The organism is Pseudomonas sp. PP3 (assembly GCF_905336995.1).
Lineage (GTDB): Bacteria > Pseudomonadota > Gammaproteobacteria > Pseudomonadales > Pseudomonadaceae > Aquipseudomonas > Aquipseudomonas reinekei.
Genome location: NZ_HG995459.1, coordinates 1712948 through 1827424, shown reverse-complemented (window position 1 = coordinate 1827424; position 114477 = coordinate 1712948). Strand labels below are relative to the sequence as shown.

The 114477-nt window shown below is 59.2% G+C and carries 107 protein-coding genes, 4 tRNA genes and 1 riboswitch (2 of these 112 only partly in view); of the genes, 51 read left to right on the top strand and 60 right to left on the bottom strand.

What is annotated here, in order from left to right; all coding sequences use genetic code 11:
- A protein-coding gene (locus KHO07_RS08525; protein WP_150735333.1) for a hypothetical protein crosses the window boundary here: on the top strand, positions 1-617 show its 3' portion. 175 nt of this gene lie to the left of the window's left edge; 617 of the gene's 792 nt are visible here — the last part of the coding sequence; its start codon lies off the left edge, out of view; the stop codon is at positions 615-617.
- A gap of 60 nt (positions 618-677) precedes the next feature.
- Here the strand turns inward: KHO07_RS08525 and prmB are convergent, their stop codons facing one another.
- Positions 678-1586: a 50S ribosomal protein L3 N(5)-glutamine methyltransferase gene (gene prmB / locus KHO07_RS08520; protein WP_150735332.1), complete on the bottom strand. Its 909-nt coding sequence runs from the start codon at positions 1584-1586 to the stop codon at positions 678-680.
- Positions 1587-1825: 239 nt separating this feature from the next.
- Here prmB and KHO07_RS08515 point away from each other — a divergent pair, with 239 nt between their 5' ends.
- From KHO07_RS08515 to KHO07_RS08495, 5 genes are all read left to right on the top strand, one after another.
- Positions 1826-2413, top strand: a complete 588-nt coding sequence (locus KHO07_RS08515) for a cysteine hydrolase family protein (protein WP_150735331.1) — start codon at positions 1826-1828, stop codon at positions 2411-2413.
- Between the two features lie 132 nt (positions 2414-2545).
- A complete protein-coding gene (locus KHO07_RS08510; RefSeq protein WP_150735330.1) occupies positions 2546-2866 on the top strand; it encodes a hypothetical protein in 321 nt (106 codons plus the stop codon).
- A 76-nt stretch (positions 2867-2942) separates the two neighbouring features.
- A complete protein-coding gene (locus KHO07_RS08505) occupies positions 2943-3500 on the top strand; it encodes a Smr/MutS family protein (RefSeq protein ID WP_212626912.1) in 558 nt (185 codons plus the stop codon).
- Between the two features lie 78 nt (positions 3501-3578).
- Entirely contained in the window at positions 3579-4124 is a 546-nt protein-coding gene (gene folE, locus KHO07_RS08500; RefSeq protein ID WP_003204506.1) for a GTP cyclohydrolase I FolE, read from the top strand.
- A 105-nt stretch (positions 4125-4229) separates the two neighbouring features.
- Positions 4230-4601, top strand: a complete 372-nt coding sequence (locus KHO07_RS08495; protein WP_150735278.1) for a glutathione S-transferase N-terminal domain-containing protein — start codon at positions 4230-4232, stop codon at positions 4599-4601.
- A 181-nt stretch (positions 4602-4782) separates the two neighbouring features.
- Here the strand turns inward: KHO07_RS08495 and KHO07_RS08490 are convergent, their stop codons facing one another.
- Positions 4783-5949 (bottom strand): PLP-dependent aminotransferase family protein, encoded by a 1167-nt coding sequence (locus tag KHO07_RS08490; RefSeq protein WP_212626911.1) that lies wholly within the window; start codon positions 5947-5949, stop codon positions 4783-4785.
- A gap of 82 nt (positions 5950-6031) precedes the next feature.
- Here KHO07_RS08490 and KHO07_RS08485 point away from each other — a divergent pair, with 82 nt between their 5' ends.
- The 3 genes from KHO07_RS08485 to KHO07_RS08475 all read left to right on the top strand — a co-directional run bounded on the left by KHO07_RS08485 (position 6032) and on the right by KHO07_RS08475 (position 8840).
- A complete protein-coding gene (locus KHO07_RS08485; protein ID WP_212626910.1) occupies positions 6032-6466 on the top strand; it encodes a MarR family transcriptional regulator in 435 nt (144 codons plus the stop codon).
- Between the two features lie 325 nt (positions 6467-6791).
- The gene (locus KHO07_RS08480) at positions 6792-8141 is read left to right on the top strand and encodes an NCS2 family permease (RefSeq protein WP_150735275.1); all 1350 of its coding nucleotides are present in this window, start codon (positions 6792-6794) and stop codon (positions 8139-8141) included.
- A 72-nt stretch (positions 8142-8213) separates the two neighbouring features.
- Positions 8214-8840, top strand: a complete 627-nt coding sequence (locus KHO07_RS08475; RefSeq protein WP_056853838.1) for a LysE family translocator — start codon at positions 8214-8216, stop codon at positions 8838-8840.
- Positions 8841-9051: 211 nt separating this feature from the next.
- On the opposite strand, the gene uraH is transcribed toward KHO07_RS08475, so the two are convergent.
- Positions 9052-9405: a hydroxyisourate hydrolase gene (gene uraH / locus KHO07_RS08470; protein WP_008031462.1), complete on the bottom strand. Its 354-nt coding sequence runs from the start codon at positions 9403-9405 to the stop codon at positions 9052-9054.
- 435 nt (positions 9406-9840) lie between these two features.
- Here uraH and puuE point away from each other — a divergent pair, with 435 nt between their 5' ends.
- From puuE to KHO07_RS08430, 8 genes are all read left to right on the top strand, one after another.
- Positions 9841-10767, top strand: a complete 927-nt coding sequence (gene puuE / locus KHO07_RS08465) for an allantoinase PuuE (protein ID WP_034151282.1) — start codon at positions 9841-9843, stop codon at positions 10765-10767.
- On the top strand, positions 10764-11279 hold the full coding sequence (uraD, locus tag KHO07_RS08460) for a 2-oxo-4-hydroxy-4-carboxy-5-ureidoimidazoline decarboxylase (protein WP_150735272.1): 516 nt from the start codon (positions 10764-10766) through the stop codon (positions 11277-11279). The genes puuE and uraD overlap by 4 nt, the downstream gene beginning before the upstream one ends.
- An 88-nt stretch (positions 11280-11367) precedes the next feature.
- On the top strand, positions 11368-12363 hold the full coding sequence (gene alc, locus KHO07_RS08455) for an allantoicase (protein ID WP_075948759.1): 996 nt from the start codon (positions 11368-11370) through the stop codon (positions 12361-12363).
- Between the two features lie 122 nt (positions 12364-12485).
- Positions 12486-12989 carry an ureidoglycolate lyase gene (locus KHO07_RS08450; RefSeq protein ID WP_150735271.1) on the top strand — a complete coding sequence of 168 codons (504 nt, stop codon included), beginning with the start codon at positions 12486-12488 and terminating at the stop codon, positions 12987-12989.
- Between the two features lie 50 nt (positions 12990-13039).
- Positions 13040-14344, top strand: coding sequence for a urate hydroxylase PuuD (locus KHO07_RS08445; RefSeq protein WP_150735270.1), 1305 nt, complete (start codon positions 13040-13042; stop codon positions 14342-14344).
- 172 nt (positions 14345-14516) lie between these two features.
- Entirely contained in the window at positions 14517-15875 is a 1359-nt protein-coding gene (locus KHO07_RS08440; RefSeq protein ID WP_212626909.1) for a nucleobase:cation symporter-2 family protein, read from the top strand.
- A gap of 158 nt (positions 15876-16033) precedes the next feature.
- On the top strand, positions 16034-16819 hold the full coding sequence (locus KHO07_RS08435) for an outer membrane protein OmpK (protein WP_212626908.1): 786 nt from the start codon (positions 16034-16036) through the stop codon (positions 16817-16819).
- A gap of 376 nt (positions 16820-17195) precedes the next feature.
- The gene (locus KHO07_RS08430) at positions 17196-17981 is read left to right on the top strand and encodes an outer membrane protein OmpK (RefSeq protein ID WP_150702857.1); all 786 of its coding nucleotides are present in this window, start codon (positions 17196-17198) and stop codon (positions 17979-17981) included.
- A 98-nt stretch (positions 17982-18079) separates the two neighbouring features.
- On the opposite strand, the gene KHO07_RS08425 is transcribed toward KHO07_RS08430, so the two are convergent.
- Together KHO07_RS08425 and KHO07_RS08420 are read right to left on the bottom strand one after the other, a co-directional pair.
- Entirely contained in the window at positions 18080-19234 is a 1155-nt protein-coding gene (locus tag KHO07_RS08425; RefSeq protein ID WP_212626907.1) for a patatin-like phospholipase family protein, read from the bottom strand.
- A gap of 35 nt (positions 19235-19269) precedes the next feature.
- Complete coding sequence (locus tag KHO07_RS08420) at positions 19270-20202, bottom strand: lipid A biosynthesis lauroyl acyltransferase (protein WP_150735266.1); 933 nt, start codon at positions 20200-20202, stop codon at positions 19270-19272.
- 118 nt (positions 20203-20320) lie between these two features.
- On the opposite strand from KHO07_RS08420, the gene minC reads away from it, so the two are divergent.
- The 8 genes from minC (at position 20321) to KHO07_RS08380 (ending at position 28105) form a co-directional block, all read left to right on the top strand.
- The gene (gene minC, locus KHO07_RS08415; RefSeq protein WP_075948782.1) at positions 20321-21058 is read left to right on the top strand and encodes a septum site-determining protein MinC; all 738 of its coding nucleotides are present in this window, start codon (positions 20321-20323) and stop codon (positions 21056-21058) included.
- A 200-nt stretch (positions 21059-21258) separates the two neighbouring features.
- The gene (gene minD, locus KHO07_RS08410) at positions 21259-22071 is read left to right on the top strand and encodes a septum site-determining protein MinD (protein WP_090453967.1); all 813 of its coding nucleotides are present in this window, start codon (positions 21259-21261) and stop codon (positions 22069-22071) included.
- A 3-nt stretch (positions 22072-22074) separates the two neighbouring features.
- The gene (minE, locus tag KHO07_RS08405; protein WP_007974947.1) at positions 22075-22329 is read left to right on the top strand and encodes a cell division topological specificity factor MinE; all 255 of its coding nucleotides are present in this window, start codon (positions 22075-22077) and stop codon (positions 22327-22329) included.
- A gap of 191 nt (positions 22330-22520) precedes the next feature.
- Complete coding sequence (locus tag KHO07_RS08400) at positions 22521-23156, top strand: RluA family pseudouridine synthase (RefSeq protein ID WP_212626906.1); 636 nt, start codon at positions 22521-22523, stop codon at positions 23154-23156.
- 154 nt (positions 23157-23310) lie between these two features.
- A complete protein-coding gene (locus KHO07_RS08395) occupies positions 23311-24153 on the top strand; it encodes a hypothetical protein (protein WP_150735265.1) in 843 nt (280 codons plus the stop codon).
- A gap of 85 nt (positions 24154-24238) precedes the next feature.
- Complete coding sequence (locus tag KHO07_RS08390; RefSeq protein ID WP_075948768.1) at positions 24239-25528, top strand: M18 family aminopeptidase; 1290 nt, start codon at positions 24239-24241, stop codon at positions 25526-25528.
- 165 nt (positions 25529-25693) lie between these two features.
- Entirely contained in the window at positions 25694-25870 is a 177-nt protein-coding gene (locus KHO07_RS08385; RefSeq protein WP_167371518.1) for a hypothetical protein, read from the top strand.
- A 78-nt stretch (positions 25871-25948) separates the two neighbouring features.
- The gene (locus tag KHO07_RS08380; RefSeq protein ID WP_212626905.1) at positions 25949-28105 is read left to right on the top strand and encodes a mechanosensitive ion channel domain-containing protein; all 2157 of its coding nucleotides are present in this window, start codon (positions 25949-25951) and stop codon (positions 28103-28105) included.
- Positions 28106-29121: 1016 nt separating this feature from the next.
- On the opposite strand, the gene KHO07_RS08375 is transcribed toward KHO07_RS08380, so the two are convergent.
- Complete coding sequence (locus tag KHO07_RS08375; protein WP_150735263.1) at positions 29122-29835, bottom strand: UTRA domain-containing protein; 714 nt, start codon at positions 29833-29835, stop codon at positions 29122-29124.
- A gap of 362 nt (positions 29836-30197) precedes the next feature.
- Here KHO07_RS08375 and KHO07_RS08370 point away from each other — a divergent pair, with 362 nt between their 5' ends.
- The 6 genes from KHO07_RS08370 (at position 30198) to KHO07_RS08345 (ending at position 35499) form a co-directional block, all read left to right on the top strand.
- Positions 30198-31262, top strand: a complete 1065-nt coding sequence (locus tag KHO07_RS08370; RefSeq protein WP_212626904.1) for an ABC transporter substrate-binding protein — start codon at positions 30198-30200, stop codon at positions 31260-31262.
- Between the two features lie 127 nt (positions 31263-31389).
- Positions 31390-32196 carry an alkaline phosphatase family protein gene (locus KHO07_RS08365; protein WP_150735261.1) on the top strand — a complete coding sequence of 269 codons (807 nt, stop codon included), beginning with the start codon at positions 31390-31392 and terminating at the stop codon, positions 32194-32196.
- Entirely contained in the window at positions 32193-33038 is an 846-nt protein-coding gene (locus KHO07_RS08360) for an ABC transporter permease subunit (RefSeq protein ID WP_212626903.1), read from the top strand. The genes KHO07_RS08365 and KHO07_RS08360 overlap by 4 nt, the downstream gene beginning before the upstream one ends.
- On the top strand, positions 33025-33825 hold the full coding sequence (locus KHO07_RS08355) for an ABC transporter permease (protein ID WP_075948774.1): 801 nt from the start codon (positions 33025-33027) through the stop codon (positions 33823-33825). Before KHO07_RS08360 ends, KHO07_RS08355 begins: the two co-directional genes overlap by 14 nt.
- On the top strand, positions 33822-34811 hold the full coding sequence (locus tag KHO07_RS08350; protein WP_212626902.1) for an ABC transporter ATP-binding protein: 990 nt from the start codon (positions 33822-33824) through the stop codon (positions 34809-34811). The genes KHO07_RS08355 and KHO07_RS08350 overlap by 4 nt, the downstream gene beginning before the upstream one ends.
- A gap of 34 nt (positions 34812-34845) precedes the next feature.
- A complete protein-coding gene (locus KHO07_RS08345; protein ID WP_212626901.1) occupies positions 34846-35499 on the top strand; it encodes an HAD family hydrolase in 654 nt (217 codons plus the stop codon).
- Between the two features lie 66 nt (positions 35500-35565).
- Here KHO07_RS08345 and KHO07_RS08340 read toward each other — a convergent pair whose 3' ends face one another.
- Positions 35566-36528 carry a zinc-binding dehydrogenase gene (locus KHO07_RS08340; protein ID WP_150735257.1) on the bottom strand — a complete coding sequence of 321 codons (963 nt, stop codon included), beginning with the start codon at positions 36526-36528 and terminating at the stop codon, positions 35566-35568.
- A gap of 138 nt (positions 36529-36666) precedes the next feature.
- On the opposite strand from KHO07_RS08340, the gene KHO07_RS08335 reads away from it, so the two are divergent.
- Both KHO07_RS08335 and KHO07_RS08330 read left to right on the top strand, forming a co-directional pair.
- On the top strand, positions 36667-38748 hold the full coding sequence (locus tag KHO07_RS08335) for a carboxy terminal-processing peptidase (RefSeq protein ID WP_191635277.1): 2082 nt from the start codon (positions 36667-36669) through the stop codon (positions 38746-38748).
- Between the two features lie 147 nt (positions 38749-38895).
- A complete protein-coding gene (locus KHO07_RS08330) occupies positions 38896-40686 on the top strand; it encodes a bifunctional diguanylate cyclase/phosphodiesterase (RefSeq protein WP_212626900.1) in 1791 nt (596 codons plus the stop codon).
- Positions 40687-40811: 125 nt separating this feature from the next.
- Here the strand turns inward: KHO07_RS08330 and KHO07_RS08325 are convergent, their stop codons facing one another.
- From KHO07_RS08325 to KHO07_RS08295, 7 genes are all read right to left on the bottom strand, one after another.
- Positions 40812-41168, bottom strand: coding sequence for a hypothetical protein (locus KHO07_RS08325; protein WP_212626899.1), 357 nt, complete (start codon positions 41166-41168; stop codon positions 40812-40814).
- On the bottom strand, positions 41168-45937 hold the full coding sequence (locus KHO07_RS08320) for an RHS repeat-associated core domain-containing protein (protein WP_212626898.1): 4770 nt from the start codon (positions 45935-45937) through the stop codon (positions 41168-41170). Before KHO07_RS08320 ends, KHO07_RS08325 begins: the two co-directional genes overlap by 1 nt.
- Positions 45938-46146: 209 nt before the next feature.
- On the bottom strand, positions 46147-46554 hold the full coding sequence (locus tag KHO07_RS08315) for a sel1 repeat family protein (RefSeq protein WP_150702809.1): 408 nt from the start codon (positions 46552-46554) through the stop codon (positions 46147-46149).
- Complete coding sequence (locus tag KHO07_RS08310; protein ID WP_003223109.1) at positions 46555-46926, bottom strand: hypothetical protein; 372 nt, start codon at positions 46924-46926, stop codon at positions 46555-46557.
- Positions 46923-47264 (bottom strand): helix-turn-helix transcriptional regulator, encoded by a 342-nt coding sequence (locus KHO07_RS08305; protein ID WP_075948521.1) that lies wholly within the window; start codon positions 47262-47264, stop codon positions 46923-46925. The genes KHO07_RS08310 and KHO07_RS08305 overlap by 4 nt, the downstream gene beginning before the upstream one ends.
- A gap of 114 nt (positions 47265-47378) precedes the next feature.
- Positions 47379-47834, bottom strand: a complete 456-nt coding sequence (locus KHO07_RS08300; RefSeq protein ID WP_150734800.1) for a DUF1232 domain-containing protein — start codon at positions 47832-47834, stop codon at positions 47379-47381.
- A 293-nt stretch (positions 47835-48127) separates the two neighbouring features.
- On the bottom strand, positions 48128-48841 hold the full coding sequence (locus tag KHO07_RS08295) for an FKBP-type peptidyl-prolyl cis-trans isomerase (protein WP_008060887.1): 714 nt from the start codon (positions 48839-48841) through the stop codon (positions 48128-48130).
- A gap of 267 nt (positions 48842-49108) precedes the next feature.
- On the opposite strand from KHO07_RS08295, the gene KHO07_RS08290 reads away from it, so the two are divergent.
- Both KHO07_RS08290 and KHO07_RS08285 read left to right on the top strand, forming a co-directional pair.
- Positions 49109-50917: a di-heme-cytochrome C peroxidase gene (locus tag KHO07_RS08290; RefSeq protein WP_212626897.1), complete on the top strand. Its 1809-nt coding sequence runs from the start codon at positions 49109-49111 to the stop codon at positions 50915-50917.
- The gene (locus KHO07_RS08285; RefSeq protein ID WP_212626896.1) at positions 50914-52083 is read left to right on the top strand and encodes a catalase family protein; all 1170 of its coding nucleotides are present in this window, start codon (positions 50914-50916) and stop codon (positions 52081-52083) included. The genes KHO07_RS08290 and KHO07_RS08285 overlap by 4 nt, the downstream gene beginning before the upstream one ends.
- 128 nt (positions 52084-52211) lie before the next feature.
- On the opposite strand, the gene KHO07_RS08280 is transcribed toward KHO07_RS08285, so the two are convergent.
- From KHO07_RS08280 to KHO07_RS08265, 4 genes are all read right to left on the bottom strand, one after another.
- Positions 52212-52288 (bottom strand) — tRNA-Asp (locus tag KHO07_RS08280).
- A 19-nt stretch (positions 52289-52307) separates the two neighbouring features.
- A tRNA-Val gene (locus tag KHO07_RS08275) sits at positions 52308-52383 on the bottom strand.
- A 198-nt stretch (positions 52384-52581) separates the two neighbouring features.
- Positions 52582-52658 (bottom strand) — tRNA-Asp (locus tag KHO07_RS08270).
- 19 nt (positions 52659-52677) lie between these two features.
- Positions 52678-52753 (bottom strand) — tRNA-Val (locus tag KHO07_RS08265).
- Between the two features lie 159 nt (positions 52754-52912).
- Between KHO07_RS08265 and rdgC the strand changes: the two genes are divergently transcribed.
- From rdgC to sugE, 3 genes are all read left to right on the top strand, one after another.
- A complete protein-coding gene (rdgC, locus tag KHO07_RS08260; RefSeq protein ID WP_008060875.1) occupies positions 52913-53833 on the top strand; it encodes a recombination-associated protein RdgC in 921 nt (306 codons plus the stop codon).
- 162 nt (positions 53834-53995) lie between these two features.
- Positions 53996-54961, top strand: coding sequence for a bile acid:sodium symporter family protein (locus KHO07_RS08255; RefSeq protein ID WP_150734803.1), 966 nt, complete (start codon positions 53996-53998; stop codon positions 54959-54961).
- A gap of 119 nt (positions 54962-55080) precedes the next feature.
- Positions 55081-55395, top strand: a complete 315-nt coding sequence (gene sugE, locus KHO07_RS08250; protein ID WP_027922462.1) for a quaternary ammonium compound efflux SMR transporter SugE — start codon at positions 55081-55083, stop codon at positions 55393-55395.
- Between the two features lie 52 nt (positions 55396-55447).
- Here the strand turns inward: sugE and KHO07_RS08245 are convergent, their stop codons facing one another.
- From KHO07_RS08245 to KHO07_RS08235, 3 genes are all read right to left on the bottom strand, one after another.
- The gene (locus KHO07_RS08245; RefSeq protein WP_212626895.1) at positions 55448-57316 is read right to left on the bottom strand and encodes an MFS transporter; all 1869 of its coding nucleotides are present in this window, start codon (positions 57314-57316) and stop codon (positions 55448-55450) included.
- Positions 57317-57412: 96 nt separating this feature from the next.
- A complete protein-coding gene (locus KHO07_RS08240; RefSeq protein ID WP_212626894.1) occupies positions 57413-58564 on the bottom strand; it encodes a TDT family transporter in 1152 nt (383 codons plus the stop codon).
- 133 nt (positions 58565-58697) lie between these two features.
- On the bottom strand, positions 58698-59885 hold the full coding sequence (locus KHO07_RS08235; RefSeq protein WP_212626893.1) for an MFS transporter: 1188 nt from the start codon (positions 59883-59885) through the stop codon (positions 58698-58700).
- Between the two features lie 152 nt (positions 59886-60037).
- On the opposite strand from KHO07_RS08235, the gene KHO07_RS08230 reads away from it, so the two are divergent.
- Together KHO07_RS08230 and KHO07_RS08225 are read left to right on the top strand one after the other, a co-directional pair.
- Positions 60038-60574, top strand: coding sequence for a TetR/AcrR family transcriptional regulator (locus KHO07_RS08230; protein ID WP_212626892.1), 537 nt, complete (start codon positions 60038-60040; stop codon positions 60572-60574).
- Between the two features lie 166 nt (positions 60575-60740).
- Positions 60741-64211, top strand: a complete 3471-nt coding sequence (locus tag KHO07_RS08225; protein WP_212626891.1) for a hybrid sensor histidine kinase/response regulator — start codon at positions 60741-60743, stop codon at positions 64209-64211.
- Between the two features lie 49 nt (positions 64212-64260).
- On the opposite strand, the gene rmuC is transcribed toward KHO07_RS08225, so the two are convergent.
- Together rmuC and KHO07_RS08215 are read right to left on the bottom strand one after the other, a co-directional pair.
- Positions 64261-65604: a DNA recombination protein RmuC gene (rmuC, locus tag KHO07_RS08220; RefSeq protein ID WP_212627597.1), complete on the bottom strand. Its 1344-nt coding sequence runs from the start codon at positions 65602-65604 to the stop codon at positions 64261-64263.
- Positions 65605-65800: 196 nt separating this feature from the next.
- On the bottom strand, positions 65801-66124 hold the full coding sequence (locus KHO07_RS08215) for a sel1 repeat family protein (protein WP_150734810.1): 324 nt from the start codon (positions 66122-66124) through the stop codon (positions 65801-65803).
- A 996-nt stretch (positions 66125-67120) separates the two neighbouring features.
- Here KHO07_RS08215 and KHO07_RS08210 point away from each other — a divergent pair.
- The 3 genes from KHO07_RS08210 to KHO07_RS08200 all read left to right on the top strand — a co-directional run bounded on the left by KHO07_RS08210 (position 67121) and on the right by KHO07_RS08200 (position 69511).
- A complete protein-coding gene (locus KHO07_RS08210) occupies positions 67121-67345 on the top strand; it encodes a hypothetical protein (protein ID WP_003204606.1) in 225 nt (74 codons plus the stop codon).
- A 273-nt stretch (positions 67346-67618) separates the two neighbouring features.
- On the top strand, positions 67619-68101 hold the full coding sequence (locus KHO07_RS08205; RefSeq protein ID WP_150702795.1) for a hypothetical protein: 483 nt from the start codon (positions 67619-67621) through the stop codon (positions 68099-68101).
- 147 nt (positions 68102-68248) lie between these two features.
- On the top strand, positions 68249-69511 hold the full coding sequence (locus KHO07_RS08200; protein WP_150734811.1) for an outer membrane protein transport protein: 1263 nt from the start codon (positions 68249-68251) through the stop codon (positions 69509-69511).
- Positions 69512-69601: 90 nt separating this feature from the next.
- On the opposite strand, the gene KHO07_RS08195 is transcribed toward KHO07_RS08200, so the two are convergent.
- The 14 genes from KHO07_RS08195 to cobO form a co-directional block, all read right to left on the bottom strand.
- Entirely contained in the window at positions 69602-70171 is a 570-nt protein-coding gene (locus KHO07_RS08195; protein WP_150734812.1) for a glutathione peroxidase, read from the bottom strand.
- 67 nt (positions 70172-70238) lie between these two features.
- Positions 70239-70361, bottom strand: a complete 123-nt coding sequence (locus KHO07_RS29370; RefSeq protein ID WP_280519543.1) for a hypothetical protein — start codon at positions 70359-70361, stop codon at positions 70239-70241.
- The gene (locus tag KHO07_RS08190) at positions 70358-71566 is read right to left on the bottom strand and encodes an MFS transporter (protein ID WP_212626890.1); all 1209 of its coding nucleotides are present in this window, start codon (positions 71564-71566) and stop codon (positions 70358-70360) included. The genes KHO07_RS29370 and KHO07_RS08190 overlap by 4 nt, the downstream gene beginning before the upstream one ends.
- Before the next feature lie 52 nt (positions 71567-71618).
- Entirely contained in the window at positions 71619-72023 is a 405-nt protein-coding gene (locus KHO07_RS08185; protein ID WP_034146381.1) for a MarR family transcriptional regulator, read from the bottom strand.
- A 139-nt stretch (positions 72024-72162) separates the two neighbouring features.
- Positions 72163-72894, bottom strand: a complete 732-nt coding sequence (locus KHO07_RS08180) for an adenosylcobinamide-GDP ribazoletransferase (protein WP_150734814.1) — start codon at positions 72892-72894, stop codon at positions 72163-72165.
- A gap of 2 nt (positions 72895-72896) precedes the next feature.
- Positions 72897-73472, bottom strand: a complete 576-nt coding sequence (cobC, locus tag KHO07_RS08175; RefSeq protein ID WP_150734815.1) for an alpha-ribazole phosphatase family protein — start codon at positions 73470-73472, stop codon at positions 72897-72899.
- On the bottom strand, positions 73469-74524 hold the full coding sequence (gene cobT / locus KHO07_RS08170; RefSeq protein WP_212626889.1) for a nicotinate-nucleotide--dimethylbenzimidazole phosphoribosyltransferase: 1056 nt from the start codon (positions 74522-74524) through the stop codon (positions 73469-73471). The genes cobC and cobT overlap by 4 nt, the downstream gene beginning before the upstream one ends.
- Positions 74521-75042: a bifunctional adenosylcobinamide kinase/adenosylcobinamide-phosphate guanylyltransferase gene (cobU, locus tag KHO07_RS08165; RefSeq protein WP_212626888.1), complete on the bottom strand. Its 522-nt coding sequence runs from the start codon at positions 75040-75042 to the stop codon at positions 74521-74523. Before cobU ends, cobT begins: the two co-directional genes overlap by 4 nt.
- A 36-nt stretch (positions 75043-75078) precedes the next feature.
- Positions 75079-76530 (bottom strand): cobyric acid synthase, encoded by a 1452-nt coding sequence (locus KHO07_RS08160; protein ID WP_212626887.1) that lies wholly within the window; start codon positions 76528-76530, stop codon positions 75079-75081.
- Positions 76527-77519 (bottom strand): threonine-phosphate decarboxylase CobD, encoded by a 993-nt coding sequence (gene cobD, locus KHO07_RS08155; RefSeq protein ID WP_150734819.1) that lies wholly within the window; start codon positions 77517-77519, stop codon positions 76527-76529. Before cobD ends, KHO07_RS08160 begins: the two co-directional genes overlap by 4 nt.
- Positions 77512-78420 (bottom strand): adenosylcobinamide-phosphate synthase CbiB, encoded by a 909-nt coding sequence (gene cbiB / locus KHO07_RS08150; protein ID WP_150734820.1) that lies wholly within the window; start codon positions 78418-78420, stop codon positions 77512-77514. The genes cobD and cbiB overlap by 8 nt, the downstream gene beginning before the upstream one ends.
- Complete coding sequence (bluB, locus tag KHO07_RS08145) at positions 78417-79067, bottom strand: 5,6-dimethylbenzimidazole synthase (RefSeq protein ID WP_212626886.1); 651 nt, start codon at positions 79065-79067, stop codon at positions 78417-78419. Before bluB ends, cbiB begins: the two co-directional genes overlap by 4 nt.
- Positions 79064-80464 (bottom strand): cobyrinate a,c-diamide synthase, encoded by a 1401-nt coding sequence (locus KHO07_RS08140; RefSeq protein WP_212626885.1) that lies wholly within the window; start codon positions 80462-80464, stop codon positions 79064-79066. Before KHO07_RS08140 ends, bluB begins: the two co-directional genes overlap by 4 nt.
- A gap of 10 nt (positions 80465-80474) precedes the next feature.
- Complete coding sequence (gene cobO, locus KHO07_RS08135) at positions 80475-81086, bottom strand: cob(I)yrinic acid a,c-diamide adenosyltransferase (RefSeq protein WP_212626884.1); 612 nt, start codon at positions 81084-81086, stop codon at positions 80475-80477.
- Positions 81087-81168: 82 nt separating this feature from the next.
- Positions 81169-81398: riboswitch (cobalamin riboswitch) on the bottom strand.
- Positions 81399-81594: 196 nt separating this feature from the next.
- Here cobO and KHO07_RS08130 point away from each other — a divergent pair.
- Positions 81595-82908 carry a sorbosone dehydrogenase family protein gene (locus tag KHO07_RS08130; protein WP_150734824.1) on the top strand — a complete coding sequence of 438 codons (1314 nt, stop codon included), beginning with the start codon at positions 81595-81597 and terminating at the stop codon, positions 82906-82908.
- Positions 82909-82921: 13 nt separating this feature from the next.
- Here the strand turns inward: KHO07_RS08130 and KHO07_RS08125 are convergent, their stop codons facing one another.
- The 6 genes from KHO07_RS08125 to KHO07_RS08100 all read right to left on the bottom strand — a co-directional run bounded on the left by KHO07_RS08125 (position 82922) and on the right by KHO07_RS08100 (position 88251).
- Positions 82922-83575: a class I SAM-dependent methyltransferase gene (locus KHO07_RS08125; RefSeq protein ID WP_212626883.1), complete on the bottom strand. Its 654-nt coding sequence runs from the start codon at positions 83573-83575 to the stop codon at positions 82922-82924.
- An 18-nt stretch (positions 83576-83593) separates the two neighbouring features.
- Complete coding sequence (locus KHO07_RS08120) at positions 83594-84130, bottom strand: C40 family peptidase (RefSeq protein ID WP_150734826.1); 537 nt, start codon at positions 84128-84130, stop codon at positions 83594-83596.
- 165 nt (positions 84131-84295) lie between these two features.
- Positions 84296-84928 carry an NlpC/P60 family protein gene (locus KHO07_RS08115; protein WP_212626882.1) on the bottom strand — a complete coding sequence of 211 codons (633 nt, stop codon included), beginning with the start codon at positions 84926-84928 and terminating at the stop codon, positions 84296-84298.
- Positions 84929-85155: 227 nt separating this feature from the next.
- The gene (gene hda / locus KHO07_RS08110) at positions 85156-85860 is read right to left on the bottom strand and encodes a DnaA regulatory inactivator Hda (RefSeq protein ID WP_056852945.1); all 705 of its coding nucleotides are present in this window, start codon (positions 85858-85860) and stop codon (positions 85156-85158) included.
- A gap of 219 nt (positions 85861-86079) precedes the next feature.
- Positions 86080-87153 carry an AI-2E family transporter gene (locus KHO07_RS08105; protein WP_212626881.1) on the bottom strand — a complete coding sequence of 358 codons (1074 nt, stop codon included), beginning with the start codon at positions 87151-87153 and terminating at the stop codon, positions 86080-86082.
- Positions 87154-87189: 36 nt separating this feature from the next.
- Entirely contained in the window at positions 87190-88251 is a 1062-nt protein-coding gene (locus tag KHO07_RS08100) for a DUF2066 domain-containing protein (protein ID WP_212626880.1), read from the bottom strand.
- Positions 88252-88639: 388 nt separating this feature from the next.
- On the opposite strand from KHO07_RS08100, the gene purM reads away from it, so the two are divergent.
- The 5 genes from purM (at position 88640) to KHO07_RS08075 (ending at position 92555) form a co-directional block, all read left to right on the top strand.
- Positions 88640-89698 carry a phosphoribosylformylglycinamidine cyclo-ligase gene (gene purM, locus KHO07_RS08095; protein ID WP_008148639.1) on the top strand — a complete coding sequence of 353 codons (1059 nt, stop codon included), beginning with the start codon at positions 88640-88642 and terminating at the stop codon, positions 89696-89698.
- Positions 89698-90348 carry a phosphoribosylglycinamide formyltransferase gene (purN, locus tag KHO07_RS08090; RefSeq protein ID WP_075948459.1) on the top strand — a complete coding sequence of 217 codons (651 nt, stop codon included), beginning with the start codon at positions 89698-89700 and terminating at the stop codon, positions 90346-90348. Before purM ends, purN begins: the two co-directional genes overlap by 1 nt.
- An 8-nt stretch (positions 90349-90356) precedes the next feature.
- Positions 90357-91070: a DUF3108 domain-containing protein gene (locus KHO07_RS08085; RefSeq protein ID WP_150734830.1), complete on the top strand. Its 714-nt coding sequence runs from the start codon at positions 90357-90359 to the stop codon at positions 91068-91070.
- Between the two features lie 145 nt (positions 91071-91215).
- Positions 91216-91632, top strand: coding sequence for an OsmC family protein (locus KHO07_RS08080; RefSeq protein ID WP_212626879.1), 417 nt, complete (start codon positions 91216-91218; stop codon positions 91630-91632).
- A gap of 62 nt (positions 91633-91694) precedes the next feature.
- On the top strand, positions 91695-92555 hold the full coding sequence (locus KHO07_RS08075; RefSeq protein ID WP_150734832.1) for a pirin family protein: 861 nt from the start codon (positions 91695-91697) through the stop codon (positions 92553-92555).
- A gap of 75 nt (positions 92556-92630) precedes the next feature.
- Here the strand turns inward: KHO07_RS08075 and KHO07_RS08070 are convergent, their stop codons facing one another.
- From KHO07_RS08070 to KHO07_RS08055, 4 genes are all read right to left on the bottom strand, one after another.
- Complete coding sequence (locus KHO07_RS08070; RefSeq protein WP_212626878.1) at positions 92631-93359, bottom strand: dienelactone hydrolase family protein; 729 nt, start codon at positions 93357-93359, stop codon at positions 92631-92633.
- A 67-nt stretch (positions 93360-93426) separates the two neighbouring features.
- Complete coding sequence (gene htpG, locus KHO07_RS08065) at positions 93427-95331, bottom strand: molecular chaperone HtpG (protein ID WP_212626877.1); 1905 nt, start codon at positions 95329-95331, stop codon at positions 93427-93429.
- An 82-nt stretch (positions 95332-95413) separates the two neighbouring features.
- Positions 95414-95863: a PaaI family thioesterase gene (locus tag KHO07_RS08060; protein ID WP_150734835.1), complete on the bottom strand. Its 450-nt coding sequence runs from the start codon at positions 95861-95863 to the stop codon at positions 95414-95416.
- A complete protein-coding gene (locus KHO07_RS08055; RefSeq protein ID WP_075948465.1) occupies positions 95860-96336 on the bottom strand; it encodes a PaaI family thioesterase in 477 nt (158 codons plus the stop codon). The genes KHO07_RS08060 and KHO07_RS08055 overlap by 4 nt, the downstream gene beginning before the upstream one ends.
- Positions 96337-96496: 160 nt before the next feature.
- On the opposite strand from KHO07_RS08055, the gene KHO07_RS08050 reads away from it, so the two are divergent.
- Entirely contained in the window at positions 96497-96742 is a 246-nt protein-coding gene (locus KHO07_RS08050; RefSeq protein WP_075948466.1) for a hypothetical protein, read from the top strand.
- Between the two features lie 78 nt (positions 96743-96820).
- On the opposite strand, the gene KHO07_RS08045 is transcribed toward KHO07_RS08050, so the two are convergent.
- From KHO07_RS08045 to sdhC, 12 genes are all read right to left on the bottom strand, one after another.
- Positions 96821-97222: an MAPEG family protein gene (locus KHO07_RS08045; RefSeq protein ID WP_150734836.1), complete on the bottom strand. Its 402-nt coding sequence runs from the start codon at positions 97220-97222 to the stop codon at positions 96821-96823.
- Positions 97222-97959 (bottom strand): DUF599 family protein, encoded by a 738-nt coding sequence (locus KHO07_RS08040; RefSeq protein ID WP_150734837.1) that lies wholly within the window; start codon positions 97957-97959, stop codon positions 97222-97224. The genes KHO07_RS08045 and KHO07_RS08040 overlap by 1 nt, the downstream gene beginning before the upstream one ends.
- A gap of 202 nt (positions 97960-98161) precedes the next feature.
- The gene (gene brnQ / locus KHO07_RS08035; RefSeq protein WP_075948469.1) at positions 98162-99475 is read right to left on the bottom strand and encodes a branched-chain amino acid transport system II carrier protein; all 1314 of its coding nucleotides are present in this window, start codon (positions 99473-99475) and stop codon (positions 98162-98164) included.
- 466 nt (positions 99476-99941) lie between these two features.
- Complete coding sequence (gene sucD, locus KHO07_RS08030; protein WP_003223019.1) at positions 99942-100823, bottom strand: succinate--CoA ligase subunit alpha; 882 nt, start codon at positions 100821-100823, stop codon at positions 99942-99944.
- Positions 100823-101989 (bottom strand): ADP-forming succinate--CoA ligase subunit beta, encoded by a 1167-nt coding sequence (gene sucC / locus KHO07_RS08025; protein ID WP_007919879.1) that lies wholly within the window; start codon positions 101987-101989, stop codon positions 100823-100825. The genes sucD and sucC overlap by 1 nt, the downstream gene beginning before the upstream one ends.
- 196 nt (positions 101990-102185) lie before the next feature.
- Complete coding sequence (lpdA, locus tag KHO07_RS08020; RefSeq protein WP_212626876.1) at positions 102186-103622, bottom strand: dihydrolipoyl dehydrogenase; 1437 nt, start codon at positions 103620-103622, stop codon at positions 102186-102188.
- Positions 103623-103720: 98 nt separating this feature from the next.
- Entirely contained in the window at positions 103721-104941 is a 1221-nt protein-coding gene (odhB, locus tag KHO07_RS08015; protein ID WP_056852960.1) for a 2-oxoglutarate dehydrogenase complex dihydrolipoyllysine-residue succinyltransferase, read from the bottom strand.
- Positions 104942-104983: 42 nt separating this feature from the next.
- The gene (locus KHO07_RS08010; protein WP_150734839.1) at positions 104984-107815 is read right to left on the bottom strand and encodes a 2-oxoglutarate dehydrogenase E1 component; all 2832 of its coding nucleotides are present in this window, start codon (positions 107813-107815) and stop codon (positions 104984-104986) included.
- Positions 107816-108075: 260 nt separating this feature from the next.
- Entirely contained in the window at positions 108076-108780 is a 705-nt protein-coding gene (locus KHO07_RS08005; protein WP_056852962.1) for a succinate dehydrogenase iron-sulfur subunit, read from the bottom strand.
- An 11-nt stretch (positions 108781-108791) separates the two neighbouring features.
- Positions 108792-110564: a succinate dehydrogenase flavoprotein subunit gene (sdhA, locus tag KHO07_RS08000; protein ID WP_150734840.1), complete on the bottom strand. Its 1773-nt coding sequence runs from the start codon at positions 110562-110564 to the stop codon at positions 108792-108794.
- Between the two features lie 3 nt (positions 110565-110567).
- Positions 110568-110936 carry a succinate dehydrogenase, hydrophobic membrane anchor protein gene (sdhD, locus tag KHO07_RS07995; RefSeq protein ID WP_007977503.1) on the bottom strand — a complete coding sequence of 123 codons (369 nt, stop codon included), beginning with the start codon at positions 110934-110936 and terminating at the stop codon, positions 110568-110570.
- The gene (gene sdhC / locus KHO07_RS07990) at positions 110930-111304 is read right to left on the bottom strand and encodes a succinate dehydrogenase, cytochrome b556 subunit (protein ID WP_056852964.1); all 375 of its coding nucleotides are present in this window, start codon (positions 111302-111304) and stop codon (positions 110930-110932) included. Before sdhC ends, sdhD begins: the two co-directional genes overlap by 7 nt.
- A 362-nt stretch (positions 111305-111666) precedes the next feature.
- Between sdhC and gltA the strand changes: the two genes are divergently transcribed.
- Entirely contained in the window at positions 111667-112956 is a 1290-nt protein-coding gene (gltA, locus tag KHO07_RS07985) for a citrate synthase (RefSeq protein WP_075948473.1), read from the top strand.
- A 607-nt stretch (positions 112957-113563) separates the two neighbouring features.
- Here gltA and KHO07_RS07980 read toward each other — a convergent pair.
- A protein-coding gene (locus tag KHO07_RS07980) for a cation acetate symporter (protein WP_212626875.1) crosses the window boundary here: on the bottom strand, positions 113564-114477 show its 3' portion. Its footprint extends 745 nt past the window's final position; 914 of the gene's 1659 nt are visible here — the last part of the coding sequence; the start codon falls outside the window, past its right edge — the gene reads right to left on this strand; the stop codon is at positions 113564-113566.

Genomic DNA, 114477 nt, shown 5'->3' with positions numbered 1-114477 from the left:
CCGAACGCAATGACAAGCAGCGCAGCCTGATGCGCATGAGCATCACCCTGCCCGCCCAGCGTGTGCGCAAGGAACAGAATCATCTGGACGTGTGGGTCGATCACACCGAAAAAAGCGTGCATTTCGGCCCGGACAGCGGCTTGCAGATCGAGCCGATGAACCGCGGCATCGGCCGCTTCATGGCCGCCCAAGGCATCGCTTGGGCGAAAAAGCGCTGGCCCGGCTACACCGTCGACGGCGTTGACCTGAACAACAAGGACGCACTGAACGAAGACACGCGCCTGCGCCGCGATCATTTTTTACGGGTGCACGGGTTTGATGTGGTCTACGCCGACGCCCAACATTTGAAGGGCAGCGTCAAAGACGTGCGGGTCGGCGATCTGTTGAGTGACTGGAACACGGAAAAACTGCAGATCGTGGAAATTCTTGAAGCAGCACAGATGCTCCAGCAGGCCGAACAGAACCTGGCCGAGCAGGAAGTAAAGCTCAAGAAGCACGAAGAGAAAGTCAGCAAGTACAAGCGTGAAGACGCCGGGCTGCGCTTCACGATCACCTGTCTGGTGGCGTTTGCAGTGTTTCAGGCGGGGCTGTTGATCTGGATTGCTACGCACCGCTGATAGGCCGGCAGGGACCCATCTGTGGCGAGGGAGCTTGCTCCCTCACCACAATGTTTAAGGTCAGACGCGGGAAGCGAATAGTGCCTGATGGTCGCGGCACTGCTCGGCCGTCAGCATGAACACGCCATGCCCGCCCCGCTCGAACTCCAGCCAGGCGAAGTCCACTTCCGGGTACAACGCCTCGACGTGAACCTGGCTGTTGCCCACTTCGACAATCAGCAAGCCCTTCTCGGTCAAATGGTCCGCCGCTTCGGCGAGCATGCGCCGCACCAGGTTCAAACCATCGTCACCGCAGGCCAGCCCCAGTTCCGGTTCGTGCTGGTATTCATCCGGCATGTCGGCGAAGTCTTCGGCATCGACATACGGCGGGTTCGACACGATCAGGTCGAAACGCTGGCCCGGCAAACCATCAAATCCATCGCCCTGTACGGTGTAGACCCGCTCATCAACGCCGTGACGTTCGATGTTCTGGTTGGCCACTTCCAGCGCTTCGAACGACAGATCCGCCAGCACCACCTCGGCGTTCTGGAACTCGTAGGCGCAGGCGATACCGATGCAACCGGAACCGGTGCACAGGTCGAGAATCCTTGCAGGCTCAGTGCCCAGCCATGGCGTGAAACGGTTTTCGATCAGCTCGCCAATCGGTGAACGCGGGATTAACACACGCTCGTCGACAATGAACGACATGCCACAGAACCAGGCTTCGCCCAGCAAGTAAGCGGTCGGCACGCGTTCTTCGATACGGCGCTTGAGCAACCGCTGCACGTGGACCAGTTCGTCTTCTTCCAGGTTGCAATCGAGATAGCTGTCGGCGATTTCCCACGGCAAGTGCAACGCACCCAACACCAGTTGACGGGCTTCGTCCCAGGCATTGTCGGTCCCATGGCCGAAAAACAGATCCTCCCCATGGAAGCGGCTGACGGCCCAACGGATATGGTCACGCAGGGTACGAAGGCGGGAAGTGATCACGACGGCAAACTCCAGAAAAATCGACTGGCGATTCTACCAGCCAAACGACGCCACGACGACGCGGGAAAAACGCCGGAGCAAATGTAGGACTAATCTCTTTTATCAGCTGGGTATTGAACAAAACGGGGCACTTGACAACGCTGCACGCCAGTAACGACGGTGCCTACAATAGTAGCGATTCACAGAAGCGCTCAGCCGGAGGACAATGTCGCAAAAGCCCCACTCAAAGGAGCCCCAGAATGTCCGTTCCACAAACGATGTTTCAACTCAGCGGCCGCGGTTATGCAGCAGCCAAACTGAGTCAAGCGACCCTGATCATCATCGATGCCCAGAAAGAATACCTCAGCGGTCCCCTGGCCCTGAGCGGCATGGATGCGGCTGTCGCGAACATCAAGAAACTGGTGACTGCTGCCCGTGCGGCGGGCAGGCCGGTCATACATGTCCGCCACCTCGGCACCGTCGGTGGGTTGTTCGACCCACAAGGCGAGCGCGGAGAATTCATCCCGGGCCTCGAGCCTCAAGGCGATGAAGCTGTGATTGGCAAACTGCTGCCGAGCGCCTTTCACGGTACGGACCTGAAAAACCGCCTGGAAGGGCTGGGCCTGGACCTGGTGGTGTGCGGCTTCATGAGTCACTCCAGTGTCAGCACCACGGTGCGTGCCGCGAAAAACCTGGGGTTCCGTTGCACGCTGGTGGAAGACGCCTGTGCTACCCGCGATCTGCCCTACAAAGGCGGCGTCCTGAGCGCCGAGCATGTTCAGCAGACCGAAATGGCGATCATGGCGGACAACTTTGCCGCCATCGCCCAGACCAGCGATCTGGTCTGATCAATACGTCCATGAGCGGTCTGCACCGCCGCTCATCCGCAAAAGTCTCTCATTAGCCGTAATTGTCTTAGCCTCAGGAACATCCCGGTCAACTCCCGGTCGAAGGGCCGATACCCATTGAGGAAGGTCGGAATGAAGTTATCCGATGGTTTTGACGCTCGCCGCTTGCGGCCCAAAGGCCAAAGCAACTGGCGTTTTCGAATCGGCGCAGCATTCGCTGCGCTGCTGGCAATGAGCGGTGTACTGCTCGCCATGGCCGGCGTCGCCAGCCTGCTCGGCCACGCCCCGGCCCTGGGTGAGATGAATACCAACCGGGTCGGTGCGGCCGTGATTCTGGTGATTGGCCTGTTCGTGCTGTACCTCGGCGTGTGGATGTGGCGCCGCTGCCGGCGCCGTTCGCGACAGTCGCGGGCGCTGAACATGTCCCCGCATCTGATGAAAAAACACGACTGAGCCCAATGCGGCGCACTTTGTCGCGCGCCCATTCGCTTCGAGTTGGGTAAACTGGCCGCCCTTCGCGGAGGCTGACATGCAAGACGACGATTTTTCCCTGTTCAAAAGCGCGATCCAAGGCGTCAAGCCGATCAAGCACGATCGCGCCGAAACCGGCAAACCCAAAGCTGACCGCGCACAGATCGCCAAGCTGCGCCAGGCCGCCACCGTGCGTACCGATGCCACCACCGTCGACGGGCTGTCTGATCAGTTCGTGATCGACGTCGGCCCGGAAGACGAACTGATGTGGGCGCGTGACGGCGTGCAGGAAAGCCAGATGCGCAAGCTCAAGGTTGGCCAGATTCCGTTCGAAGGCAGCCTCGACCTGCACGGCATGAATGTGGAAAAGGCCCGGGAAACCCTCTGGGCCTTCCTCGCTGAAGCGACCAAATTCGAAATCCGCTGCGTGCGCGTCACCCACGGCAAGGCCGTGCGCCTGGACGGCAAGCGGCCGATGATCAAAAGCCACGTCAACACCTGGCTGCGCCAGCATCCGCAGGTGCTTGGCTTCGCTTCGTGCCAGGCGAAACACGGCGGTGCCGGAGCTGTTTATGTGATGCTCAAACGCACCATGATGGAAGGTCGCGACGAATAAAAGCTGATGCATCACGCTTGCAGCGCCGTGTCCGCCACCGTACCCTTGCCCTTTGCGTAAAATCCCACAGGTAGTTTCATGTCCCTGGAACAGAATTACACCGCGATTCTCGGCCAATTGGGCGAGGACGTGTCCCGCGAAGGCCTGCTCGACACGCCAAAACGTGCCGCCAAAGCCATGCAGTATCTCTGCCGCGGTTATGAACAGACGCTCGAAGAAGTCACCAACGGTGCCTTGTTCAGCTCCGACAACAGCGAAATGGTGCTGGTCAAGGACATCGAGCTGTACTCGTTGTGCGAACACCACCTGCTGCCGTTTATCGGCAAGGCGCATGTTGCCTACATCCCGAGCGGCAAGGTGTTGGGCCTGTCGAAGGTCGCGCGAATCGTCGATATGTACGCTCGCCGCCTGCAGATCCAGGAAAACCTCAGCCGCCAGATCGCCGACGCGGTCCAGCAGGTCACCGGCGCCCTGGGCGTTGCGGTGGTGATCGAGGCCAAGCACATGTGCATGATGATGCGCGGTGTGGAAAAGCAGAATTCGTCGATGATCACGTCGGTGATGCTCGGTGAGTTCCGCGAGAACGCCGCGACCCGCAGCGAATTCCTCAGCCTCATCAAGTAATTCGCAACACAAAGAAAACCGGCATTCATCGCCGGTTTTTTTTCGCCTGAAAAAAAATCAGGTAAGCTGCGCGCCTTTCTTTGTTCACACCGTGAGGCTTTCAACGTGTTCGTAAAAGCGCTTCGTGTCGGCCTTGGCCAACTGATCATCTTCATCGACTTCATCACCCGCCCCAGCAAAAAGAAGCGCCCCGCCGCCGCTCAGGCTCAGGTCGAATCCGCCGCCAAGGGCCTGACCCTGTATCAATTCCACGCCTGCCCGTTCTGCGTGAAAACCCGCCGCACCCTGCGCCGCCTGAATGTACCGGTGGCGTTGCGTGACGCGAAGAACAACGAGCAAGACCGCCAGGCTTTGCTGGAGCAAGGCGGGAAGATCAAAGTGCCGTGCCTGCGGATTGAAGAGAATGGCGAGACCACCTGGATGTACGAGTCCAAGGTGATTATTGATTATCTGGATAAGCGGTTCGCGGCAGCCTGATGTTTTTTGTGGTGTTCTGACGGACGCCATCGCCAGCAAGCCGGCTCCTACAGGTTGTGCGGCGTGAACAGATCTTGTTTGCACTGCCTATTGTAGGAGCCGGCTTGCTGGCGACAGGGTCCTTCCAGACACTATAAAACCCAGACAAAAATAAACCGGCCGTTGAGCCGGTTTATTCGTTTCAGGCCGCTTGCGCCGCCTGAGCCTCTCGCACTACCGCCGCCAATCGCCTAAGCCCCTCATCCAATCGCGCCGGGTCGATGTGGCTGAAATTCAATCGCAAATACCCATGATGCTTGTCCGGCTCAGGGAAAAACGGTTCGCCCGGCATGAATGCCACATCATTGGTCAATGCCGCGTTGAGCAAGGTTCGCGTGTCCAGCGGCTGCTTGAGCTTCAACCAGAAAAACAGCCCGCCCTGGGGCTCGTTCCAATCCGCCAGATCAGCAAAATGAGTGTGCAGCGCCACCTGGAACGCATCCCGACGCACCCGGTAAAAATCCCGCAACTCACTGCGATGCTGCTGATACCGCTCGCTGCCGATCCATTGCAAGGCTTGCCACTGGCCGACGCGATTGGTGTGCAAGTCCGCCGACTGCTTGAGCTTGAGCAAATACGGGAACAAATCCGGGCTGGCGATCAAGTAGCCGACACGCAAACCGGGCATCAGGGTTTTCGACACGGTACCGGTGTAGATCCAGCTGGATTTTTTCAAGCGGCTGACGATGGGCGTGGCGCTGCCACCATCGAAAGTCAGTTCGCGGTAGGGCTCGTCTTCAATCAAGGTCACGCCGAATTCATCCAGCAGTGCCGCCACGGCATCGCGCTTGGCCTCGCTGTAGCGCACGGCCGATGGATTCTGGAAAGTCGGGATCAGGTAGATGAACGCCGGACGATGTTCCTCAAGGCGAGTACGCAACTGCACCAGGTCCGGGCCGTCGGCCTCCAGCGGCACGGTAATGCAGTTCGCGCCGAACAACTGGAAGATTTGCAGGGCCGCCAGGTAAGTCGGCGCCTCGAGAAACACCTCGGTGCCTTTGTCGATGTACAGCTTGGCGGCCAGGTCCAACGTCTGCTGGGAACCGCTGACCACCAACACCTGGCTCGCCTCACACGGCACGCCCAACTTCCGGGCCTCCATCGCCAGCGCTTCTCGCAACGCCGGCTCACCTTCGCTCATGCCGTATTGGCCAATGGACACCGGCATGTCAGCCCAATCGACCTTGGGCAGCATGGCTTCAGCCGGCAGGCCTCCGGCGAACGACATCACCTGCGAGCGCTGAGCGGCAGCAAGGATTTCACGGATCAAAGAACTTTTAAGGCGCGAGACACGTTCGGAAAAAGCCATGGAGGTCACCGGTAGCGAGGCTTGAGGAAAATGAGTCAAACTTATTGACCGAAATTACGACAGCCCAAGCGGATACGTCAACATGATTGACCTTAAAAACCCGATTTCCCAGCAACAGGCCATGGAAGCGTTTTTCTTTGGTTACCAGGCGTTCACGGCCAAGGCTGATGAAATGCTTGAGCGGCGAGGCTTGAGTCGGGTCCATCAGCGCATCGTGTTTTTCATCGCCCGATACCCGAACCTCAGCGTCAAGGAGCTGCTGGCGTTGCTCGGCGTGAGCAAACAGGCGCTGAACATGCCGCTGCGGCAATTGGTGGAAATGCATTTGGTGAACAGCGTTGCTTCCGAAACGGACAAGCGTAAACGCTTGCTGGAGCTGACCGATGACGGGGCGCGGTTCGAGCAGTCGCTGCGTCGCGAGCAGGTGAAATTGCTGGAGCGGGTGTTTGCCGAGGCTGGGGAGACGGCGGTGAATGGGTGGTTGGCGGTGAATCTGGCATTGGGAAAAAGTCAGTAAGAATCTGCCTGTCCTCAAGTCAGTCATCGCGGGCAAGCCACGCGCCCACCGGATCTTCGTCGTTCACAGAGTCGGATAACGACACGGAACCTGTGTGCCGGCTTGCCCGCGAAGGCGCCTTTACAGGCGATATATCCCGATCAGCAAACTTTTCGTAAACAAAACAGAAAACAATATTTGCTTTATTTGTACACAAAAGCATAATCCACTTCGTGCGAGTTCCTGACCATACGGTCAACAAATTCGCAAGTGCCTCAAAGGGCCGCTGCCACCCTCATGGGTCCGGCCCTGGAAATAAAAATAAAACTCTTGAGGAGTACTCGCTGTGGAAAGCCGCAAATCCGAAGCATCGACGCTGGATCTCTCGCCGCCAATACGTAATGGCTTGCTGGAACGCCTGTTCAAACTCAGCTTGCATGGCACCACGGTGAAGACTGAGCTGATTGCCGGTCTGACTACCTTCATCACGATGGCCTACATCATCTTCGTCAACCCGAACATCATGGCCGACGCCGGGATTGACCACGGCGCAGCCTTCGTCGCCACCTGCATCGCCGCTGCCCTGGGCTGCCTGCTGATGGGCCTTTACGCCAACTGGCCGGTGGGTCTGGCACCGGGCATGGGATTGAACGCTTTCTTCACTTACACCGTCGTCGGCACCATGGGCTACAACTGGGAAACCGCACTCGGTGCGGTGTTTGTCTCCGGTGTTCTGTTCATGATCCTGACGTTTTCCCGGATTCGTGAATGGCTGCTCAACAGCATTCCGGTGAGCCTGCGCTACGCCATGGGCGCGGGCGTGGGTCTGTTTCTGGGCCTGATTGGCTTGAAAACTGCCGGTATCGTTGTCGACAGCCCGGCTACCCTGATCAAACTCGGCTCCCTGCACGAGCCTGGCCCGCTGTTGGCGGCCGTCTGCTTCCTGATGATCGCCATTCTCAGCTACCACCGAGTGTTTGGCGCGATCCTCATCAGCATCGTCACCGTCACCCTGGCCGGTTGGGGCTTGGGCCTGGTGCATTACGAAGGGATCATGTCGGCGCCGCCGAGCCTGGCCCCGACCTGGATGGCCATGAATGTGGCCGGCGTGTTCAACGTGAGCATGATCAGCGTGGTCCTGGCGTTCCTCTTCGTGCACATGTTCGACACCGCCGGCACCCTGATGGGCGTGGCTCAACGCGCCAATCTGGTCGGTGCTGATGGCAAGATCGAAAACCTCTCCCGCGCCATGAAAGCTGACAGTGCATCCAGCGTGTTCGGTGCCGTGGTCGGCGTGCCACCCGTCACCAGCTACGTGGAAAGTGCTGCCGGTGTTGCAGCGGGTGGTCGGACTGGTCTTACCGCAGTGACCGTAGGTGTGCTATTTATTGCAGCCATGTTCTTCGCTCCGCTGGCCGGCATGATCCCTGCCTATGCCACCGCTGGCGCGCTGATTTATGTAGCGATGTTGATGATGGGCGGCATGGCCCACATCGAATGGGACGAAGCGACTGACAGCATTCCGGCGATTGTTACCGCGATCATGATGCCGCTGACCTTTTCGGTCGCCGACGGCATCGCACTGGGCTTCATCACCTACGTGGCGCTGAAGGCCGGTACCGGCAAGTACAAGGAAATTTCCGTCAGCCTGTGGGTGCTCTGCGCGATCTTCATCGCCAAGTTCATCTTCTTGTAAGCCTTACGCGGGACACGTTTCAAAACAGCCTCACCCCGTCGGGTGAGGCTTTTGTGCAAATGGAGGAAAGTGATGAGTCTGGAAACCTGGCTGCTGTTCAGCGGCGCTGCGCTGGTAGTGATCCTGATCCCGGGGCCACTGTCGCTGTTGATGATCAGCAACAGCCTGAACTACGGCCTGCGCCGTTCCTACCCGGCGTTTCTCGGCGGCGTGATTGCCTCGATCTGCCTATTGAGTGCCTCGGCACTGGGTCTGGGCGCCTTGCTGCTGGCGTCGGAACAGCTGTTCAGCGCCTTGAAAATCGTCGGCGCGCTGTACCTGTTCTACCTCGCCTGGCAGAGCTGGCAGCAATCGCGCCAACCGTCCCATGGCGCTGAAGTGCCGCTGGCAGCGCCTGTGCCCCGCTTTCGTGCACTGTTCGGTCGCGCGTTCATGCTCGGTGCCAGCAACCCGAAAGACATCCTGTTCTTCGCTGCGTTTCTGCCGCAGTTCTTGAGTGCCGAACAACCGTTCCTGCCACAGTTGCTGGTGATGATTGCAACCTGGACCGTGCTCGACCTGCTGTGCAAACTGGCCTACGGCCTCGGTGCCCATGGGGCGGCGCGGTATCTGCGCAGTGGCAAGGGGCAGAGCTGGTTTAACCGGGTGAGTGCGGGGTTGTTCAGTGGCGCAGGGGCTGCATCCCTGCTGAGCCGCTAAAAGCATCGCTGGCAAGCCAGCTCCCACAGGTTCAGGGGTGTTCACATCTTTTGTGTACGACCCGGACACTGTGGGAGCTGGCTTGCCAGCGATGGCGTCAGCACATACACCACTTTTCCCCAGACGAAAAAAAGCCCGCAGTGTGAGCGGGCGAAAGACCAAAGAAGCTATATGCGCAGTCGCTTCCAGGGGGTGGCAGCTGCTTGGGGGATCAGCTGCCGCGGTACGTGGAGTAGCTGTAAGGCGAGATCAGCAGCGGAACATGGTAGTGATCCTGCTCGGCGGAGATGCCAAAACGCAGCACCACCACATCGAGGAACGCAGGCTCCGGCAGCTGAACGCCACGGGCGCGGTAGTAGTCGCCCGCATGGAACTGCACCTGGTAAACCCCGGTACGGTAATCATCGCCCTGCAGCAGCGGTGCATCGACACGGCCATCGCTGTTGGTTATCGCACTGGCGACCAATTCCAGTTGCGAGCCTTCAACGCGGTACAACTCGACCTTGATCGAGCTGCCCGGGCAACCATGTGCAGCGTCCAAAACGTGTGTAGTCAAACGTCCCATTGATTCTGCGCGCCTGCCTGCGTGGAGCAGTCAGACTTCGCGCCTCCCGAAGTCAGGTGAAAAGGAGACCGCACCGATTCGGAGCACGAAAAGCTGCGGCGAGCGATTGATTAAGACACTTTTCATAAATATTGTACACAATAAAAACGACATTTTTGCGACTGACAACGCCATTGCAGTAAATCCCCACGCTTTCCTGCGCAACCTTATGCACTCTGGACCGTGGAATCATTAACTGACCAGTCAGGCAGGTTTCTTGCAGGTGCGTATCAATACCTCGCAAAGATGACCGTTAACGAAAAATGCAAAAAATCAGGCTTACAAATTGAATATAAAGTTGTATACAATCATCCCATCGCTGTGACGCCAGCCAGTGATCCATCTTTTAGTCGCGTCACACCCTCTGTCACCACGCATATAAGAAGGAAGACTGCAGTGAGCGCTGACTACCCTCGCGACCTGATCGGTTACGGCAGTAACCCTCCGCACCCACACTGGCCGGGCAATGCCCGCATCGCCCTGTCGTTCGTACTCAATTACGAAGAAGGCGGCGAGCGCAATATCCTGCATGGCGATAAAGAGTCCGAAGCATTCCTCTCGGAAATGGTTTCCGCCCAGCCGCTGCAAGGCGCTCGCAACATGAGCATGGAATCCCTTTACGAGTATGGCAGCCGCACCGGCGTCTGGCGGATTCTCAAGCTGTTCAAGGAATTCGACATCCCGCTGACCATCTTCGCCGTCGCCATGGCCGCCCAGCGCCACCCGGACGTGATCCGTGCGATGGTCGATGCCGGCCACGAGATCTGCAGCCACGGCTACCGCTGGATCGACTACCAGTACATGGACGAAGCGCAGGAACGCGAGCACATGCTCGAAGCGATCCGCATCCTCACCGAAATCACCGGTGAACGTCCGCTGGGCTGGTACACCGGCCGTACTGGCCCGAACACCCGTCGCCTGGTGATGGAAGAAGGTGGTTTCCTCTACGACAGCGACACTTACGACGACGACCTGCCCTACTGGGAACCGAACAACCCGACCGGCAAGCCGCACCTGGTGATCCCGTACACCCTGGACACCAACGACATGCGCTTCACCCAGGTCCAGGGTTTCAACAAGGGCGACGATTTCTTCGAATACCTCAAGGATGCGTTCGACGTGCTGTATGCCGAAGGCGCCGAAGCCCCGAAAATGCTGTCGATCGGCCTGCACTGCCGCCTGATCGGCCGTCCGGCGCGTCTGGCTTCGCTCAAGCGCTTTATCGAATACGCTAAAAGTCATGAACAGGTGTGGTTCAGCCGTCGCGTCGACATCGCACGCCACTGGCAAGAAACCCACCCGTACCAAGGGGCCGCGAAATGAGCGCCTTCCAAACATTGAAACCCTCGACATTGAGCCGCGACGCCTTCGTCAAAGCCTTCGCCGACATCTATGAACATTCGCCATGGGTCGCCGAAAAGGCCTTCGACCTGGGCCAGGACGCTTCGATCGACGAGATCGAAACCCTGCACCAGCGCATGAGCGACATCCTGTTGAGCGCCGATCATGAAAGCCAACTGGCCCTGATCAACGCTCACCCGGACCTGGCCGGCAAAGCCGCCGTCCAGGGCCAACTGACCGAAGCCAGCACCCATGAACAGGCTGGCGCCGGTATTCACCAATGCACGGCCGAAGAGTTCCAGCGCTTCACCGAGCTGAACGACGCCTACAAAGCCAAGTTCAAGTTTCCCTTCATCATGGCGGTAAAAGGCAGCAACCGGCATCAGATCCTCGCAGCGTTCGAAACGCGCATTCACAACTCGGCAGACACCGAATTCAAATGCGCGCTGGCAGAGATCAACAAGATCGCCCTGTTCCGTTTACTGACCCTATAGCGATCCTGGCCCGAGTGTCCTTAAACGCGAAAAACACCCAGGGCCCTGAGAGCATCCCAAGCCACTTATTTAAAGGCAGACAAGAAGAATGAAAGCTTACGCCGTACCTTTCGAGAAGTTCGTCAACCTGGCCGACGCCCGCCTGGGCACCAAAATCATCTCGGTCACCGATGACTGGTTCGCAGACGCCAACCGTCTGTTCCAACCGACCCCGGCCGTGTGGAAGGAGGGCGTGTTCGATGACAACGGCAAGTGGATGGACGGCTGGGAGTCGCGCCGCAAGCGCTTCGAAGGCTACGACAGCGCTGTGATCCGCCTGGGCGTACCGGGCTCGATCAAGGGCGTCGACATCGACACTTCATTCTTCACCGGCAACTTCCCGCCGTCGGCCTCGCTGGAAGCCTGCTTCCTGGCCGAAGGCGAACCGAATGAAAACACCCAGTGGACTGAAGTACTGTCCGCCGTCGAGTTGCAAGGCAACAGCCACCACTACCACGAAATCAGCAACGACCAGGCGTTCAGCCACCTGCGCTTCAACATCTACCCGGACGGTGGTGTTGCCCGTCTGCGCGTGTACGGCATTCCGTTCCGCGACTGGTCGGCTGTTGGCGACAATGAGCAAGTCGACCTGGCCGCAGCCCTCAACGGTGGCCGCGCCCTCGCCTGCTCCGACGAACACTTCGGTCGCATGAGCAACATCCTCAACCCGGGTCGTGGCATCAACATGGGCGACGGCTGGGAAACCGCACGTCGTCGTACGCCGGGCAATGACTGGGTCATCGTCGCGCTGGGTCACCCGGGCGAGATCGAGAAAATCATCGTCGACACCCTGCACTTCAAGGGCAACTACCCGGACACTTGCTCGATCCAGGGCGCATTCGTCAAGGGCGGCACCGACAGCCAGATCGAAACCCAGTCGCTGTTCTGGCGCGAACTGCTGCCAAGCCAGAAGCTGGAAATGCACGCCGAACACACCTTCGCCGAGCAGATCAAGGCGCTGGGCCCGATCACCCACATCCGCCTGAACGTGTTCCCGGACGGTGGTGTGAGCCGCCTGCGTGTACTGGGCAAGGTCGCTAAATAAGGGTTGATGAAAACCTGTAGGAGCCGGCTTGCCGGCGATGGCGCCCTCACCGACGCCATCGCCGGCAAGCCGGGCTCCTACAAAAGCAACACACCAACACATTTGAGATTAAGAAGAACAGCATGCGCACACTACAGATTGAACCGCTGACCAAAGAAGCCTTTGCCCCTTTCGGTGACGTGATCGAAACCGACGGCAGCGATCACTTCATGATCAACAACGGTTCAACCATGCGCTTCCATAAACTGGCGACGGTGGAAACCGCCAAGCCAGAAGACAACGCGATCATCAGCATTTTCCGCGCCGACGCGCAGGACATGCCGCTGACCGTGAGCATGCTGGAGCGTCATCCGCTGGGCAGCCAGGCGTTCATTCCGCTGCTCGGCAACCCCTTTCTGATCGTGGTCGCGCCACTTGGCGATGAACCTGTATCAGGCTTGGTCCGCGCCTTCGTCACCAACGGCAGGCAGGGCATTAATTACCATCGCGGCGTTTGGCACCATCCGGTGCTGACGATCGAAAAGCGGGATGACTTCCTGGTGGTTGATCGCAGTGGCACAGGCAATAACTGCGATGAGCATTTTTTCAAAGAGGATGAGCGTTTGATCCTCGCCCCCCACCAATAAGAGAAGGTCTGATCACTCGACAACAGAGTGACAGGCGAGAGGTAAAGACTGTGGAAGCACATCTGTTGGAATGGCTGAACCTGAGCGTGCGCTGGGTTCACATGATTACTGGCGTGGCCTGGATCGGCGCTTCGTTCTACTTCGTCTGGCTGGAAAACAACCTCAATCGGGTCAACCCGAAAAGCGGTCTGGCCGGTGATTTGTGGGCGATCCACGGCGGCGGTATCTACCACCTGGAAAAATACAAACTGGCTCCACCGACCATGCCGGACAACCTGCACTGGTTCAAATGGGAAGCCTACTTCACCTGGTTGTCAGGGATCGCGCTGCTGTGCGTGGTGTTCTACTCCAACCCGACGCTCTACCTGCTGGCTCCGGGCAGCAGCCTGACCGGCCCTGAAGGCGTTCTACTGGGCATCGGCTCGCTGTTCATCGGCTGGTTCGTCTACTCCTTCCTCTGTGACTCGGCCCTGGGCAAACGCCCTGCCCTGCTCGGCTTCATCCTGTTCGTCCTGATCATCGGCGCCGCTTATGGGTTCAGCAAGGTGTTCAGCGGTCGTGGTGCGTACCTGCACGTCGGCGCGATCATCGGCACCATCATGGTCGGCAACGTGTTCCGTATCATCATGCCGGCACAACGTGCGCTGGTGGCGGCAATTGCCGAGAACCGCACGCCGGATCCGGCGCTGCCAGCCAAAGGGTTGCTGCGTTCGCGTCACAACAACTACTTCACCTTGCCAGTGCTGTTCATCATGATCAGCAACCACTTCCCGAGCACCTACGGCAGCCAGTACAACTGGTTGATCCTGGCCGGGATCGCGGTGCTGGCGGTGTTGGTGCGTCACTACTTCAACACCCGTCACGACAGCCACAAGTATGCCTGGACCCTGCCGGTGGCAGCGGTGGGCATGATTTGCCTGGCGTATGTGTCCGGTCCGAAGCCGATGTCCAGTGCCCCTGAAGTGGCCAAGGCTCCTGCCGCCATCGAGTACCAGCCACTGCCGGAAACAGCAGTGGGCGGTGGCTTGAAACCGGCCGAAGCCAAACCTGCACAAGCGCCTGCCGCCGCCCCGGCGCAAGCATCGAATGCAGGCCCGGGTTTCGACAAGGTCCACAGCGTGATTCAGGAACGTTGCACGGTTTGCCACTCGTCCAAACCGACCAGCCCGCTGTTCAGCGCAGCCCCGGCCGGTGTGATGCTCGACACCCCCGAGCAAATCCGCCAGAACGCCGCGCGCATCCAGGCGCAAGCTGTCGCCAGCCAGATCATGCCACTGGGCAACATCACGCAGATGACCCAGCAGGAACGTGACCTGATCGGTGCCTGGATTGTTCAGGGAGCCCAGACCAACTAAGCAACACAAAAGCCTGTGAAAGCGGGCTTTTGTGGCGAGGGAGCTTACTCCCGCTGGACCGTGCAGCAGGCCCATTGTGGGGCTGCTACGCGACCCGGCGGGAGCAAGCTCCCTCGCCACAGGCCTACCTGATGCACAAAATCACAAGAATAAAAAAGATCCGAGGTGTTGCATGTCCGAGCTCTCCCAAGCACGCATCCCCGACGCACCCGCCATTCAGCGTTTGCCCCTTTTGCAACTGATCCTGGTCGGTCTGCAACATGTTCTGCTGATGTACGGTGGTGCCATCGCGGTGCCGCTGATCATCGGACAGGCCGCTGGCCTGAGTCGTGAAGAAATCGCTTTCCTGATCAACGCCGACCTGCTGGTCGCCGGCATCGCCACCATCGTTCAGTCGCTCGGCATCGGCCCCATGGGCATCCGCATGCCGGTGATGATGGGCGCCAGTTTTGCTGCGGTCGGCAGCATGGTCGCCATGGCCGGTATGCCTGGCATCGGCCTGCAAGGGATCTTCGGTGCGACCATCGCCGCCGGGTTCTTTGGCATGATCATCGCCCCGTTCATGTCCAAGATCGTGCGTTTCTTCCCGCCTCTGGTGACCGGCACGGTCATCACCTCGATCGGTTTGTCGCTGTTCCCCGTGGCCGTGAACTGGGCCGGCGGCGGCGCGGCTGCCACTCAATTCGGCTCACCGATTTACCTGGCCATTGCCGCGCTGGTGCTGGGTACCATCCTGTTGGTCCATCGTTTCATGCGCGGCTTCTGGGTCAACATTTCCGTGCTGATCGGCATGTGCCTGGGCTACGTGCTCTGCGGCATTATCGGCATGGTTGACCTGAGCGGCATGGCCAACGCGCCGTGGGTTCAGTTCGTCACCCCGCTGCACTTCGGCATGCCGAAGTTCGAACTCGCACCGATCCTTTCGATGTGCCTGGTGGTGGTGATCATTTTTGTCGAGTCCACCGGGATGTTTCTCGCGCTCGGTAAAATCACCGGCCAGGAAGTCTGCCCACGGATGCTGCGTCGCGGTTTGCTGTGCGATGCCGGCGCCTCGTTTTTTGCCGGGTTCTTCAACACCTTCACTCATTCCTCCTTCGCCCAGAACATCGGCCTGGTGCAGATGACGGGCGTGCGCTGCCGCTCGGTGACCATCGTCGCCGGCGGTTTGCTGATCGTCCTGAGCCTGTTGCCGAAAGCTGCATTCCTGGTGGCGTCGATTCCGCCAGCGGTACTGGGCGGCGCGGCGATTGCGATGTTCGGCATGGTTGCCGCCACCGGCATCAAGATTCTTCAGGAAGCCGACATCGGTGACCGTCGCAACCAGTTGCTGGTAGCGGTGAGCATCGGCATGGGCCTGATCCCGGTGGTGCGTCCGGAGTTTTTCGCCCATCTGCCCCTGTGGATGAGCCCGATCACCCACAGCGGGATCGCCATGGCCACCCTCAGTGCGCTGACTTTGAACCTGCTGTTCAACATCCTTGGCGGCGCCGAACGCGCGGCCATCAACGACTGCCACGCCCACACACATTAACCCGGAAACACATACCCCCTGTAGGAGCCGTCTTGCTGGCGAAGCGGAGTGTCAGACGACATCCATGTTGGATGTTCTGGCCTCTTCGCCAGCAAGCCGGCTCCTACAAGGGTTGGGTTTTCCTGCGCCTTTAAAATAACAACAAGAGGGAGCAACAGATGATTCGTACACAAACCAGCATGCTGTTGGGCGGTGGACTTCTGGCGGCGAGCCAGGCCATGGCCGGCGATTTACTGCTGTGGCAGACCAACAGCCTGAGCTATCTGTACGGCAAGGATTTCGCGGTCAACCCGTCGATCCAGCAGACGATAACCTTTGAACACGCCGACCGCTGGAAGTACGGCGACAACTTCCTGTTCGTTGATAGCACCTACTACAACGGCGAGAAAGACCGCAACAAAGGCTCTCACGCCTACTACGGCGAGTTCAGCCCGCGCCTCTCCTTCGGCAAGATCCTCGACCGCCGTTTCGAATTCGGCCCGATCAAGGACGTGCTGCTGGCCATGACGTACGAGAATGGCGAAGACGACACCGAGGCCTACCTGATTGGCCCGGGTTTCGACCTCGCGATCCCCGGCTTCAACTTTTTTACCCTGAACTTCTATCACCGCCAGACCGAAGGCTCGCGCCCCGGCGACGATGTCTGGCAGATCAGCCCGGCCTGGTCTTACACCATCCCGTTGGGCAATTCGAGCCTGCTGATCGACGGCTACATCGACTGGGTTGTGGATAACGACGAGAACTCGCGCGGCACCTACCACGCCAACGTACACGTCAATCCGCAGATCAAATACGACCTGGGCAAAGCCCTCGGCTGGCGGGAGAAGCAGGTATACGTCGGCGCCGAGTACAGCTACTGGAAGGACAAATACGGCATCGAAAACAACGGCAACCTCGACACTAATGAAAACACCACCAGCCTGCTGGTAAAGGTGCATTTCTAAGATGACCCGCAACCGTGCCCCAAACCTGTCGTCGGTGCGCTGTTGCGGGGCACTTGAGACCTGGCCGAGGAGTCAGTATTCTCCGCGACCGCCTGAATCCGCTTTAAAAAAAAGCCCGGATTTAATTCCTGACCAGAAAGCCAACTTATCCCGGCTCTGGACGGTATCAAGGCATCCCCAAACCACTCTCAATCGACTGTTTTTGAGCAGCCGAGCGGGAGTTTTTTTGTTTTTCGAATGCCTTGGCGCAGCTCTTGCTAACAGCATGAAAGCTGACCGAATGGATGATTTTTTTTGCAGCTACAGAAAAAGGCGCCACACCAGAGCGCCGACCTTAAAAAAACACGTGGAACACCTACTTTTTGGGAGCAACCGAATGAAACGTACGTGCACTAGCCTGATGCTGGCGGGTTCGATGCTGGCTGGGGGACAGGCCATGGCGGGCGATCTGCTGCAATGGCAAGACAACAGCCTGACCTACCTCTATGGCAAGGACTTCCAGGTCAATCCGCGCATTCAGCAGACGGTGACCTTCGAACACGCCGATGGCTGGAAATACGGCGACAACTTCTTCTTCATCGACAAGATCTTCTACAACGGCAAGGAAGACTCTTTCGCGGGAGAGAACACCCACTACGGCGAGTTCAGCCCGCGTTTGTCGTTCAACAAGATCTTCGATCAGAAGCTGGAATTCGGCCCGATCAAAGACGTGCTGCTGGCCATGACCTATGAGTTCGGTGAAAACGATACCGAGTCCTACTTGATCGGTCCGGGTTTCGACCTGGCCATTCCTGGCTTCGATTACTTCCAGCTGAACTTCTACAACCGTCACACCGAAGGCAGCCGCGCGGGTGACGATGTCTGGCAGATCACGCCGGCCTGGTCCTACACCATCCCGGTGGGTGACTCGGACGTGCTGATCGACGGTTTCATGGATTGGGTTGTCGACAACGACGTGAACGACAAAGGCGAATACCACGCCAACCTGCACTTCAACCCACAGATCAAATACGACTTGGGCAAGGCGCTGAACCTGGGCGCCAAGCAGTTGTACGTCGGTGTCGAGTATGACTACTGGAAAAACAAGTACGGTATCGAAGACAGCCAGGGTTTCAAGACTGATCAGAGCGTGACCAGCTTCCTGGTCAAGGTTCACTTCTGATTTTGTAGGAGCGAGCTTGCCCGCGATGGACGTTAACGAAAACGCGTGTTTCCTGATTTCACGCGTTGCCCTTGATTCCATCGCGAGCAAGCTCGCGCCTACAGCAACCCGAGAAACCGGCACAACTCCCCGCGCTTGGCCAACGCATCCCGCCGCCCCAACTCAATCAATTCGCTGCAATACCCCGCCTCGAACAGCAGATAACTCAACACCCCCGCCCCACTGGTCTTGGTCGCTCCCGGTCCGCGCAGGAACAGGCGCAGTGCCGCCGGCAGTTCCTGGCGATGGCGTGCAGCGATCTCGTCGATCGGCTGACTCGGCGAGATCACCAACACCTCCACAGGCGCCACGCCCAAGGTGCGTGTCGGGGTACCGTCGGGCATGAGGTGGCTGAACTGATTCAAGCGTCGCAACAATTCGATGTCGCTTTCCAGGCTGTCGATGAACGTACTGTTGAGCATGTGTCCACCGATTTGCGCCAGCGTCGGTTGCTGCCCGGTGTAGGCGCGTTGCAGGGGTTGCTCGGGGTCGACGCCACGCGGGTTGCCACTGACGCCCACCACCAGCACACGACTGGCGCCCAGGTGCAGCGCCGGGCTGATCGGTGCTGACTGCCGCACCGCACCATCGCCGAAATATTCTTCGCCGATCTTTACCGGGGCAAACAACAGCGGAATCGCTGAACTGGCGAGCAGGTGATCAACGGACAATTGCGTCGGCACGCCAATCCGGCGATGGCGCAACCAGGCATCGATGGTGCCGCCGCCCTGATAGAAGGTCACGGCCTGTCCCGACTCGTAACCGAACGCCGTCACCGCCACCGCCTGCAACTGCTTTTGCGCGATGGCTTCGGCGATACCGTTCATGTGCAACTTGTCGTTGAGCAAACCGCGCAGTGGCGAGCTGTTGAGCAGCGCCACCGGCACTTGAGCACCGAGGCCCAGCAAGCTGTGGCTGACAAAGCGGCTGGCCTGACGGATCACGCCAGGCCAGTCACTGCGCAGCACCAGATGACTGCGAAAGCCCTGCCAGAACGCGGTCAAGCGCTCGATGGCAGCGCGAAAGTCCGTGGCCCCGCTGGCGAGGCTGACTGCGTTGATCGCCCCGGCCGAGGTGCCGACAATCACCGGAAACGGATTGTCCGCGCCCAAAGGCAAGAGCTCGGCAATCGCCGCCAGCACGCCCACCTGATAGGCCGCCCGAGCCCCGCCACCGGAAAGAATCAACCCTGTTACCGGTTCAGCAGGACTCATCGCAACGCTCCATGGTGCATGTCGGTATCGGCCGTTCAGCCGCGTTTTGCGTACAGCTTCGGCTCACCGGGCGGACGACTCTTGAAACGGCGATGCGCCCAAAGGTATTGCTCCGGACAATCGCGCAGCACGCCTTCGATCCACTGGTTGATACGCAGGCAGTCGGCCTCTTCGGTTTCGCCGGGGAAGCCTTCGAGCGGCGCATGAATCACCAGGCGATAACCGCTGCCGTCCGCCAGACGCTCCTGGGTGAACGGCACCACCAGCGCCTTGCCCAGCCGTGCAAACTTGCTGGTGGCGGTGACGGTCGCGGCCGGAATGCCGAACAGCGGCACGAAAATGCTTTGCTTGGCGCCGTAGTCCTGATCCGGCGCGTACCAGATCGCGCGGCCCGAACGCAGCAACTTGAGCATGCCGCGTACGTCTTCACGCTCCACCGCCAGCGAGTCGAGGTTGTGGCGCTCGCGCCCCTGGCGCTGGACGTAGTCGAACAACGGATTCTTGTGCTCGCGGTACATGCCGTCGATGGTGTGTTGTTGGCCCAGCAGCGCCGCACCTATTTCCAGGGTGGTGAAATGCACCGCCATCAGGATCACGCCCTTGCCTTCGCGCTGGGCCTGCTGCAAATGCTCAAGCCCTTCAATATGGGCCAGCTTCGCCAATCGCTCACGGGACCACCACCAGCTCATCGCCATTTCGAAAAACGCGATACCGGTGGAGGCGAAGTTTTCCTTGAGCAGGCGCTTGCGCTCAGCCGCGGACTTTTCCGGGAAACACAGCTCCAGATTGCGCTTGGCAATGCGCCGTCGGTCGCCCGCCGCGCGATACATCAAGGCCCCGAGCACGCGACCAAGCCACAGTAATGCCGGATAGGGCAGCTGCACAATCAGCCACAACAGCCCCAAGCCACACCACAGCGGCCAGAAACGTGGAGACAGAAAAGTTTTTTGAAAACGCGGGCGATCCATTAATACATCCGTAAAGACAATGGCCGCGCATTCTACATCGTTCGACCCGGCTTGCGGCCTGCGGGCGTTCTCGTTATAAGTCTCGGCACTTTTAGTGACAAGTCGTTGTATGCCGACCATGAGCCAAACCGAACCGCTAGACCAAGATCCCGTGTTCCAGCTGAAGGGCAGCATGCTCGCCATTACGGTGCTGGAACTGGCCCGTAACGACCTCGAGGGCCTCGACCGGCAATTGGCCGCCAAGGTCGCCCAGGCGCCTGGTTTTTTCAGCAATGCGCCGTTGGTCCTGGCCCTGGACAAACTTCCGGCCAGCGAAGGCGCGGTCGATCTGCCGGGCCTGATGCGTGTCTGCCGCCAGCATGGCCTGCGCACCCTGGCGATCCGTGCCAGCCGTATTGAAGACATCGCCGCTGCCATCGCAGTCGATCTGCCGGTGCTGCCGCCGTCCGGCGCCCGTGAGCGCGCGCTGGACCTGAACGAAGGCGTCGTCGCCAAAAAACCGGAGAAACCACCGGAGCCGACGATCAAACCGACAAAAATCATCACTTCGCCAGTACGTGGTGGCCAGCAGATTTATGCACAAGGCAGCGATCTGGTGGTGATCTCCTCGGTCAGCCCGGGGGCGGAACTTCTCGCCGATGGCAACATCCATGTATACGGCCCCATGCGTGGTCGAGTGTTGGCCGGGGTCAAAGGCGACACGAAAGCCAGGATTTTCTGTCAGCAAATGAGCGCTGAACTGGTCTCCATCGCCGGACATTACAAGGTTTCCGAAGATCTGCGCCGCGACCCTTTGTGGGGTTCGGGCGTCCAGGTCAGCCTGTCGGGCGATGTGTTGAACATCATTCGGCTTTAACGGATACTGCCGCATTTTCCAAGCATCTCTAAAACGTAGCGAAAACGGCTCAAACGAAGTAGGAAACAGGCCGAAAGCAGTGTTTACCGGGGGTAAACGCCGCTCAAAACCGAACTCCAGCCAAGGCTGTCCGACTGCAGTAGTTTTCAAGAGATGTTTTTCAGGGGCTAAAAGTCCTTTTTCCTTAGGGGTGAAACACCTTGGCCAAGATTCTCGTGGTTACATCCGGCAAGGGTGGTGTGGGTAAGACCACCACCAGCGCCGCTATCGGTACCGGCCTCGCTCTGCGCGGCCACAAAACAGTGATCGTCGACTTCGACGTGGGTTTGCGTAACCTCGACCTGATCATGGGTTGCGAGCGCCGCGTGGTGTATGACTTCGTCAACGTGGTCAACGGCGAAGCCAACCTGCAACAGGCCCTGATCAAAGACAAGCGCCTGGAAAACCTCTACGTGCTGGCTGCCAGCCAGACCCGCGACAAAGACGCGCTGACCGTCGAAGGCGTGGAAAAAGTCCTGATGCAACTCAAGGAAGACTTCGAGTTCGTGGTCTGCGACTCCCCGGCCGGCATCGAGAAAGGTGCCCACCTGGCCATGTACTTCGCTGACGAAGCGATCGTCGTGACCAACCCGGAAGTGTCCTCGGTTCGAGATTCTGACCGCATGCTCGGCCTACTGGCCAGCAAGTCCCGTCGCGCCGAACGTGGCGAAGACCCGATCAAGGAACACTTGCTGATTACCCGTTATCACCCGGAACGTGTGAGCAAAGGCGAAATGCTCGGCGTAGAAGACGTCAAGGATATCCTTTCGGTGACCCTGCTCGGCGTGATCCCGGAATCCCAGGCGGTGCTCAAGGCATCCAACCAGGGCGTTCCCGTGATCCTCGACGACCAGAGCGATGCCGGCCAGGCCTACAGCGACACCGTAGATCGCCTGCTGGGCAAGACCGTGGATCATCGATTCCTCGATGTACAGAAGAAGGGATTCTTCGAGCGCCTGTTTGGAGGCAACTAAGCAATGAACCTTTTTGACTTCTTTCGTGCCAACAAAAAGCAAAGCACCGCGTCGGTAGCGAAAGAGCGTCTACAGATCATCGTGGCGCACGAACGCGGCCAACGCAGTACCCCGGACTACCTGCCAGCCTTGCAGAAGGAACTGGTCGAGGTGATCCGCAAGTACGTCAATATCGGGTCCGATGACGTGCATGTCGCACTGGAAAGCCAGGGCAGCTGCTCGATTCTGGAACTCAATATCACCCTGCCAGATCGCTGAGTCGATCCGGCTGGAGCCACGGCGGCTCGATCACTTGAGCGCCCTATTTTTGTAGGAGCCGGCTTGCTGGCGATGCAGGCAGCGCGTTGTATCTGTTACAACGCGCTGATGACATCACCAGCAAGCCAGCTCCTACAGATAGGGAATCAAGTGATCGAGTCGCCGTTGGCGTTTGTTACGAGGCTGTTTTAATGCCGCTGTCCAACGTCCACATCATCCATCAGGACGCCGCCGTACTGGTGGTGAACAAACCCACCTTGCTGCTCTCCGTCCCGGGCCGGGCCGATGACAACAAGGACTGCCTGATTACCCGCCTGCAGGAAAACGGTTACCCGGAAGCCCGCATCGTCCATCGCCTGGACTGGGAAACATCCGGCATCATCCTGCTGGCCCGCGATCCCGATATGCACCGCGAACTGTCCCGCCAGTTTCACGACCGCGAAACCGAAAAAGCCTACACAGCACTGTGCTGGGGCCAACCCGAGCTGGACAGCGGCAGCATCGATTTGCCGTTGCGCTATGACCCGCCGACCAAGCCGCGCCATGTGGTCGACCATGAGTTCGGCAAGAACGCCCTGACCTTCTGGCGTGTACTGGAACGCTGCGGCGACTGGTGCCGCGTCGAGCTCACGCCGATCACCGGACGCTCGCACCAATTGCGTGTGCACATGCTTTCGATCGGCCATCCTCTGCTGGGCGACGGCCTCTACGCTCACGAGCAAGCCCTGGCCGCCTGGCCGCGCCTGTGCCTGCACGCGAGCATGCTCAGCTTCACCCACCCGCAAAGTGGCGAGCGCCTGCGCTTCGAGTGCCCTGCACCCTTTTGATAAGCGTGCGGCTTGCATCAAAAAGCCCTTCGATTGAAGGGCTTCTTTATGTCCCGTTACAAATAATGTGACATATAAATGGCGTGAAAATATTGTCATAAATTTGTAAAAAAACGTAAAATGCTAGCACTATGATAGTAGGCAGGATGCCCTCGTGCTCAGCAGTAAAGCGCTCCAATGCGACTACCCCATCACCTTTGTTGTCGGCAATACCACTCTGTACCTGACGGAGCAGCCTAGCGTCGAAGCGCGTCGGGCCCTGGAACAGCTGATCGAGAAACGCCGCTCGAACAAGCTCACCCGTGCCAGCGCACCACTGGCCTCGGGGTCTACTCCACTGTTTGCCAAAGTCCAGCCACTGGATACATTCAAGGCGAAAGTGCGGGTGACCCTGGGCAAACCACAGCGCAACGGTCGATTCGACTGGCCCCTCGAAGAGCTGAAAAACACCCTTGAAGCGCAACGTCGAGGCGTACAGATGCCGCCGCTGCAAGGCTTCGGCTACACGCGGGATCGGCTCGGGCTGGCCCAGGAATATTTCATCATCACGCAGTTGCTCGACGATCATATTGACGGCGTTCGCTGGCTCCAACGCAATCCGGACAAGGTCGAGGCCTTCATTCTCGATGCATTCGAACTGCTGAGCTCACTGGCCAGCAAGAACATCACGCACATGGATTTCTGGATCGGCAACATCATGATCCCGGAAGCCACGCACGAGCCGCTCAAAGCCATCGACTTCGAAAACTGCTTCGCCGGGAAAACCGCTCACCTGAGCGAGACCCTTGGATTCCAGTTGGGTTTTTTCTACCGCCGGGACATCTACAAACTCATCACCGAAGCCGATTACGATCGACTGGTGTATGAGTATGTCGAACAACTTTGCGGCATCTCCCGTGCAAAATTCGACGCTGTCTATTTTGCGAGCAAGCATGAATATGTGGGCCGCAAACAACGACGCGAAGTGTTTCTCAACGGCACACTGATCACCGGTTGACTCCACACGCGCGCCAAACGGCATTGTGTCTGCAATGCCGTGGGCCAATACGTTAAACTGGCGCCATTGCTGTCTGGAGCTACTTATGCGCGAAGAGTTGAACCAAGGCCTGATCGACTTCCTCAAGGCCTCCCCTACCCCGTTCCATGCCACCGCCAGCCTTGTTCAGCGACTGGAAGCGGCGGGCTATCAGCGCCTCGACGAGCGCGAGCCCTGGACCACCGAAGCCAACGGGCGCTACTACGTCACCCGTAACGACTCTTCGATCGTCGCCATCAAAATGGGTCGCCACTCGCCGCTGCACGGCGGCATTCGTCTGGTCGGCGCCCACACCGACAGCCCGTGCCTGCGGGTCAAGCCGCAACCGGAATTGCAACGCCAGGGTTTCTGGCAGTTGGGTGTCGAAGTCTATGGCGGCGCGCTGCTGGCACCGTGGTTCGACCGTGACCTGTCCCTGGCCGGTCGCGTGACCTTCCGCCGTGACGGCAAGGTCGAGAGCCAGCTGATCGATTTCAAGGCACCGATCGCGATCATTCCGAACCTGGCCATCCACCTCAATCGTGAAGCCAACATGGGTTGGGCGATCAACGCCCAGACCGAGCTGCCGCCCGTGCTGGCACAATTTGCCGGTGACGAGCGCGTCGACTTCCGCGCCGTGATCACCGACCAACTCGCCCGCGAGCACGGTTTGAACGCCGATGTGGTGCTCGACTACGAGCTGAGTTTCTACGACACCCAAAGCGCCGCCGTCATCGGCCTGCACGGTGACTTCATCGCCGGCGCACGCCTGGATAACCTGCTGTCGTGCTACGCCGGCCTGCAAGCGTTGCTGACTGCCGACACCGACGAAACCTGCGTACTGGTTTGCAACGATCACGAAGAAGTAGGTTCGTGCTCGGCCTGCGGCGCCGACGGCCCGATGCTGGAACAAACCCTGCGTCGCCTGCTGCCCGAGGGTGATGAATTCGTACGCACCATTCAGAAATCCCTGCTGGTCTCGGCCGACAATGCCCACGGCGTACACCCGAACTACGCCGACAAGCACGATGCCAACCACGGCCCGAAACTCAACGCCGGCCCGGTGATCAAGGTCAACAGCAACCAGCGTTACGCCACCAACAGCGAGACCGCCGGGTTCTTCCGCCACCTATGCATGGCCGAAGAAGTGCCAGTGCAGAGCTTCGTGGTGCGCAGCGACATGGGCTGCGGCTCGACCATCGGCCCGATCACCGCCAGCCATCTGGGTGTGCGCACCGTGGACATCGGCCTGCCGACGTTCGCCATGCACTCGATCCGCGAACTGTGCGGCAGCCATGACCTGGCGCATCTGGTCAAAGTGCTGAGCGCGTTCTACGCCTGCCGCGAGCTGCCATAAACCTGTAGGAGCCGGCTTGCTGGCGATCGGTACATCGCGGTCTTTACTGAATACTGCGGTGATGCAATCGCCAGCAAGCCGGCTCCTGCAACGGTTTCGCACCTGACCACCGGTCGCCCAAAAGCGCACTAGACTTAAATTATTCCTTTCGACAAGGCAGTCGCCATGATTACGATGTCCTCATTCCACGCCATGCTGATCCCCATTCTTATCGGGATGCTCATGCTGGCAGTCGGCTTTAACTTTCGTGACAAAAACGCCGGCGTACTCGCCATGTGGCTCGGCATGCTGTTGATCCTCGCCACGGTGATTTTCAAGATCCTCGCCAAACTCAACGAATAAATCCCTGACCCCGACTCGCTTTGAATTTGACGGGCTCGTACACTCGGTCGACCCGCTCACTCTGAGGTTGACCGCCTAGTGCCCGCTCGTCTTTTCGCTCTGCCGTACTTGCTCCTTGTCTGCTTGATGACGCTGCTGCCGATGGCGTCCGCCCAGGCCGTCGGCTTGCCGAGCCTGCTCAACAGCCCCTCGAAAACCCAGCCGGAGGCGCAGGAGCCTCTGGGGCAATCGCTGGACGAAGTGATCAAGTCCCTGGAAAACGATCAGCAACGAACCCGTTTGCTCGAGGACCTGAAGAAACTGCGCGACGCCACGAAAAAGGCGCAACCCGTCACCGAAGAGGGTGTACTTGGCCTGATTGGCGGCACGCTCGCCAGCTTCGAAAAACAATTTACCGGAGCCGACAGCCCGATCACGCGCTGGTCCTACGAGTTCGACCAGGCCAAGGACGAACTCAATGCGCTGATATTGCCGGCCAACGAATGGCTGCCGATCATCTTCGCGTTCGCCGTGATTCTGATGCTCTGGAGCCTGCTGGCGGCGGCGCTGATCTGGATCAGCCACCGGGTGCGCATGCGCTTCGGGCTGACCGAAGAACTGCCACAACACCCCAGGGCCGTGGACATGCTGCGCTTCGCTCTGCGCAAGCTCGGGCCATGGCTGATCGCCTTGGTCATCACCGTCTACATGAGCTACGCCCTGCCGTCGTCATTAGGTAAAAGCCTGGCCATGGTGCTGGCCTATGCGCTGGTGGTCGGCACCTGCTTCTCCGCAATCTGCGTGATCGCCTTCTCCCTGCTCGACGGCCCGCACCGCCACCGCGCCTTGTACATCTTGCGGCATCAGGCGTTTCGGCCACTGTGGCTGATCGGCAGCTTCGCCGCTTTCGGTGAAGCCCTCAACGATCCGCGCCTGATCGAAAGCCTCGGTGCACATCTGGCGCACACGGCCGCGACGGTGGCCAACGTCTTGGCGGCGCTGTCCACCGGGTTGTTCATCCTGCGATTCCGTCGCCCGATAGCGCACCTGATTCGCAACCAGCCATTGTCCCGCCGCCTGACCCGCCGCGCGCTCAGCGACACCATCGAAATCCTCGGCACCTTCTGGTACGTCCCGGCACTGGTGCTGGTGGGCATCTCACTGTTCGCCACTTTTGTTTCGGCAGGCGATACCAGCACGGCGTTGCGCCAGTCGCTGATCTGCACAGTGTTGTTGGTGTTGTGCATGGTGATCAACGGATTGGTACGCCGCCATTCACTCAAACCACAACGCGGGGTCAAACGCCACGCGCTGTATTCCGAACGCCTGAAGAGCTTCTTCTACACCCTCGCCCATCTGCTGGTATGGCTGGCCTTCATCGAACTCGGCCTGCGGGTCTGGGGCATGTCGCTGATTGCGTTCACCGAAGGCGAAGGCCATGAAGTCAGCGTCAAACTGTTCAGCCTCGCGGGGACGCTGATCTTTGCCTGGCTGATCTGGATCCTCAGCGACACCGCCGTGCACCACGCCCTCACCCGCTCCCGCAAAGGCCTGGCCAACGCCCGCGCGCAAACGATGATGCCGCTGATCCGCAACGTGCTGTTCGTGGCGATTTTCATCATCGCGCTGATCGTCGCGCTGGCGAACATGGGCATGAACGTCACGCCTCTGCTGGCCGGTGCGGGCGTGATCGGCCTGGCCATCGGCTTCGGCGCGCAATCGCTGGTGGCCGATTTGATCACCGGGTTGTTCATCATCATCGAAGACTCCCTGGCCATCGACGACTACGTCGACGTCGGCGGCCACCTTGGCACCGTCGAAGGCCTGACCATCCGTACCGTGCGCTTGCGGGACATTGACGGCATCGTCCACACCATCCCTTTCAGTGAAATCAAAAGCATCAAGAACTACTCCCGGGAATTCGGCTACGCCATCTTCCGCGTCGCGGTCCCCGCCAACATGGACATTGATAGCGCGATCAAACTGATGCGCGAAGTCGGCCAGAAAATGCGCACCGACCCACTGCAACGACGCAATATCTGGTCGCCGCTGGAATTCCAGGGTGTGGAAAGTTTCGAGTCAGGCAATGCGATCCTGCGCGCCCGTTTCAAGACCGCGCCGATCAAGCAGTGGGAAGTTTCCCGGGCGTTCAATCTTTCGCTGAAACGGCATCTGGATGAGGCCGGGATGGATTTGGCAATGCCGCGAATGAGTGTGCAGGTGATAACCGCCGGGGGTGGAGAGCAGAAGGAATAAGCGGCCGGCCTGGTTACCTGTAGGAGCTTTCGCAGCCTTTGGCAGTTCCTAAAGGGGTGGGTACATTCGATAGAGATTGGTCGGCTGTCAGGCCGCCATCGCCGGCAAGCCGGCTCCTACAGTTGGAATACATGCACTCGGGAAATTGGTCGGCTATCAGGCCGCCATCGCCGGCAAGCCGGCTCCTGCAGTTGGAATACATACACTCGGGAAATTGGTCGGCTGTCAGGCCGCCATCGCCGGCAAGCCGGCTCCTACAGTTGGAATACATACACGCGGGAAATTGGTCGGCTGTCAGGCCGCCATCGCCGGCAAGCCGGCTCCTACAGTTGGAATACAAACACTCGGGAAATTGGTCGGCTATCAGGCCGCCATCGCCGGCAAGCCGGCTCCTGCTGTTGGAATACATGCACTCGGGAAATTGGTCGGCTGTCAGGCCGCCATCGCCGGCAAGCCGGCTCCTACAGTTGGAATACATACACTCGGGAAATTGGTCGGCTGTCAGGCCGCCATCGCCGGCAAGCCGGCTCCTACAGTTGGAATACATACACTCGGGAAATTGGTCGGCTGTCAGGCCGCCATCGCCAACAGGCTGGCTCCCACAGATGATCGGCGCACACCCACTGCTTTCACCCACTCAACAGGCCGAGCGTTAGCTCGCCTGCAGCTTTTGATCTTGATTCACCCGCCCCCTCGGCAGGCTGAGTGGAGGCGTTTATCCGGGGGTGGGCGCGCAGCGCCGTGCGGCGAAGCCGCACACATCGAGAGGAGGTCGTCGCGAAGCAGACCGGAGGCGATGCCCCCGGATGAATGCCGGAGCGAAGGAACCCCGAGCCCCAGCGAGGGGCCGTACGAAAGGGGCGAGCGTTTTTTGCTTACTTTTTTAGGCGCTTGTAAAAAAGTGAGTCGCCGTAAGGGCGAAACCATAAGCCGCCGTTACCGCAGCAACGGATATGTACTCAACCACCCAAGCGCATGGTCGGCCCAGAGGCCGCCAAGGTCAAAAGCTCAAAAGCTCAAACCACATCAACCCCGACATGAATCGCATCATGCCGCCAAAACTCCAAATCACAGTCAATCAACCGCTCATGCTGATCATAATTAACCCGAGCAATCCGTAACCCCGGACTCCCCACCGACACCCGCAAAGCCGCCGCTGCATCCACCGACAACGCCGTCGGCACAATCTCGAACCGCACCCGCCCGTAATGCAAATCGTAATGCCGCGCATACAACTCGGTAATCGACTGATTCAGATCAAACTCCAGAATCCCCGGAAAATACTGCGGGTTCAGATAATGCTCCACGTACAACACCAGGCGTCCGTCGATACGCCGCGACCGGCAGATCTGAATCACGCTCGACAGCGCCGGCAACTGCAACCATGCACAGACCGCCGCCGACGCCGGCTGCAAACGCGCAGAAATCACCTCAGTGGACGGCACCCGCCCCTGCGCGCCGACCATCGCGTGAAAGTGGCTGCGCTGCATCAGGTTGTAGGCCAGTCGCGGCGGCGACACGAACCAGCCCCGGCGCTCCTCGCGATAAATCTGCCCCTGAGCCTCCAACTGCAATAACGCCTCGCGCACAGTGATGCGCGTCGTTCCAAACAACTCACTGAGCTTGCGCTCGGCCGGCAGCTTGCTCCCTGGGGCCAGCAACCCATGGTCAAGCTGCTCCTGAAGAACCTGGCCAATCGCCGTCACCGCTTTTGTTGCCTCGTCGCGCATCAACGTTACCTACCTGGACTAGACCAGCACTGTTTCGGGGCAGAACCGCACTGAAAATCGGCTCAATCTACGTTCTGCAAGCGTAGGCAGTGCAGATGACTGATAGATGACAAGTCTCCAAACGGTCATCACGGCAGTGCATTAAAAACGCTGCAATACATCGGCCAAGTCCTTGCCCTGCGGGCCTTTACCTATGGTCTACGCTTACTTGGCAGCCGTCAGTACCGGGCAAATAAAACGCCAGTCGGGCGACGAACGACATCAAAGTGTCATCCAGCCCCCTTAAATTGGCTCAGGTATTGCTGACCTAGACCAACACAAACCGCAATCGCAGCGTTGAACACGACCCAAGGAGCTTCGGAATGAAACAGTTTTTCCTGGCATCACTGTTAGGCTCGACCATTGCCATGTGCACCGCCGCCATGGCGGCTGATGATTTGAAAACCCTGGAAGCCGCTGCGAAAGCGGAAGGCGCAGTCAACAGCGTCGGCATGCCCGATGACTGGGCCAACTGGAAAGGCACCTGGGAAGACCTGGCCAAGAAATACGGCCTGAAACACATCGACACCGACATGAGCTCGGCTCAGGAAATCGCCAAGTTCGCCGCGGAAAAAGACAACGCCAGTGCCGACATCGGCGACGTCGGTGCCGCCTTCGGCCCGATCGCGGTCAAGCAAGGTGTGGTGCAACCGTACAAACCGTCCACCTGGGACCAAGTACCGGACTGGGCCAAAGACAAGGACGGCAACTGGGCGCTGGCTTACACCGGCACCATCGCCTTCATCGTCAACAAGAAGCTGCTGCACGGCTCCGAAGTGCCAACCAAGTGGGCTGACCTCAAGTCCGGCAAATACAAAGTGTCCATCGGTGACGTGAGCACCGCGGCCCAGGCGGCCAACGGTGTCCTGGCGGCAGCACTGGCCAATGGCGGCGACGAGAAAAACCTGCAACCTGCGTTGCTGTTGTTTGCCGATATCGCCAAGCAGGGTCGTCTGTCGATGGCTAACCCGACCATCGCCACCATGGAAAAAGGCGAGATCGAAGTCGGTGTGGTTTGGGACTTCAACGGCTTGAGCTACAAAGCCAAGATGGCCAACCCGGATGACTACGTAGTGCTGATCCCGTCCGATGGCTCGGTGATTTCCGGTTACACCACCATCATCAATAAATACGCCAAGAACCCGAACGCCGCCAAGCTGACCCGTGAGTACATCTTCAGCGACGCCGGCCAGATCAACCTGGCCAAAGGTAACGCCCGTCCAATCCGTGCCGAACACGTAAAACTGCCGGACGACGTGAAAGCCAAGCTGCTGCCGAACGAGCAGTACAAAAAGGTCACGCCGATCAAGGATGCGGATGCGTGGGAGAAAACTTCCAAGGCCTTGCCGCAGAAGTGGAACGAAGAAGTCCTCGTCGAAATGAAGTAATGCTTCATCTGTAGGAGCCGGCTTGCTGACGATCCCAGACACCTCGGTCCCACTGGGCACCATGGTGATCCAATCGCCAGCACGCCGGCTCCTGCAGGTTTGAGAGAACCCACGGAGTTCCTCCTCTATGAAACACAACGTCATCCTTGTCGTGCTCGATGGCCTCAACTACGAAGTCGCCCGACACGCCATGGGGCACCTGCAGGCGTACGTCGGCGCAGGACGCGCAGCGCTCTACAAACTGGAGTGCGAGTTACCTGCCCTGTCCCGCCCCCTCTACGAATGCATCCTGACCGGCGTCACGCCGATCGACAGCGGCATCGTTCACAACAACGTCTCACGCCTGTCGAACCAGCGCAGCATCTACCACTACGCCAGGGATGCCGGGCTGAAAACCGCCGCCGCGGCCTATCACTGGGTCAGCGAGCTGTATAACCGTTCGCCGTTCGTGGAAGCCCGGGATCGTCACACCGACAACCCCGACCTACCCATCCAGTACGGGCATTTCTACTGGAGCGATCACTACCCGGATTCGCATCTGTTTGCCGACGCCGAAAACCTGCGCCTGCGCCATGCGCCGAATTTCTTGCTGGTCCACCCGATGAACATCGATGACGCCGGGCACAAGCATGGCCTGGATACCCCGCAGTACCGCAACAGCGCACGCTTTGCCGACATTTACCTCGCCGACTGCCTGCAAGGCTGGCTCGACGCCGGTTATCAGGTGCTGGTGACTGCCGATCACGGCATGAATAACGACCGCTCGCACAACGGCCTGCTGCCCGAGGAACGAGAAGTACCGCTGTTCGTGCTCGGCGATGCCTTCAGTTTCGATGCCCATGCCACGCCGAAACAGACGGACATTTGCGGCACCGTCTGCGAGCTGCTAGGCGTCCCCCACGACAAACCAGTGTGCCGGGAGCTGCTCAAGTGAAGTCCATCACGCGCGGCAAATGGCTGGCGGCTTTGTGCCTGGTGCCCTTCGCACTGTTCTTTATCGTGTTCGAAATTGCCCCGCTGATGTGGGTCATGATCAACAGCCTGGAGTCTGAAGAGTTCGGCTGGGGCCTGGCCAACTTCACCAGGATATTCAATTCGAAGTTTTACTTGCAGGCGATACAGTACAGCCTCGAGATCAGTTTCTGGTCCAGCTTCTTCGGCATCATCATTGCGGTACTCGGCGCCTATTCCCTGCGTCGGGTGGACTCGAAACTGCGCAACTTCGTCAACGCATTCGCCAACATGACCAGCAACTTCTCCGGCGTGCCCCTGGCCTTTGCTTTCATCATTTTGCTGGGTTTCAACGGCAGCTTCACCATCATGCTCAAGCAGGCCGGGATCATTGAGGATTTCAACCTGTACTCGAAAACCGGGCTGATCATTCTCTACACCTACTTCCAGATTCCACTGGGCGTGCTGCTGCTCTACCCCGCCTTCGATGCCCTGCGCGAAGACTGGCGCGAGTCCGCCGCGCTGCTGGGCGCCAACGGTTGGCAGTTCTGGCGGCACATCGGATTGCCGGTGCTGACCCCGGCACTGCTCGGTACTTTCGTGATCCTGCTGGCCAACGCCCTCGGCGCCTACGCCACGGTGTACGCCCTGACCACCGGCAACTTCAACGTGCTGCCGATCCGTATCGCGGCGATGGTCTCGGGCGACATTTCCCTCGACCCGAACCTGGCCAGTGCCCTGGCCGTGGTGCTGGTGGCGTTGATGACCCTGGTGACCATCGTCCATCAACTGCTGTTGAAGAGGAGCTACCATGTCTCGCGCTGAATTGGGGCCTGCCGGCATCTACCATCGCGTGGTGGTTTACCTGCTGTTTGCGATTATGTTGATGCCGCTGCTCGGTACGTTTATCTACTCGATTTCCAGCAGTTGGTCGGCAACCATTTTGCCCAGCGGTTTCAGCATCAAGTGGTATGCGCAGCTGTGGAGCGACCCGCGCTTTCTGAGCGCATTCGGTCAATCGTTGCTGGTGTGCGTCGGCGCGCTGGTATTGGCGGTGGTGCTGATTCTGCCGCTGCTGTTCGTGGTGCATTACCACTTCCCGAAACTCGATGCGTTGATGAACATCCTGATCTTGCTGCCCTTCGCGGTACCGCCCGTGGTGTCGTCGGTGGGGCTCTTGCAGCTCTACGGTTCAGGACCGTTCGCGATGGTCGGTACACCGTGGATCCTGATCGGTTGCTACTTCACCGTGGCGCTGCCCTTCATGTACCGGGCGATCACCAACAACCTGCAAGCGATCAACCTGCGAGACCTGATGGACGCCGCCCAACTGCTAGGCGCCAGCACCTTTCAGGCTGCGTTCCTGGTGGTGCTGCCGAACCTGCGCAAGGGCTTGATGGTGGCGTTGCTGCTGTCGTTCTCGTTCCTGTTCGGTGAGTTCGTGTTCGCCAACATCCTCGTCGGCACCCGTTACGAAACCCTGCAGGTCTACCTCAACAACATGCGCAACAGCAGCGGTCACTTCACCAGTGCGCTGGTGATTTCCTACTTCTTCTTTGTGCTGGTCTTGACCTGGATCGCCAATATCTTGAACAGGGACAAAAGCGAATGAGCTATGTCAGCGTCCAACATCTTCAGAAAAACTACGCGGGCACCACGGTGTTCAGCGACATCAACTGCGAAATCCAGAAAGGCGAATTCGTCACCCTGCTCGGACCATCCGGTTGCGGCAAATCCACCCTGTTGCGCTGCATCGCCGGGTTGACCCCGGTGGATGGCGGCGAGATCCTGCTCGACGGGGTCGACATCGTGCCGCTGAGCCCGCAAAAACGCGGGATTGGCATGGTGTTCCAGAGTTACGCACTGTTCCCCAACATGACCGTGGAACAGAACGTCGCCTTCGGGTTGCGCATGCAGAAGGTCAACGCCGACGACAGCCATAAGCGCGTCGCCGAAGTTTTGAAGTTGGTAGAGCTGCATGATTTTGCCGCCCGCTATCCGCATCAACTGTCCGGCGGCCAATGCCAGCGAGTGGCCCTGGCCCGCTCGCTGGTGACCCGGCCTCGCCTGCTGCTGCTGGATGAACCGCTGTCGGCACTCGATGCGCGGATTCGTAAACACCTGCGGGAACAGATTCGTCAGATCCAGCGCGAACTGGGCCTGACCACAATTTTCGTCACACACGATCAGGAAGAAGCCCTGACCATGTCCGACCGGATTTTCCTGATGAATCAGGGAAAAATCGTACAAAGCGGCGATGCCGAAACCCTCTACACCGCGCCGGTCGATGTATTCGCTGCCGGGTTCATCGGTAACTACAATCTGCTGGACGCCGAGAGCGCGACCAAGTTGTTGCAGCGGCCAATCAATCATCGAATTGCGATTCGCCCGGAAGCCATCGAACTGAGCCTCAACGGTGAACTCGACGCGCAAATACGCAGCCACAGCCTGTTGGGCAACGTGATTCGCTACCGCATCGAAGCCCGCGGCGTGGAACTGGTGGTGGATGTACTCAACCGCTCGGCCTCCGACCTGCACCCCGATGGTCAGCGCCTGGCACTTTCCATCGATCCGACGGCCCTGTGTGAGGTAGCCTGATGACCTTGCTGACGTTGAAGAGAGAACTGCACTGATGGCCCTGGCAATTTTTGATCTGGACGAAACCCTGATCCATGGCGACTGCGCCTCGCTGTGGAGCGAACAAATGGTCCGCCTCGGTTGGGTCGACGGCGAGTCCTTCCTGCGTCGCGACAAGGAATTGATGGATGCCTACGGCCGGGGTCACCTGGCAATGGAAGACTACATGGCCTTCAGCCTGGAGCCCTTGATCGGCCGTACCCCCGAGGAAGTCGAGCATCTGGTCGGCCCGTGGGTGGAAGACTTCATCGAACCGATCATTTTCAGCGACGCGACCAGAACCATCGCCGCCCATCGCAAGGCCGGTGACCGGATCCTGGTGATCTCGGCCTCGGGCACGCATCTGGTGAAACCGATTGCCGAGCGACTGGGCATCGACGAACTTCTCGGGATCGAGCTGGAGGTGGCGCACGGGGCCTATACCGGCAAGACCGTCGGCACCCTGACCTATCGCGAAGGCAAGATCACCCGGCTGCTGGAGTGGCTGGATGCGGAAGAGGAAAACCTGGAAGGCGCGAGTTTCTATTCCGACTCACGCAATGATTTGCCGTTGCTGCTGAAGGTGGATTTTCCCCACGTGGTCAATCCGGACCCGGTGTTGCTCGAGCAGGCCGAAAAAGCCGGCTGGCCGATCCACATCTGGAAATAACCGCGATCCCCTGTGGCGAGGGAGCTTGCACCCTCGCCACCAAGGCAACCACAGGTTTCAATGTTGTCAGGTGAGGCTCTCGTCGATCACCAACACCAACTTCCCCGCCACCGTGTTACTCGCCAACTCCGCAAACGCTGCTTCGGCATCCTTGATCGGGAAGGTCTTGGCCAGTTGTGGGCTCAATCGACCTTCAGCAAACAATGGCCACACGTGCTGGCTCAGATCGCTGAACAGATCAGCCTTGAACTGATCATCGCGGCTGCGCAAGGTCGAACCCAACAGCTGCACACGCTTGGCCAGCACCTGCGCCAGGTCCAGCTTGGCCTCTCGACCGCCCATCAATCCGATCAGCACCCAACGACCATCCAGCGCCATCAACTTGAGGTTCAGCGCGGAGTAATGACCGCCTACCGGGTCGAGGATGACATCGAACGGCCCCAGATCCCTCAGGCTTTCCAAATCGTCGGTGCGAACCACACCACCCTGGGCGCCGAGCTTTTCGCAATAGGCCAACCGTTCGGCGGACCCGACACTGACCCAGCACGGATTACCGAACGCCTTGCACAGCTGAATGGCAGCTGAACCAATTCCACTTGCTCCGGCGTGCAGAAGAACTTTCTGACCCGGTTTGAGCGCAGCGAGTTGAAACAAATTCAACCAGACCGTTGCATAGACTTCCGGCAACGCGGCCGCTTCCGCGAGCGACATTTCGTCGGGTACTGGCAGCACGTGCCGTCCGTCGACAACCACTTCCTCGGCCATCCCGCCCCCGGCCAGCAAGGCGCAAACCCGATCGCCGACGTGCCAGGACGAACCCGCGCCGACCTCGCTGATCACCCCTGAACACTCTAGACCGAGCACCTGGCTGGCCCCTGGCGGTGGTGGATACAGCCCTGCCTTCTGTAATAAATCGGCGCGATTGAGACCCGCTGCCGCCACTCGAATGCGCACTTGTCCTACATCACACGTAGGACTCGACTCTTCAACCCACTCCACTTGACCGTCAACGCCTTGCAATGCTTTCACAGTGCCTCCATAGTGAGTCTGGACTGAGCCCGAAGCTGTAGCGCCGGGCTTTTTGCATTATGCGACCGGCCCTTGTGGAACCGGCGACTTCAAAGACGGCCTAATATGCGTTATCAATTGTCCCCGCGTCGAATCAACATGAAGCGTTTGTTCCCCAGCACTGCCCTCGCCCTTTTCATCGGTATCGGCCTGCTGCCGATGTCCGGCAATACTTTCGCAGCCAATAGCTGGGACAAGCTTCAACCTGATCGTGACGAAGTCATCGCCAGTCTGAATGTCGTGGAACTGCTCAAGCGCCACCACTACAGCAAACCGCCGCTCGATGATGCGCGCTCGGTGATCATCTACGACAGCTACCTGAAATTGCTCGACCCGTCGCGCAGCTATTTCATGGCCAGCGACATTACCGAATTCGACAAGTGGAAGACCCAGTTCGACGACTTCCTCAAGAGCGGCGACCTCAACGCCGGGTTCACCATCTACAAGCGCTACCTGGACCGCGTCAAAGCGCGTCTGGACTTTGCCCTTGCCGAGTTGAACAAGGGTGTCGACAAAATGGACTTCACCACCAAGGAAACCTTGCTGATCGACCGCAAGGACGCCCCTTGGCTCAAGTCCACCGCAGAACTCGACGACCTGTGGCGCAAGCGCGTCAAGGACGAGGTCCTGCGCCAGAAGATCGCCGGCAAGGATTCCAAGCAGATCCAGGAAACCCTGACCAAGCGCTACAAGAACCAGTTGGCGCGTCTGGACCAGACCCGCGCGGAAGACATCTTCCAGGCGTACATCAACACCTTCGCCATGTCCTACGACCCGCACACCAATTACCTGTCGCCGGATAACGCGGAAAACTTCGACATCAACATGAGCCTGTCCCTCGAGGGCATCGGCGCCGTGTTGCAGAGCGATAACGACCAGGTGAAAGTCGTGCGTCTGGTGCCGGCAGGCCCTGCCGACAAGACCAAGCTGGTGGCACCGGCCGACAAGATCATCGGCGTAGCCCAAGGCAACAAGGAAATGGTCGACGTGGTCGGCTGGCGCCTGGATGAAGTGGTCAAGCTCATCCGTGGTCCGAAAGGCACCGTGGTGCGCCTGGAAGTGATTCCGGCCAGCAATGCGCCGAACGACCAGACCAGCAAGATCGTGCCGATCACCCGTGAAGCGGTGAAGCTTGAAGATCAGGCCGTGAAAAAGTCGGTCCTCAACCTCAAGCAGGATGGCAAGGACTACAAACTCGGCGTCATCGAAATTCCGGCCTTCTACCTGGACTTCAAGGCGTTCCGCGCCGGTGATCCGGACTACAAGAGCACCACTCGCGACGTCAAGAAACTGCTGACCGAGTTGCAGAAAGACAAAGTCGACGGCGTGGTCATCGACCTGCGCAACAACGGCGGCGGCTCCTTGCAAGAGGCTACCGAGCTGACCAGCCTGTTCATCGACAAAGGCCCGACCGTGCTCGTGCGTAATGCCGACGGTCGCGTTGATGTATTGGAAGATGAAAACCCGGGTGCGTTCTACAAAGGCCCGATGGCGTTGCTGGTCAACCGCTTGTCCGCCTCGGCTTCGGAGATTTTTGCCGGCGCCATGCAGGACTACCACCGCGCGCTGATCATCGGTGGCCAGACCTTCGGTAAAGGCACCGTGCAGACCATTCAACCGTTGAACCATGGCGAGCTGAAGCTGACCCTGGCCAAGTTCTACCGGGTTTCCGGCCAGAGCACCCAGCACCAGGGCGTACTGCCGGACATCGATTACCCGTCGATCATCGACACCAAGGAAATCGGCGAGAGCGCCCTGCCCGAAGCCATGCCGTGGGACACCATCCGCGCGGCGATCAAGCCGGCGGTCGACCCGTTCAAGCCGTACATCACCCAGCTCAAGTCCGAGCACGATGTGCGTACAGCCAAAGACGCCGAGTTCGTGTTCATCCGTGACAAGCTGGCGCTCGCCCAGAAGCTGATGAACGAAAAAACCGTCAGCCTCAACGAAGCCGAGCGTCGCGCCCAACACACCGACATCGAAGCCAAGCAACTGACCATGGAAAACATCCGTCGCAAGGCCAAGGGCGAAGAGCCGCTCAAAGAGCTGAAGAAAGAAGACGAAGATGCTATCGCAGCCGAGCAAGACAAAACCAAGCCGGAAGACGATGCCTACCTGAGCGAAACCGGGCGCATCCTGCTGGACTACCTCAAGCTCAACACGGCGGTAGCCAAGCACTGAGTCTTTATCCGCAAATGATGGCAATTTAATGCTGACGCTCCCCGGAGCGTCATCATACAGTCATCAATCTGTCGTGAAATACAGGGCTGGGCGTGCTCTCTTCTACCGAGAGCACGCCCAGCCCTTTTTTCATCGCCAGAGATCGCCATGACCACGACCGAACAGCTGAGTGCGTTGAGCTCAATTCTGACTCAAGGCGGCCTGCACAGCCTGTTCCAGCCCATCATCAGTCTCTCTGAGCGACGAATTCTCGGCTACGAAGCCCTTAGCCGTGGCCCCTCGAACAGCCCGTTGCACTCCCCGATCACGCTGTTCGCCGTCGCCCGCCAGGCCGGCCGTTTGAGCGAGCTGGAAATCGCCTGCCGGCAGAGTGCCTGTCGACGCTTCAACGAACAGCAATTACTCGGCAAGCTGTTCCTCAACGTGTCACCCGAATCCCTGCTCGAAGCCGCTCATCAACCGGGTCGTACCCTGCAATTGCTGCAGGACTTCGGTATCCCGCCGAGTCAGGTGGTGATCGAACTCACCGAACAAACACCGATCGACGACTTCCAGTTGCTGCAAACCGCCCTGCATCACTATCGGGCGATGGGCTTTTCGATAGCTCTGGATGACTTGGGGGCGGGCTATTCGAGTTTGCGCTTGTGGTCGGAATTGCGACCCGATTACGTGAAGATCGACCGGCACTTCATCGACGGTATTCATCAGGATGCGCTCAAACGCGAGTTCGTCGGTTCGATCCTGCAAATCGCCAAGGCCTCGCGGGCGAAGGTGATCGCCGAAGGTATCGAGTTGCAGGAAGAACTGGCGGTGTTGACCGAGATGGGCGTCGATCTGGTTCAGGGCTATCTGCTGTGCCGTCCACAGGAGCATCCACCCAAGGATGCCCGGACCCTGATGCCAAGACAGGACAGCTCCGCCGTGGCGTTGAACGATGAAGTCAGCGACCTCAGCGCCCTGCTCAACGACCAGCCGGCAGTGGGCCGCAACACCCCCACCGCCACCGTACTGGAAGCCTTCCGGCGCCAGGCCAATCTCAACTCGCTGGCGGTGCTGGACGAACAAGGCCAGCCCTGCGGCATTGTCCATCGGCATTCCCTCTCCGACGCGCTGCTCAAGCCGTTTGCCACCGACCTGTTCGCCCGCAAGCCCATCAGCCGCTTGATGAACGATGACTTTCTGGCTGTAGAGATGAGCCAATCGCTGCAACAGGTCAGCCGCTTGATTACCAGCCGCGCCCGGCAACGCATCGAAGAAGACTTCATCATCACCCTCAATGGCGGCTATCTGGGCCTGGGACGGGTGATCGATGTGCTCAAGCTGATTACCGAGTTGAAGATTCAGCAAGCTCGCTACGCCAACCCGCTGACCCTGTTACCGGGCAACGTGCCGATCCAGCAATGCCTGACGCGGCTGTTGCAGCAGAAGCGCGAATCGGTGATCTGCTACGTCGACATCGACAGCTTCAAACCCTTCAACGACATCTACGGCTACGGCCGCGGCGACGAAGTCCTGCTGTGCCTGGCGCAATGCCTGAACGACCGCGTCGACCCGTCCCGCGACTTCGTTGGCCACATCGGGGGTGATGACTTCCTGCTGGTGCTCGGCCCAGAAGACTGGGGGAAACGCCTGAACCAGCTCCTGGACGACTTCCAAAGCCAGTGCCGTCGCTTCTATCGCCCCGAACACCTCGAAGCCGGCTGCTTCATCGCCCCCAACCGTCAGGGCGTGCGCCAGGAATTCCCGTTGCTTTCGCTGTCCATCGGCGTGGTGCACCTGCATCCAGAAGCCTGTGGGGAAATCGATGCCAGCCAGTTGGCGGAAATGGCCTCACAGGCTAAACACCACGCGAAGAATGTGCCGGGGTATAGCGTGCATGTGATAGACAGTCTGATCGCGCCAGAGCCTGAAGAGGCCTGGTTGACGGGGCAGCGCTGACTGTCAGGTCGCCATCGCGAGCAGGCTCGCTCCCACAAAGTCATGGGTTAATTTGAAAGCCGCAGGAAACCTGTAAGAGCGAGCCTGCTCGTGATGGTGGTTGTTCAATTATTCTCGGCATCAACTTAAGCCTCTTTACCTTCCAATTGATAAACTCTCAATCGATCAAGCAGCACCCGCATAAATTGACGCTGATCTAAAACCTCATCATCAAAGTAGGTATCCATTTTTTTGAATACCTCGTCAAAAGTATCCCCACAATCCAAAAAATATACCAAAGTGTCAATAAGTCGCTGCCGTTCCTTTTCGCCATAATCGAAAAATTCCGGTTTCAATAGAACATCGAACAACTCAGAAAGCTCTCTATCATCATTTACGTCTTTTGAAACTATTATTTCTTCCCTATTGATATCACGCGTGTTTTCTATGTCAAAAATAAACAGCAAGCCACGCACACTCCACAACGAGTAGTCTTTATTCATCAATCAAAATCCGTATATGCAGTTATAGGGCGACCAATTTTGTCCAGTATGACCACCGCCCTTGTTTGCTCACCATACTGCAAATTTGTTCTCTTAAATCCTTCACCTACTTTTTTACCCATCTCAATAGGTTGTCTCGAGGCATCAATACCACTATGTCTAAAGATCAATTGAGCTCGATGTATAGCATTCAGTTGGTCACGATGACTGAGAAAATGCGTTGCCGCAGAAGGTATGACTGGCTCCCCTTTTTTCTTACCTTTTTCATACCTATCTATTTCTCCTGTCGTAGGATTTTTTCCTGCCTGTACCCGCTCTAGCTGTGAGTGCAGGGTAGTTTGCGCGCCATGCTTTTGTAAAAAATGACCTCCGGGGGAAGCGCGCTCTAGCTCATCTAAACGCCGATGTGCATTTGCCTCTGCAAGCTCATCAATCCTCGCCCGCCGTTGCTCTGCCGACACTTTCGGTAGTGCAGGCTCCCCCTCATCAACCCTAACCCCAACACCACCATCCGGCGCCAAGCATCCCGGCTTATTCGCCCCCGGACACTTCCCACTCAACCCCAGCGGATCCACCCAGCCCGTCGGGTTCGGCGTGTAGCGGTAAGCATTCAACCCACCCGCCAGTTTCACCGGATCCGGCGTCAGGTATCGCCCGGTATCCGGGTGGTAATAGCGATGGCGGTTGTAGTGCAGCCCGCTTTCGGCGTCGAAGTACTGGCCCTGAAAACGCAGCGGCTGTTCAAGCTGTTCGCCACCGCCATGGCTCAACTGACTGAGCTTGCCGTAGGCCGTATATTTGGCCGACCAGACGATCTCCCCGCTGTAGTCGGTGAGTTCCTGCGGGGTGCCGAGGTGGTCGAGGTGGTAGTAGAACGGGCAGGCGTGTTTCGGGCCTTTGCCGTCGAGCAGGGCCAGGGGCCGGAAGCTGCCGGGTTCGTAGAGGTAGCTGCGGTACTGCCCGGGGCTGCTTTCGGCGATGAGGTGGTCGCCTTGCCAGAAAAACTGTGTGGTCTGGCCGTCGATGGTTTTGGCGATACGTCGGCCGAAGGCGTCGTAGCGGTAGGACGTTTCGCGACCGTCCGGTGAGGTGAAGCCGGTCAGGCGGTGCTGGCTGTCGTAGCGATATTCGGTGACGTTCTCGCCGCGGCGTTCGCGGATCAGGTTGCCGTAGGCGTCGTAGTCGTAATGCCGGTCGGCGTGGCGCAGCAGGCGGTTGCCCTTGAGGTGCCAGGGGCCGGGGCGGTCGTGGATCAGCAGGTTGCCGGCCGGGTCGTGGCTGAAGTTTTCCGGGTGTTGATCGCGGGCATGGCGGACACCGGTCAGGCGATCGAGGGGGTCGTACTGGTAGTGGCGCTCGCCATGGCGGGTGTCGTTGACCTGTGCGAGGTTGCCGTTGGCGCTGTAGGCATAATCGCGGCGATACAGCGGTCGCTGGGCTTGCCGGACAGCGTGGGCCTGCAAACGACCCTGCTCGTCGTAGGCAAAGTCGCTGTGCAGCAGGCCTTGTTGGCGCTGGCGCTCCCTTCCGAACTCAAATTGATGACTGCTCAGCCGCGAACCGTTGAGGTCAATGGCCGTAAGCACCCCGCCTTGCGCGCGGTGATATTCAAGGCGACTGTTGTCCGGCAAGCGCAGGTGCTGGAGTTGGCCGCAGGCGTCATAGCCGTAACGCAACGTGCCCCAGCCCTGGTGCTCGGTGATCAGCCGGTCATGGGCGTCGTATTCAAACTCCAGCGGATGGTCCTGACCGTCGTCGACGCTGACCAGCCGACCCAGCCCGTCATAGCGATACTCGACCTTGCTGCCGTCCGTCAGGGTTTTGACCAATAACCGCCCGGCGCTGTCGCGCTGATAACCGGTGACGAGCTGCGAGCCGTCATCGCCGAACTCGGTTTTCTCCAGCAACTGGCCGTTGAGGTCGTAGGCATACGCCGTACGGCGACCGTCGAAACCGGTTTCTGCCTGAATCAAACCGCTGGGCGTGTAGTCCAGCCGATAGCGGTCGCCGACTTCGTTTTCAATCTCGGTGAGCAACAGTTGAGCGTGGTCGTAGCGGTACTTCAGCTCGCTGCCGTCGGGGTTGATCCGCCGGCTGACCAGGTGCAGATCGTCAGCGTATTCAAAGCGCGTGACCCGCCCCAGCTCATCGGTTTCGGCGGTGATCTGGCCATAGGCGTTGTAGCTGAAGCGGCGACGGGCCCCCGTCGGAAACGTCGTCTGCAGCAGTCGGCCAAGCGCATCCCACTGATAACGGCTGACAGCGCCGTGTTCGTCCTCGCGGGTCAGCAAACGCCCCAGCGCATCGTAGGAAAACTGCCGCCGCCCGCCGTCGGGCAAGGTTTCGGCGAGCAGTTGGCCGTGGCTATTCCACTCGAACAGGTGGCGGCTGTGATCCGGATAACGAATCGCCAGCAGCCGACCTTGGGCGTCGTACTCGTGATAGGTGCTCTGGCCATCCGGGTCGATCAGCCAGGTGACATCGCCCTGGGCGTTGCGTTGGTAGGTCCACTTGGCCTGACCGCGATAGCGGGCGTGCAGGAAACCGTTGCGGTATTCGTAGGACGTTGGCTCGCCTTCCGGTGGAATCAGCGCAATCAAGCGCCCGAGTTCGTCGTAGCGGTATTCGGTGACGGCGCCGAGGGCGTCCTGCTCGGCGACCAGGCGGCCCTGCGCGTCATAGGTTTTGCGCTGCTCGCCGCCGTCGGCCGCCACTCGGCGTACCAACCGCGCGCGGTCGTCGTGGACGTAGGTTTCCTCGCTGCCGTCGGCGTGTTTGAGCTGCACACCACCGTCGTCGTCCCAGGTGTAGTGGGTGTCCATCTGCGCAAACGAGGCCCAGTGCCGAGCGCAGCGCACCGCTTTACCCGACTGTTGCCACTCCCAGTAAAAACTCGCGCCACCGGCCAGTTGCCGCTGCAGGATGACGTGCTGCTCGTCGTAGTCGTAGCGCTCGCTTTCATCCGCCGCGTTGGTGGCTTCGATCAGCCGCCAGCGGGCGTCGTAGCGGTAGCTGACCAGCGTCTGTTCGGTGCGCCAGCCCTGCTCGTCCAGGTCAACACACTGGTAGTCGACGGCGACTAAATGACCACGGTCATAACGCAACCACAGGCAGCGACCGGCACCGTTATCGAGCCGTTGAATGCGCCCGGACACGTCGCGCTGCACGGTCAGACGATTGCCATAGGCATCGCTGATCGCGCTCAAGCGCCCATCAAGAAAGTGATAAAACCGCGCCGATTCACCCGCCAACGCGACAATCAACTCTTCCGGCGCATCGCCCCGATAAATCGCCGCGCGCGACAAACTGTTGTGGATCGCCGGCCGCGCCAGGCTCGGCAGCGGAAACGGTGTGCGACGGTTTTCCGCGTCGATCCACACCACGCTGTCGCCATCGATTTCCAGGCGCTGCGCCAGCGAATGGCTCCAGCCAAAACCGAGGCCGCTGTCGATTTCGACGGCACTGGTGCGGTACAAGCGGGTGAAGTCGAACGGCAGCACACCATCCAGAACACCATCGCTGAGGGTCAGCAGTTCTTCGCCGGTGACCAGCGACACCGGGCAGCCGTGGGTAGCGGTGCGCTCGGCGGAATCGGCACTGTCGCCGTTGGGGTTTTTCGCTTGGGTCGGGGCATCGTCGAAGGGCTCGTCCTTTTTCAACGAAGTGTTATTGCGGCCCTTCCAGCGCAACTCCATACGGCCTTTTTTCAGGCCCGCCGCGACACCCCGTGCGGCCACTTTTTTGTAGCGATCGACATGCCCCATGAAGGGATTGATGATCGCGACCATCGCCTTCACAAAGCCCATGACGGCCTGACACAGCTGCGCGCCGTACTTCATCAGGCGCACGCTCAGCCATGCGATACCGACACCCACCATGCTCAGCACGATGCCGATCAGCAGGTCGATGACCACGCCGACCACAACCCTGGAAATGGCCTCCGCCGAGGAGCCTGCGATGTAGGTCGGCGGCAACGCCTCGAGCCACAACGTCGCGGTACGCAACAACAGGCACAACGCCGCTTCATCGCTGGCCAGCAACATGGCCTTTTCGATCAGGTCGGGCGCACTGTCGGCCAGTGCGGCCAACTCGCCTGCGCTGGCGCCGAGTTTGTCGGCGTAAGCCCGGGGGTCTTTCAGAATGTCGCTCAGCTCGCCGAGGCCATCCCAGACAGCCTCGATCGCCGCCCAGCTCCCGGCCAACATGCCATTGCCCACGGCTGCCAATGACGCCGAGGCTGACTGTTGCGACCACTGCGGCTTGAACCTTTGCCACTCGCTGCGCAGCCACTGCTCCAGCGTCTGCGTCAGCCCGTCGTAGGATTGAAAAAGCTCATCAACCTGCTGCGGCGTGACCTCGCTCTGCACTCGCACGCGGTAGAACTTGCCGGCCTCGCCCTTGAACTGGCCTCGGCCGTTTTCATCCAGCGTGAGCGTCTTCGTTTCACCGCCATCAACGGCGATCACGTCGACCTGAATGTTCCCCAGCGGGATGTCATGGACCGACTCGAACTTGCTCTCGATGTGCAGAATCCCGCCCTGCGGACACTGCGCAACCGTCGAAAAAAAGTCGTCATCAGCGCTGCTGACTACGGTGCTGGTGTTACCCAGTTTGATTACCCGCTCCATGCCCATCAGCGAGGGCATGTCGGTGGCGTGGCTGACCTTGTCGGCGGTCTCGGCGAACCAGCGTGCCAGCTGCTGACGGTAGAGCGTCAGGGTGTCCGGGAAACTGTCGAGCTCGTGCTCAATGCGGGCGATGTAATCCATCAGCCCACCGAAACGTCAGGAGCCAGGTAAAAAACCGGGTCGAACATAAGCAATCCTTCGCGCAGGAAATTGGGCGCGATGGACTTTGCGTGGGTTCAGCGGGGAAAGAAGTCAGGGAAGGATGAGGTTGCTGTAGGGCGATTCGCTAAAACGAAAACGCGGCGTAGGGATCAGTCCCTACGCCACGTTTTTTAATTGAAAAGTCTCGTTCACTTCAGAGAGTCGCGGGAGACCAGCTCCTTCAACTTGATCTCTGCCAGCGGATGCCCGGCCTTCACGGCAATGCCCCAGAAGCGCGCCGCCTCTGCTGGATCCGGCGCTTTGCTCGGCGTTCCGGCGAGACTGAGCACACCCACTTGATAGGCCGCTTTGCCATCCCCGGCCAATGCCGCCAGACGCAGCAGGCGCACACCTTCTTCGCGAGCCCCCAGACCGACGCCGCGGAAGGTCAGGATGTGCCCGTAGAAGCTCTGGGCGCCGACATCGCCCAGGTTCGCCATGCGGGCGAACTGGCCTTCGAGCCACTTCCAGCCGCGCGGTTGGCGCACGAACCATGACCAGTGAAACAGCCTGCGCGCCAGCCAGTAACCGGCCCGTGCCTTGAGTCGAAGAAACACTCAGGCTTCCGCCGATTCCGGATACTCGTATTCGAAAACGCGCACCACTTCCGAGGCGTGCCACGACGCGGCAGCAACGCCATCGGATGGCCCGGAAAAGCGCCCCAGCCGCTCGACACATTCAAAGAACCCGGTTCGTGGCAGGCGGCTGGCGCCCTGGCTGATCACCAGCGAACTGCGCAGCGGCTGCTCGGCCTTGGCGTCCAGCGCGGCCAGGTGTTCAAGTGCCGCGGTCAGGGTTTGCATGGCAGGCGTCGGCAATTGCAAACGTTCCAACAATGCCCGATAAGTCAGAAGATGGCGCTGCCGGCGCGCCTGATCCAGTTCGCCCAGTAATCCGTCCCAGTGTTGACGACTGATGCGTACGCTCACGATTCATCCCTCCATCCGGGCACCGTCAATTCCCAGGCCAGGCTGCGACGAATCGCGGCGTCAGGCAGACGCTCGCCACTTTCGATCATGGCCAGATAAGACGGGCTGATGCCTACCGTGCGGGCCAACGCCTCAATGGCGATGCCCTTCCCTTCGCGCAAACTGCGTAGTTGATCAAGACCTGGAAGAATCGGGTCCTGGGTCGTCGCCAACGGCGCTGGAGCCGGGCGCGACGGTGTTTCGTTGAGGCCTGCTGCTTTCAGTAAAGCCTGATACTGAGCCCATGGCAGAACCGCATATTCGGGCTCGCCTTCGCGTGTAATTATCTGAATATCCATGACTACCCCGTAGGACAACAACACTTAGCGAGTCGGCACTTTTCCCTAGAAGTGTAATCCTAACAGCGGCTAAGGTCGCGGGGGGTATCTATCTGAGGATCAGACCGGATCGGCTCATCTTTTTTTCGGCCCCTGAAGTTTAAGTTGCTCCGGTGTATCCGGCAGGCGCTCGACCACAGCAAGCTTCTCCGGCACCTGACGTTTACGCCACGCACGAAACGCGTTGAGCTCATCGTCGAGGACTTTCATCAGCCAGGCGAGTACGGCGATGTCATCGATCATGCCGAACAGCGGCAGGAAATCCGGAATTGCATCCACCGGGCTGAGGAAGTACATCAAGCCTGCCACTACGGAAATCAACGCTTTGGGGCTGATGGCCCGATACTCGCCGCGCCAGTACGCCAGGCACAGCGCCTGCAACAGGCGCAGATCGTCTTTGAGTTTGCCCAACCGGTTGCCCTGGCTGGCACCTTTGCTGGCCACTGCGAACAACAAGGTCGGCAAACGCCCACGCGCGATCAGGCGTCCGGCCAGTGGCAAGAATCGAGCGAAATTCCAGGGTGCTTTCATCATTCCTCCCACGCAAATGTTATCCACACAAATTGTGGATAACCTTGTGAACAGACCTGCTTTTCACGGCTGAAAGCCCCGTAACACAAGGGCTGCGCTTAGATCGGGCGTTTTTTACTCATCAAAAAAAACCCAATATTTCATTGACTTGAAGGTCGGGCGCGGTTAGCACCAGTCCTACATTGCCTATGACTCCAGCCTACAGCATCTGTTCGCTTTGTTTGCCCACGCCAGTTGCCAGATGCAACAACGCCCCGCATAAGCGAGGCGTTGTTTTTGCTACAGGCGCCGAATTACTTGGCTGCGTCTTCTTTTGCCGGATCCTTGATGGCCAGCAGTTCCAGGTCGAACACCAGCACCGAGTTGGCCGGGATGGCTGGACTTGGGCTCTGAGCGCCGTAAGCCAGTTCGCTAGGAATGTACAACTTGTACTTCTCGCCAACGTGCATCAGTTGCAGGCCTTCGACCCAGCCCGGGATCACACCGCTGACCGGCAGATCAATCGGGCTGCCGCGCTCGACGGAGCTGTCGAATACGGTGCCATTGGTCAGCTTGCCGGTGTAGTGAACGGTCACTACGTCAGTCGGCTTCGGCTGAGCGCCGTCAGCTTTCTTTTCCACTTCATACTGCAAACCCGAAGCGGTGGTCACTACGCCAGCTTTCTTGGCGTTTTCTTCGAGGAATTTCTTGCCGGCAGCTGCCGACTCTTCGCTCATTTTGGCCATACGTTCTTCGGCACGCTTTTGCAGTGCGGCGAACGCTTCAACCAATTCTTCGTCTTTGAGCTTCTGTTCTTTTTTGCCGACGGCATCTTCGATGCCTTGGGCTACGGCTTTGGAATCCAGGTCATCCATGCCTTCCTGAGCCAGGCTCTTGCCCATGTTCAGGCCAATGCCGTAGGAAGCTTTTTGCGCCGGGGTTTTCAGCTCTACGCTGGTCTGCGAGTCGCAACCCGCAAGTACCAGGCTAACCAGGGCAACCGCCGCCGCCAACCGATGCTGTTTCATGCTATTTCCTTGTTCATGCGCCGAAAGGGCAATCGAGTAAAGCCGCGAGCTTATCAGGCCGCCACGACCAATGGCTACCGGCATGAGAGCCAGAGATTTGCGATAAGTTCAGGTGTTTAAACGCTTTCGCAAATGAGGATGATGAAACTTCTGTCAGATTGATCTTGCAGAGGCAGTTTTGCCCTCACAACATCTGGCGTAATGGCCTCTTGCCGCTAATTGGCCACTGAGGCATAACGGAAGAAAAAATCGACAAGGATGTTCATCTTGCGCCTCTTCTTCCGCTTGCTGGTTGTGGTCATTCTTCTGTTGGCGGCTGGCCTGACCGTGGTCCTGTACTACGTCGCCAACCCGAAACTGCCCTTCTACACGCCGCCGCAGCAGGTGCATTACCTGAACCAGTGGACTGAAGAAGAGCGACAAACCTATTACTTCACCCCCCAAGGCACGCAAGTCAAAGGCCTGCGCTACGAGTGGTTTCAGGCCCTCGAACTGCCGTTCTCGCAACAGCGTTTCGCCTCCCCCGAGTACCTGGCTCGCTTCGGTTTCCTGATTGATCCTGGGCAAAAAGCCACGCCAAACAATCCCGGCAACTTGCCCGTAGGCTTCGCCCGACACCGAAATCCCGGAAGTCCGGAGCAATATCTGGACATAACTTGCGCCGCTTGCCATACCGGCGAATTGCGGCTCAACGGCCAGTCGGTGCGTATCGATGGCGGCGCAGCGCAACATGTATTGCCCTCTAGCGTTCCTACATTGCGTGGCGGCAGTTTCGGACAGGCATTGGTCGCCAGCCTGACGTCCACTTACTACAACCCATGGAAATTCGAGCGGTTTGCCCGCCTGGTGCTGGGGGAAAATTACGACGCAGGTCATGAACAACTGCGCAAAGACTTCAAAGGTTCGCTCAACACGTTCCTCAAAGTCGCCTGGAATGACACGCATCGCGGCCTCTACCCCACCGAGGAAGGTCCTGGCCGCGCCGATGCGTTTGGCCGAATTGCCAATGCAACCTTCGGCGACGCCATTTCCCCCGCCAACTATCGCGTCGCCAACGCTCCCGTGGATTATCCACAGCTGTGGGACATGTGGACGTTCGACTGGGTGCAATGGAACGGTTCGGCGCAACAGCCAATGGCGCGCAATATCGGCGAAGCGCTGGGCGTCGGTGCAACGTTGAATTTCTTCGACGCCAACGGCCAGCCACTGCAAGGCGATGAGCGCTACGCCTCCAGTGTCCGCGTGCGCGATCTGCATGCGATCGAAGAAACCCTGCAACGCCTGAAACCACCCGCCTGGCCAGAAGCGCTGCTTGGCGTTGTCGACAAACCGTTGGCAGCCAAGGGCCGCGCACTGTTTGCCGAAAACTGCGCCGGCTGCCACGTCCCGCGCAAGATTCAGGAAGGTGAGCGCTGGGTGCAACACCTGCCCATGCTGCCCGTGGACGTCATCGGCACGGATCCGGGCGCGGCCAACAACATCGCCAACCACCGATTCGACGTGACCGCCCTGCAATGGAATCTCGCAGAACTCGAGCAGATGGACGTTAAGTTGCACCCCACTCCCAAGGAACCGCTGGACCTGAGTCAGCTTTCGGTGGCCAAGGGCCTAGCCTACATCACCGCGTTCGTCGAGAGGCGCGCGTACCGCGAAGCTGGTGTGACGCCACAGGAGAAGCCTCGGCTCGATGGCTTCGGCCTGCCCATTGGTGTTCGCGAAAAAGTCGCCTACAAGGCTCGTCCACTGGATGGGGTGTGGGCGACGGCACCGTTTCTGCACAACGGCTCGGTGCCCAGCCTTTATCAGTTGCTGTCGCCTCAGGATGAACGCGCGACAACCTTCTATAAAGGCACCCCCGAATACGACCCCCGGCATTTGGGCTATCGCACCGAAGCCTTCACCAATGGGTTCCTGTTCGATACGCGCATCACCGGCAACCACAACAGCGGCCATGAATTCCGCGCAGGTGAGCGCGGCCGAGGTGTCATCGGCAGGCTTCTGCTGCCCGAGGAACGCTGGGCGCTGCTTGAGTACTTGAAAGTATTGGACGGCCCGCTGGAGGCACTACTGCCATGATCATGACCACCTTCAAAAAGGAATTGCCGCTGCTCGCTCGCCTGTGGTTACGGCTGGGCCGTCTGCTCGGCAAAAGCCTGCTCATTGTGCTGGGTGCCGGCCTGCTTGTCTGGGCCCTGGCTGCTGCATGGTTCGCCTGGCAGCACCGCGGCCCCGTCTCCGCACAGGAGCAGATTCCGGACGGCGAAGCGGCGATGACTCAGGACGTAATCCAGACCGCGGTGCGCATTGTCGATCAACACCGTGAAAGCACCCGATATTTGCGTGACGCCCACGCCAAGGCCCATGGATGTGTTAAGGCCCAAGTGCAGGTGTTGCCGCAACTGGCGCAGGACCTGCGTCAGGGTGTGTTCAGTGAACCGGGCAAGGTCTGGCAGGCCACCATGCGCCTGTCCAACGGCAATGCCTATCCACAGTTCGACAGCATTCGCGACGCCCGAGGCATGGCGATCAAATTGCTTGAAGTTCCGGGTGCGCAGTTGCTCGCTGATCGTCAGGGGCAGCATGAGCAGGATTTTGTGATGTTCAGCCATCCAAACTTTTTTGTCAGCGATGTCGCCGAGTATCGCCAGAACGTAGCGGCGCAAGCCGATGGGCAAAAAGTCGGGGCATTTTTTCCAGGCTGGGATCCGCGAACCTGGCAGGTTCGCCATCTATTTATTGCGCTGGCAACGTTGTCGCCGCCGCCTGAAAGCCCGACGCGAACCACCTATTTCTCTGTATCGCCATACAAATTCGGTGAGGCCAATGCGAAGTTTCGGGTGATGCCGGATCCGGATAATTGCCTGGCCTACGCCTTACCCAAGCAGAATCAGGATCTGCCGAATTTCCTGCGCAGCGCGTTGAGTCAGCAATTGTCCACGGACCGGGTGCCGGCGTGTTTTGTCCTGCAGATCCAGCGCCAGGATGCGAACAAATACATGCCGATCGAGGACACCAGTATCGAGTGGCGCGAGCAGGACTCCCCCTTCGAAACGGTGGCGCGGATCACTTTGCCGCCGCAGGATTTCGATACGCCGGCGCTGAATCTGCAATGCGATAACCTGTCGTTCAATCCATGGTTCGGTTTGGAGGCGCATCGCCCGATTGGTGGCATCAATCGCCTGCGCAAAGCGGTTTACGAGGCGATCAGCGATTACCGTCACGCCCGTAACAGCGGGACGTAGAAGGCTTGGGCAAAGGCTGTAAGGCGTGCCCGGACGGACAGCTTGCCAAACGCCAGACAGCAAAAAGCCCGCATAAAGCGGGCTTTTTGTGTGGTGACCTGGCGTTCAGTGTTCCAGGTTACCGAATATGGCGCAGCGGACGGGACTCGAACCCGCGACCCCCGGCGTGACAGGCCGGTATTCTAACCGACTGAACTACCGCTGCGCGAAACGCTTGAAACGAATGGTGGGTGATGACGGGATCGAACCGCCGACATTCTGCTTGTAAGGCAGACGCTCTCCCAGCTGAGCTAATCACCCTTCGCTTCGTTACGGGGCGCATTATGCCACAAGTTTTCGTAAAGTGTTGATTTAATTGAAGTTTTTTTCAAATAAATCCGAAAACCGGTGAAACGACACATCCCGCGGGTAAAACGTACAAACTTGAGACAGAAAAAAACCCGCTTTAGCGGGTTTTTCCGTGGTGACCTGGCGTTCAGTGCTCCAGGTTACCGAATATGGCGCAGCGGACGGGACTCGAACCCGCGACCCCCGGCGTGACAGGCCGGTATTCTAACCGACTGAACTACCGCTGCGCGTAACACTTGAAACGAATGGTGGGTGATGACGGGATCGAACCGCCGACATTCTGCTTGTAAGGCAGACGCTCTCCCAGCTGAGCTAATCACCCTTCGCTTCGGTGTGGCGCGCATTCTACGGAGCGACCCTACCTCTGGCAAGCACTTTTTTAATTAATTTTCTGATGCCTTCCAAAGGCTTAGAGAAGGGTTGGCCTATGGCACACGGAGGACAATAATGCCCGCCTTTGTATAAAGGAGAGACTCACCCCATGTGGTTCAAAAACCTGCTTATCTATCGCCTGACCCAAGATCTGCCTGTTGATGCCGAGGCGTTGGAAACTGCACTGGCCACCAAACTGGCGCGCCCATGTGCAAGCCAGGAGTTGACCACCTACGGTTTCGTCGCACCGTTCGGCAAGGGCGAAGATGCGCCGCTGGTACACGTCAGCGGCGATTTCCTGCTGATCAGCGCGCGCAAGGAAGAACGTATCCTGCCAGGCAGCGTCGTGCGTGACGCGGTGAAGGAAAAGGTCGAAGAAATCGAAGCCGAGCAAATGCGCAAGGTCTATAAGAAGGAACGCGACCAGATCAAGGATGAAATCATCCAGGCCTTCTTGCCTCGCGCCTTTATTCGCCGCTCGTCGACCTTCGCCGCCATCGCGCCGAAACAGGGCTTGATCCTCGTCAACTCGGCCAGCCCGAAACGTGCCGAAGACTTGCTGTCCACCCTGCGTGAAGTGATCGGCACCCTGCCGGTGCGTCCGCTGACGGTGAAGATGTCGCCGACCGCCACCATGACCGAATGGGTTACTACCCAGAAAGCTGCAGACGACTTCTTTGTGCTGGACGAGTGCGAACTGCGCGACACCCACGAAGACGGCGGCATTGTGCGTTGCAAGCGCCAGGACCTGACCAGCGAAGAAATCCAGCTGCACCTGAGCACCGGCAAAGTGGTGACTCAACTGTCGCTGGCCTGGCAGGACAAGCTGTCCTTCGTGCTCGACGACAAGATGGTGGTCAAGCGCCTGAAGTTTGAAGACCTGCTGCAAGACCAGGCAGAACAGGACGGCGGCGACGAAGCCCTTGGCCAACTGGACGCCAGCTTCACCCTGATGATGCTGACCTTCGGCGACTTCCTGCCGGCGCTGGTTGAAGCGTTGGGTGGGGAAGAGACTCCGCAGGGCATCTAAACCCAACCTGTTCAAATTGACTGAACAGGGTCATCTGTGGGAGCTGGTTTGCCAGCGATAGCGGTGTTACAGAGGGCTCAAATGGAGTCTGACACACCGTTATCGCTGGCAAGCCAGCTCCCACAATCTTTTGTGGTGTTACTTATTAATAGGGATCAGGCCATGCGCGCACTGGCTGCATTGAGTCGTTTTGTCGGCAACACCTTCGCTTACTGGGTACTGATTTTCGCCGTCGTGGCGTTCCTGCAACCGGCATGGTTCATCGGCCTTAAAAGTGCCATCGTGCCCTTGCTGGGGCTGGTGATGTTCGGCATGGGCCTGACCCTCAAACTCGAAGACTTCGCTGAAGTCGCACGCCATCCATGGCGCGTGGCCCTCGGTGTAGTCGCGCATTTCGTGATCATGCCCGGCGTGGCGTGGTTGCTCTGCCAGGCGTTCCATTTGCCGCCGGAAATCGCCGTTGGGGTCATTCTGGTCGGCTGCTGCCCAAGCGGCACTTCGTCGAACGTGATGACTTGGCTGGCACGCGGCGATCTAGCGTTGTCGGTGGCCATCGCCGCCGTCACCACCCTCCTCGCCCCGCTGCTGACACCTGCGCTGATCTGGCTGCTGGCGTCGGCCTGGCTGCCGGTATCGTTCATGGAGTTGTTCTGGTCGATCCTGCAAGTCGTGCTGCTGCCGATCGTGTTGGGCGTGGTTGCCCAGCGCCTGCTCGGCGACAAGGTTCGCCACGCAGTGGATGTGTTACCGCTGGTCTCGGTGGTGAGCATCGTGATTATCGTCACGGCGGTCGTCGCCGCCAGCCAGGCAAAAATCGCCGAATCCGGCTTGCTGATCATGGCGGTGGTCATGTTGCACAACAGCTTCGGTTACCTGCTGGGCTACTTCACCGGCCGCGTGTTCAAGTTGCCATTGGCCCAGCGCAAGTCGCTGGCGCTGGAAGTCGGCATGCAGAACTCCGGGTTGGGCGCCGCACTGGCCAGTGCGCACTTCTCGCCGCTGGCGGCGGTGCCGAGTGCATTGTTCAGTGTCTGGCACAACATTTCCGGGGCGCTGCTCTCGACGTATTTCCGCCGCATGAGCGAGAAAGAAGACCGGAAAGTCGCGGGGCAGCAAGCCACCGAATGATGCGGTAACTTGATCCCCGGATTAATGCTGGGCACTATATTGCGCAACGCGAGGACGACCTCGCGGCTCGATCGAGTCATTAATCTGGGGACGACCCCGTCAATCGATGAGGGTCATTCATGTCCTGGATCATTCTGTTTTTCGCCGGCCTGTTCGAAGTCGGTTGGGCCGTCGGCCTGAAGTACACGGACGGTTTCAGCCGTCCGCTCCCCACTGCACTCACCGTTGCGGCGATGGCGATCAGCCTTGGTTTGCTGGGACTTGCCATGAAGGAATTGCCGCTGGGCACGGCCTATGCGATCTGGACAGGTGTTGGCGCTGTAGGCACGGTGATTGCCGGGATTATTTTGTTTGGTGAGTCGATGGCGCTGTTTCGGCTGGCCAGTGTGGCGTTGATTATTGCCGGACTGGTGGGGCTTAAGGTCAGCGCTTAAGCGGCTGACCCAATCGCGGGCTTGCCCGCGATTGGGTCGGCACAGACTCCCACTACCTGACGGCGCCCCGCAATTCTCCCACCACCCGCTGCAATTCCGCAGGCTCAGCCGCCTCAACAGCCGGCCCCGCCACCAACGTCACCCGTGACCACAAACGGCGAAACAACCCCTTGCCCGGATCACGACTGAAGAAACTCCCCCACAACCCCTGCAAGGCCAGCGGAATCACCGGCACGGGCGTCTCCTCGAGAATCCGCGTCAGCCCACCCTTGAACTCGTTGATCTCGCCATCCGCCGTCAGTTTGCCCTCGGGGAAGATGCACACCAACTCGCCCTCCTTCAGATACCGGGCGATGCGCGTGAATGCCTGTTCGTAGATCTGGATATCTTCCTGGCGCCCCGCAATCGGAATCGTTCCCGCCGTGCGGAAGATGAAGTTCAACACCGGCAAGTTGTAGATTTTGTAGTACATGACAAAGCGAATCGGCCGACGCACCGCACCGCCTATCAGCAAGGCATCGACGAACGACACGTGGTTGCACACCAGCAGCGCGGCGCCTTCATCGGGAATCAGTTGCAGGTTGCGATGCTCCACACGGTACATGGAATGGCTGAGCAGCCAGATCATGAAACGCATGGTGAACTCGGGAACGATCTTGAAGATGTAGGCGTTGACGCCGATGTTGAGCAGCGACACTACGAGGAACAATTGCGGAATCGACAGTTTGGCCAGGCTCAGCAAGATGATCGAAACGATCGCCGACACCACCATGAACAACGCGTTGAGAATGTTGTTGGCGGCAATCACTCGCGCCCGCTCGTTTTCGGCGGTGCGTGACTGGATCAGCGCATACAGCGGCACGATGTAGAAACCGCCAAAAACACCGAGGCCGAGGATGTCGAGCAGCACCAGCCAGGTGTGACCAAAGCCGAGAATCTCGATCCAGCCATGGCCCGCAGCGCTGTCCGGAATCCCGCCGGAATGCCACCACAGCAGCAGGCCGAACACGGTCAGGCCGAACGAACCGAACGGCACCAGGCCAATTTCGACTTTGCGCCCGGAGAGCTTTTCGCACAGCATCGACCCGACGGCGATGCCGACCGAGAACACCGTCAGAATCAGCGTTACAACGGTCTCGTCACCGTGCATCCACTCCTTGGCATAGGCAGGGATTTGCGTCAGGTAAATCGCCCCGAAAAACCAGAACCACGAGTTGCCGACAATTGACCGCGACACCGCCGGGGTTTGCCCCAGGCCCAATTTCAATGTAGCCCAGGACTGGCTGAAGATGTTCCAGTTCAGACGCATTTCCGGGGCCGACGCGGCGGCCCGGGGTATGCTGCGACTGGCCAGGTAACCGAGCACGGCAATGCCGATAATCGCCGTGGACACGACCGGAGCGTAATGACTGGACGACATCATGATCCCGGCGCCGATGGTCCCGGCGAGGATCGCCAGGAACGTGCCCATTTCCACCAGACCGTTGCCACCGACCAGTTCATCTTCGTGCAGGGCTTGCGGCAGGATCGAATACTTCACCGGCCCGAACAGCGCCGAGTGCGTACCCATGGCGAACAGCGCCACCAGCATCAGCGACAGGTGATCGAACATGAAGCCGACCGCGCCGACGGCCATGATCGCGATTTCGCCAAGCTTGATCAGACGGATCAGCGCGTCCTTGGCGAATTTTTCGCCGAACTGCCCCGCCAGCGCCGAGAACAGGAAAAACGGCAGGATAAACAACAGCGCACACAGGTTGACCCAGATCGAGCGATCACCGTCGATGGTGAGTTTGTACAAGATGGCGAGGATCAACGACTGCTTGAAGATGTTGTCGTTGAACGCCCCGAGGGACTGGGTGACGAAGAACGGCAGGAAACGCCGTGTGCGCAGCAAGGTGAACTGTGAGGGGTGACTCATCTTCCATGTTTCCCTGATGTTGGGTAAAAGTGGCCGGGTTCTCTGATTGGAATGTCGAACATCGATCCAGGCCACACATTACCTAAACTTTGCCGGTTATTGCTTTAATCCTGCAATGCAGGGCGAGACAAACAACTCCCCTCTCCAGGCGCCCCGGACAGTGCGTTTGCCCACGATCAGCCACATCACCGCCAACAGCGCCACCAGCGCACAACCGAACACACTGAAAAATGTCAGGTGCAGGGTGCTGGCCAGTTTCAACGTTGCCAGAGAATAGACACCCAACGGAAAGGTGAAGCCCCACCAGCCAAGATTGAAAGGAATGCCAGCGCGCAGATAACGCAGCGTGATCAGGACCGCCATCAACATCCACCACAAGCCAAAGCCCCACAAGGTGATGCCTGCGACCAGACCGAGCCCGGCGGCAATCTCGCCGATCCCTGCCATACCGTTGGCAGCGAAGATCGCGGGAGCATCCGCCCCCAACAGCAACATCCCCAACGCGCCGGTGCCGATCGGCCCCAATGCCAGCCAGCTGGAAGCGGCCATGTTCTCGTGGGGCAATTTGTGCAGGGCCATGCGCAGCAGCAGAATCGTCAGAATGCTGAACGCCACCGGCAGGGAAAATGCCCAGAGCACGTAGCTGGTCACCAGAACCACCAGTTGCGAATGGGCATCCGCCAGGTGCGGCGCCAGCAAGCCACCACTGGCAGCCGCTACCTCCGCCGCCACTACTGGCAGCAACCAGACGGCGGTCATTTGGTCGATGCTGTGCTCCTGGCGGGTGAACATCATGTAGGGAATCAGCACCCCACACGCCAGCGACATCGCCACATCCAGCCACCACAACACCTCCGCCAGCGCGATGACACCGTCGCCCCACCGCGGAAGACCGAACAGCAGGAAGCCGTTGATGATGGTCGCCAGCCCCATGGGAATCGTGCCGAAGAACATCGAGACAGTGGAGTGCCCAAAAATCCGTCGCGCCTCGCCGAAGAACAACACCCAACGCGCGGCATACAGGCCGGTGAACAACAGAAACAGCAGAATATTGAATAGCCAAAGGACTTCTGCGATGGCGTGCAAAGCAGGATTGGCGCCGGGCAATTGTGCCAGTGCCAATGCCAGTACCCCGGTGCCCATGGTGGCGGCAAACCAGTTGGGGGTGAACTGGCGAATGACTTCCATGGGGTGCTGCAGGTGGCGAAACGGCTTGATACCGGGTTTGGCGATGTTGGTGCAGGTCATGATGAACTCCTGTCCTCTGGTGAGGTGGAGCTCATCATAGAGCCAGATCGAATATCGATATAACGGGTAATATCTCTAACTGTTATCTATTTAACTGATTAACCAAAAGCGAGACGCCCTGCGTTTTTCAGGGTCAACCGCCGGCGCTGCACACCTGGGGACGCTGCCGCAGCGATGCCACCAGCGCCCCGACAGACAGAACAATCATCAGCACGCCATAACCATCGGTGGTGCTCACCAAACCGAAGATGTGGGTGAGATTTCCGGCCAGCAACGATGGCAGGCAGAACGCCAGATAGCTGAGCACGTAGTAGGCCGACATCAACCCGGCCCGCTCGTGGGCCAAGGCCAGCGGCACCAGACTGCGCACGGCCCCCAGGAACCCGGAACCAAAGCCACACCCGGCGATGAGTGTGCCCACAAAAAACAACGTCAGGCTGGCGCTGTGTACACCGAGCAGAATCAGGACAATACCTGCCGGCAGCAAGCTGGCGCCCAATTGCAGCGACCTGCCCGCCGGGCGATTGCGCAGGGCGTAGATCATCACGGCGCCCGTCAATGTCAGTGCGGCAACCGTCGCGCCACCGATCAGGTTGGATGTCGAGCCGGTGGCCGTGCGTACCAACGACGGTGCCAGCGAAGCGTAAAAGCCGCCGAGCGCCCAAGTCGCGGTGTTGAGCGGCAACACCCGCCACAAGGTGGAACGCGCCTGAACCGGCACATGCAGCGTGGGCCGCAATGAGGCCCATGCGCCGGGCTGACGCGAGACGCTTTCTGGCAAACGCCAGACGTAAACCGCCTGCAGCGCAAACAAGGCCAGCAGCAACCAATAGGTCAAGTGCAACGGCGCCGGCGCAAACTGGGCCAACAAACCGCAACCCAATCCACCCAGCGCCATGCCGATCAGCGGGGCCACGCTGTTGATCAGGGGGCCCTGCTGACGGTCGGTGTCCAGCAGCGTTGCACTCAACACAGCAGTCGCCATGCCGGTTGCGAAGCCTTGCAGTACCCGGGCACTGATCAGCCAAGTGACGCTGTCGGCGTAGATGAACAACAGCATCGCCACGGCATTGAGTATTACTGCCACGAAGATCACCGGTTTACGGCCCAGGTGGTCGGAAAGCGAACCGACCGTCAGCAACGCGGCCAGCAGACTGAAGGCATACACGCCGAAAATCAGGGTCAGTACCGCCGCCGAGAACTGCATTTGCTCCTGATACAAGTAATACAGCGGTGTCGGCGCTGTGGAGGCCGCCAGAAAACTGAGCAAGGTGATTGCCAGGAACCACAGGCTGGACCGGTTTGATTGAGTACTGGACATGCGCACACTCCGCAAAAGCTAATTTTTTGCTTTTGCGGAGTGTGCTACTGGATTGCTCTTAAAGCAAATTCTTTGTGTTAAGGTCCGATGCAGGGCTTTTCAGCACCGGTGCTGCCTCTCTACAGACTGCGCCGCGAGACAGGAAACACATCATGAGTACGCCTGCTTTACGCCCCGGAGGCCGCAGCGCCCGGGTGCAAGAATCGATTCACACCGCCGTGCGCGAACTCCTTGAAGAACAGGACCGCGCCAGCATTACCGTCCCGCAAATCGCGGCGCGCGCTGGGGTCACGCCTTCGACCATTTATCGCCGCTGGGGGGATTTGTCGGCGCTGCTCGCGGATGTCGCCCTCGCCCGCATGCAGCCGGAAACCGAGTCGGTCAACACCGGCAGCCTGCCGGGAGACGTGCGCGCCTGGGCGGAGCAGTATCTGGACGAGATGAGCTCCGCCCCCGGCCGCGACATGCTGCGCGACGTGCAGTCGAGCCTCAAACCGAGCTATTGCGCGACGATCATTGGCGGGCAATTGCAGGTCATTCTGGATCGCTATCCCCATGAGCCACAGCCCGGCGTCGACCGGCTGATCAACATGGTCGCGGCGCCCATTGTGTTTCGCATCCTGTTTTCCGAGGCGCCCCTTGAGGTCGAGGAGTTGCATCGATTGATCGAGATTGCGTTGAGTCAGTGAGGCCTGCTCGCGAAGAGGCCTGCAAATACACAAGGGATCTGACAGCCCTCTCCCCTGCGACACCCGGCCACCCCACGACCTTGGTCGACACTGACTAACCCCGGCCATCGTGCGAGACTGTCTGTCCGGGCGGGAGGCCCGGGAGTCTTTGTTTCCGGGAGTTCCCATGTCGCTGTCCAGCGGGCTGATTGCCGCCGTCGCCCTGGCCTATATGGCCATTATGTTCGCCATCGCCTTTTACGGTGACCGTCGTAGCGCGCCATTACCGCCGCGGGTGCGTGCCTGGGTGTACAGCCTGTCGCTGGCGGTCTACTGCACCAGCTGGACATTCTTCGGTGCCGTGGGCCAGGCGGCCGAACAGCTGTGGTCATTCCTGCCGATCTACCTTGGGCCGATCCTGCTGCTGATCGGGGCGCCGTGGGTCCTGCAGAAAATGGTGATGATCAGCAAGCAGGAGAACATCACTTCAATCGCCGACTTCATTGCCGCTCGCTACGGCAAATCGCAGTCGCTGGCAGTGGTGGTGGCGCTGATTTGCCTGGTCGGCGTGCTGCCCTACATCGCCTTGCAACTGAAAGGCATCGTGCTTGGCGTGAACCTGCTGATCGGTGCCGGCGCGGATGCCATGGGTGTTCGCGCGCAGGACACGGCGCTGATCGTGTCGCTGGTATTGGCGCTGTTCACCATTGTCTTCGGTACGCGCAACCTCGATGCCACGGAACACCACCGTGGCATGGTGCTGGCGATTGCCTTTGAATCGCTGGTGAAGCTGTTTGCCTTTCTGGCGGTCGGCGCGTTCGTGACCTTCGGTTTGTACGACGGCTTCGATGACCTGTTCAATCAGGCCATGCTCGCCCCGCGCCTTGAGCAATACTGGAAAGAAACCATCAACTGGCCGTCGATGGTGGTGCAGACCGGCGTGGCGATGATGGCGATCATCTGCCTGCCGCGACAATTCCATGTGACCGTGGTCGAGAACATCGACCCGCAGGATCTGCGCCTGGCCAAGTGGGTGTTTCCGGCCTATCTCGCTTTGGCCGCATTGTTTGTCGTACCGATCGCCCTGGCAGGTCAGATGCTGCTACCGAGTTCGGTGCTGCCGGACTCCTTCGTCATCAGCCTGCCGCTGGCCCAGGCCCACCCTGCCCTCGCCTTGCTGGCTTTCATCGGCGGCGCGTCGGCGGCCACCGGCATGGTGATCGTGGCCAGCGTCGCGCTGTCGACCATGGTGTCCAACGACATGCTGTTGCCATGGTTGCTGCGGCGCAACAACGCCGAGCGCCCGTTCGAAGTGTTCCGCCAGTGGATGCTTTCGGTGCGCCGCGTGAGCATCGTGGTCATCCTGTTGCTGGCCTATGTCAGCTATCGCCTGCTGGGCTCGACCGCCAGCCTGGCAACCATTGGCCAGATCGCGTTCGCCGCCGTCACACAACTGGCACCGGCGATGCTCGGCGCGTTGTACTGGAAACAAGCCAACCGCCGTGGCGTCTTCGCCGGCCTCGCCGCTGGCACATTCCTGTGGTTTTACACGCTGGTTCTGCCGATCGCCGCCCACAGCCTCGGCATGTCCCTGAACAGTTTCCCGGGCCTGGCCTGGCTGCACGGCAATCCGCTGAACCTGCCGATCACTCCGCTGACCCAAGGCGTGGTGCTGTCCCTCGCGGGTAACTTCACCCTGTTTGCCTGGGTCTCGGTGCTGTCGCGCACCCGGGTCTCGGAGCACTGGCAGGCTGGCCGCTTCATCGGCCAGGAAATCAGCGCCCGCCCCAGCGCGCGCTCGATGCTCGCGGTGCAGATCGACGACTTGCTGCAATTGGCCGCTCGCTTCGTCGGAGAGGAACGCGCCCGCCAGAGCTTCATCCGTTTTGCCTATCGTCAGGGCAAAGGCTTCAACCCGAACCAGAACGCCGACGGTGAATGGATCGCCCACACTGAACGCTTGCTCGCCGGTGTGCTGGGCGCCTCGTCGACACGGGCGGTGGTCAAAGCGGCCATCGAAGGTCGGGAGATGCAACTGGAGGACGTCGTGCGAATCGCCGACGAAGCTTCAGAAGTCCTGCAATTCAACCGGGCGCTGCTGCAAGGGGCAATCGAGAACATCACCCAAGGCATCAGCGTGGTCGATCAATCGCTGAAACTGGTGGCCTGGAACCGGCGCTATCTGGAGCTGTTCAACTACCCCGACGGATTGATCAGCGTTGGCAGACCGATCGCCGACATCATCCGCTACAACGCCGAGCGCGGGTTGTGCGGCCCCGGCGAAGCCGAAGTGCACGTCGCCCGGCGCTTGCACTGGATGCGTCAGGGCCGGGCGCATACGTCCGAGCGGCTGTTCCCTAACGGGCGGGTGATCGAACTGATCGGCAACCCGATGCCCGGCGGCGGTTTTGTCATGAGCTTCACCGACATTACCCCGTTCCGCGAGGCCGAGCAGGCATTGACCGAAGCCAACGAGAGCCTCGAACAGCGAGTGACGGAACGCACCCATGAACTGTCGCAACTCAACGTCGCCCTGACGGAAGCCAAGGGCACCGCCGAAGCAGCCAACCAGTCGAAAACCAGATTCCTCGCAGCGGTCAGCCATGACCTGATGCAACCGCTGAACGCCGCGCGACTGTTCTCCGCGGCCTTGACTCATCAGGACGATGGCTTGTCCGGCGAGGCGCAAAAACTGATCCAGCACCTTGATAGCTCGCTGCGTTCTGCCGAAGACCTGATCAGTGATCTGCTGGACATTTCCCGCCTGGAAAACGGCAAGATCAATCCCGATCCCAAGCCATTCGCCCTCAGTGAGTTGTTCGACACCCTCGGCGCCGAATTCAAGGCACTGGCCCGCGAGCAAGGGCTGCAATTCCGTGTCCGGGGCAGCAAGCTGCGCATCGACAGTGACATCAAACTGCTGCGCCGCATCCTGCAGAACTTCCTCACCAACGCCTTCCGCTACGGCAAAGGACCGGTGTTGCTCGGCGTTCGTCGACGCAAAGGCGAGCTATGCCTGGAAGTCTGGGACCGCGGACCGGGGATTCCGGCGGACAAGCAGCAGGTAATTTTCGAAGAGTTCAAACGTCTCGACAGCCATCAGACCCGTGCGGAAAAAGGCCTTGGGCTGGGATTGGCGATTGCCGATGGTCTATGCCGGGTGCTGGGACATACCTTGATGGTACGTTCGTGGCCCGGGCGTGGCAGCGTGTTCAGCGTCAGAGTACCGCTGGCCCGGGCGCAAACGGCGCAGCCTGCCAAGGTTGCCGAACTTAATGGCAAGTTGCTCAGCGGCGCCCAGGTGCTGTGCGTCGACAACGAAGACAGCATTCTCATCGGCATGAACAGTTTGCTGACGCGTTGGGGCTGCCAGGTGTGGACCGCACGCAATCGCGAAGAGTGCATGACCCTGCTCAGCGAGGGGGTGCGACCACAATTGGCGTTGGTGGATTACCACCTGGACGACGGCGAAACCGGAACCGAATTGATGGCCTGGTTGCGCACTCGCCTGGGTGAGCCCGTGCCGGGGGTGGTGATCAGTGCCGATGGGCGACCGGAAACGATGGCCCAGGTGCATGCAGCGGGATTGGATTACCTGGCCAAACCGGTTAAGCCGGCGGCGTTGCGGGCGTTGTTGAGTCGGCATTTGCCGTTGTAGTCATTCACTCAAGATAGGACTGTTTTTGTGGCGAGGTAGCGTTGGAAGACTACTCCGGCAACTCGACCAAGCCATCGACATCTGTCATCGCTCGCTCAAGCAAATCCGCCGGCAGACTCTTGCTCGCCCGCGCGCCCAGCAGCTTCAACTGCTCACTACGGCTGACCAGGTTACCGCGCCCCTCGGTCAGCTTGTTCCGCGCCGAGCTGTAGGCTTTATCCAGTTGCTGCAGTCGATTGCCGACCTCGTCCAGATCCTGGATAAACAACACAAACTTGTCGTACAGCCACCCTGCCCGCTCGGCGATTTCCCGGGCGTTCTGGCTTTGCCGTTCCTGCTTCCACAGGCTGTCGATGACCCGCAGCGTCGCAAGCAACGTGGTCGGGCTGACGATCACGATGTTGCGATCGAACGCCTCCTGAAACAGCGTCGGCTCAGCCTGCAACGCGGCGGAAAATGCCGCTTCGATCGGAACGAACAGCAACACGAAATCCAGGCTGTGCAAACCGTCGAGCCGTTTGTAGTCCTTGCCGGACAGGCCTTTGACGTGATTACGCAGTGACAGCACATGTTGCTTGATGGCGATCTGCCTGATGCCTTCGTCTTCGGCCGCCACGTATTGTTGGTAAGCCGTGAGACTGACTTTGGAGTCGACCACCACCTGCTTGTCGCCGGGTAAATAAATGATCACGTCGGGTTGGAATCGCTCGCCGTCCGGCCCCTTGAGATTGACCTGGGTCTGATACTCGCGGCCCTTCTCCAGCCCGGCATGCTCAAGCACCCGCTCCAGAATCAACTCACCCCAGTTGCCTTGGGTTTTCTGCCCTTTCAAGGCACGGGTCAGGTTGGTGGCTTCGTCGCTCAGGCGCAGATTCAGCTGTTGCAGGCGCTCCAGTTCCTTGGCCAGGGAGAAACGCTCACGGGCTTCGGCCTGATAACTTTCCTCGACGCGTTTTTCGAACGATTGAATGCGTTCCTTCAGCGGATCGAGCAATTGCCCCAGACGCTGCTGGCTGGTCTCGGCAAAACGCTGCTCACGTTCATCGAAAATTTTTCCCGCCAGCTCGGCGAACTGTGCACGCAGCTCGTCTCGCGAGCCTTGCAGGTCGTTGAGGCGTTGCTGATGGCTATCCTGTTGTTCGCGCAGTTCAGCCTTGAGCGAGGCCGTCTGGGCGTCCAGGCGCCGCAACTCGGCCTCTTTGCCGGCGCGCTCGATGTTCCAGGCATGGGACGCATCCCGAGCGTCGTCGCGTTCGATCTGCAACAACTCGACTTCGCGGCGCGCAGCGGCCAATTCTGCCTGCCTGGCGGCGTTGGCCTGTCCCAGATCAGCCACTTCATCGCGGCAGGTTTCAAGCTGGGCATTCAAGCCGTCCTGCGCCAGTTGGGCCATGGCCAGACGCTCTTCCAGTAACGCGACGTCTGCCTGCGAGTTGCTGGCCCGGCGCTGGAGTTGCCAGGCCAAAACCAACAGCGGCAATGCCGCGCCTGCCAGACCGAGCAACGCGCTGGTCAAGTCCATAGCCATAGCCATTCCTGCCTTCGAATTAAAGTTTGAAGGTTAACCAAGGCGTCAGGTCTTGGACAGCTCAGTCTTCGATCCGGCCCAGTTCCTGTTGCGCGCGCAGATCTCCTGCCCGTGCGGCCTGACGCAACAAATCATGGCCGATCCGGCGATCGCGCGCATTCCCGCATTCACGGCACATCAACTGGCCCAGGCGACTTTGCGCGGCCACGATGCCTTCACGGGCCGGTTGCTTGAGCAAACGTCCGGCGATGTGTTTCACGTTCGGGTTTTCGCCCAGTCGCGGGCTGTCCAGCAACCACTCTGCCACCCGCATCGAAAAACGCTTTGGCGGGGCAACAGGGGATGTTTTGGAGGAAGAGGAATCGGATGGTGTACGAAACTTCATAAAGCACTGTGGGCAGATCGCAAGGCGCGCCACTCTACTCTTTTTTTCTTACAGGTAAAGCCGAAAAAATCCCGGCACGCCCGTCCTAGAGCAAGCGCTCGGGACAATCCACAGAAGCTGTGGATAACTCAGTGGACAACCGCCCCTGAAGCGCCGCAAAGCCCTGTGGAATGGGGCCTGCAGTCAAACTGACGATTTTTTCACCAGTAAAAAAAAGCGATGTTTTTCATTGACTTAAATTTTGGTTGCAGGCACCCACTGCGCTTTAAGGCCACATGACAGCGGCGTGACAGCCTGCGCAACTAATGTGCACAAGTAACTCATCGATGGTTATATCGATGCGCTTTTTCGGCGCATTTGTCCTCCGACCTGGGGATAAACCGCGCCAAACCCGCAGTCCAGGCCGGTTGTTACCCGCTGGATGGTCATAACCACCGGTCGGAATCCGGATCGCTTTGGAGCATTTCCGTGCTCATGACGCACTGAGAATGGCCTTTTGCAGGCGCACAAGACGCCTTGGAGCAATCTTTTTCGATAGCACACTTCCCTTTGGCAATTCAATCCGTTAGTATCCGCGGCGTTAGTACCAAGCTGAAAGTCAATTCTGGTCGAACAAATCCCCCCGGATAGCCTTCCCATACGGAAGCCTCTGCCGATAAAAGCGGGATCGACCACCTCGATGGTTTCCAGGTAAATCTTGCCTCAACACAGCCTTTGAATCGAAAGCAAAGGGTGTTGAAAGCCTCACTTACTCTGACCGAACCAGCCTGCAAATTGATCAGGATCTTCACCCCGGGCCCAGAACCTTTGCCCTTGATGTGCTGCCTGCCCTCCTAAGTACCTACCTGCCAGCCCAAGCGCGCCAATTTATCAGCGCTTCAAACTGGCTGCTTTGTTCCAGTCAGGTTCTTCGCTCGACCAACGGTGGTCGTCGTCACTGGAACGTTTTAATTTTGCACGGCTCTTATCCGTGTCGCTTGTAGGAACACCATGACTATGTCTACTCAAATCCATGCACAGGATGCCATCCGCACCCTAACCAACGCTTTTGCACCAATGAACTGCCTGATCATGGCTGCTCGCAAAGGCTGCTTCAGCTTCACCCTGGTCAACGAACACGGCATCGCCCGACACAGCGAACGCCTGTACCCCGATCAGTACTCCAGCGCTGAACCGCTGCAGGCCGTGATCGAACGTACCCGTCAGGCACTGGTTGCCTGAGACGCCAGAAAGGCTGAAACACCAAAAGCCCCGCTCAAAAGCGGGGCTTTTTGTTGCCTGAGATTTCAAATTGCCTTCACAGCGGTTAAGTACCAACCGATATAACGGTTATAACTGGAAGCCGAAAATATTTTAAAAACAGGCCTTTACGCAGTGAATATGACACTACACTTCAACTCAAGCGGCGTGATCCGCTTTCGGCGAGCCTGAGTCGATCCACCGCTGCCAAGGCCCATCAGGCATCGCCGCCCATTTCATGGATCCGAGGGTTTTATGGGTATCGCTGCCAGCGAACTGTGCCGTTATGTGATCCGTCCGACGCTGATCTACCTTGGACGCCATAGCGCAACTGCCGAATCCCTGCTGCTGGGCATCGCCGCCAGCCAGTCAGCCCTCGGTTCCGCCCTGCACGACCGCCGTGGCCACGGCCTTTACCGTATCGCCGAACCCCGCCACCAGGCACTCTGGGACCACTACCTGGCGCTTGATCCCGAACGCGCCAGCCTGGTCCGCGGCCTGGCCAGCCAACACGCCTTTCTCAGTGGTCCGCACGTTGAATTGACTGTCAATCTGCGTTACGCCACAGCCATCGCCTGGCTGCTGGTCGAAGAACAGAACACCCCGCTCCCCGAAGCAGACGACTTGCTGGGCATGGCCAGAATCTGGCGCCAGACCTTCCAGCCCCAAGGCCGCCTGAGAGACTTCACCTTCGCTTGGCAGACCTGTGTATCACCGTTGAATCAGGTTGCCTGCTGATCGATTCTGGATCCAAAGATCGCACAACACGCTGCGAATCTGGTCGGATTGTCCTACAAAACCGCTCTAAATCAAGCCATACAGCCTATAGCGCTGGGACGAAAATGTTGGTAATTTTCGCCCCGGTGATCACCAGGAGTTCTAATAATGAAAAAAGTAATGCTCAAAACCACCATTAGCCTCGCCGTTGCCATGGCATCCACCCAGATCTTCGCAAGTGGCTTTGCCCTGAACGAACAAAGCATCAGCGGGATGGGTACTGGTTTTGCCGGGCGATCTTCTTCTGCCGATGACGCATCCACCGTTGTTGGCAACCCTGCCGGCATGTCTCGCATTAAACGCGAACAAGTCACCGGCGGTGTTGCATTTATTGACGCTCACACCGACATCAGCGATGCCAGCGCCCGCAATGGCGGCACCAACAAGGGTGATATGGTCCCCTTCATGGGCGTGCCGATGGGCTATTACGTCAAGCCAATCGATGACCAGTGGGCGTTCGGTTTCGGCGTTTACGCACCGTTCGGCCTGGTAACCGATTATGAAAACGGCTTTGCCGGCCGTTACTTCGGCAGCAAGAGCGAAGTCCAGGTCATTACCCTCCAGCCAACCGTCAGCTACGCCTTCAACGACAAGGTGTCGATCGGTTTCGGCCCGACCATCAACCGTATCGACGGCAAGCTGGAATCGAACCTGTCGCTGAGCCCGAACCCGGCTGCACCGGACGGCGAAGTCAAGATCAAGGGTGACGACACCGCGCTGGGCTACAACATCGGTATTCTGGTTCAGGCCACCGACTCCACTCGCGTGGGCCTGACCTACCACTCGAAAGTGAAGTACAAGCTCGACGGTGATACCAAGCTCAGCTACAGCCCGCTGGGCCCACTGGGTCAACAGAAGTTTGATGCTTCGCTGGACATCACCACCCCAGAGTCCGTGGACTTTTCGGTCACTCATCAACTGGACGACCAGTGGACCCTCTACGCAGGCAGCACCTGGACTCGCTGGAGCCGCCTGAAAGAAATCTCCGTCGAGAATAGTGGTGTGCCCGCTCCTTTGAACCCAGCGTTCGGCACCATCGCTGAAGAACAAGACTGGCACGACACCTGGGCTCACGCCATCGGTGCTTCGTACCAGCTGAACAAGCAGTGGGTACTGCGTACCGGTCTTTCCGTTGACCAGGCACCGACTAACAACGAAAACCGCTCCCCACGCATCCCGACTGGCGATCGCACGATTTTCAGCCTGGGCGCCGGTTGGAGCCCGACCGACGACCTGACCATCGACGTGGCGTACTCCTACCTGCGTGAAGAGTCGGTCAAAGTCAACAACAACAATGGCCGCCAGAACTACAGCGCCAAGTATGAAAACTGGGCGAACGGTTTCGGTATCGGTGCGACCTACCGCTTCTGATGATTCGCGGCGAACCTGAACCACTCGCCATCTGAATCAAAAAAAGCCCCGCTCTCTTGCACAGAGGCGGGGCTTTTCAGTGGGTGTCGATCAGGGGGCGGAGGCCAGGGGTGGCGAAGCGAGGGCTTTTTCCACCGCCTCGATGAAGTCGGGATCATCAGGCTTGGTCAGGCTGGAGAAGCTGGCGATTACCTTGCCCTGACGATCGACCACGTATTTGTAGAAATTCCACTTCGGCGGATTTTTGGACTGTTTGGCGAGCACCTTGAACAGGTTAGTTGCATCGTCGCCGCGGACTTTCTGTGGCTCGGTCATGGTGAAGGTCACGCCGTAGTTTACGTAGCAGACCTTGGCGGTTTCGGCACCATCCTTGGACTCCTGCTTGAAGTCATTGGACGGCACACCGATCACCTCCAGCCCTTTGCCCTTGTAATGCTGATTGAGCGCCTCAAGGCCTTTGAACTGGGGTGCGAAGCCACAGAAACTCGCGGTATTGACCACCACCAGCGGTTTGCCGGCGAAGCGCTGGCACAGGTCGATTGATTCATTGGCGCGCAACTTGGGCAAGGAGCCCTGCAGCAGCGCCGGGCACTCTGCCGCTTGAGCCAATCCGGTGAACGCTACCAGTAACGCAGGAACTGCCAGCCAGCGCATCAGCATATCGGTGCTTCCTTGAGTGATCGTGTGACAACGAAGTTACTCGCCCTCCCACCCGGCAGCAAGCGCCCTAACAAGCGCCCATGCCCAACTGCATCAACGCCAGGCCGCCCTGATGCCAACCCCACCAGGCCACTGCGAGCAACACAGCGCAGATGGTAAAAACAGCGACACGCGGCCAGAGACTGTTCATGTCGGGCTCAGTTGTGTTTGCAGGCGCGCAACCGGCCGTTCACGCACCGGCCAGTTCAGAGCAGCAGCCAACAGGCTCAAAAGAATCGCTACCTGCCAAATCAAGTCATAGCTCCCGGTCCGGTCGTAAACCACCCCGCCCAACCAGCCGCCAAGGAACGAACCCAGCTGGTGAAAGAGGAAAACAATCCCACCGAGCATGGACAAGTTTCGTACGCCGAACAAGGTCGCGACCGTGCCGTTGGTCAATGGCACCGTCGACAACCAGAGGAAGCCCATCGCCATGCCGAACAGGTACGCCGTAGTCGTCGTCACCGGCGCCCACAGGAACAGCGCGATCACCACCGCCCGCAACAAATACAACCCGGTGAGCAACCGCGGCTTGGACATGCGCCCGCCGAGCCAGCCGGCGGTGTAGGTGCCGAAAATGTTGAACAAGCCGATCAGCGCCAGCACCGTTGTGCCGACGGTGGCCGGCAGATGCTGATCGACCAGGTACGCCGGCAAATGCACGCCGATGAACACCACTTGAAAACCGCAGACGAAGAAACCGAACGCCAGCAGCCAGAACCCCGAATGGGAGCAGGCCTCGCGCAGTGCCTCCGAGAGGGTTTGATCATGGCCGAGCACCGGCAACGGCTTGTCCTTGAGCATGCTTACCAGCGGCACGATCAGCGCCACCAACAGGCCCAAGGCCAGCAATGCCGCCGACCAGCCGAGCCAGCCAATCAACCCAAGCGTGCCGGGCAGCATGGCGAACTGGCCGAACGAGCCCGCGGCACTGGCGATACCCATGCCCATACTGCGTTTCTCCGGCGGCACGGCCCGCCCGACCACGCCGAGGATCACCGAAAACGACGTGCCCGACAGACCGATACCAATCAACAGGCCCGCGCTCAAGGACAACGTCACCGCCGAATCCGACAGCCCCATGAACACCAGGCCCACGGCATACAGGACGCCCCCGATCAGCACCACTTTCGCCGCGCCAAAGCGGTCGGCGACGGCGCCGGTGAAAGGCTGCGCCAGTCCCCAGATCAGGTTCTGCAGGGCGATGGCAAAGGCAAACACTTCACGACCCCAGCCAAATTCGGCGCTCATCGGCGCCAGGAACAGCCCGAAGCCATGTCGCACACCCAGAGACAACGCAAGGATCAGCGCACTCCCCACCAAAACCCAACCGCATGTACGCCACATCGATGTCATTCTTGTTCTCCGGTCGCGGGTATATACCCGCTTAAGATCGAACAAACCGGCATCAAGCCAGTTCGTCCAGCAACTTCAATAACGTTTCGCGCTTTTCGGCGCCCAGCCGATCGACCAATCGCTGCTGGGCTGCTTCCCACGCGGGCAAAGCCGCTTTCAGACGCTCGGCGCCCGCCTCGGTCAGCCTGACGATGCGATTGCGCATGTCCTCGCCCTCGACCAGCATCACCAGTCCTTCGCCCTCCAGCACGCGCAGATTGCGACCCAGGGTGCTGCGGTCCAGCCCCATCGCTTCAGCGAGGGTGGAGATGCTCGGTTGATCCAGCCGCTGCAGATTGCACAGCAAAGAATACTGCGCGACGTTGATCCCGAAGCCATCGAGAGCGCCGTCGTAATGCCTGCTGACGCCACGGGCGGCGCGACGCAGGTTGATACATAAACATTGGGAATCAAGCATGATGCGTGTATATACCCGCGAGTGTGTTAAATCAAGTTACAGGATCGCAGAAAATTCAAAAGATCGCAGCTTTCGGCAGCGCCAACAAAAGATCTTGCCCTTACAGGAGCAGTCGCAGGCTGCGATCGTTTAAAAATGTTCAGACCAACGCCAACCCCACCAGAACGGCCATCTCCAGCAATTCGAGCAACGCCCCCGCCGTATCGCCCGTCGTCCCGCCAATGCGTCGCAGCATCACTTGCCGCAGCCACACAAACCCGAGCCCGGCCAGGACCAGCGCCAAAACACCGCCGAGGCCTGCGATCAACACACAAGCCAGGGCGCTGGCCGCCAACACTTGCTTGCCCGCCGAACGCGGCAGATGATCAGCCAGCGCCTGCCCCAAACCACCGGCGCGCACATAGGGCGTGGTCAGGAATAACCCCAGCAACGCCCCCCGCCCAATCAACGGCACGATGATCAACGCGACTGCGTACTCTTGCTCGATCAACGCCAGCAATGCAGTGAACTTGAGCAACAGCACCAGTACCAGCGCAACGACCGCAATCGGCCCGCTGCGCGGATCTTTCATGATCGTCAGCGTGCGCTCGCGATCACCAAAGCCTCCGAGCCAGGCATCGGCACTGTCGGCCAAACCATCAAGATGCAGCGCACCACTGAGCAACACCCAAACCGTCAGCAACAGCGCGGCATGCAGTAGCGCAGGCGCGCCCAGCAACAGCCAGTTCAACGCCCACAGAATGACGCCGAACAACAATCCCACCAACGGATAGAACAGCAGGGAGCGCCCCAACTCTTGAGGCGCCGGCATGCCCGGCAAACGAATCGGCAGGCTGCTCAGAAATTGCAGGGCGATCCAGAACGGCAACATGGTCAGATCACTTCCCTTAACACACCGTCGGCGTCAACCGACAGCGAGAACAGCGCACCATGGCCGACTTCGACGTTTAACAATTGCTCGCGGGGCATCCCTCGCGCCTGCGCCAGCAACAAACGCATGACGCCGCCATGGCTGATCAACAACACGCGCTCACCAGCGTAGGTCGACTGCAAACGCGCCACGGCCGTCCGCACCCGCAGCGAAAAATCCGCCACCGGCTCGCCTCCCGGCGGGGTAAACGAATACGGATCAGCCCAAAACAAACCCAGGGCTTCGGCGTCGGTTTTCATCAACTCGGCAGCGCTCTGCCCTTCCCAGGCACCGAAATGTAGTTCCTGCAGATCTTTTTCCAGCGCGACCGGAACGCCCAATTGCCCACCGAGTTCATGCGCAAACCGCGCACATCGCTGCAACGGCGAACTCACCAACCGATCCCAAGGCCCCTGCGCCAGCACCGCCTCGCGCATCTGCTGCCAACCTTTTTCGGTCAGCGCGTCGTCGAGGCTGCCACGCAAACCGCCACCGAGTTCGGTTTCGCCGTGGCGCAACAGGTCCAGGTGCAAGGTCATGCCGGGCGATCCGCCACCGCAGCCTCGGCGAAGGTCGCCATCTGACCGTGGAGATCACAAGCCAGACGCAACAACGGCACCGCCAACGCGGCACCGCTGCCCTCGCCCAGACGCAGCCCGAGGTCGAGCAGCGGTTCGGCGCTCAGGGTTTCCAGCACATGCTGATGACCCGGCTCGGCACCGCGATGCCCAAACAACAGCCACTGACGGCAATCGGGATTCAAACGCACCGCGACCAATGCCGCAACGCTGCAAATAAACCCGTCTACCAGCACCGCGACACCTTCCTGCGCACAGGCCAGATAAGCACCGACCAGCGCCGCCATTTCAAAACCGCCGAGGTTGAACAGGGTCTGCAAGGCATCGCCACGCTGAGCCGCGTGTGACGCCAACGCCCGCTCGATCACCTGCGCCTTATGGCTGACGCCCGCTGCGTTCAACCCGGTGCCCGGCCCGGTCAGGTGCATCACCGGGCAAGCGAGCAAGGCACAGGCCAAAGCGCTGGCAGCGGTGGTGTTGCCGATGCCCATCTCCCCACCGATAAACAATTGCGCGCCCGTCGCGATGGCTCGCAACACGCTGTCGCGACCGGCCTGCATAGCGAGTTCGCCTTGGGCCTGAGTCATCGCCGGGCCTTGGACGAAGTTCGCCGTACCCGGGCCGATGTTCAGATGACGCACGCCCGGCAGGTTCAATGACGGTGTTACGGTACCGAGATCGACCACTTCCAGGGAGGCGCCCAACTGCCGCGCCAACACGCTGATCGCCGCTCCACCATTGACGAAGTTATGCAACATTTGCCCGGTGACTTCCTGGGGGAACGCCGACACCCCTTCGGCGACCACGCCATGGTCCCCGGCAAAAATCGCGATCCAGACCCGATCCAGGTTTGGCTTGACCTGCCCTTGCAGGCCGGCCAGTTGCACCGCTACCGACTCGAGTTGACCGAGGGAACCGGCCGGTTTGGTCAGTTGCTGTTGCCGGGCTTGTGCCTGTTCGAGCACTTGAGTGTCGAGCGGTTTGCACGGGGCCAGCCACCAGGATGGGGTCATAACGCAGTTCCTTTCAGAGTCAGGGGCAGACCGGCAACGGTCAGGACGACTCGCTGACACCGTTCGGCCAGAGCTTGATGCAGCCAACCGGCTTCATCGACATAACGGCGAGTCAATTCGCCCAGCGGCACGACACCCATTCCGGTCTCGTTGCTGACAAAAATGATTTCACCCGGCAGCGATGCCAGACAATCGAGCAAGGCATCCCGTTCGACGCCCAGGCGCTCGGCATCGTCGAGCATCAGCAGGTTGGTCAGCCACAGCGTCAGGCAATCCACCAGCAGGCAATGATCGGCGCGGGTGTGTTCACGCAGGACGCGGGCGAGTTCGAGCGGTTCTTCGATCAGCGCCCATTCGGCTGGCCGACGGGCGCGGTGATGGGCGACCCGTTCGTTCATTTCGCCGTCCAGGGGTTGGCTGGTGGCGATGTACGTCACCGACAATTGACTGTCGGTCGCCAGTTTTTCGGCCAGACGACTTTTGCCGGAGCGGGCGCCGCCGAGGATTAGTTGCAGCATGGTTCAATCCTTAGAATCTTTGGTGAGACAGCCGGCTTAAATCCCACAGAGCTCACGCAACAACCCGGTATCCAGATGCTTCTCCACCAAATCCGCCAACCGCTCGATATCGCGCTCGCGCAACCCGTGGTAATCCACCTCCTGCACCGCCTGCAAACCCGCCCAACGCAACAGCGCACTGCAGGCCGCCGGTGACTCGAACAGGCCATGCAGATACGTGCCGAAAATCTGCCCGTCGTCGCTCTGGGCACCGTCGCACCGACCATCATCGAGCTGCACCGCGGCGTTTTCCAGCGCCGGCCCGGTGGTCACGCCAGCGTGAATTTCATAGCCGACGACTTCAGCATTCTCCAGCGCCAGGCGCCCGCGCACATTGAGCAGTTGCTTGTCCTGCTCCAGTTGCGTTTCAAATGCCAGCAAGCCCAGTCCGGCGCTGGAGCCCGGTGCACCTTCCAGGCCCAAGGGGTCGTGCACCTGTTCGCCGAGCATTTGCAGGCCACCGCAGATACCCAATACTTTTCCGCCATAGCGCAAATGCCGGGCGATTGCAGTTTCCCAGCCGTTGGTGCGCAGATACGCGAGATCACTGCGAACACTTTTCGAGCCGGGCAAGATGATCAGGTCGGCGGGAGGAATCGCCTGGCCGGGGCCGATGAATTGCAGATCGACTTGCGGATGCAGGCGCAGAGGATCGAAATCGGTGTGGTTGCTGATGCGTGGCAGCACCGGCACCACCACTTTCAGGACTTGCTCGGCCTTATCGGTCTGGCGCTGATCGATGCCGTCTTCGGCTTCCAGATGCAGGTCCATCACATAAGGCAGGACCCCGATCACCGGTTTGCCGGTGCGCGATTCAAGCCAGTCGAGCCCGGGTTGCAACAGGGCGATGTCGCCGCGAAAACGGTTGATGATGAAGCCTTTGACCCGCGCCTGCTCGCTCGGTGACAGCAGCTCCAGCGTGCCCACCAGATGCGCGAAAACCCCGCCGCGGTTGATGTCGGCGATCAGCAGCACCGGGCAATCCACCGCTTCGGCGAACCCCATGTTGGCGATGTCGCCGGCACGCAGATTGATTTCCGCCGGCGAACCCGCGCCTTCGACCATCACCACCGGATACGCGGCGCTCAACCGTTGGTGCGAGGCCAGCACCGCTTGCATCGCGATGGCTTTGTAGTCGTGATAAGCCACGGCATTCATCGTCGTGACCGCACGGCCATGGATGATCACCTGAGCGCCCGTATCGCTGTTGGGCTTGAGCAGCACCGGGTTCATGTCGGTATGAGGCTCGAGGAACGCCGCCTGAGCCTGCACGGCTTGCGCGCGACCGATTTCGCCACCGTCGGCCGTCACCGCACTGTTGAGCGCCATGTTCTGCGGCTTGAACGGCACCACGCTCACCCCCTGACGCGTGACCCAACGGCACAGCGCCGTCACCAGGGTACTTTTACCGGCATCGGAGGTGGTGCCCTGTACCATCAACGTGATCATGGGTGTTCCTTGGTTAACGCATTGAATGCGGCGTCGAGACGCGCCCAATCGGCTTCATCGCCCGGCAAGCCGAAACGCAGGCTGCTGTTATGTATGAACAGGCGCAGCAGAATGCCGCGCCGGGCCATGAACTCGTGGAGTTCCTCGGCGCGATCAGTGATCAGCCACTGAAACAGCGCGCAGCCACCCTGTGGTTTGAAGCCGTGGTGTTCGAGCAGCGCCGCCAACCGCTCACTGGCCTCTTCGGCGCGTATGCGTTGTTGCGTTTGGCCTTCGGTGTCGCGCAGGCACGCCTGGCCCAACACCCGGGTCGGGCCACTCACGGCCCACGGCCCCACTTGCTCGGCGAGCAATTTGAGCAACTTGCGCTCGGCCAGCACAAACCCCAGACGCACGCCGGCCAAGCCAAAAAACTTGCCGAACGACCGCAGCACGATCAAACCGACTTGATGGGCGAATGGCGCAAGGCTCAAGTGTGGCGTGTTGTCCATGAACGCTTCGTCCACCACCAGCCAACCACCGCGCTGCGCCAGACGCGCGTGCCAGTCCAGCAATCGGCCGGGTGTCAGGCTCAGACCCGTGGGATTGTTCGGGTTGACCACCACCAGTATGTCGAGGCTGTCGACGAAGAAATCGACTTCCTGCTCCAGCACTTCACGCACGATGTAACCGTTACGCCGCCAGGCCTCGGCATGTTCGGCGTAACACGGCGACAGCACGCCGACTTTGCCGGCCCGACGCAAACGCGGCAGCAACTGGATGGCCATTTGCGAACCGGCCACCGGCAATGCCTGCAAGGTACCGTAATAATCGCAAGCGGCCTGTTCCAGACCGTCGTCGGTTTCCGGCAACCGTGCCCACGCCCGCAACGGTATTTCAGGGACAGGAAAAGGCCAGGGCGCGAGGCCGCTGGACAGATCGAGCCAATCGGCTTCCTCGATGCCGTATTCGAACGCCGCCTTGCGCAACCGGCCACCGTGTTCAAGCATAAAATTCAGCCCCCACGCAGAGAATCAGCAGCCATAACCATACCCCGCGCTGGACCAATTGCCAGCCTCGGTCGATGGCGTCGGCATCCGCCGGCACGCCTTCGCCCAGTTGCGGACGCTCGTGCAGTTCGCCGTGATAAATCGCCGGCCCGCCCAATTCGACGCCCAGCGCACCCGCCCCCGCCGCCATCACCGGACCGGCATTCGGACTGTCCCAGGTCGGGCCCTGGGTACGCCAGCATTTCAAGGCCAAGCGGGTTTTACCCAGCAGCGCGTAGGTCAATGCCACCAGGCGCGCAGGCATGTAATTGAGCACGTCATCGATCTTCGCCGCTGCCCAGCCGAAACGCTCGAAGCGTTCGTTGCGATAGCCCCACATCGCATCCAGCGTATTGCTCAACCGATAGAGCACCACGCCCGGCGCACCGGCCACGGCAAACCAGAACAAGGCGGCGAACACCGCGTCGCTGCCGTTCTCCAGCACCGATTCGGTGGCGGCACGGGCGACTTCGGTTTCATCCAGCTCACTGGTTTTACGGCTGACCAGATAGCTCACGCGTTTGCGTGCTTCTTCAAGATCATTGCTGCGCAGGGCTTTCGCCACAGGCTCGACGTGTTCACCGAGGCTGCGCATGCCGAGGGCGCAATACAGCGCGAGAATCTCGACGATCCAGCCGACATAAGGCGCCCAGGAAAATGCCGTGGCCAACAATGTCAGCGGCAACACGGCGATCACCCATGCAGTGACACCATGACTGCGCCAGCCACGGCCACCGCCGTTGAAACGTTGCTCGATGCGCTCGGCAAAACGGCCGAACGCCACCAGCGGATGCCAGCGTTTGGGTTCGCCCAGCAGCGCATCCAGCGCAACCGCGGCGACACTCAACAACGCCACACTCATTGACTCACTCCCCAATAATTTTCATACAACATTTCACTCAGCGGACGCGCCTGCGCCCAGCCTTCGAGCACCAGCATCGGCGCCGGATAGAATGCCTTGACCGGCCCCAGGCACAGGATCGCCAATGGCTTGGCACCCGCGGGCAAGCCCAACAGGTCCGCGAGCGCTTGCGGTTCGAACAATGAAACCCAGCCCATGCCCAATCCTTCGGCACGGGACGCCAGCCAGAGGTTCTGGATCGCGCAGGACAACGACGCCAAGTCCATTTCCGGCAACGTACGACGCCCGAAGATATGCCGCTCGCGATCCTCCATCAGTGCAGCCACCAGCACCTCGGCACAGTCGTTGATGCCTTCGACCTTGAGCTGCATGAATTCGTCGGTGCGCTCGCCGAGGGCTTCGGCGGTGCGGATGCGCTCGTCTTCCACCAGCGCCTGGATCTTGCCGCGTAAATCGCGATCGCTGATGCGGATGAAACGCCAGGGCTGCATCAGGCCAACGCTGGGCGCCTGATGCGCGGCTTCGAGTAAACGCCGAAGCAACTCGGGCTCGACCGTGCCCCCGCTGAAGTGGCGCATGTCGCGTCGTTCGGCGATAGCGCGATAAACCGCTTCGCGTTCGGCATCGGAAAAGGCGTTGTCAGTCATGGCCTCTTCGCTGGCAAGCCAGCGCCCACAAGGAATTGCATTTCTTCAGGTATCACACTGCTCACTGTAGGAGCTGGCTTACCAGCGATGGCGGCTTCAAGGTCGGGTGCGAAAAGCGCGGCGATCGCCTGTGGATTCGACGGAAAATAAAAATGCACATAAGAGGCCGTCATCCGCCCCTCACGATAAACCGCTTCCGCCCCACGTCCGCCATTAGGACTCAAGCCCCGGGCAATCGGCGTCAGTTCGGTGGTCGTCAGCGAGTGATGATAGGTATGCCCGCGCAGCGAGCCTTCCGGCAGCTCAACCGCCTGCAAGGCCAACGCGGCCAGGCGCTTTTGCATCACCGCGTCACCGCTCAGCAAACCGACCAGCTCGGCGCGGGTGCCTTCGACATCAGTCAACGAATCGAGCAAATAAAGCATGCCGCCACATTCGGCCAGCAACGGCTTACCCGCGGCATGGTGCGCACGGATGGCGTTCAGCATCGAGGTGTTTTGCGCCAGCGCCACATGATGCAACTCCGGATAACCGCCCGGCAGATACAAGCTGTCGGCCTCGGGTAATTGCGCGTCACGGATCGGCGAGAAAAACCGCAACTCAGCGCCCATCGCCCGCAACACATCGAGACTGGCGCCATAAGTGAAGGCAAACGCTTCATCACGGGCCACGGCAATGCGCACACCGGCCAGCAACGGCTCGGCTGCAATCACATCGGGAGCGGCAAATTGCACCGCTGGCGGCAACGCGACTTCGCAACTGCTGGCCAAGGCATCAGCCGCCGCATCAAGGCGCACATCGAGGTCGTTCAACTCGCTGGCCTGTACCAGCCCCAGGTGGCGGCTCGGCAACTCGATTCCGGTTTCCCGGGACAAGGCGCCATACCAACGCAGGCCTTCGGTCAGGCTGCCCTCAAGCAATTGCGCGTGACGCAGGGTGCCGACGCGATTGGCCAGGACACCGGCAAACGGCAAGTCCGGCTGATAACGCGCCAGCCCGAGGGCCAGTGCACCAAAAGTCTGGGCCATGGCGGTGCCGTCGATGACAGCGAGCACCGGCACACCGAAATGGCGTGCCAGATCGGCACTCGACGGCGTGCCGTCAAACAGCCCCATCACGCCTTCGATCAGAATCAGATCGGCCTCAGCGGCGGCTTCCCATAACAGGCGACGACTTTCCTGCTCGCCGACCATCCACATATCCAATTGATAAACCGGCGCACTGCTGGCGCGCTCGAGAATCATCGGGTCGAGAAAGTCCGGGCCGCATTTGAACACGCGCACCTTGCGCCCCTGATTGCGATGCAAACGGGCCAGTGCGGCGGTGACAGTGGTCTTGCCCTGACCGGAGGCCGGCGCGGCAATCAATACTGCCGGGCATTGGCGAGCGCTACTCATACAGTGCGGCTCACAGTTCCACGCCTTTTTGCGCTTTGATTCCGGCCTGGAAGGCGTGCTTGATCATGCCCATCTCGGTGACGGTGTCAGCCAGCTCGATCATTTCCGGCTTGGCGCCGCGACCGGTGACCACCACGTGTTGCATCGGCGGACGCGCCTGCAAATCGCTGAGCACCTGATCCAGATCGAGATAACCGTGCTTGAGGGCGATGTTCAATTCGTCCAGCACCACCAGGCCGATGGACGGATCACGCAGCAGTTCCTGCGACACGGCCCAGGCCGCTTCGGCGGCGGCGATATCACGCTGACGATCCTGGGTTTCCCAGGTGAAACCCTCGCCCATCACATGAAAACGCACCTGCTCGGGGAAACGTCGGAAAAACAATTCTTCGCCGGTGCTGTTACGCCCTTTGATGAATTGCACCACGCCGCACCGCATGCCATGGCCCATGGATCGCGCGAGCATGCCGAGAGCCGAGCTGCTCTTGCCTTTGCCGTTGCCGGTCAGCACCAGCAGCAGGCCGCACTCGTTCGGCGAGTTGGCAATGCGCTCGTCGATCACGGCTTTTTTGCGCAGCATGCGCGCCAGATGACGTTCGTCACGATCAGGGGTATCAGTCATGGGGGAGCTCTCCGTTGAGGCTGGAATAACGGCGGGCAGGCACAAGAATAGACGGCAAGAAGCCTGGCATCGCCCACCGTGATGCCGCTTGGATGGATCAGGCCGGTCTCCGGACTCATGAGCGGCTTGCGCCAGACTGCGCGCCTTCCCATGTCTGTCGACACAGTGGCCAAGGCGCAATCTTTCACTCATTTACCGTTGCGGGGGCAGCGTCGGGATTGCGGCTCTTCACTTCTGAAACGCTCGCTCACCGACTTCCCTGTTTCACTCTGTCGACCCAAGCCACAGAGCACCTGAAACAAGCCGCGAAGGTTAGAGGGTTGGGGGTGGAGCGTCAATTGAAGACAGGGCGCACAGATGAATAACCGCCGCCGATCAATCACCAGGCAGGCCGTTACCATCCCGGCATGGCCGTGCTGCTGAAGCAGGCTCGCGGCTTAAGGGTTGAACCAACCAGCGGCCAGGCTTCTCTATGATTAAATCAAGGCATCCACAGGGAAGATCCGCAATGCGCACATCCGAGCTCGTATTCGTTGTCGCTCTCGCCGGAGGGCTCGTCGCTTGCGGCGAAACCTCCAGCCTGCAAGTCTCCGACGGCACCGGTCCGTCACCCAAGTTGCCCGAACCCAACAAAACGCTATTCCCGACGATGAACATCGCCCCGGCCATCGGCTGGCCGGACGGTGCAAAACCCGTGGCGGCCAGCGGCACTCAAGTCGGCGCATTTGCCGATAATCTCGATCACCCACGCTGGCTGTACGTGTTGCCCAATGGCGACGTCCTGGTCGCCGAAACCAACGCCCCGCCCAAGCCCGATGACAACAAAGGCATCAAGGGCTGGATTACCAAGAAAGTCATGGGCCGCGCCGGAGCAGGCGTACCGAGCCCGAACCGCATCACACTGCTGCGCGACAGCAATCACGACGGCATCGCTGAGACCCGCACGGTGTTCCTGGAAAACCTGAACTCGCCCTTCGGCATGACGCTGGTGGGCAACGACCTGTACGTGGCCGACACGGATCGCCTGCTGCGCTTCCACTACGAAACCGGCGACACAGCCATCAAGTCGCAACCGATCAAAGTCGTCGACTTACCGGGCGGGACACTGAATCACCACTGGACCAAAAATGTGATTGCCAGCCAGGACGGCAGCAAGCTGTACGTCACGGTAGGCTCGAACAGCAATGTCGGCGAGAACGGCATGGATCAGGAGCAAGGACGTGCGGCGATCTGGGAAGTGGATCGCGCCACCGGTAATCACCGGATCTTTGCCTCCGGCCTGCGCAATCCGAACGGCATGGCGTGGGAGCCGCAAAGCGGCGCACTGTGGACGGCGGTCAACGAGCGGGATGAAATCGGCAGCGATCTGGTGCCCGATTACATCACCTCCGTGAAGGACGGTGGGTTTTACGGCTGGCCGTTCAGCTATTACGGCCAGCACGTCGACGTACGCGTCGAACCGCAAAACCCGAATCTGGTGGCCAAGGCGATCGCGCCGGACTACGCGGTCGGCCCGCACACCGCGTCGCTGGGCCTGACGTTCGCCGAAGGCAACACATTGCCGGCGCAATTCAAGGAAGGCGCCTTTATCGGCCAGCACGGCTCATGGAACCGCAAACCGCACAGCGGTTACAAAGTGATTTTTGTGCCATTTAGCGCAGGCAAGCCGACGGGACAACCGATTGATGTGCTCACCGGTTTTCTCAACGACGAAGAAAAAGCCATGGGCCGGCCGGTAGGTGTCGTGATCGATCAGCAGGGTGGCTTGCTGGTGGCCGATGATGTGGGAAACAAGGTATGGCGGGTGTCCGCGACTCGATAAGCGGCTGCGATCGTTAGCGTTTACGACAGAGCGTTAGCCCATCCCCCAGCGGCAACAACGACAGATCTACCCGCGCGTCATCCTTCAACGCTCGATTGAGCGCCTGGATCGCGCGGGTGTCTGCGCTCTGCGGATTGCTTTCCAGCACCCGACCGCTCCACAGGGTGTTATCAAACACCGCCAGCCCACCGACCCGCAGCAACCGCAGCGCGTGCTCCAGATAGGCCGGGTAGTTGGCCTTGTCGGCATCGATGAAAATCAGATCGAATTCGCCAGGCTGATGCAGCGTGCCGAGCGTTTCCAGCGCAGGCGCCAGGCGCAGATCAATGCGCGTGCTCAATCCGGCTTCTTCCCAGTAGCGACGAGCGATGGCGTTGTAGTCACCCGGCATGTCGCAGCAGATTAGCGAGCCTTCATCCGGCAATGCCGCCGCCATGCACAGGGCGCTGTAACCGGTAAAGGTGCCGATCTCCAGCAATCGCCGCGCACCGATGAGCTTCACCAACAACGCGAGAAACTGCCCTTGCTCGGGCGCTACCTGCCAGCGCGCCATCGGCAATGCCTGGGTTTCGTCGCGCAAGCGCTTGAGCAGCGGCGTCTCGCGCAGGGATACGTCCAGAAGGTATTGATACAGCGAATCGTCGAGGTTGAGTGTGCGAGCAGTCATGACGACAACCTCCGAAGATCAGGGATTGCGCGCCAAATGCTCCGGCTGCAGGACGCGCTTGGCACTCAGGTAGGCTTTCTGCCAATACGCTTTGGACAGGCTGTCGAGCTTTACCGTGCCACCGGTGGCTGGCGCATGGACGAATCGCCCTTCGCCGACGTAAATCCCGGCATGGCTGACCTGGGAGCCGCCGTTGGTGGCGAAGAAGATAAGGTCACCGGTCTGCAAGCCTTCCTTGCCGACATTCGCCGCCTGCATGGTGATCATCTCGCGCGTGGTGCGCGGCAAGGAAATCCCGGTGACATCGCGGTACACATAGCCAATCAAGCCACTGCAATCAAAACCCGAATCCGGCGTATTGCCACCCCAGCGATAAGGCGTGCCCACCAGGCCCAACGCGCGAAACAGCACGTCTTCCGCTTCAGGTGAGAACGATTGGGAAGGACCGAAAACGATGGGTGCCCTGACCACCGGCGCGGGTGGCGGTGTGCGGCTGGCGCAAGCGCTGAGCAGCGCTGCGAAGAACATGATTGCGAGGCGGGCCGACGTCGACATAAGCAGAGCATCCTGATCTGGCTGCGGCTTTTTTCTGCTGGGACGCAGAAAAGAAAACCGCCTGCGCAGTACGCAGGCGGTTTGCCATCATTGATAGATCAGAATTCTAGCGCTTATCAGGCAAACTTCAAGTAAGACTTTAAGTTCACCTTACAAATTGTCCGCTTACTTGCGAGCGGTGACGATTGGAGCCGCACCTGGCGCCATGGCGAGTGCGCGCTTGGCTTCGATGAATGTCTTGCTCCAGTAGCTGTCGCCCAGGCTATCGATCCGTACACCACCGCTGCGGCGGCTGCTGGAATGGATGAACTGGTTGTCACCCAGATAGATCCCGGCATGGCTGACGCGACCGCGGCGACCATTGGTGGCGAAGAACAGCAGATCGCCCGGCTCGAGCTTGCTGCGCGACACCAGTGGTGCGTCCACGTTGATCATTTCGCGGGTGGAGCGCGGCAGATTCATGCCGGCTTCTTCACGGAACAGGTAACCGATGAATCCGCTGCAATCGAAGCCGGCTTCAGAGGTACCACCGAAACGGTAACGGGTACCGATCAGCGACATGCCGCGTTCAAGGATGCTGTCTGCCAGAACCGGCAGCTGGTAGGACTTGCCATCGGCGAAGTCGGCCAGTTCTTTTTCGGTCGCGAGTTCTTCCTGATAAAGAGCGGAAGACTGAGCGGTAACGGAGCTTTTCACCTGCTGTTGCTGCGCTTGCTGGACCACTGGAGTGTGGGCAGCGCAACCGAACAACAGGGTAACGAGTGCGAGAGGCACGAGGGGTGCAAAGCGATTTAGCATGGGCACGACCGTGGCTGATAGTTGTAAAGAAGCCGAGACTATGCCCGCTATCATCCTCATTTGCAAATTCAATCGAACTTTATGTGACTTATCGGTTTCTCGTTAACATCTAAGCGCTTAAGCCTATTTTGAATGTTGACGCAGCCTGCAACCGTGCAGGAAAGCGGATTTTCTGGCGCCTGAAATATGCCAGAAACCGCTTCAGACCTTGAATTTACCGGGTTTTGCTACCAACCCAGCGTCTCTTTAAGGAAGGGAATTGTCAGCTTGCGCTGGGCTTGAAGCGAGGCCTGATCGAGTTGTTCGAGCAAGTCGAAAAGCGCGCTCATGCTACGGGTTCCGCGGGTCAAGATAAAATGCCCGACTTCGTCGGTCAGGTGCAGGCCGCGACGGGATGCACGCAGTTGCAGGGCACGCAGTTTGTCTTCATCGGAGAGCGGGCGCATCTGGAAGATCAGTGCCAGGGTCAGGCGGGATTTGAGGTCCGCCAGTTTCACCGGCAGCTCGCGCGGTGAAGTCGATGCAGCAATCAGCAGACGCCGACCGCTGTCACGCAGACGATTGAACAGATGGAACAGCGCTTCTTCCCAATCCGCCTTGCCTGCGACTGCATGCAAGTCATCCAGGCAGACCAGCTCATACTGTTCAAGGTTGTCGAGGATTTCGATGCCACGGTCCATCAATTCGGCCAACGGCAGATACACCGCCGGTTCACCCATCTGCTCGAATCGCAGGCATGCGGCCTGCAACAGATGCGTGCGCCCTACCCCATGCTTGCCCCAAAGATAGATCAGACTCTCGGTCCAGCCGGCGTCGGCTTCGCACAGCCGCTCGACATAGCCGAGTGCAGCGGCATTGGCGCCTGGGTAGTAGTTGATAAAGGTGGCGTCGTCACGCAGACGCACACCTAGGGGCAGCTGAATCGGTTTCATGCTGACTGAACAGTTCCAAAGGAACCGTTAGTGGCCTCTGTGTAAAGTTTGCGAAGTTTATACCCGTGAAGCCGACCGCACAATGCGACAGACCACAAGCAAAATCAAAGGTTTGCGTTGACGCTCCGGTTTTATGACAGTTTCTTTGGCGCTGCGGGCAACAAACCGGCGCCGGTTGCGGGACATCCCGGGAGTGAACCGGGATGCCCGCGCCACCCGCTAGAGCTCGGGCTCGTCAACACCACTGTAAATCTCAGAATCCTTATACAAATCATGTATATGGCGCACCAGCACCATGATCACCGCCGCCACCGGCAGCGCCAGCAGGACACCGGTAAACCCGAACAACTCACCACCGGCCAGAATCGCGAAGATCACCGCCACCGGGTGCAAGCCGATTCGATCCCCCACCAGCAGCGGCGTCAGCACCATCCCTTCCAGCGCCTGGCCCACCATGAACACCGCGACGATACCGACCATCGGATACAGATCACCGCCGAACTGGAACAACCCGGCAATCAGCGCCGCGCCAATACCGATTACAAACCCCATGTACGGCACAATCGCCGCCAGACCGGCAATCAGTCCGATCAACAGCCCCAGCTCCAGTCCTACCAGCATCAGGCCCGCCGCATAGATGGCGCCCAGCGCCACCATCACCAGCAACTGCCCACGCACGAACGCCCCCAGCACTTCATGGCATTCGCCGGCCAGGGACACAACGCGCTCTTCACGATCACGGGGCAGGAGGCTACGGATCTTGGCCATCATCAGATCCCAATCGCGCAACAGGTAAAAACTCACCACCGGAATCAGCACCAGATTCGCCAGCCAGCCAATCAGCGCAAGGCCAGAGGCCGTCGCCTGGCTCAGCACGACACCGACAATGTCAGTGGTTTGCCCCATGTGCTCGCTGATGGCGGCCTTGAGCTTGTCGAATTTCCAGAAACCTTCCGACAAACCAAACTTCGACTGCGCCCACGGCAGCGCGGTGTGCTGCAACCAGTCGAGCATCTGCGGCGCCAATTCGTACAAACGGAAAAGCTGCTTGGCCAGCATTGGCACCAGCACCAACAGCAACGCAGTCAAGATCAAGGTAAACAGCGCAAAGACCGCCACGACGCCCCAGGTCCGGGACAGCCCGGCCTTTTCCAGCCGGTCTACCAGCGGATCGAACAGATAAGCCAACAACAACGCCACCAGGAACGGCGTGAGAATCGGATGTAACAGCCAGATAAACGCGCAGAGCAGGACCACTGCACCCAACCAGAACCAACGCCGCGTATCGGCCATGAACCACTCCATTGCTTCTATATAAAGAAAGAAAATCTACCAGCGAAAACGCAGTTGCGGAGTCGGTGCCGGGGTTGGCGCTACGGCAGGGGCCGAACCGTCCGCTGCAGGCTGAGCCGGAACCACCGGAGCTTCAGCGACCGGTGCCGCCGTTACCTCCTGCAATTTCGCCAGCGACAGCTGGGCACGCAATTGATCGGTGCTGCCATTGACCCGATAGAGAATCCGGTCGCCGTCGACACTTTGCGGGCGCCCGGCAAAAGGCTCCAGCAAACGCCCAAGTGCCGCATAGCGTTCAAGGTTCATGCCTTGTACTTCCAGCAACTGCTGGGACGATGCACCCGGCTTGGCGACAAACCGCGGCGCCAGCCGTTCGTTGACCGCCAGCATCACGGCATCCGCCACAGCGGCCTGATCCGCCCCCTGCACGCTACCCGCCTCTTTCTGATCACCCAACCACAACCGCCACTTGGCTTGCCACTGCCCCCCCTCTTCCCGGGCATGCACCGCGAGCAAGGCGTCGGCATTGTAACGCTCAGACGCTCCACGCAGCGGGGCCGGATCAGCACTTTCCAGATTCGGCGCCGTAGCGACGATCTGCTCGTTCAAATCGGCAAGCGGCAGCCGCAGCGGCAAACCACGATGCTGCGCCGCTCGGCGCAACGGCGCGGCGCTGGCCTGACCATCGCCCACCAGACTTGAGCCTTCCGTGGAATCGTTCAACCACCAACTCAGAATCGATGGCCGATTGGCGCCCCACATGGCCAGCCCGGCGCGGCGCAATGCTTGCTCGGTGGAGGCAGGATCGAAATCGACCTTAAGCACTTCCGGTGGCCCCGCATCAAACCCGTACTGACTGATGATTTGTTGCGGGTCTTTGCGAATCGCCGCCAACCCCGGATTTTGCGCCGCCTTGGGATCTCCGGTCAGGCGCAGCACCAGCGTATCCAGCGCACGCTGGGTCGCCTGATCGCGTTCTTCCGGCGCCTGGCCATTGACCGGCTCGCGCACTTGGTAGAGGCCTTTGACGGTTTCGGCATGACTGACAAGACTGATCAACGACAAACAGCCCACAAACAAGAATTTACAAAAGCGCATGGAAGATTCCTGACGACAAGAGCGGCTGGAACAGACCGCATGAAGACGATCGAGCAAGGCTGTGACCATCGCCCGGCGCAAAACATTCACACGCTCTAGGTTAGTTTTTTTCGCACTGTCATAACGATAGACGGTTAATGGCGATACCTTGCACAGGTCAGCAGGATGCCATCAACCGGAAAGAATTAAGGTTTTTTTAGGCTGATATGCCCCCTGCCGTCGGCCTGAGGATGGCCGCTGCCCTTCAAGCCTGATAAAATCGCGCGCCTTCGCAGACCGGCAACAGCCGGGCACTTTCGAAATTCGCGTGAGGCAATCGCCCTCGTCGATTTCGGCGGCCCCGCTGGACTCGGTCGTTACCCCTGAATCCCCCCTAAAGGCCTGGATCATGAGCAAGCAACCCTCCCTGAGCTACAAGGACGCCGGTGTAGACATCGACGCCGGTGAAGCATTGGTCGAACGCATCAAGAGCGTCGCCAAGCGCACTGCGCGCCCGGAAGTCATGGGCGGCCTGGGCGGTTTCGGCGCCCTCTGCGAAATCCCGGCCGGCTACAAGCAGCCTGTGCTGGTTTCCGGTACTGACGGCGTCGGCACCAAGCTGCGCCTGGCACTGAACCTGAACAAGCACGACAGCATCGGCATCGATCTGGTCGCCATGTGCGTCAATGACCTGGTGGTCTGCGGCGCCGAGCCGCTGTTCTTCCTCGACTACTACGCCACCGGCAAACTGAACGTCGAAACCGCGACCCAGGTCGTCACCGGTATCGGCGCTGGTTGCGAACTGTCGGGTTGCTCCCTGGTTGGCGGCGAAACCGCTGAAATGCCGGGCATGTACGAAGGCGAAGACTACGACCTGGCCGGCTTCTGCGTCGGCGTCGTGGAAAAATCCGAAATCATCGACGGTTCCAAAGTCGCTGCTGGCGATGCCCTGCTCGCCCTGCCGTCTTCCGGCCCGCACTCCAACGGTTACTCGCTGATCCGCAAGATCATCGAAGTGTCCGGTGCCGACATCGAAAATATCCAGCTCGACGGCAAACCGCTGACCGATCTGCTGATGGCCCCGACCCGTATCTACGTGAAGCCGCTGCTCAAGCTGATCAAGGAAACCGGCGCTGTCAAAGCCATGGCCCATATCACCGGTGGCGGCCTGCTGGACAACATCCCGCGCGTTCTGCCAAAAGGCGCTCAGGCCGTGGTTGACGTGGCGAGCTGGACCCGCCCGGCGGTGTTCGACTGGCTGCAAGAGAAGGGCAACGTCGACGAGAACGAAATGCACCGCGTGCTGAACTGCGGCGTAGGCATGGTTATTTGCGTGGCTCAAGAGCACGTCGAAACCGCGCTGAACGTTCTGCGTGAAGCCGGCGAGCAGCCATGGGTCATCGGTCAGATCTCCACCGCTGCCGAAGGCGCGGCTCAGGTTGAACTGAAGAACCTCAAGGCTCATTGATGTCCCAGACCTGTGATGTGGTGGTGCTGTTGTCCGGCACCGGCAGTAACTTGCAGGCCTTGATCGACAGCACGCGGACCGGCGACAGCCCGGTCCGCATCGCTGCGGTGATTTCCAACCGTGCCGACGCCTACGGCCTGCAACGCGCCAGTGATGCGGGTATCGCCACCCGCTCGCTGGATCACAAGGCTTTCGAAGGTCGTGAGGCCTTCGATGCCGCGCTGATCGAACTGATCGACGCTTTCAACCCCAAACTCGTGGTACTGGCCGGCTTCATGCGCATTCTCAGCGCTGACTTCGTGCGTCACTACCAGGGTCGCCTGCTCAATATCCATCCCTCGCTGCTACCCAAATACAAAGGGTTACACACTCATCAGCGCGCGCTGGAGGCCGGCGACACCGAACACGGCTGCTCCGTGCACTTCGTCACCGAGGAACTCGATGGCGGACCACTGGTCGTACAGGCAGTAATACCGGTAGAGTTGCATGACTCGCCGCAAAGTCTGGCGCAGCGAGTCCATGCTCAGGAACACCTGATCTACCCGATGGCCGTACGCTGGTTTGCCGAAGGCCGGTTATCACTCAGTGATCAAGGTGCTTTACTGGATGGACAGTTACTCGCGGCCAGCGGCCACTTGATTCGAACCTAGGAGATTTTATGCGTCGCGCCCTGCTCTTCGCTTGCGCTCTGCTTGCCTTGCCATTCGCGCAAGCCGCAGACCTTCAACCGTTCTCCGCCAGCTACACCGCCGACTGGAAGCAGTTGCCCATGAGCGGCACCGCTGAACGCAGCCTGACCAAGGAAGCCAACGGCGTCTGGAAGCTCAACTTCAAGGCGTCGATGATGATCGCCAGCCTGTCCGAAGAAAGCACCCTGACCGTCGACAAGGACACCCTGCTGCCACAGTCCTATCACTTCGAACGCGGCGGCCTGGGCAAAGCCAAGAAGGCCGATCTGGACTTCGACTGGACGGCCAAAAAGGTCACCGGTACTGATCGTGGTGACGCGGTCAATATTCCGCTGAACCGCGGCATGCTCGACAAATCCACCTATCAACTGGCGCTGCAACACGACGTGGCTGCCGGCAAAAAGAGCATGAGCTATCAGGTTGTCGATGATGGCGAAGTCGATACTTATGACTTCCGCGTGCTCGGTTCGGAAAAAGTCGACACCAAGGCAGGCCAGATCGACGCGATCAAGGTCGAGCGCGTGCGCGATCCGACACAAAGCAAGCGCATCACCGTGCTGTGGTTCGCCAAGGATTGGGACTATCTGCTGGTCCGCCTGCAACAGGTCGAAACCGACGGCAAGGAGTACAACATCATGCTCCTGGATGGCACCGTCAACGGTAAGGCTGTCAAAGGCAGCTGATCCGGATCGACCTGAAGAAGCCCCGCCATTGCGGGGCTTTTCTTTGAAGATGATAAAAAGCAGGAACGCACGCCCGGCACAACGCTCTATACCTTCAAGGTCTTTTTTGATCGAATGACTTTTCCTGTCGCTTGCGAGGTTCTCCATGACTGTCACCGTCAATACCGTTTCCGCCGAAGGTTTTCGCCACAGTGTCCAGATCGATGACCACGAACTTTTCGCCGATGTGCCCGTCACGGCTGGCGGTGACGGTTCGGCCCCGGAACCCCACGACTATTTCGACGCGGCACTCGGCGCCTGCAAGGCCCTGACCCTGAAGCTCTACGCGAAGAAGAAAGACATCCCGCTCACCGGCGTCGGCGTGGAGGTCAAGCGCGACAACAGCCAGGAACAGAAAGGCAAGTACGCGCTGCACGTCAAACTGACGCTCAAGGGCGTGCTCACCGACGCTCAGCGCGAAGAGCTGCTCCGCGTCGCTGATCGCTGCCCGATCCACAAGCTGATGACCACCAGCGAAGTCAGCATCGAAACCCATCTGTCTGAAGGCGCGTTCAGCCAATAGCGGCAACGGCTGCGCAAGCGGGTTATGCTCCCACGCATTACCCGCTCAGCCTGGAATGCACCATGAACACTCCGCTCGTGATCCGCCCCCGCGCCGAAGATGTCGAAGGCCAGCCGATTCTTCGCCCGTTGCCGTCAGCCAAATGCCGTAATGTCGGGCCCTTCGTGTTTTTCGACCACATGCTCGAAACCGAGTATCCGGCAGGCAAAGGCATGAACATCCGACAGCACCCGCATATCGGGCTGTCGACCCTCACCTACTTGTTCGACGGGCAGATCCAGCACAAGGACAGCCTCGGTTCCGATCAGGTGGTCAATGCTGGCGATGTCAGCTGGATGACTGCCGGCAGCGCGATCGCCCACGTTGAACGCACGCCACAGCCGCTATGGGACCAACGTTTCAGGATGCACGGTTTGCAGATCTGGCTGGCGTCCCCGAAAGATCACGAACAAGGCCCGGGGCATTACAGCCATCACCCGGCGGCTACGCTCCCGGTCAGCGACAACCTTGGAGTGAAGATCCGCATGATCGCCGGTTCAGGCTTTTGCCTGGAATCGCCGGTGCCGGTGCTCTCGCCCACGCTGTACGCCGAACTGCACCTGCAAACGGCGACGACGCTGCTGATTCCCACCGAGCATGAAGAGCGTGCGCTGTATGTATTGAGCGGTGAGGTACAACTGGATGGCGAATCGATAGAGCCGCATTCGCTGGTGGTTTTGCCTGCCGGAGAGGAAATGACCCTGTCTGCTGACAGCGACACGCATGCGGTGCTATTGGGTGGCGCGCCACTGGATGGGCCGCGGCGGATCAACTGGAATTTTGTCGCGAGCGATCCGGCAGCCATCGATGAAGCACGCCGACGCTGGGCGGCCGGGGATTGGCCGACGGTGCCGGGGGAAGTTGACAGGATCGAACTGCCTTAGCTTTTCTATAGACTGTCAGGCCCCTTCGCGGGCTTGCCCGCGAAGGGGTCGGCGCTCACACCGACCAAATCATGGTCAGCCCTTGAACACTTCGTCCAGCAAGTTATGCATCGACGTGAACGCCCGTGCGGCAATTTTCGCGTCATACATCATCATTCCCGGCACATTCGCATGCGGATCGGTGAACGAGTGGAACGCGCCGCCGTAACTCAGCAACTGCCAATCCACACCGGCCGCGTTCATTTCATCTTCGAACGCTGGCAATTGCTCTTTCGGCACCAATGGATCAGACGCGCCGTGCAGTACCAGCACCTTGCCCTTGATGTTCTTCGCATCGGCCGGATTCGGTGTGTCCAGCGTACCGTGGAACGATACCGCCGCCTTCACCGGTGCGCCGGTACGGGCAAACTCCAGGGCACAGCAACCACCAAAGCAGAAACCGTAGGTCGCCAGTTTCGAGCTATCGACCACCGCTTCCCCCTGGCTTTGCAACTGTTCGAACGCCACCTGCATGCGCTTGCGCAGCAATGCCCGGTCATTTTTCAACGGCATCATCGCCGCGCCCGCCTCGTCGTTGTTCTGCGGGCGAATCGACTGACCATAGATGTCCGCGATCAGCACCACGTAGCCCTTGGCTGCCACCGATCTGGCGATCTCTTCAGCACCGGCGCTGACGCCCATCCAGTTCGGCGCCATCAACAGCCCCGGAAGCGGGCCTTTGTGATCGGCGTCGAACGCCAGACGGCTTTCATAGGATTGGCCATCAATTTGATAGGCAACCGAACGTACAGTGATTTGGCTCATTTCTGACTCCTGATTGGTGAACACCAGAATGAAAAAACCCGCCGAAGCGGGTTTTTCTACAACCTGATTAAGCCGACAGCTCAACCAATAGCTTGTTCAGACGACGCACGTATGCCGCCGGATCTTTCAAGCTGTCGCCAGCCGCCAGCGCTGCCTGATCGAAGAGGATGTGCGACAGGTCGCCGAAGCGCTCGTCACTCTGCTCGTTGTCGAGCTTCTCGATCAGCGGGTGAGCCGGGTTGAATTCGAAGATCGGCTTCGAATCCGGAACCTTCTGACCGCTGGCTTCGAGGATCTGACGCATTTGCAGACCCAGGTCCTGTTCGCCGATGGCCAGAATCGCCGGGGAGTCGGTCAGACGGTGGGAAACCCGCACTTCAGCGACGGATTCTCCCAGCGCAGTTTTCAGACGCTCAACCAGACCTTCTTTGGACTTGGCGACTTCTTCCGCAGCTTTCTTGTCCTCTTCCGAGTCCAGGTTGCCGAGGTCCAGGTCACCGCGCGCCACGTCGACAAAGCTCTTGCCGTCGAAATCGTTGAGGTAGCTCATCAGCCACTCATCGATGCGGTCGGTCAGCAGCAGCACTTCGATGCCTTTCTTGCGGAAGACTTCCAGGTGCGGGCTGTTTTTGACTTGTGCGTAGGTTTCGCCGGTGAGGTAGTAAATCTTGTCCTGACCTTCCTTGGCGCGTGCCAGGTACTCGGCCAGGCCGACAACCTGCTCGCCGTCGTCGCCGTTGGTCGATGCGAAACGCAGCAGGCCGGCGATTTTCTCTTTGTTGGCGAAGTCTTCAGCCGGGCCTTCTTTCATGACCTGGCCGAAGTTTTTCCAGAAGCCCTGGTATTGCTCAGGCTCGTTCTTCGCCAGTTTTTCCAGCATGTCCAGAACGCGCTTGGTCAGCGCCGACTTCATGGAGTCGATGATCGGGTCCTTCTGCAGGATTTCCCGCGACACGTTCAGCGACAGGTCATTGGAGTCGACCACGCCTTTGATGAAACGCAGGTACAGCGGCAGGAACGATTCGGCCTGGTCCATGACGAACACACGCTGCACATAGAGCTTCAGGCCTTTCGGCGCTTCACGCTGGTACAGGTCGAATGGAGCACGGGCCGGCACGTACAGCAGCGAGCTGTATTCCAGCTTGCCTTCGACCTTGTTGTGGCTCCAGCTCAGCGGGTTTTCGAAGTCGTGAGCGATGTGCTTGTAGAACTCCTGATATTCCTCGTCCTTGATCTCGGTACGCGGACGGGTCCACAGGGCGCTGGCGCGGTTGACGGTTTCCCATTCAACAGCCGGTTGCTCTTCGCCTTCGGCAGCTGCCACTTCTTTCGGCAGTTCGATCGGCAAAGCGATGTGATCGGAGTATTTCTTGATGATGTTGCGCAGACGCCAGCCATCGGCGAACTCGTCTTCACCGGATTTCAGGTGCAGGACGATGCGAGTACCGCGCTCGGCTTTATCAACCGTTGCAACTTCGAAATCGCCCTCGCCTTTGGACGACCAATGCACGCCTTCGCTGGCGGCGTTGCCGGCACGACGGCTGTACACGTCGACTTTGTCAGCGACGATGAATGCGGAGTAGAAACCCACACCAAACTGACCGATCAGGTGCGAGTCTTTTTTCTGGTCGCCGGTCAGGTGCTTCATGAAATCGGCGGTACCGGACTTGGCGATGGTGCCCAGGTGCGTGATCGCATCCTCGCGGCTCATGCCAATGCCGTTGTCTTCGAGGGTGACGGTCTTGGCGTCCTTGTCGAAGCTCACGCGGATTTTCAGTTCGGCGCCACCTTCCAGCAGTTCTGGCTTGGACAGCGCTTCGAAACGTAATTTGTCTACAGCGTCAGAGGCGTTCGAGATCAGTTCGCGAAGGAAAATTTCCTTGTTGGAATACAGCGAATGGATCATGAGGTGCAGCAGTTGCTTCACCTCGGTCTGGAAGCCCAGGGTTTCCTTTTGAGTTTCCACACTCATGGTCATCAAACTCCAATCAGATGGCATTGGCCGCGACCTTGAGCGGTCTGCGGCGGGTTGTCATCAGAGTTGGGGGCTGAGTTCAGGATTTCAAGGGCTCCTCGAGTTTGAAATGCGCCCGGGCCGTGGCGATGGGTTCGCCTTCGGTGGTTTGCCAGGCGGTAATCGCCACGTTGGCCACCCGACGCCCCTGACGGCAAACCTGGCATCGAGCCCAGGTATCGCGGAACTGCCCGGCGCGCAGGTAATCGAGGGAGAAGTCGATGATCTTCGGTACACCCGGCGAGCCGGTAGCAATCAGCAGGTGCAATGCAGCGGACAGCTCCATGAAACCGGCAATCACGCCGCCATGGATGGCAGGCAATAAAGGATTACCAATGTTGTCCTTGTTGGCCGGTAGACGAAACAGCAATTCATCCCCCACCCGTGAACACTCGACACCGATCAGCCCGGCATAGGGAATGAGTTGCAGCAGCGGCGCGTAGTCGCCTTTCTCGTGAGCGTCTTGAAGCTGTCGTTTGAAATCGCTCATTGCCCCGCTCCCTTGATCACGCCACCAAAGTTTTGAGTGCCCTTGATGGCCTTGCCCATGCGCATGAAAGTGCCCACCACATGGGCGATGGGCTGTTCGGGATCGTCCTGATAGGCAAAGCCGCGGGCGAAAATCACATCGGTGGTGACCCGGTAGCACTGGGCGAAGCCGTAGACATCTTTATGCGGCTCGGCGGCGTGCATGTAATCGATGCGCAGATCAAGGGTTGGGCAGACTTCGAACTCGGGCAGCACGCAAAGCGTGGACATGCCGCATGCCGTGTCCATCAGCGATGTCAGGGCACCGCCGTGAATGACGCCTGTCTGTGGGTTGCCGACGATCTGCGGGCCGTAAGGCAGCACCACCGTGAGCCCTTCGGTACTGGCGCTGTGAACCCGCAAGCCGAGTACCTGACAATGCCTCAGCGCCGATAGAAATCGCGTCGCGCGCTCAAAAACGGGGTTTTCGGCCATTTGATAAAAACTCTTATTTATAGTCAGACAGTGCAGTAGCGGTCCGGGTAAAAGTTCCGCGTTAGAACAAACTTATATATCTGAAGAATTTGAGGAACTTAACCCTGACGCCCGGGCTCTTAAGGCCAGATAGAACATTTTCCATAAGGAGAAACACCCCATGCGTAAGACTTTAGCTATTGCCTTGATGTTGACCGCTTCCCTCGGTCTCGCAGCCTGCGATAAAAAATCCGAGGACAAAGCTCAAGATGCTGCCGAACATGCTGAGCAAGCTCAGCAAGACATGAGCAAAGCTCAGGATAAAGTGAACGACGCGGCGAAAGAAAACGCCGAAGCTGCCAAAGATCAGGCTGAATCGAATGCAGAAGCGGCTAAAGAAGCTGCTCCGGAAGCACCTAAGAATTAATTCGGTTTTTAGCGTGATAAAAGAAGCCCGCCAAGTGCGGGTTTTCTTTTGCCTGCGTTTTCTGTTGCAGTGCCAGCGTTAGAGCAAAAGCGTTCGAAAAGTCGGACTAATCATCAACAACAACGAACAAACTAACCCCACCAGCCATACCAGACTGCGCTGCCACGTCAGGTCCTTCCAGTAACATACCAAATAGATAACTCGCGAGATCACGAAGATGATCGCCAGCAGGTCAATCAGCCACCCAGCTGTCTGCGTGGTATGCGCCATCAGCACCCCCACCGCAAACAATATGAATGCCTCAAAGCTATTCTGATGCGCCGCCACCGCCCGGGCACCCAATCCGGTGAGTTGCGCCTGCTGTTGGCGCGGCAAGTGGTTGTTGTACCCGCCCTGCGCTTTCATGGCTGTGGTCACGGGCATGCGCGCCACGTAAATCAGCACGGCACTGATAAACACACACCAGAATGGAATACTCATCAAGCAGCCTCTTTATTCACCTCGGGCAATGGCGCCTCTGTAGGGGTATAGACCATCACGTCGAGAACGTCGGAGTGAAACTCGCGGCGATACAACACGAACACCACACCGGCACTCATCAACATGAACAACCACGGGCTGACGAACCAGGCCAGCATGGTCATGCCGAAGTAGTAGGAGCGCAGGCCGAAGTTGAACTGGTTGGCGGCCATCGAGATGACACGCGCCGCGCGGGCGGCAAAGGCTTTGCGCTCCAGCTCGGAGACATGACGTTCGCCGACCATGGGTGCAGAGCCCACCAGAATCGCCGCGAAGTTGTACTGACGCATGCACCAGCTGAACGTGAAGAACGCATAGACGAACACCAGCGCCAGGCACAGCAGCTTGATTTCCGACATGCCCTGGGAGGCCTGTTGCACCATCGGGATATCCGCCAACAACGATACCGCCCGCTCGGACGCCCCGAGCACCGTGAGAATACCGGCCAGGATAATCAGCGTGCTGGAGGCGAAGAACGACGCGTTGCGTTCCAGATTGCCGATCACGCTGGCATCCGCGATACGGTTGTCACGCAGCAGCATGCGGCGCATCCAGTCTTCGCGATACAGGTGCAGAACACTGGCCAGGCACGCGGTGTCACGGCCTTTCCATGTGGCATAGCGGGTGTAACCGCCCCAGCAGATGACAAACCAGATGGCCGCCATAATATGGATCAGGTTGGCTTGGATGAACGACATGCGGGTCCTTGTGATGAAGTGGCAGAACACACGATCCCTGTAGGAGCAATTGCTCCCACAAAGGGTTTTGCAGTGCTTCGACGTTCGACGTTAGCCCAAGAAAAAAGACACCGCCCCCCTCACAAAAAAATGCCCCGTATCGATTGATACGGGGCATTTCTGTTTCTGCCTGTCAGGCCCGCTTGTGGCGGGCCGGCTACCTTTAAGCCAACGCTTCTTCGCGCTTGCCCAGCAGACGATCGCAAACCACGGCAACCACCATTGTCATCACCGACGGCACCAACCAGGCCAGGCCCTGCTCGCTCAACGGCAGATGCGCCATTTGACTTGGCATCCAGTCCGCCAGGCCCGCCCCCTTGAGGGCGTCGATTAGGCCGAAAATGAACGACACCAGCATGACCGGACCGAGGATACGACCCTGCTCATGCCAGAAGTCCTTACAGAAGCTCAGCGCCACCAGAACGATGCATGGCGGATAGATCGCAGTGAGTACCGGGATCGAGAACGCAATCAGCTTGGTCAGGCCCAGGTTGGACACCAGCAGCGAGAACGCAGCAAGAATGATCACCAGGGTCTTGTAGGACAGCGGCACCACACGGCTGAAGTACTCGGCGCAGGCACAGGTCAGGCCGACCGCGGTCACCAGGCACGCCAGGGAGATCAGCACCGCAAGGAAGCCACTGCCTAACGAACCGAAGGTGTGCTGTACGTAGGCGTGCAATACCGCCGCGCCATTGGTAGCGCCGGCGGCCACTTCGTGGCTGCCCGAACCGAGGCGGAACAGGCTGACATAAACCAGCGCCAGACCTACACCGGCAATCAGCCCGGCGATGATCGCGTAACGGGTAATCAGCGCTGGCGATTCAACACCGCGGGAACGGATCGCGTTGACGATGACGATGCCGAATACCAGGGCGCCCAGGGTATCCATGGTCAGGTAACCATTGATGAAGCCTTGGGAGAACGGTGCTGCAACGTATTCAGGGGTGGCGTGACCAATGTCACCGGCCGGCAAAGCGAATGCAGCGATGCCCAGCACGGCGAGCGCGATGATCTTCAGCGGCGCGAGGAAGCGTCCAACAGTGTCCAGCAAACGCCCGGGATACAGGGAAATGAAGAACACCAGCAGGAAGTACACCGAGCTGTAGAGGAACAGCGCCAACGGGCTCTCGCCGGTCAATGGCGCCAGACCCACTTCGAAAGATACGGTCGCCGTACGCGGTGTCGCAAACAGCGGGCCGACCGCGAGGTAGCACGCGGCTGCCAGCAGGCCACCCGCGACTTTACCGATCGGACTGCTCAGCGCGTCCATGGCGCCGCCCACCTTGGCCAGCGCCACAACAGTGATCACCGGCAGACCGACCGCTGTAACCAGAAAGCCCAGCGCTGCCATCCAGACATTAGGCCCGGACTGCAAACCGACGATAGGCGGGAAGATGATGTTGCCAGCCCCGACGAACAGGGCAAACGTCATAAAACCAAGTGCCAGGATGTCCTGGCCTTTCAACACTTTCATTAAGGAAATACCACACTACTGAATCGGAATTTAGAGAGGGATTTCCCTATGGGTGAGGGAAATGCTGTCAGTCCGTATAAGACCGACCCTTTTAGCGCGTTGCTGCCTTGTGGGCCGCAGACGCAAAAATGGCGCGTAGCCTAACGAATTTGGGTGGTAAACGCACTGTTAAAGGGCGAACTATCCGATACGCGACATCTCTGTGTCGCGTTTACATATCTAAATTTCATGAAACGTCCCTGCGGCGAGGGAGCTTGCTCCTGCTCGCCTGCGAAGCAGGCGTAATGCCAGACAACGCATTTCATCCTTTAGAACGCGGCTGTATGTTTTTGGGGCTGCTTCGCAGCCCGGCGGGAGCAAGCGCCCTCGCCTCAAAAAAAGCCTCATGTGTTTCTCATACACCTGGAACGACAAAGGCCACCCGAAGGTGGCCTTTGTTTGGTGAAGCGTCAGTTAAGCGCGAGGCTTACTTGACAGCCCAACCAGTCAGCTCAGCCAGGGCTTTGCCGATGTCTGCCAGCGAACGCACGGTTTTAACGCCTGCGTCTTGCAGCGCAGCGAATTTCTCGTCTGCAGTGCCTTTGCCGCCGGAGATGATTGCGCCAGCATGGCCCATGCGCTTGCCCGGAGGAGCAGTCACACCCGCGATGTAGGAAACAACCGGCTTGGTCACGTGTGCCTTGATGTAGGCAGCCGCTTCTTCTTCAGCCGAACCGCCGATCTCACCGATCATCACGATCGCTTCGGTCTTCGGGTCTTCCTGGAACAACTTCAGGATGTCGATGAAGTTCGAACCCGGGATCGGGTCACCACCGATGCCGACGCAAGTCGACTGACCGAAACCGGCGTCAGTGGTTTGCTTCACAGCTTCGTAGGTCAGGGTGCCGGAACGGGAAACGATACCGACCTTGCCTGGCAAGTGAATGTGACCTGGCATGATGCCGATCTTGCATTCGCCTGGGGTGATCACGCCTGGGCAGTTAGGGCCGATCAGGGTAACACCCAGCTCGTCGCACTTAACTTTAGCGTCCAGCATGTCCAGGGTAGGAATGCCTTCGGTGATGCACACGATCAGCTTGATGCCGCCGAAAGCCGCTTCCAGGATCGAGTCTTTGCAGAAAGGAGCCGGAACGTAGATCACGCTGGCGGTGGCGCCAGTGGCAGCTACAGCGTCTTTCACGGTGTTGAACACTGGCAGGCCCAGGTGCTCGGTGCCGCCTTTGCCTGGAGTTACACCACCCACCATCTTGGTGCCGTACTCGATGGCTTGCTGGGTGTGGAAACTACCTTGCGAACCGGTAATACCCTGGCAGATAACTTTGGTGTCTTTATTGATCAGGACGCTCATTATTTGCCCTCCGCAGCTTTGACAACTTGTTGAGCAGCGTCGGTCAGGCTGGTAGCAGCGATGATGTTCAAACCGCTTTCTGCCAGTACTTTAGCGCCCAGCTCAGCGTTGTTGCCTTCAAGGCGAACAACAACCGGGATTTTCACGCCGACTTCTTTCACTGCACCGATGATGCCTTCGGCAATCATGTCGCAACGAACGATGCCGCCGAAGATGTTAACCAGTACTGCAGCGACGTTGGTGTCGGACAGAATGATTTTGAATGCTTCGGTAACGCGTTCTTTGGTAGCACCGCCGCCCACGTCGAGGAAGTTGGCTGGCTTGCCGCCATGCAGGTTGACGATGTCCATGGTACCCATGGCCAGGCCAGCACCGTTGACCATGCAACCGATGTTGCCTTCCAGCGCTACGTAGTTCAGTTCGAACTTGGCAGCGTGCGCTTCGCGCGGATCGTCTTGCGACGGATCGTGGAAAGTCTTCAGCTTAGGCTGACGGTACATGGCGTTGGCGTCGATGTTGATCTTGGCGTCCAGGCAGTGCAGATCGCCGTCAGCCTTGATCACCAGCGGGTTCACTTCCAGCAGGGCCAGGTCGTGATCCTTGAACAGCTTGGCCAGACCTACGAAGATCTTGGCGAACTGAGCAACTTGCTTGCCTTCCAGACCCAACTGGAATGCCAGCTCGCGACCCTGGAATGGCTGAGCGCCAACCAGTGGATCGATAGTGGCTTTCAGAATTTTTTCTGGAGTGTCGTGAGCGATTTTCTCGATGTCCACGCCACCTTCGGTGGAAGCCATGAACACGATACGACGGCTCGAACGGTCAACGACAGCGCCCAGGTACAGCTCTTTAGCGATATCAGTGCACGATTCAACCAGGATCTTGGTGACTGGCTGACCATTGGCGTCAGTCTGGTAAGTCACCAGACGCTTGCCCAGCCACTGCTGTGCGAAGGCTTTGGCGTCTTCTTTGCTGCGAACCAGCTTGACGCCGCCCGCTTTACCGCGACCACCGGCGTGGACCTGGGCTTTGACAACCCACTCGCTGCCGCCGATTTTGTCGCAAGCTTCTGCTGCTGCTTCCGGGGTGTCTACCGCATAACCGGTGGAAACTGGCAGGCCGTACTCAGCGAACAGCTGCTTACCCTGATACTCGTGAAGATTCATGCTTATTACCGTCTTCGTTAGGTACTGCGCATTCGGTGCTGCACTCATTCAAGTGCCGCACCACCTGTGACTGCTGCTTGCATAGCCTTTCCGGATACCCGGTGCGGCCATGCAAGACTGCGTCCAGCGGATATTCCGCGGTGAGTCTTGCATGCAAGGCTCACGACGGGCCATTCCGCCGTGGTTTCTTATTGTCTTAACGCTTCTTGCGGTTGGCGATGTGGATGGCGCCGCCATTCACTGCCAGAGCAGCTTCGTGCAAGGCTTCAGACAGGGTCGGATGGGAGAAAACCATCATGCCCAGGTCTTCAGCGCTGGTGCCGAATTCCATACCGATCGCGCCCTGCTGAACCAGTTCGGCAGCGCTTGGGCCAATCACGTGGACGCCCAGTACGCGGTCTGTCTTGGCATCAGCGATGACCTTGACGAAACCACCGGTATCGTTGGCAGCCATGGCACGGCCGGAGGCTGCGAACGGGAAGGTGCCGACGTTAACTTCAACGCCTTCAGCTTTCAAGGCCTGCTCGGTTTTACCCACCCACGCGATTTCCGGGTGAGTATAAATAACCGAAGGGATCAATTCATAGTTCATCTGGGCCTTGTGACCCTTGATGCGCTCGACAACCATGATGCCTTCTTCGGACGCCTTGTGCGCCAGCATCATGCCGCGAACCACGTCACCGATGGCGTAGACGCCCGGTACGGTGGTAGCGCAGTGATCGTCGACGTGCACGAAACCGCGCTCGTCCAGGGTCACGCCGCAGTCGGCAGCCAGCAGATCAGTGGTCACCGGACGGCGACCAACGGCTACGATCAGCTTGTCGAAAGTGATGTTCTGTTCGCCGTTGGCATCGGTGTAGTTCACGACAACTTCGTCGCCGTTCACTTTCGAACCGGTCACGCGAGCGCCCAGCTTGATGTCCAGACCCTGTTTGGTCAGGGTTTTCAGCGCTTCCTTGGAAACGGCTGCGTCGGCGGCCATCAGGAAGGTGTCCAGGGCTTCCAGGACAGTCACTTCCGCACCCAGGCGCGACCAGACCGAACCCAGTTCCAGACCGATTACGCCAGCGCCGATCACGCCCAGACGCTTAGGTACGGATTGGAATTCCAGAGCGCCAGTCGAATCGACGATCACATTCTGGTCAACCGGAGCGGGCGGAATGTCGATCGGACGCGAACCTGGAGCCAGGATGACGTTTTCGGCTTCGATGATTTCTACCGAGCCATCTGGCTTGGTGACTTCAACTTTCTTGCCGGCCAGCAGTTTGCCGTGACCCTGGATCGAGGTCACACCGTTGGCTTTGAACAGGGTCGCAACGCCGGAGGTCAGGCCTTTGACGATGTTGGCTTTACGGCCAACCATTGCCGGTACGTCCATGGTCACGCCAGCGTGATTGATACCGTGGATCGCGAAACCGTCCTGGGCTTCGTGGAATTTCCACGAGCTGTCCAGCAGGGCCTTGGATGGAATGCAGCCGACGTTCAGGCAGGTACCGCCCAGCGCCAGTTTGCCTTCCTTGTCGGTGTACTTCTCGATGCAAGCAGTGCTGAGGCCCAGTTGGGCAGCCTTGATGGCAGCCACATAGCCGCCAGGGCCAGCGCCGATCACTACTACGTCAAATTTCTGCGACATTCAAAAAATCCTCTTTTGCGAAAAGCTTCAAGCCGCAAGCTGCAAGCCAAGCTGCGGGTTTTCCGACAGCTCGAGCCTGCAGCTCATGGCTGCTTCTATCAGATATCCAGCAACAGACGAGCCGGATCTTCCAGCAGGTTCTTGATGGTCACCAGGAAGGTCACAGCTTCTTTGCCATCGATCAGACGGTGATCGTAGGACAGAGCCAGGTACATCATCGGACGGATAACGACCTGGCCATTGATGGCCATTGGGCGCTGGATGATGTTGTGCATGCCCAGGATAGCGGCTTGTGGCGGGTTGACGATCGGGGTCGACATCATCGAACCGAAAGTACCACCGTTGGTGATGGTGAAAGTACCACCGGTCATTTCGTCCATCGACAGTTTGCCGTCGCGGGCTTTCTTGCCGAAGGTGGCGATGCCGCCTTCGATTTCAGCCAGGCTCATCAGCTCGGCGTTACGCAGAACCGGTACAACCAGGCCGCGATCGCTGGAAACTGCAACGCCGACGTCAGCGTAGCCGTGATAAACGATGTCGCCGCCGTCGATCGAAGCGTTGACAGCCGGGAAGCGTTTCAGCGCTTCGGTGGCCGCTTTCACGAAGAACGACATGAAGCCCAGGCGCACGCCATTGTGGGACTTCTCGAACAGATCCTTGTACTTCGAACGCAGAGCCATGACTTCGGTCATGTCGACTTCGTTGAAAGTAGTCAGCATCGCCATGTTCGACTGAGCTTCAACCAGACGCTTGGCCACGGTGGCACGAACGCGGGTCATCGGTACGCGCTTCTCGATGCGGTCGCCAGCGGCGAACACAGGAGCGGCAGCCGAAGGAGCAGCAGCCTTGGCAGGCGCGGCAGCCGGAGCGGCTTTCTTGGCGGCAACAGCTGCTACCACGTCTTCCTTGGTCACACGACCGCCTTTGCCAGTGCCGGCAACGGAAGCGATGTTGATGCCGTTTTCTTCAGCCAACTTGCGAGCAGCCGGTGCAGCAACAGGATCGTCTTCGCCTTCGGCAGCCGGGGCAGCAGCTTGTGCAGCGGCCGGAGCAGCAGCGGCCGCCGGGGCAGCAGCAGCGCCGCCGGCTTCGATGGAGCCCAGGACTTCGTCGGACAGAACGGTGTCGCCTTCGTTCTTGACGATAGCGCCCAGCACGCCATCAGCAGTGGCCAACACTTCCAGCACAACCTTGTCGGTTTCGATGTCGACGATCAGGTCGTCACGCTTTACAGCGTCGCCCGGTTGTTTGTGCCAGGTGGCAACGGTGCCATCGGCAACCGATTCCGGGAAAGTGGGGGCTTTGATTTCGATAGCCATTATCTGTGGGTCCTTAAATTCGGTTTCAGGTGCGCGAAGGCGTTAAACAGTAAAGGCGTCTTGCAGCAGTTTTTCCTGCTGCTCAGCGTGCATCGATGCATAACCGCATGCCGGTGCAGCAGAAGCCTCACGGCCCGCGTATTCGAGTACGAGAGACTTGTCGAGGTTGCTGATGCTGCGACGCATGTGGTGTTGGCTGCAGTACCACGCCCCTTGGTTCATCGGCTCTTCCTGACACCAAACGGCAGCTTTGACGTTGGTATAAGGAGCCAGGACTTCTTTCAAGTCGTCCTCAGGGAATGGGTACAGCTGCTCGATACGCACGATGGCGATATCGTCACGGCCTTCGGCACGGCGTTTTTCCAGCAGGTCGTAGTAGACCTTGCCGCTACACAGAACTACGCGCTCGACCTTTTTCGGGTCCAGGGCATCGATTTCCGGGATCACGGTCTGGAACGAACCTTCGGCCAGATCTTCCAGGGTCGAAATGGCCAGTTTATGACGCAACAGGGACTTCGGAGTCAGAACGATCAAAGGCTTGCGCAGTGGGCGAATCACCTGACGGCGCAGCAAGTGATAAATCTGAGCCGGTGTGGTCGGTACGGCTACCTGAATGTTGTGCTCGGCGCACAGTTGCAGGTAACGCTCGAGACGAGCCGACGAGTGCTCCGGACCCTGACCTTCATAACCGTGCGGCAGCAGCATGGTCAGACCGCAGAGACGGCCCCACTTGTGCTCGCCACTGGTGATGAACTGGTCAATAACCACTTGGGCGCCGTTGGCGAAGTCGCCGAACTGGGCTTCCCAGATCACCAGCGCATCCGGCGTGGTGGTCGAGTAGCCGTATTCGAATGCCAACACTGCTTCTTCGGACAGGAACGAGTCGTACAGGTCGAAACGTGGCTGACCGTCGAACAGGTTCTGCAACGGAATGTAGGTGCCCGCGTCTTTCTGGTTGTGCAAGACAGCGTGACGGTGCGAGAACGTACCGCGACCAATGTCCTGACCCGTCATGCGAATCGGGTGACCTTCGAACGCCAGGGTCGCGTACGCCATGGTTTCGGCGTAACCCCAGTTGATCGGCAGGCCGCCGGCTTGCATCTTCTGACGGTCTTCGTAGATTTTCGAGACCTGGCGCTGAACCACGAAGCCTTCCGGGATTTCCAGCAGCTTGGCGGACAGTTCCTGCAAGGTCTTGAGGTCGAAGCGAGTGTCGTGACGCGCGGTCCAGGCGTGGCCCAGATACGGACGCCAGTCCACGAACAACTCTTTGTTCGGCTCTTTGACCAGGCTTTTCACTACGTGCAGACCGTTGTCCAGCGCGTTACGGTATTCGTCGACTTTCGCCTGAACACGCTCTGCGTCGAGCACACCGCCCTGGGTCAGACGATCGGCATACAGCTCACGGGTGGTGCGCTGCTTGGTGATCTGCTGATACATGATCGGCTGGGTGCCGCTTGGCTCGTCGGCCTCGTTGTGGCCGCGACGACGGTAGCAGACCAGGTCGATCACCACGTCACGCTTGAACTGCATGCGGTAGTCGATAGCCAGCTGGGTCACGAACAATACGGCTTCCGGATCATCACCATTCACATGGAGGATCGGCGCCTGGATCATTTTCGCGACGTCGGTGGCGTACTCGGTGGAACGCGAGTCCAGCGGGTTGCTGATGGTGAAACCGACCTGGTTGTTGATCACGATGTGCACGGTACCGCCGGTTTTGAAACCGCGGGTCTGCGACATCTGGAAGGTTTCCATCACCACGCCCTGACCTGCGAAAGCAGCGTCACCGTGGATGGAGATCGGCAGGACTTTCTCGCCGGTAGGGTCGTTACGACGATCCTGACGGGCACGGACCGAACCCTCGACCACTGGCGATACGATTTCCAGGTGGGACGGGTTGAAGGCCATGGCCAGGTGAACTTCACCGCCGGTGGTCATCACGTTGGACGAGAAGCCCTGGTGGTATTTAACGTCACCGGAACCCAGCTCGACCTTCTTCTTGCCTTCGAACTCGTCGAACAACTCGCGCGGGTTCTTGCCGAAGGTGTTGACCAATACGTTCAGGCGGCCACGGTGGGCCATGCCGATGACGATTTCCTTGGTGCCGTAGGAACCGGAACGCTGGATCAACTCGTCGAGCATCGGAATCAGGCTTTCGCCGCCTTCCAGACCGAAACGCTTGGTACCCGGGTATTTGGTGCCCAGGTATTTTTCCAGGCCTTCACCGGCAGTCACGCGCTCAAGCAGATGGCTCTTGATGTCCGCGGAGTACGTCGGACGGCCGCGCACGCTTTCCAGACGCTGCTGGAACCACTGGCGCTGCTCGGAATCGGTGATGTGCGTGAATTCAGCGCCGATGGTGCGGCAATATGTCTGCTGCAACGCTTCGTGAATTTCGCGTAGGCTCGCTTCCTCTTTGCCGATGAACAGGTCGCCGGCACGGAAGGTCGTATCAAGATCGGCATTGGTCAAGCCGTAATGATTGATCGACAGGTCTGCAGGTGCAGGACGCTGCCACAGCCCCAGCGGGTCAAGCTGGGCTGCCTGGTGGCCACGCATACGGTAGGCCTGGATCAATCGCAGCACTTCAACTTGCTTCTTCTCGTGCTCACTGCTCACGCTGCCGGCGGAAACCGGTTGGGCGCGGCGCTGGTTCTTTGCCAGCAAGACGAAATGATCGCGAATTGTGGAGTGCGAAACATCGGTGGCAGAGTTGCCGTCAGCGGGCAACTTCTGGAAGTAGGTGCGCCACTCTTCTGGCACAGCGTTAGGGTCGTGCAGGTAGAGCTCGTAGAGCTCTTCCACATAGGCAGCGTTACTACCGGACAGGTAGGCGCTGTTCCACATGCGCTGCATCACGCTTTCTTGCATGCTTGGTCACCCTCGGTTAGGGGAACACCACCGGCGTCGACACCGAGCAAACTTGCAGAAGTCCGAATGCAGCGACCAAAACAAGCCACCTAGGATCACGCTGATAGTCCGGGTACCAGCCCGGATGCCCCTGCTTGTCTCATTTCTTCAAAATAAGAGCCGCAGCCTTATAAGCTGCTGCTCAGGTTAAAACTACGGCGCCGGTTGAAGCCTGCGCCGCAGCATCTACGGTACAGCGGTCTACGGGTACAGCAGCTGAATCACACGCCGCTTTGCAGCAACATGTTACGGATGTGACCGATGGCCTTAGTCGGGTTCAGGCCTTTCGGACATACGTTGACGCAGTTCATGATCCCGCGGCAGCGGAATACGCTGAACGGGTCATCCAGCGAAGCCAGTCGCTCGGTAGTCTTGGTGTCACGGCTGTCTGCCAGGAAGCGGTAAGCTTGCAGCAGTGCAGCTGGACCCAGGAACTTGTCCGGGTTCCACCAGAAGGACGGGCAAGAGGTCGAGCAGCAAGCGCACAGGATGCACTCGTACAGACCGTCGAGCTTTTCGCGCTCTTCAGGGGACTGCAGACGCTCGATGGCCGGAGCCGGCGTGTCGTTCTGCAGGAATGGCTTAACCTTCTCGTATTGCTTGTAGAAGATGCTCATATCGACGACCAGGTCACGGATAACCGGCAAACCTGGCAGAGGACGAACGATCAACTTGTTACCTTTTACAACAGCAGACAGCGGCGTGACGCAGGCCAGGCCGTTCTTGCCGTTGATGTTCATGCCGTCGGAACCGCAAACGCCTTCACGGCAAGAGCGACGATAGGAGAAACCTTCGTCCTGCTCCTTGATCAGGGCCAGTACGTCCAGCACCATCAGGTCTTTACCACCGGTATCAACCTGGAATTCCTGCATGAACGGCGCGGCGTCCTGATCAGGGTTGTAACGATAAACGCTGACTTGCAACATGGCGGCCACCCTTAATAAGTCCGAATCTTAGGTTCAAAAGTCGGAACAGTCTTCGGCGAGAAGTTCACAGCACGCTTGGTCACGCGCTTGTCACCCGGGAAGTACAGGGTGTGGCACAGCCAGTTTTCGTCGTCACGATCTTCGAAGTCTTCACGGGCGTGAGCGCCGCGGGACTCTTTACGTACTTCGGCGGCAATGGCGGTAGCTTCAGCCACTTCCAGCAGGTTCTGCAGTTCCAGAGCTTCGATACGCGCGGTGTTGAACGCCTGCGACTTATCGTTGATCTTGACGTTGGCGATGCGCTTGCGCAGGTCAGCCAACTGGGCAATACCCTTCTGCATGTATTCGCCGGTACGGAATACACCGAAGTAGTTCTGCATGCAGTTTTGCAGTTCGCGACGCAGGGTAGCCACGTCTTCGCCTTCGGTACGCTCGTTCAGAGCGGACAGACGCGCCAGGGCGGCTTCGATGTTGGCGTCGGTGGCGTCGTCGTATTCGATGCCGTCGGTCAGTGCTTTTTCCAGGTGCAGGCCGGCAGCGCGGCCGAATACCACCAGGTCGAGCAGCGAGTTGCCGCCCAGACGGTTGGCACCGTGAACCGATACGCAAGCCACTTCACCCACTGCGAACAAGCCAGGGATGATGGAATCAACGCCGTCAGCGTCCTGAGTGATCGCCTGACCATGAATGTTGGTGGCAACGCCGCCCATCATATAGTGGCAAGTCGGAACAACCGGAACCGGAGCAACCACCGGGTCAACGTGCGCGAATGTCTTCGACAGTTCGCAGATGCCTGGCAGACGGCTGTGCAGCACTTCCTCGCCCAGGTGGTCGAGTTTGAGCATTACGTGGTCGCCATTCGGACCGCAACCGTTACCGGCGATGATTTCTTTAACCATCGAACGGGCAACGACGTCACGACCGGCAAGGTCTTTGGCGTTCGGAGCATAACGCTCCATGAAACGCTCGCCGTGCTTGTTGATCAGGTAACCACCCTCACCACGGCAACCTTCTGTAACCAGTACACCGGCGCCGGCGATGCCGGTCGGGTGGAACTGCCACATTTCGATGTCTTGTACCGGAACGCCGGCACGCAGTGCCATACCAACGCCGTCACCGGTGTTGATCAGGGCATTGGTGGTCGAAGCGTAGATACGACCTGCACCGCCGGTAGCCAGTACGGTGGCCTTGGCGCGGATGTAGGTGGTTTCGCCGGTTTCGATGCAGATGGCGATAACGCCGACGAATTCGCCTTGAGCGTTTTTCACCAGGTCAACCGCGTAGTACTCGTTCAGGAACGTGGTACCGGCTTTCAGGTTGCCTTGATAAAGGGTGTGCAGCAGGGCGTGACCGGTGCGGTCGGATGCCGCGCAAGTACGCGCAGCCTGGCCGCCTTTACCGTAGTCCTTGGACTGACCACCGAACGGACGCTGGTAGATGCGACCTTGCTCGGTACGGGAGAACGGCAGACCCATGTGGTCCAGCTCGAAAACTGCGGCCGGGCCTTCCTGACACATGTATTCGATAGCGTCCTGGTCACCGATGTAGTCGGAACCCTTGACGGTATCGTACATGTGCCAGCGCCAGTCATCGTTCGGGTCAGCCGACGCGATGGCGCAGGTGATGCCGCCCTGGGCGGATACAGTGTGCGAACGGGTCGGGAAAACCTTGGTGATCACGGCAGTCTTGTGACCGCCCTGCGCCAGTTGCAGCGCAGCGCGCATGCCGGCACCGCCACCACCAATAATGATGGCGTCGAAAGAAATCGTTGGAATGTTAGCCATGAATCAGATACCCCAGAGAATCTGCACACCCCAGACGAAGTAAGCGAACATCGCAACGCCGCATACTGCCTGGAAAAGGAAACGTACTGCAGTCGCGGACTTGCCCAATGCCATCGGCGTCAGGTAGTCGGTCGCGATGGTCCACATGCCGACCCAGGCGTGAGCGCCCAGGGCCACAAGGGCCAGCAGACTGAAGATACGCATCCCGTTGTGGGCGAACAGGCCGTGCCATTGGTCATAGCCAATGCCCGGGTTCGCAGCGAGGTATCCGATCAGGAAGATGAAATAAGCCGCGAGAACGACCGCAGACACACGTTGCGCCATCCAGTCATAAAGACCGGAACGCGAAAGGTTCGTAACGCTGGTTACCATATCCAAACTCCTGCCAGAACGATCAACACCACGGAAACGGCGATGATAATTTTCGAGCCCAGTCGGCCGCCTTCCAGCGTCTCACCGATGCCCATATCCATGATCAAGTGGCGCACACCGGCTACCAGGTGATACAGCAGAGCGGACAGGAGGCCCCATGCTACGAACTTGGCCAGCGGGCTGGTCAAGCATGCCTTCACGTCGGCAAAACCTTCCTCGGAACCCAAAGACTTGCCCAATGCATAAAGCATGAAGCCAAGGCCCAGGAAGAGGATGATGCCGGAAACACGGTGAAGAAACGACGTAACGCCGGTGATGGGGAGTTTGATGGTCCTTAGGTCTAGGTTTACAGGTCGTTGGCTTTTCACGGCTTTTTTTCACACTGAAGAGCCCCTAACAATCAGGGCAAAGTTGTTGGGGAGTGCACTGGTCAGGTAACCACCACCCAGGGATGCGACCCCCAATAAAGCAGGCCCAAAAGCCCTTGGCGGTCGGTGGCCGAGTATAGACAGTTAGGCTACTAATGACAACGCAAAGACCTAACCCAAACAGCGGATTGCGCAACTGACATAAAAGGCGTAAATGGCAGGCAATTTCGAGAAAAAAGTACGGTTAAAGCCTTCTGGAGCAAGACTTTAGGCAAATTGACATTCGAATTTATCTCACTATAGTGGTGCGGGCCCTGCGTGGGGGGTCTGTCTGATGATTTCAAGCATAAATAGGAGGCCACATGGCTGACAAAAAAGCGCAGTTGATCATCGAGGGCGCAGCCCCCGTCGAGCTGCCCATTTTAACCGGCACCGTTGGTCCCGATGTTATCGATGTTCGGGGCCTGACGGCCACGGGCCGTTTCACCTTTGACCCTGGTTTCATGTCGACCGCCTCTTGCGAGTCGAAGATCACCTATATCGACGGCGACAACGGCATCCTGCTGCACCGCGGCTACCCGATCGAACAGCTGGCTGAAAAGTCGGACTACCTGGAAACCTGCTATCTGCTGCTCAACGGCGAACTGCCGACTGCGGAACAGAAGGCCCAGTTCGTCAGCACCGTGAAGAACCACACCATGGTTCACGAGCAGCTGAAGACCTTCTTCAACGGCTTCCGTCGCGACGCTCACCCGATGGCTGTGATGTGCGGCGTAGTCGGCGCCCTCTCGGCGTTCTACCACGACTCCCTGGACATCAATAACCCGCAGCATCGCGAAATCTCCGCGATCCGTCTGGTTGCCAAGATGCCGACCCTGGCAGCGATGGTTTACAAGTACTCCATGGGCCAACCCATGATGTACCCGCGCAACGACCTGACGTACGCGGAAAACTTCCTGCACATGATGTTCAACACTCCGTGCGAGATCAAACCGATCAGCCCGGTACTCGCCAAGGCCATGGACCGGATCTTCATCCTCCACGCCGACCACGAGCAGAACGCATCGACTTCCACCGTGCGCCTGGCAGGTTCTTCGGGTGCCAACCCGTTCGCCTGTATCGCCGCCGGTATCGCCGCACTGTGGGGCCCTGCCCACGGCGGCGCCAACGAAGCCGTTCTGACCATGCTCGATGAAATTGGCGATGTCTCGAACATCGACAAGTACATCGCCAAGGCCAAGGACAAGAACGACCCGTTCAAATTGATGGGCTTCGGTCACCGCGTTTACAAAAACCGCGACCCACGCGCCACCGTGATGAAGCAGACCTGCGACGAAGTGTTGAAGGAACTGGGCATCCAGAACGATCCGCAACTCGAACTGGCCATGCGCCTGGAAGAGATCGCCCTGACCGACCCTTACTTCATCGAACGCTCGTTGTACCCGAACGTCGACTTCTACTCGGGGATCATCCTCAAGGCGATCGGCATTCCAACCAGCATGTTCACCGTGATCTTCGCCCTGGCGCGGACCGTCGGCTGGATCTCCCACTGGAAAGAAATGCTCTCCAGCCCGTACAAGATTGGCCGTCCGCGCCAGCTGTACACCGGCTACGAGTCGCGTGATATCACCAAGCTGGAAGACCGTAAGTAAGATTACTCTTGCTGTAGCGTGTTGAGATGTACCGGAGACGGCCTCTATTTATATAGGGGCCGTTTTTGTTTGTGCGCTTTTTTTGGTGGTGTACATATCCGTTTTTTCGGTGACGGCGGCTTAGGGTTCCGCCCTTACGGCGGGTCATTTTCGAAGAGCGCGAACGTAACCAAAGCGCTTTGCCCCTTTCGTTCGGTGCCTCGACTAGGCTCGGCATGCCCTTCGGGAGGCTCAGTGGAGGTGTTCATCCGGGGATGGGCGCGCAGCGCCATTCGACGCAGTCGAACTCATCGCATGTAGGTGCCAGCGAAGCCAACCGGAGGTCGATACCCCCGGATGAATGCCGGAGCGAAGGAACCCCGAGCCTAGGCGAGGGGCCGAACGCTCGGGGCGAGCGCTTTTTTTGCTTACTTTTTTTGAGGCGCTTGTTAAAAAAAGTGAGTCGCCGTAAGGGCGAAACCCTAAGCCGCCGTTACCGCAGGAATGGATATGTACGCGATCAACAAAAGACAGGTCGGCTGACCGATAACCGCCCAATAAAAAATGCCCCGATCTTCCGACCGGGGCATTTCTGTTCAACACAAATTACACAGACAAACTCAAAGCCTTAGTGCGAAACCGCCCCACTCGCCCCCAACCCAGTCTGCGAACGAACAAACTGCGGGAAGAACAGCGCACGCTCATTGTCAGCCGCCTTGGATTTGTCAGTGATCGAGAAGAACCAGATACCGACAAAAGCAATGATCATCGAGAACAGCGCTGGATACTCATACGGGAAGATAGCCTTCTCGTGATGCAGGATCTGCACCCAGATGGTTGGCCCGAGGATCATCAAGCCAACAGCACTCACCAGACCCAACCAGCCGCCGATCATCGCACCGCGGGTGGTCAGCTTTTTCCAGTACATGGAAAGCAGCAGGACCGGGAAGTTGCAGCTCGCCGCGATGGAGAACGCCAGGCCCACCATGAACGCAATGTTCTGGCTTTCGAACAGAATGCCCAGCGCGATCGCCAGCACCGCCAGAGCGATGGTGGTGATTTTCGAAACGCGGATCTCATCCTTCTCGTTGGCTTTGCCTTTCTTGATCACGCTGGCGTACAGGTCGTGAGACACCGCCGAAGCACCGGCCAGGGTCAGACCGGCAACCACTGCCAGGATGGTCGCGAACGCCACCGCCGAGATGAAGCCCAGGAAGATACTGCCACCTACCGCGTTGGCCAGGTGCACCGCCGCCATGTTGTTACCGCCCAACAGTGCGCCAGCCGCATCTTTGAAGGCCGGGTTGGTGCTGACCAGCAAGATCGCGCCGAAGCCGATGATGAAAGTCAGGATGTAGAAGTAGCCAATGAAACCAGTTGCGTACAGCACGCTCTTGCGAGCTTCTTTCGCGTCACTCACGGTGAAGAAGCGCATCAGGATGTGCGGCAGGCCAGCGGTACCGAACATCAGTGCCAGGCCAAGCGAGAACGCCGAAATCGGATCTTTCACCAGACCGCCCGGGCTCATGATCGCTTCACCTT

Excerpts from the sequence above, each read along its gene's own strand:
- KHO07_RS08100 (WP_212626880.1), bottom strand. The coding sequence starts at position 88,251 with ATGCGCTTTTGTAAATTCTTGTTTGTGGGCTGTTTGTCGTTGATCAGT.
- rdgC (WP_008060875.1), top strand. The coding sequence starts at position 52,913 with ATGTGGTTCAAAAACCTGCTTATCTATCGCCTGACCCAAGATCTGCCT.
- KHO07_RS08420 (WP_150735266.1), bottom strand. The coding sequence starts at position 20,202 with ATGGATCGCCCGCGTTTTCAAAAAACTTTTCTGTCTCCACGTTTCTGG.
- KHO07_RS08060 (WP_150734835.1), bottom strand. The coding sequence starts at position 95,863 with ATGAGCGATTTCAAACGACAGCTTCAAGACGCTCACGAGAAAGGCGAC.
- KHO07_RS08115 (WP_212626882.1), bottom strand. The coding sequence starts at position 84,928 with ATGCTAAATCGCTTTGCACCCCTCGTGCCTCTCGCACTCGTTACCCTG.
- KHO07_RS08510 (WP_150735330.1), top strand. The coding sequence starts at position 2,546 with ATGAAGTTATCCGATGGTTTTGACGCTCGCCGCTTGCGGCCCAAAGGC.
- KHO07_RS08190 (WP_212626890.1), bottom strand. The coding sequence starts at position 71,566 with ATGACATCGATGTGGCGTACATGCGGTTGGGTTTTGGTGGGGAGTGCG.
- KHO07_RS08450 (WP_150735271.1), top strand. The coding sequence starts at position 12,486 with ATGCGCACACTACAGATTGAACCGCTGACCAAAGAAGCCTTTGCCCCT.
- KHO07_RS08185 (WP_034146381.1), bottom strand. The coding sequence starts at position 72,023 with ATGCTTGATTCCCAATGTTTATGTATCAACCTGCGTCGCGCCGCCCGT.
- KHO07_RS08485 (WP_212626910.1), top strand. The coding sequence starts at position 6,032 with ATGATTGACCTTAAAAACCCGATTTCCCAGCAACAGGCCATGGAAGCG.
- purN (WP_075948459.1), top strand. The coding sequence starts at position 89,698 with ATGTCCCAGACCTGTGATGTGGTGGTGCTGTTGTCCGGCACCGGCAGT.
- sdhD (WP_007977503.1), bottom strand. The coding sequence starts at position 110,936 with ATGGTAACCAGCGTTACGAACCTTTCGCGTTCCGGTCTTTATGACTGG.
- KHO07_RS08350 (WP_212626902.1), top strand. The coding sequence starts at position 33,822 with ATGAGCTATGTCAGCGTCCAACATCTTCAGAAAAACTACGCGGGCACC.
- KHO07_RS08055 (WP_075948465.1), bottom strand. The coding sequence starts at position 96,336 with ATGGCCGAAAACCCCGTTTTTGAGCGCGCGACGCGATTTCTATCGGCG.
- lpdA (WP_212626876.1), bottom strand. The coding sequence starts at position 103,622 with ATGTCGCAGAAATTTGACGTAGTAGTGATCGGCGCTGGCCCTGGCGGC.
- KHO07_RS08075 (WP_150734832.1), top strand. The coding sequence starts at position 91,695 with ATGAACACTCCGCTCGTGATCCGCCCCCGCGCCGAAGATGTCGAAGGC.
- KHO07_RS08490 (WP_212626911.1), bottom strand. The coding sequence starts at position 5,949 with ATGGCTTTTTCCGAACGTGTCTCGCGCCTTAAAAGTTCTTTGATCCGT.
- KHO07_RS08320 (WP_212626898.1), bottom strand. The coding sequence starts at position 45,937 with ATGGATTACATCGCCCGCATTGAGCACGAGCTCGACAGTTTCCCGGAC.
- KHO07_RS08285 (WP_212626896.1), top strand. The coding sequence starts at position 50,914 with ATGATCATGACCACCTTCAAAAAGGAATTGCCGCTGCTCGCTCGCCTG.
- sucC (WP_007919879.1), bottom strand. The coding sequence starts at position 101,989 with ATGAATCTTCACGAGTATCAGGGTAAGCAGCTGTTCGCTGAGTACGGC.
- KHO07_RS08505 (WP_212626912.1), top strand. The coding sequence starts at position 2,943 with ATGCAAGACGACGATTTTTCCCTGTTCAAAAGCGCGATCCAAGGCGTC.
- KHO07_RS08085 (WP_150734830.1), top strand. The coding sequence starts at position 90,357 with ATGCGTCGCGCCCTGCTCTTCGCTTGCGCTCTGCTTGCCTTGCCATTC.
- KHO07_RS08195 (WP_150734812.1), bottom strand. The coding sequence starts at position 70,171 with ATGCTGATGCGCTGGCTGGCAGTTCCTGCGTTACTGGTAGCGTTCACC.
- KHO07_RS08515 (WP_150735331.1), top strand. The coding sequence starts at position 1,826 with ATGTCCGTTCCACAAACGATGTTTCAACTCAGCGGCCGCGGTTATGCA.
- rmuC (WP_212627597.1), bottom strand. The coding sequence starts at position 65,604 with ATGGCCCAACTGGCGCAGGACGGCTTGAATGCCCAGCTTGAAACCTGC.
- KHO07_RS08225 (WP_212626891.1), top strand. The coding sequence starts at position 60,741 with ATGTCGCTGTCCAGCGGGCTGATTGCCGCCGTCGCCCTGGCCTATATG.
- KHO07_RS08330 (WP_212626900.1), top strand. The coding sequence starts at position 38,896 with ATGACCACGACCGAACAGCTGAGTGCGTTGAGCTCAATTCTGACTCAA.
- KHO07_RS08205 (WP_150702795.1), top strand. The coding sequence starts at position 67,619 with ATGGGTATCGCTGCCAGCGAACTGTGCCGTTATGTGATCCGTCCGACG.
- purM (WP_008148639.1), top strand. The coding sequence starts at position 88,640 with ATGAGCAAGCAACCCTCCCTGAGCTACAAGGACGCCGGTGTAGACATC.
- minE (WP_007974947.1), top strand. The coding sequence starts at position 22,075 with ATGAACCTTTTTGACTTCTTTCGTGCCAACAAAAAGCAAAGCACCGCG.
- folE (WP_003204506.1), top strand. The coding sequence starts at position 3,579 with ATGTCCCTGGAACAGAATTACACCGCGATTCTCGGCCAATTGGGCGAG.
- sugE (WP_027922462.1), top strand. The coding sequence starts at position 55,081 with ATGTCCTGGATCATTCTGTTTTTCGCCGGCCTGTTCGAAGTCGGTTGG.
- KHO07_RS08245 (WP_212626895.1), bottom strand. The coding sequence starts at position 57,316 with ATGAGTCACCCCTCACAGTTCACCTTGCTGCGCACACGGCGTTTCCTG.
- KHO07_RS08125 (WP_212626883.1), bottom strand. The coding sequence starts at position 83,575 with ATGACTGCTCGCACACTCAACCTCGACGATTCGCTGTATCAATACCTT.
- gltA (WP_075948473.1), top strand. The coding sequence starts at position 111,667 with ATGGCTGACAAAAAAGCGCAGTTGATCATCGAGGGCGCAGCCCCCGTC.
- KHO07_RS08080 (WP_212626879.1), top strand. The coding sequence starts at position 91,216 with ATGACTGTCACCGTCAATACCGTTTCCGCCGAAGGTTTTCGCCACAGT.
- KHO07_RS08440 (WP_212626909.1), top strand. The coding sequence starts at position 14,517 with ATGTCCGAGCTCTCCCAAGCACGCATCCCCGACGCACCCGCCATTCAG.
- KHO07_RS08045 (WP_150734836.1), bottom strand. The coding sequence starts at position 97,222 with ATGAGTATTCCATTCTGGTGTGTGTTTATCAGTGCCGTGCTGATTTAC.
- KHO07_RS08345 (WP_212626901.1), top strand. The coding sequence starts at position 34,846 with ATGGCCCTGGCAATTTTTGATCTGGACGAAACCCTGATCCATGGCGAC.
- KHO07_RS08140 (WP_212626885.1), bottom strand. The coding sequence starts at position 80,464 with ATGAGTAGCGCTCGCCAATGCCCGGCAGTATTGATTGCCGCGCCGGCC.
- KHO07_RS08040 (WP_150734837.1), bottom strand. The coding sequence starts at position 97,959 with ATGTCGTTCATCCAAGCCAACCTGATCCATATTATGGCGGCCATCTGG.
- uraD (WP_150735272.1), top strand. The coding sequence starts at position 10,764 with ATGAGCGCCTTCCAAACATTGAAACCCTCGACATTGAGCCGCGACGCC.
- KHO07_RS29370 (WP_280519543.1), bottom strand. The coding sequence starts at position 70,361 with ATGAACAGTCTCTGGCCGCGTGTCGCTGTTTTTACCATCTGCGCTGTG.
- KHO07_RS08255 (WP_150734803.1), top strand. The coding sequence starts at position 53,996 with ATGCGCGCACTGGCTGCATTGAGTCGTTTTGTCGGCAACACCTTCGCT.
- KHO07_RS08105 (WP_212626881.1), bottom strand. The coding sequence starts at position 87,153 with ATGGCCGATACGCGGCGTTGGTTCTGGTTGGGTGCAGTGGTCCTGCTC.
- cobC (WP_150734815.1), bottom strand. The coding sequence starts at position 73,472 with ATGACCTTGCACCTGGACCTGTTGCGCCACGGCGAAACCGAACTCGGT.
- KHO07_RS08375 (WP_150735263.1), bottom strand. The coding sequence starts at position 29,835 with ATGCGCGACGAGGCAACAAAAGCGGTGACGGCGATTGGCCAGGTTCTT.
- KHO07_RS08385 (WP_167371518.1), top strand. The coding sequence starts at position 25,694 with ATGATTACGATGTCCTCATTCCACGCCATGCTGATCCCCATTCTTATC.
- sdhA (WP_150734840.1), bottom strand. The coding sequence starts at position 110,564 with ATGGCTAACATTCCAACGATTTCTTTCGACGCCATCATTATTGGTGGT.
- bluB (WP_212626886.1), bottom strand. The coding sequence starts at position 79,067 with ATGACTGACAACGCCTTTTCCGATGCCGAACGCGAAGCGGTTTATCGC.
- KHO07_RS08295 (WP_008060887.1), bottom strand. The coding sequence starts at position 48,841 with ATGAAACAGCATCGGTTGGCGGCGGCGGTTGCCCTGGTTAGCCTGGTA.
- KHO07_RS08010 (WP_150734839.1), bottom strand. The coding sequence starts at position 107,815 with ATGCAAGAAAGCGTGATGCAGCGCATGTGGAACAGCGCCTACCTGTCC.
- KHO07_RS08005 (WP_056852962.1), bottom strand. The coding sequence starts at position 108,780 with ATGTTGCAAGTCAGCGTTTATCGTTACAACCCTGATCAGGACGCCGCG.
- KHO07_RS08435 (WP_212626908.1), top strand. The coding sequence starts at position 16,034 with ATGATTCGTACACAAACCAGCATGCTGTTGGGCGGTGGACTTCTGGCG.
- KHO07_RS08210 (WP_003204606.1), top strand. The coding sequence starts at position 67,121 with ATGTCTACTCAAATCCATGCACAGGATGCCATCCGCACCCTAACCAAC.
- uraH (WP_008031462.1), bottom strand. The coding sequence starts at position 9,405 with ATGGGACGTTTGACTACACACGTTTTGGACGCTGCACATGGTTGCCCG.
- KHO07_RS08355 (WP_075948774.1), top strand. The coding sequence starts at position 33,025 with ATGTCTCGCGCTGAATTGGGGCCTGCCGGCATCTACCATCGCGTGGTG.
- KHO07_RS08200 (WP_150734811.1), top strand. The coding sequence starts at position 68,249 with ATGAAAAAAGTAATGCTCAAAACCACCATTAGCCTCGCCGTTGCCATG.
- KHO07_RS08325 (WP_212626899.1), bottom strand. The coding sequence starts at position 41,168 with ATGAATAAAGACTACTCGTTGTGGAGTGTGCGTGGCTTGCTGTTTATT.
- KHO07_RS08160 (WP_212626887.1), bottom strand. The coding sequence starts at position 76,530 with ATGATCACGTTGATGGTACAGGGCACCACCTCCGATGCCGGTAAAAGT.
- minC (WP_075948782.1), top strand. The coding sequence starts at position 20,321 with ATGAGCCAAACCGAACCGCTAGACCAAGATCCCGTGTTCCAGCTGAAG.
- KHO07_RS08430 (WP_150702857.1), top strand. The coding sequence starts at position 17,196 with ATGAAACGTACGTGCACTAGCCTGATGCTGGCGGGTTCGATGCTGGCT.
- cobU (WP_212626888.1), bottom strand. The coding sequence starts at position 75,042 with ATGCTGCAACTAATCCTCGGCGGCGCCCGCTCCGGCAAAAGTCGTCTG.
- KHO07_RS08365 (WP_150735261.1), top strand. The coding sequence starts at position 31,390 with ATGAAACACAACGTCATCCTTGTCGTGCTCGATGGCCTCAACTACGAA.
- KHO07_RS08335 (WP_191635277.1), top strand. The coding sequence starts at position 36,667 with ATGAAGCGTTTGTTCCCCAGCACTGCCCTCGCCCTTTTCATCGGTATC.
- KHO07_RS08370 (WP_212626904.1), top strand. The coding sequence starts at position 30,198 with ATGAAACAGTTTTTCCTGGCATCACTGTTAGGCTCGACCATTGCCATG.
- KHO07_RS08425 (WP_212626907.1), bottom strand. The coding sequence starts at position 19,234 with ATGAGTCCTGCTGAACCGGTAACAGGGTTGATTCTTTCCGGTGGCGGG.
- cbiB (WP_150734820.1), bottom strand. The coding sequence starts at position 78,420 with ATGAGTGTGGCGTTGTTGAGTGTCGCCGCGGTTGCGCTGGATGCGCTG.
- sucD (WP_003223019.1), bottom strand. The coding sequence starts at position 100,823 with ATGAGCGTCCTGATCAATAAAGACACCAAAGTTATCTGCCAGGGTATT.
- hda (WP_056852945.1), bottom strand. The coding sequence starts at position 85,860 with ATGAAACCGATTCAGCTGCCCCTAGGTGTGCGTCTGCGTGACGACGCC.
- cobD (WP_150734819.1), bottom strand. The coding sequence starts at position 77,519 with ATGCTTGAACACGGTGGCCGGTTGCGCAAGGCGGCGTTCGAATACGGC.
- KHO07_RS08070 (WP_212626878.1), bottom strand. The coding sequence starts at position 93,359 with ATGAGCCAAATCACTGTACGTTCGGTTGCCTATCAAATTGATGGCCAA.
- cobT (WP_212626889.1), bottom strand. The coding sequence starts at position 74,524 with ATGACCCCATCCTGGTGGCTGGCCCCGTGCAAACCGCTCGACACTCAA.
- alc (WP_075948759.1), top strand. The coding sequence starts at position 11,368 with ATGAAAGCTTACGCCGTACCTTTCGAGAAGTTCGTCAACCTGGCCGAC.
- brnQ (WP_075948469.1), bottom strand. The coding sequence starts at position 99,475 with ATGAAAGTGTTGAAAGGCCAGGACATCCTGGCACTTGGTTTTATGACG.
- KHO07_RS08235 (WP_212626893.1), bottom strand. The coding sequence starts at position 59,885 with ATGTCCAGTACTCAATCAAACCGGTCCAGCCTGTGGTTCCTGGCAATC.
- cobO (WP_212626884.1), bottom strand. The coding sequence starts at position 81,086 with ATGACTGATACCCCTGATCGTGACGAACGTCATCTGGCGCGCATGCTG.
- KHO07_RS08120 (WP_150734826.1), bottom strand. The coding sequence starts at position 84,130 with ATGTCGACGTCGGCCCGCCTCGCAATCATGTTCTTCGCAGCGCTGCTC.
- KHO07_RS08230 (WP_212626892.1), top strand. The coding sequence starts at position 60,038 with ATGAGTACGCCTGCTTTACGCCCCGGAGGCCGCAGCGCCCGGGTGCAA.
- KHO07_RS08305 (WP_075948521.1), bottom strand. The coding sequence starts at position 47,264 with ATGGATATTCAGATAATTACACGCGAAGGCGAGCCCGAATATGCGGTT.
- KHO07_RS08050 (WP_075948466.1), top strand. The coding sequence starts at position 96,497 with ATGCGTAAGACTTTAGCTATTGCCTTGATGTTGACCGCTTCCCTCGGT.
- KHO07_RS08215 (WP_150734810.1), bottom strand. The coding sequence starts at position 66,124 with ATGAAGTTTCGTACACCATCCGATTCCTCTTCCTCCAAAACATCCCCT.
- KHO07_RS08475 (WP_056853838.1), top strand. The coding sequence starts at position 8,214 with ATGAGTCTGGAAACCTGGCTGCTGTTCAGCGGCGCTGCGCTGGTAGTG.
- KHO07_RS08130 (WP_150734824.1), top strand. The coding sequence starts at position 81,595 with ATGCGCACATCCGAGCTCGTATTCGTTGTCGCTCTCGCCGGAGGGCTC.
- KHO07_RS08390 (WP_075948768.1), top strand. The coding sequence starts at position 24,239 with ATGCGCGAAGAGTTGAACCAAGGCCTGATCGACTTCCTCAAGGCCTCC.
- odhB (WP_056852960.1), bottom strand. The coding sequence starts at position 104,941 with ATGGCTATCGAAATCAAAGCCCCCACTTTCCCGGAATCGGTTGCCGAT.
- htpG (WP_212626877.1), bottom strand. The coding sequence starts at position 95,331 with ATGAGTGTGGAAACTCAAAAGGAAACCCTGGGCTTCCAGACCGAGGTG.
- KHO07_RS08240 (WP_212626894.1), bottom strand. The coding sequence starts at position 58,564 with ATGACCTGCACCAACATCGCCAAACCCGGTATCAAGCCGTTTCGCCAC.
- KHO07_RS08400 (WP_212626906.1), top strand. The coding sequence starts at position 22,521 with ATGCCGCTGTCCAACGTCCACATCATCCATCAGGACGCCGCCGTACTG.
- KHO07_RS08300 (WP_150734800.1), bottom strand. The coding sequence starts at position 47,834 with ATGAAAGCACCCTGGAATTTCGCTCGATTCTTGCCACTGGCCGGACGC.
- KHO07_RS08180 (WP_150734814.1), bottom strand. The coding sequence starts at position 72,894 with ATGTTGCCGTTCTGGATCGCCCTGCAATTTCTGAGCAGCCTGCCGATT.